The sequence below is a fragment of the Mycolicibacterium rhodesiae genome (assembly GCF_002086695.1).
In the GTDB taxonomy this organism is placed as follows: Bacteria; Actinomycetota; Actinomycetes; order Mycobacteriales; family Mycobacteriaceae; genus Mycobacterium; species Mycobacterium rhodesiae.
This window is the reverse complement of sequence record NZ_MVIH01000005.1, coordinates 1-115,343: the sequence shown is the minus strand read 5'-3', so window position 1 is coordinate 115,343 and position 115,343 is coordinate 1. Positions and strand designations below refer to the sequence as shown.

General features: G+C 66.8%; 110 protein-coding genes, 2 pseudogenes and 2 riboswitches (1 of these 114 running past the window's edge). Of the genes and pseudogenes, 42 read left to right on the top strand and 70 right to left on the bottom strand.

The window, feature by feature from the left end:
- The 11 genes from gcvP to secA2 form a co-directional block, all read right to left on the bottom strand.
- On the bottom strand, positions 1–609 hold the start of the coding sequence (gene gcvP, locus BST42_RS12780; protein ID WP_083119053.1) for an aminomethyl-transferring glycine dehydrogenase. Its footprint begins 2,235 nt before the window's first position; 609 of the gene's 2,844 nt are visible here — the first part of the coding sequence; it begins with the start codon at positions 607–609; its stop codon lies off the left edge, out of view.
- A 36-nt stretch (positions 610–645) separates the two neighbouring features.
- Positions 646–780: riboswitch (glycine riboswitch) on the bottom strand.
- Positions 781–878, bottom strand: a riboswitch (glycine riboswitch).
- A 21-nt stretch (positions 879–899) separates the two neighbouring features.
- Positions 900–1,544 (bottom strand): MerR family transcriptional regulator, encoded by a 645-nt coding sequence (locus BST42_RS12775; protein ID WP_083119051.1) that lies wholly within the window; start codon positions 1,542–1,544, stop codon positions 900–902.
- A gap of 247 nt (positions 1,545–1,791) precedes the next feature.
- On the bottom strand, positions 1,792–2,286 hold the full coding sequence (locus BST42_RS12770; protein WP_036344970.1) for a bifunctional nuclease family protein: 495 nt from the start codon (positions 2,284–2,286) through the stop codon (positions 1,792–1,794).
- A gap of 46 nt (positions 2,287–2,332) precedes the next feature.
- Positions 2,333–3,079 (bottom strand): transcriptional regulator FtsR, encoded by a 747-nt coding sequence (gene ftsR / locus BST42_RS12765; protein WP_083119049.1) that lies wholly within the window; start codon positions 3,077–3,079, stop codon positions 2,333–2,335.
- Positions 3,079–3,546, bottom strand: coding sequence for a glycogen accumulation regulator GarA (garA, locus tag BST42_RS12760; RefSeq protein WP_233209206.1), 468 nt, complete (start codon positions 3,544–3,546; stop codon positions 3,079–3,081). Before garA ends, ftsR begins: the two co-directional genes overlap by 1 nt.
- A 156-nt stretch (positions 3,547–3,702) precedes the next feature.
- Positions 3,703–4,098 carry a glycine cleavage system protein GcvH gene (gene gcvH, locus BST42_RS12755; RefSeq protein WP_083119047.1) on the bottom strand — a complete coding sequence of 132 codons (396 nt, stop codon included), beginning with the start codon at positions 4,096–4,098 and terminating at the stop codon, positions 3,703–3,705.
- Positions 4,099–4,133: 35 nt separating this feature from the next.
- A complete protein-coding gene (locus BST42_RS12750) occupies positions 4,134–4,895 on the bottom strand; it encodes a DUF881 domain-containing protein (protein ID WP_083119045.1) in 762 nt (253 codons plus the stop codon).
- A 1-nt stretch (position 4,896) separates the two neighbouring features.
- Entirely contained in the window at positions 4,897–5,229 is a 333-nt protein-coding gene (locus BST42_RS12745) for a small basic family protein (protein ID WP_083119044.1), read from the bottom strand.
- A gap of 9 nt (positions 5,230–5,238) precedes the next feature.
- Positions 5,239–6,153 (bottom strand): DUF881 domain-containing protein, encoded by a 915-nt coding sequence (locus tag BST42_RS12740; RefSeq protein WP_083119042.1) that lies wholly within the window; start codon positions 6,151–6,153, stop codon positions 5,239–5,241.
- Positions 6,140–6,736 carry a CDP-alcohol phosphatidyltransferase family protein gene (locus BST42_RS12735; protein WP_083119040.1) on the bottom strand — a complete coding sequence of 199 codons (597 nt, stop codon included), beginning with the start codon at positions 6,734–6,736 and terminating at the stop codon, positions 6,140–6,142. The genes BST42_RS12740 and BST42_RS12735 overlap by 14 nt, the downstream gene beginning before the upstream one ends.
- Before the next feature lie 16 nt (positions 6,737–6,752).
- A complete protein-coding gene (gene secA2 / locus BST42_RS12730) occupies positions 6,753–9,023 on the bottom strand; it encodes an accessory Sec system translocase SecA2 (protein ID WP_237159427.1) in 2,271 nt (756 codons plus the stop codon).
- 323 nt (positions 9,024–9,346) lie between these two features.
- Between secA2 and BST42_RS12725 the strand changes: the two genes are divergently transcribed.
- Positions 9,347–11,260, top strand: coding sequence for an ABC transporter ATP-binding protein/permease (locus BST42_RS12725; protein ID WP_083119037.1), 1,914 nt, complete (start codon positions 9,347–9,349; stop codon positions 11,258–11,260).
- Here the strand turns inward: BST42_RS12725 and BST42_RS12720 are convergent.
- Genes BST42_RS12720 through BST42_RS12710 form a run of 3 tightly spaced genes read right to left on the bottom strand, consistent with a single transcriptional unit; the run spans position 11,257 to position 13,955 of the window.
- Positions 11,257–12,735, bottom strand: a complete 1,479-nt coding sequence (locus BST42_RS12720; RefSeq protein ID WP_083119036.1) for an FAD-binding protein — start codon at positions 12,733–12,735, stop codon at positions 11,257–11,259. The two genes, BST42_RS12725 and BST42_RS12720, sit on opposite strands and share 4 nt — an antisense overlap.
- A complete protein-coding gene (locus BST42_RS12715; RefSeq protein ID WP_083119035.1) occupies positions 12,732–13,223 on the bottom strand; it encodes a VOC family protein in 492 nt (163 codons plus the stop codon). The genes BST42_RS12720 and BST42_RS12715 overlap by 4 nt, the downstream gene beginning before the upstream one ends.
- 45 nt (positions 13,224–13,268) lie before the next feature.
- Positions 13,269–13,955, bottom strand: a complete 687-nt coding sequence (locus BST42_RS12710) for a TetR/AcrR family transcriptional regulator (RefSeq protein WP_207569489.1) — start codon at positions 13,953–13,955, stop codon at positions 13,269–13,271.
- Between the two features lie 108 nt (positions 13,956–14,063).
- Between BST42_RS12710 and BST42_RS12705 the strand changes: the two genes are divergently transcribed.
- Positions 14,064–14,504 (top strand): nitroreductase/quinone reductase family protein, encoded by a 441-nt coding sequence (locus BST42_RS12705; protein ID WP_083119639.1) that lies wholly within the window; start codon positions 14,064–14,066, stop codon positions 14,502–14,504.
- On the opposite strand, the gene BST42_RS12700 is transcribed toward BST42_RS12705, so the two are convergent.
- The 6 genes from BST42_RS12700 to BST42_RS12675 form a co-directional block, all read right to left on the bottom strand.
- Complete coding sequence (locus BST42_RS12700) at positions 14,501–15,193, bottom strand: Rv1815 family serine proteinase (protein WP_083119031.1); 693 nt, start codon at positions 15,191–15,193, stop codon at positions 14,501–14,503. The genes BST42_RS12705 and BST42_RS12700 overlap by 4 nt on opposite strands.
- 152 nt (positions 15,194–15,345) lie before the next feature.
- Positions 15,346–16,761, bottom strand: a complete 1,416-nt coding sequence (locus tag BST42_RS12695; protein WP_083119029.1) for an NAD(P)/FAD-dependent oxidoreductase — start codon at positions 16,759–16,761, stop codon at positions 15,346–15,348.
- 28 nt (positions 16,762–16,789) lie between these two features.
- Entirely contained in the window at positions 16,790–17,914 is a 1,125-nt protein-coding gene (locus tag BST42_RS12690; protein WP_083119027.1) for a cation:proton antiporter, read from the bottom strand.
- Positions 17,915–17,918: 4 nt separating this feature from the next.
- Positions 17,919–18,401: a cation:proton antiporter regulatory subunit gene (locus BST42_RS12685; protein ID WP_083119025.1), complete on the bottom strand. Its 483-nt coding sequence runs from the start codon at positions 18,399–18,401 to the stop codon at positions 17,919–17,921.
- Positions 18,402–18,435: 34 nt separating this feature from the next.
- Complete coding sequence (locus BST42_RS12680) at positions 18,436–19,317, bottom strand: sterol desaturase family protein (protein WP_083119636.1); 882 nt, start codon at positions 19,315–19,317, stop codon at positions 18,436–18,438.
- Between the two features lie 107 nt (positions 19,318–19,424).
- Positions 19,425–20,963, bottom strand: a complete 1,539-nt coding sequence (locus BST42_RS12675) for a carboxylesterase/lipase family protein (protein WP_083119023.1) — start codon at positions 20,961–20,963, stop codon at positions 19,425–19,427.
- Between the two features lie 160 nt (positions 20,964–21,123).
- Between BST42_RS12675 and BST42_RS12670 the strand changes: the two genes are divergently transcribed.
- Positions 21,124–21,468 (top strand): DMT family transporter, encoded by a 345-nt coding sequence (locus BST42_RS12670; RefSeq protein ID WP_083119634.1) that lies wholly within the window; start codon positions 21,124–21,126, stop codon positions 21,466–21,468.
- A complete protein-coding gene (locus BST42_RS12665) occupies positions 21,468–21,791 on the top strand; it encodes a DMT family transporter (protein WP_083119021.1) in 324 nt (107 codons plus the stop codon). The genes BST42_RS12670 and BST42_RS12665 overlap by 1 nt, the downstream gene beginning before the upstream one ends.
- Here the strand turns inward: BST42_RS12665 and BST42_RS12660 are convergent.
- Complete coding sequence (locus BST42_RS12660) at positions 21,760–22,953, bottom strand: MFS transporter (RefSeq protein ID WP_083119020.1); 1,194 nt, start codon at positions 22,951–22,953, stop codon at positions 21,760–21,762. The two genes, BST42_RS12665 and BST42_RS12660, sit on opposite strands and share 32 nt — an antisense overlap.
- A 30-nt stretch (positions 22,954–22,983) precedes the next feature.
- Between BST42_RS12660 and malQ the strand changes: the two genes are divergently transcribed.
- The 4 genes from malQ to BST42_RS12640 are packed head-to-tail and all read left to right on the top strand — an operon-like array spanning position 22,984 to position 26,969.
- Complete coding sequence (gene malQ, locus BST42_RS12655; RefSeq protein WP_435406031.1) at positions 22,984–25,125, top strand: 4-alpha-glucanotransferase; 2,142 nt, start codon at positions 22,984–22,986, stop codon at positions 25,123–25,125.
- 3 nt (positions 25,126–25,128) lie between these two features.
- Positions 25,129–25,626: an NUDIX hydrolase gene (locus tag BST42_RS12650; RefSeq protein ID WP_083119018.1), complete on the top strand. Its 498-nt coding sequence runs from the start codon at positions 25,129–25,131 to the stop codon at positions 25,624–25,626.
- 9 nt (positions 25,627–25,635) lie between these two features.
- Positions 25,636–26,517: an LLM class F420-dependent oxidoreductase gene (locus tag BST42_RS12645; RefSeq protein ID WP_083119016.1), complete on the top strand. Its 882-nt coding sequence runs from the start codon at positions 25,636–25,638 to the stop codon at positions 26,515–26,517.
- Positions 26,514–26,969, top strand: coding sequence for a nuclear transport factor 2 family protein (locus BST42_RS12640; RefSeq protein ID WP_083119014.1), 456 nt, complete (start codon positions 26,514–26,516; stop codon positions 26,967–26,969). Before BST42_RS12645 ends, BST42_RS12640 begins: the two co-directional genes overlap by 4 nt.
- 73 nt (positions 26,970–27,042) lie before the next feature.
- Here the strand turns inward: BST42_RS12640 and BST42_RS12635 are convergent, their stop codons facing one another.
- From BST42_RS12635 to BST42_RS12585, 11 genes are read right to left on the bottom strand one after another with little or no spacing between them, the layout of a single operon-like run.
- The gene (locus BST42_RS12635; RefSeq protein WP_083119013.1) at positions 27,043–28,080 is read right to left on the bottom strand and encodes an isopenicillin N synthase family dioxygenase; all 1,038 of its coding nucleotides are present in this window, start codon (positions 28,078–28,080) and stop codon (positions 27,043–27,045) included.
- Positions 28,077–28,652, bottom strand: a complete 576-nt coding sequence (locus BST42_RS12630; RefSeq protein WP_237159394.1) for a hypothetical protein — start codon at positions 28,650–28,652, stop codon at positions 28,077–28,079. The genes BST42_RS12635 and BST42_RS12630 overlap by 4 nt, the downstream gene beginning before the upstream one ends.
- Complete coding sequence (locus BST42_RS12625; RefSeq protein ID WP_083119011.1) at positions 28,649–29,659, bottom strand: allantoicase; 1,011 nt, start codon at positions 29,657–29,659, stop codon at positions 28,649–28,651. Before BST42_RS12625 ends, BST42_RS12630 begins: the two co-directional genes overlap by 4 nt.
- Positions 29,656–30,402, bottom strand: coding sequence for an aspartate/glutamate racemase family protein (locus BST42_RS12620; RefSeq protein ID WP_083119010.1), 747 nt, complete (start codon positions 30,400–30,402; stop codon positions 29,656–29,658). The genes BST42_RS12625 and BST42_RS12620 overlap by 4 nt, the downstream gene beginning before the upstream one ends.
- A complete protein-coding gene (gene allB, locus BST42_RS12615) occupies positions 30,399–31,745 on the bottom strand; it encodes an allantoinase AllB (protein ID WP_110918584.1) in 1,347 nt (448 codons plus the stop codon). Before allB ends, BST42_RS12620 begins: the two co-directional genes overlap by 4 nt.
- Complete coding sequence (locus BST42_RS12610) at positions 31,742–32,575, bottom strand: N-acyl homoserine lactonase family protein (protein WP_083119008.1); 834 nt, start codon at positions 32,573–32,575, stop codon at positions 31,742–31,744. The genes allB and BST42_RS12610 overlap by 4 nt, the downstream gene beginning before the upstream one ends.
- Before the next feature lie 5 nt (positions 32,576–32,580).
- The gene (locus BST42_RS12605) at positions 32,581–34,161 is read right to left on the bottom strand and encodes an ABC transporter substrate-binding protein (RefSeq protein WP_083119007.1); all 1,581 of its coding nucleotides are present in this window, start codon (positions 34,159–34,161) and stop codon (positions 32,581–32,583) included.
- Positions 34,158–34,799 carry a cysteine hydrolase family protein gene (locus BST42_RS12600; RefSeq protein ID WP_083119005.1) on the bottom strand — a complete coding sequence of 214 codons (642 nt, stop codon included), beginning with the start codon at positions 34,797–34,799 and terminating at the stop codon, positions 34,158–34,160. Before BST42_RS12600 ends, BST42_RS12605 begins: the two co-directional genes overlap by 4 nt.
- Positions 34,800–35,804, bottom strand: coding sequence for an ABC transporter permease (locus BST42_RS12595; RefSeq protein ID WP_083119003.1), 1,005 nt, complete (start codon positions 35,802–35,804; stop codon positions 34,800–34,802).
- Positions 35,805–35,815: 11 nt separating this feature from the next.
- Positions 35,816–36,685, bottom strand: coding sequence for an ABC transporter permease (locus BST42_RS12590; RefSeq protein ID WP_083119002.1), 870 nt, complete (start codon positions 36,683–36,685; stop codon positions 35,816–35,818).
- Entirely contained in the window at positions 36,685–38,682 is a 1,998-nt protein-coding gene (locus tag BST42_RS12585; protein ID WP_083119000.1) for a dipeptide ABC transporter ATP-binding protein, read from the bottom strand. Before BST42_RS12585 ends, BST42_RS12590 begins: the two co-directional genes overlap by 1 nt.
- Before the next feature lie 219 nt (positions 38,683–38,901).
- Here BST42_RS12585 and BST42_RS12580 point away from each other — a divergent pair, with 219 nt between their 5' ends.
- The 6 genes from BST42_RS12580 (at position 38,902) to BST42_RS12555 (ending at position 45,120) form a co-directional block, all read left to right on the top strand.
- Positions 38,902–39,567, top strand: coding sequence for a TetR/AcrR family transcriptional regulator (locus BST42_RS12580; protein WP_083118999.1), 666 nt, complete (start codon positions 38,902–38,904; stop codon positions 39,565–39,567).
- A gap of 9 nt (positions 39,568–39,576) precedes the next feature.
- The gene (locus BST42_RS12575; protein ID WP_083118998.1) at positions 39,577–41,031 is read left to right on the top strand and encodes a serine/threonine-protein kinase; all 1,455 of its coding nucleotides are present in this window, start codon (positions 39,577–39,579) and stop codon (positions 41,029–41,031) included.
- Positions 41,032–41,040: 9 nt separating this feature from the next.
- Positions 41,041–42,525 (top strand): cryptochrome/photolyase family protein, encoded by a 1,485-nt coding sequence (locus BST42_RS12570; RefSeq protein ID WP_083118997.1) that lies wholly within the window; start codon positions 41,041–41,043, stop codon positions 42,523–42,525.
- A gap of 130 nt (positions 42,526–42,655) precedes the next feature.
- Positions 42,656–43,069 (top strand): hypothetical protein, encoded by a 414-nt coding sequence (locus tag BST42_RS12565; protein WP_083118996.1) that lies wholly within the window; start codon positions 42,656–42,658, stop codon positions 43,067–43,069.
- Positions 43,070–43,123: 54 nt separating this feature from the next.
- Positions 43,124–44,023: a metal-dependent hydrolase gene (locus BST42_RS12560; protein WP_083118994.1), complete on the top strand. Its 900-nt coding sequence runs from the start codon at positions 43,124–43,126 to the stop codon at positions 44,021–44,023.
- Positions 44,020–45,120, top strand: coding sequence for a PDR/VanB family oxidoreductase (locus BST42_RS12555; RefSeq protein WP_083118992.1), 1,101 nt, complete (start codon positions 44,020–44,022; stop codon positions 45,118–45,120). Before BST42_RS12560 ends, BST42_RS12555 begins: the two co-directional genes overlap by 4 nt.
- Here BST42_RS12555 and BST42_RS12550 read toward each other — a convergent pair whose 3' ends face one another.
- Complete coding sequence (locus BST42_RS12550) at positions 45,121–46,431, bottom strand: NAD(P)/FAD-dependent oxidoreductase (protein ID WP_083118990.1); 1,311 nt, start codon at positions 46,429–46,431, stop codon at positions 45,121–45,123. It lies immediately after the preceding gene.
- Positions 46,432–46,509: 78 nt separating this feature from the next.
- Here BST42_RS12550 and BST42_RS30470 point away from each other — a divergent pair.
- Positions 46,510–47,130: pseudogene (locus tag BST42_RS30470) on the top strand (hypothetical protein); the annotation flags it as partial.
- Between the two features lie 42 nt (positions 47,131–47,172).
- Here the strand turns inward: BST42_RS30470 and BST42_RS12540 are convergent.
- The 7 genes from BST42_RS12540 to BST42_RS12510 form a co-directional block, all read right to left on the bottom strand.
- Complete coding sequence (locus BST42_RS12540; protein WP_083118988.1) at positions 47,173–48,324, bottom strand: phosphatase PAP2 family protein; 1,152 nt, start codon at positions 48,322–48,324, stop codon at positions 47,173–47,175.
- Positions 48,325–48,429: 105 nt separating this feature from the next.
- A complete protein-coding gene (locus BST42_RS12535; RefSeq protein WP_083118986.1) occupies positions 48,430–48,987 on the bottom strand; it encodes a hypothetical protein in 558 nt (185 codons plus the stop codon).
- 64 nt (positions 48,988–49,051) lie between these two features.
- Entirely contained in the window at positions 49,052–49,537 is a 486-nt protein-coding gene (locus tag BST42_RS12530) for a MarR family transcriptional regulator (protein WP_237159392.1), read from the bottom strand.
- Between the two features lie 36 nt (positions 49,538–49,573).
- Positions 49,574–50,068 carry a DUF421 domain-containing protein gene (locus BST42_RS12525; RefSeq protein WP_083118983.1) on the bottom strand — a complete coding sequence of 165 codons (495 nt, stop codon included), beginning with the start codon at positions 50,066–50,068 and terminating at the stop codon, positions 49,574–49,576.
- Entirely contained in the window at positions 50,065–50,703 is a 639-nt protein-coding gene (locus BST42_RS12520; protein WP_237159390.1) for a DUF4396 domain-containing protein, read from the bottom strand. The genes BST42_RS12525 and BST42_RS12520 overlap by 4 nt, the downstream gene beginning before the upstream one ends.
- A 56-nt stretch (positions 50,704–50,759) precedes the next feature.
- Positions 50,760–51,194, bottom strand: coding sequence for a hypothetical protein (locus BST42_RS12515; protein WP_133057451.1), 435 nt, complete (start codon positions 51,192–51,194; stop codon positions 50,760–50,762).
- Positions 51,195–51,199: 5 nt separating this feature from the next.
- Entirely contained in the window at positions 51,200–52,993 is a 1,794-nt protein-coding gene (locus BST42_RS12510) for a thiamine pyrophosphate-requiring protein (RefSeq protein WP_083118980.1), read from the bottom strand.
- 110 nt (positions 52,994–53,103) lie between these two features.
- Between BST42_RS12510 and BST42_RS12505 the strand changes: the two genes are divergently transcribed.
- Positions 53,104–56,097 (top strand): FAD-binding and (Fe-S)-binding domain-containing protein, encoded by a 2,994-nt coding sequence (locus BST42_RS12505; RefSeq protein WP_207569488.1) that lies wholly within the window; start codon positions 53,104–53,106, stop codon positions 56,095–56,097.
- Positions 56,094–57,185: an enolase C-terminal domain-like protein gene (locus BST42_RS12500; protein ID WP_083118977.1), complete on the top strand. Its 1,092-nt coding sequence runs from the start codon at positions 56,094–56,096 to the stop codon at positions 57,183–57,185. The genes BST42_RS12505 and BST42_RS12500 overlap by 4 nt, the downstream gene beginning before the upstream one ends.
- Positions 57,186–57,215: 30 nt before the next feature.
- On the opposite strand, the gene BST42_RS12495 is transcribed toward BST42_RS12500, so the two are convergent.
- From BST42_RS12495 to BST42_RS12485, 3 genes are all read right to left on the bottom strand, one after another.
- On the bottom strand, positions 57,216–58,436 hold the full coding sequence (locus BST42_RS12495; RefSeq protein WP_083118975.1) for a glycosyltransferase: 1,221 nt from the start codon (positions 58,434–58,436) through the stop codon (positions 57,216–57,218).
- Positions 58,437–58,501: 65 nt separating this feature from the next.
- Positions 58,502–58,984 (bottom strand): nitroreductase family deazaflavin-dependent oxidoreductase, encoded by a 483-nt coding sequence (locus BST42_RS12490; protein WP_083118974.1) that lies wholly within the window; start codon positions 58,982–58,984, stop codon positions 58,502–58,504.
- Between the two features lie 48 nt (positions 58,985–59,032).
- Positions 59,033–60,211: an FAD-binding domain gene (locus BST42_RS12485; protein ID WP_083119625.1), complete on the bottom strand. Its 1,179-nt coding sequence runs from the start codon at positions 60,209–60,211 to the stop codon at positions 59,033–59,035.
- Between the two features lie 225 nt (positions 60,212–60,436).
- Here BST42_RS12485 and BST42_RS12480 point away from each other — a divergent pair, with 225 nt between their 5' ends.
- On the top strand, positions 60,437–60,928 hold the full coding sequence (locus tag BST42_RS12480) for a MarR family winged helix-turn-helix transcriptional regulator (RefSeq protein WP_110918602.1): 492 nt from the start codon (positions 60,437–60,439) through the stop codon (positions 60,926–60,928).
- Between the two features lie 115 nt (positions 60,929–61,043).
- Here the strand turns inward: BST42_RS12480 and BST42_RS12475 are convergent, their stop codons facing one another.
- The 17 genes from BST42_RS12475 to BST42_RS12395 all read right to left on the bottom strand — a co-directional run bounded on the left by BST42_RS12475 (position 61,044) and on the right by BST42_RS12395 (position 80,949).
- Positions 61,044–62,051 (bottom strand): SDR family oxidoreductase, encoded by a 1,008-nt coding sequence (locus BST42_RS12475; protein ID WP_435406030.1) that lies wholly within the window; start codon positions 62,049–62,051, stop codon positions 61,044–61,046.
- Complete coding sequence (locus tag BST42_RS12470; RefSeq protein ID WP_083118971.1) at positions 62,051–63,826, bottom strand: glycoside hydrolase family 15 protein; 1,776 nt, start codon at positions 63,824–63,826, stop codon at positions 62,051–62,053. The genes BST42_RS12475 and BST42_RS12470 overlap by 1 nt, the downstream gene beginning before the upstream one ends.
- Before the next feature lie 201 nt (positions 63,827–64,027).
- Positions 64,028–64,378, bottom strand: a complete 351-nt coding sequence (locus tag BST42_RS12465) for a hypothetical protein (protein ID WP_165760845.1) — start codon at positions 64,376–64,378, stop codon at positions 64,028–64,030.
- A gap of 151 nt (positions 64,379–64,529) precedes the next feature.
- Complete coding sequence (locus tag BST42_RS12460; protein WP_207569499.1) at positions 64,530–66,032, bottom strand: phytoene desaturase family protein; 1,503 nt, start codon at positions 66,030–66,032, stop codon at positions 64,530–64,532.
- A 102-nt stretch (positions 66,033–66,134) separates the two neighbouring features.
- Positions 66,135–66,764: a TetR-like C-terminal domain-containing protein gene (locus tag BST42_RS12455; RefSeq protein WP_237159388.1), complete on the bottom strand. Its 630-nt coding sequence runs from the start codon at positions 66,762–66,764 to the stop codon at positions 66,135–66,137.
- Between the two features lie 141 nt (positions 66,765–66,905).
- Positions 66,906–67,337, bottom strand: a complete 432-nt coding sequence (gene dtd, locus BST42_RS12450) for a D-aminoacyl-tRNA deacylase (protein ID WP_083118966.1) — start codon at positions 67,335–67,337, stop codon at positions 66,906–66,908.
- A 36-nt stretch (positions 67,338–67,373) separates the two neighbouring features.
- Positions 67,374–68,810, bottom strand: a complete 1,437-nt coding sequence (locus BST42_RS12445; RefSeq protein ID WP_083119618.1) for an aldehyde dehydrogenase family protein — start codon at positions 68,808–68,810, stop codon at positions 67,374–67,376.
- A gap of 27 nt (positions 68,811–68,837) precedes the next feature.
- Complete coding sequence (locus BST42_RS12440; RefSeq protein WP_083118965.1) at positions 68,838–70,550, bottom strand: thiamine pyrophosphate-binding protein; 1,713 nt, start codon at positions 70,548–70,550, stop codon at positions 68,838–68,840.
- Positions 70,551–70,569: 19 nt separating this feature from the next.
- Positions 70,570–71,523, bottom strand: coding sequence for an acyl-CoA dehydrogenase family protein (locus tag BST42_RS12435; protein ID WP_083118963.1), 954 nt, complete (start codon positions 71,521–71,523; stop codon positions 70,570–70,572).
- The gene (locus BST42_RS12430; RefSeq protein ID WP_083118962.1) at positions 71,523–72,692 is read right to left on the bottom strand and encodes an acyl-CoA dehydrogenase family protein; all 1,170 of its coding nucleotides are present in this window, start codon (positions 72,690–72,692) and stop codon (positions 71,523–71,525) included. Before BST42_RS12430 ends, BST42_RS12435 begins: the two co-directional genes overlap by 1 nt.
- Positions 72,689–73,588, bottom strand: coding sequence for an acyl-CoA dehydrogenase family protein (locus BST42_RS12425; protein ID WP_083118960.1), 900 nt, complete (start codon positions 73,586–73,588; stop codon positions 72,689–72,691). The genes BST42_RS12430 and BST42_RS12425 overlap by 4 nt, the downstream gene beginning before the upstream one ends.
- Positions 73,585–74,757 carry an acyl-CoA dehydrogenase family protein gene (locus tag BST42_RS12420; RefSeq protein WP_083118959.1) on the bottom strand — a complete coding sequence of 391 codons (1,173 nt, stop codon included), beginning with the start codon at positions 74,755–74,757 and terminating at the stop codon, positions 73,585–73,587. Before BST42_RS12420 ends, BST42_RS12425 begins: the two co-directional genes overlap by 4 nt.
- A gap of 53 nt (positions 74,758–74,810) precedes the next feature.
- Positions 74,811–75,968, bottom strand: a complete 1,158-nt coding sequence (locus BST42_RS12415) for a CaiB/BaiF CoA transferase family protein (RefSeq protein ID WP_083118957.1) — start codon at positions 75,966–75,968, stop codon at positions 74,811–74,813.
- Positions 75,965–76,879, bottom strand: a complete 915-nt coding sequence (locus BST42_RS12410) for an SDR family NAD(P)-dependent oxidoreductase (protein WP_083118956.1) — start codon at positions 76,877–76,879, stop codon at positions 75,965–75,967. The genes BST42_RS12415 and BST42_RS12410 overlap by 4 nt, the downstream gene beginning before the upstream one ends.
- Positions 76,880–78,721, bottom strand: coding sequence for a flavin-containing monooxygenase (locus BST42_RS12405; RefSeq protein WP_083118954.1), 1,842 nt, complete (start codon positions 78,719–78,721; stop codon positions 76,880–76,882).
- Positions 78,718–80,091: an aromatic ring-hydroxylating oxygenase subunit alpha gene (locus tag BST42_RS12400; RefSeq protein ID WP_110918581.1), complete on the bottom strand. Its 1,374-nt coding sequence runs from the start codon at positions 80,089–80,091 to the stop codon at positions 78,718–78,720. The genes BST42_RS12405 and BST42_RS12400 overlap by 4 nt, the downstream gene beginning before the upstream one ends.
- A gap of 12 nt (positions 80,092–80,103) precedes the next feature.
- Positions 80,104–80,949: an SDR family NAD(P)-dependent oxidoreductase gene (locus tag BST42_RS12395; protein WP_083118952.1), complete on the bottom strand. Its 846-nt coding sequence runs from the start codon at positions 80,947–80,949 to the stop codon at positions 80,104–80,106.
- Between the two features lie 153 nt (positions 80,950–81,102).
- Here BST42_RS12395 and BST42_RS12390 point away from each other — a divergent pair, with 153 nt between their 5' ends.
- From BST42_RS12390 to BST42_RS12360, 7 genes are all read left to right on the top strand, one after another.
- Complete coding sequence (locus tag BST42_RS12390; protein ID WP_083118951.1) at positions 81,103–82,695, top strand: SMP-30/gluconolactonase/LRE family protein; 1,593 nt, start codon at positions 81,103–81,105, stop codon at positions 82,693–82,695.
- Position 82,696: 1 nt separating this feature from the next.
- Positions 82,697–83,437: a GntR family transcriptional regulator gene (locus BST42_RS12385; RefSeq protein WP_083118950.1), complete on the top strand. Its 741-nt coding sequence runs from the start codon at positions 82,697–82,699 to the stop codon at positions 83,435–83,437.
- Positions 83,438–83,443: 6 nt separating this feature from the next.
- Complete coding sequence (locus BST42_RS12380; RefSeq protein ID WP_083118948.1) at positions 83,444–85,006, top strand: AMP-binding protein; 1,563 nt, start codon at positions 83,444–83,446, stop codon at positions 85,004–85,006.
- Positions 84,999–85,781, top strand: coding sequence for an SDR family NAD(P)-dependent oxidoreductase (locus BST42_RS12375; RefSeq protein WP_083118947.1), 783 nt, complete (start codon positions 84,999–85,001; stop codon positions 85,779–85,781). The genes BST42_RS12380 and BST42_RS12375 overlap by 8 nt, the downstream gene beginning before the upstream one ends.
- A complete protein-coding gene (locus BST42_RS12370; RefSeq protein WP_083118945.1) occupies positions 85,778–87,247 on the top strand; it encodes an AMP-binding protein in 1,470 nt (489 codons plus the stop codon). Before BST42_RS12375 ends, BST42_RS12370 begins: the two co-directional genes overlap by 4 nt.
- Before the next feature lie 29 nt (positions 87,248–87,276).
- Complete coding sequence (locus BST42_RS12365; RefSeq protein WP_083118944.1) at positions 87,277–88,188, top strand: enoyl-CoA hydratase; 912 nt, start codon at positions 87,277–87,279, stop codon at positions 88,186–88,188.
- A 311-nt stretch (positions 88,189–88,499) separates the two neighbouring features.
- A complete protein-coding gene (locus BST42_RS12360) occupies positions 88,500–89,054 on the top strand; it encodes a glycoside hydrolase (RefSeq protein ID WP_083118942.1) in 555 nt (184 codons plus the stop codon).
- A 52-nt stretch (positions 89,055–89,106) separates the two neighbouring features.
- Here the strand turns inward: BST42_RS12360 and BST42_RS12355 are convergent, their stop codons facing one another.
- From BST42_RS12355 to BST42_RS12345, 3 genes are read right to left on the bottom strand one after another with little or no spacing between them, the layout of a single operon-like run.
- Positions 89,107–90,555 (bottom strand): APC family permease, encoded by a 1,449-nt coding sequence (locus BST42_RS12355; RefSeq protein WP_207569487.1) that lies wholly within the window; start codon positions 90,553–90,555, stop codon positions 89,107–89,109.
- The gene (locus BST42_RS12350) at positions 90,556–90,753 is read right to left on the bottom strand and encodes a ferredoxin (protein ID WP_083118939.1); all 198 of its coding nucleotides are present in this window, start codon (positions 90,751–90,753) and stop codon (positions 90,556–90,558) included.
- A 53-nt stretch (positions 90,754–90,806) separates the two neighbouring features.
- Entirely contained in the window at positions 90,807–92,006 is a 1,200-nt protein-coding gene (locus tag BST42_RS12345; RefSeq protein ID WP_110918579.1) for an MCE family protein, read from the bottom strand.
- Between the two features lie 452 nt (positions 92,007–92,458).
- On the opposite strand from BST42_RS12345, the gene aceA reads away from it, so the two are divergent.
- Positions 92,459–94,762, top strand: coding sequence for an isocitrate lyase ICL2 (gene aceA, locus BST42_RS12340; RefSeq protein WP_083118936.1), 2,304 nt, complete (start codon positions 92,459–92,461; stop codon positions 94,760–94,762).
- Positions 94,763–94,927: 165 nt separating this feature from the next.
- On the opposite strand, the gene BST42_RS12335 is transcribed toward aceA, so the two are convergent.
- Positions 94,928–95,548, bottom strand: a complete 621-nt coding sequence (locus BST42_RS12335) for a TetR/AcrR family transcriptional regulator (RefSeq protein ID WP_083118935.1) — start codon at positions 95,546–95,548, stop codon at positions 94,928–94,930.
- 59 nt (positions 95,549–95,607) lie between these two features.
- On the opposite strand from BST42_RS12335, the gene BST42_RS12330 reads away from it, so the two are divergent.
- From BST42_RS12330 to BST42_RS12310, 5 genes are all read left to right on the top strand, one after another.
- The gene (locus tag BST42_RS12330; RefSeq protein WP_083118933.1) at positions 95,608–96,618 is read left to right on the top strand and encodes an aromatic ring-hydroxylating dioxygenase subunit alpha; all 1,011 of its coding nucleotides are present in this window, start codon (positions 95,608–95,610) and stop codon (positions 96,616–96,618) included.
- Positions 96,605–97,690 (top strand): NAD(P)H-dependent amine dehydrogenase family protein, encoded by a 1,086-nt coding sequence (locus tag BST42_RS12325; protein WP_083118932.1) that lies wholly within the window; start codon positions 96,605–96,607, stop codon positions 97,688–97,690. The genes BST42_RS12330 and BST42_RS12325 overlap by 14 nt, the downstream gene beginning before the upstream one ends.
- 293 nt (positions 97,691–97,983) lie before the next feature.
- The gene (locus tag BST42_RS12320) at positions 97,984–98,604 is read left to right on the top strand and encodes a VldE C-terminal domain-containing protein (RefSeq protein WP_308207475.1); all 621 of its coding nucleotides are present in this window, start codon (positions 97,984–97,986) and stop codon (positions 98,602–98,604) included.
- Between the two features lie 16 nt (positions 98,605–98,620).
- Positions 98,621–99,082, top strand: a complete 462-nt coding sequence (locus BST42_RS12315; protein WP_133057450.1) for an Rv2253 family sensor-like surface protein — start codon at positions 98,621–98,623, stop codon at positions 99,080–99,082.
- A gap of 27 nt (positions 99,083–99,109) precedes the next feature.
- Positions 99,110–100,522, top strand: coding sequence for an NCS2 family permease (locus BST42_RS12310; protein ID WP_083118927.1), 1,413 nt, complete (start codon positions 99,110–99,112; stop codon positions 100,520–100,522).
- 16 nt (positions 100,523–100,538) lie between these two features.
- On the opposite strand, the gene BST42_RS12305 is transcribed toward BST42_RS12310, so the two are convergent.
- Together BST42_RS12305 and BST42_RS12300 are read right to left on the bottom strand one after the other, a co-directional pair.
- On the bottom strand, positions 100,539–101,234 hold the full coding sequence (locus BST42_RS12305; RefSeq protein WP_083118926.1) for a GntR family transcriptional regulator: 696 nt from the start codon (positions 101,232–101,234) through the stop codon (positions 100,539–100,541).
- Positions 101,231–101,767, bottom strand: a complete 537-nt coding sequence (locus BST42_RS12300) for an HD domain-containing protein (RefSeq protein WP_083118924.1) — start codon at positions 101,765–101,767, stop codon at positions 101,231–101,233. Before BST42_RS12300 ends, BST42_RS12305 begins: the two co-directional genes overlap by 4 nt.
- 108 nt (positions 101,768–101,875) lie before the next feature.
- Here BST42_RS12300 and BST42_RS12295 point away from each other — a divergent pair, with 108 nt between their 5' ends.
- From BST42_RS12295 to BST42_RS12265, 7 genes are all read left to right on the top strand, one after another.
- Positions 101,876–102,991, top strand: coding sequence for a TIGR03364 family FAD-dependent oxidoreductase (locus tag BST42_RS12295; protein WP_083118923.1), 1,116 nt, complete (start codon positions 101,876–101,878; stop codon positions 102,989–102,991).
- Positions 102,992–103,010: 19 nt separating this feature from the next.
- Positions 103,011–103,712: a phosphonatase-like hydrolase gene (locus BST42_RS12290; RefSeq protein WP_083118921.1), complete on the top strand. Its 702-nt coding sequence runs from the start codon at positions 103,011–103,013 to the stop codon at positions 103,710–103,712.
- The gene (locus BST42_RS12285) at positions 103,712–104,758 is read left to right on the top strand and encodes a 2-aminoethylphosphonate ABC transporter substrate-binding protein (RefSeq protein WP_083118920.1); all 1,047 of its coding nucleotides are present in this window, start codon (positions 103,712–103,714) and stop codon (positions 104,756–104,758) included. Before BST42_RS12290 ends, BST42_RS12285 begins: the two co-directional genes overlap by 1 nt.
- 1 nt (position 104,759) lies before the next feature.
- Positions 104,760–105,932, top strand: a complete 1,173-nt coding sequence (locus BST42_RS12280; protein ID WP_083118918.1) for an ABC transporter ATP-binding protein — start codon at positions 104,760–104,762, stop codon at positions 105,930–105,932.
- The gene (locus BST42_RS12275) at positions 105,929–106,828 is read left to right on the top strand and encodes a 2-aminoethylphosphonate ABC transporter permease subunit (RefSeq protein WP_083118917.1); all 900 of its coding nucleotides are present in this window, start codon (positions 105,929–105,931) and stop codon (positions 106,826–106,828) included. Before BST42_RS12280 ends, BST42_RS12275 begins: the two co-directional genes overlap by 4 nt.
- Positions 106,829–106,832: 4 nt before the next feature.
- Positions 106,833–107,630, top strand: coding sequence for an ABC transporter permease subunit (locus BST42_RS12270; RefSeq protein ID WP_083118915.1), 798 nt, complete (start codon positions 106,833–106,835; stop codon positions 107,628–107,630).
- 65 nt (positions 107,631–107,695) lie between these two features.
- Positions 107,696–108,385, top strand: a complete 690-nt coding sequence (locus tag BST42_RS12265; RefSeq protein WP_083118913.1) for an esterase — start codon at positions 107,696–107,698, stop codon at positions 108,383–108,385.
- An 80-nt stretch (positions 108,386–108,465) separates the two neighbouring features.
- Here the strand turns inward: BST42_RS12265 and BST42_RS12260 are convergent, their stop codons facing one another.
- Positions 108,466–108,654, bottom strand: coding sequence for a hypothetical protein (locus tag BST42_RS12260; RefSeq protein WP_083118912.1), 189 nt, complete (start codon positions 108,652–108,654; stop codon positions 108,466–108,468).
- 143 nt (positions 108,655–108,797) lie between these two features.
- Here BST42_RS12260 and BST42_RS12255 point away from each other — a divergent pair, with 143 nt between their 5' ends.
- Positions 108,798–109,928: a phosphatase domain-containing protein gene (locus BST42_RS12255; protein ID WP_165760844.1), complete on the top strand. Its 1,131-nt coding sequence runs from the start codon at positions 108,798–108,800 to the stop codon at positions 109,926–109,928.
- Positions 109,929–109,969: 41 nt separating this feature from the next.
- The gene (locus BST42_RS12250; protein ID WP_133057449.1) at positions 109,970–111,187 is read left to right on the top strand and encodes a hypothetical protein; all 1,218 of its coding nucleotides are present in this window, start codon (positions 109,970–109,972) and stop codon (positions 111,185–111,187) included.
- A 5-nt stretch (positions 111,188–111,192) separates the two neighbouring features.
- Here BST42_RS12250 and BST42_RS12245 read toward each other — a convergent pair whose 3' ends face one another.
- From BST42_RS12245 to BST42_RS12235, 3 genes are all read right to left on the bottom strand, one after another.
- Positions 111,193–111,924, bottom strand: coding sequence for a zf-HC2 domain-containing protein (locus BST42_RS12245; RefSeq protein WP_083119615.1), 732 nt, complete (start codon positions 111,922–111,924; stop codon positions 111,193–111,195).
- Positions 111,925–111,928: 4 nt separating this feature from the next.
- Entirely contained in the window at positions 111,929–112,570 is a 642-nt protein-coding gene (locus tag BST42_RS12240; protein WP_083119612.1) for a TetR/AcrR family transcriptional regulator, read from the bottom strand.
- A 114-nt stretch (positions 112,571–112,684) separates the two neighbouring features.
- Positions 112,685–113,593: a cytochrome c biogenesis CcdA family protein gene (locus BST42_RS12235; RefSeq protein ID WP_110918578.1), complete on the bottom strand. Its 909-nt coding sequence runs from the start codon at positions 113,591–113,593 to the stop codon at positions 112,685–112,687.
- 199 nt (positions 113,594–113,792) lie between these two features.
- Here BST42_RS12235 and BST42_RS12230 point away from each other — a divergent pair, with 199 nt between their 5' ends.
- Positions 113,793–114,464: a class I SAM-dependent methyltransferase gene (locus BST42_RS12230; protein ID WP_083118908.1), complete on the top strand. Its 672-nt coding sequence runs from the start codon at positions 113,793–113,795 to the stop codon at positions 114,462–114,464.
- A pseudogene (locus BST42_RS30085) lies at positions 114,461–115,343 on the top strand (hypothetical protein); the annotation flags it as partial. The gene BST42_RS12230 and the pseudogene BST42_RS30085, both read left to right, overlap by 4 nt.

Here is a 115,343-nt window from a genome sequence, read left to right as displayed (position 1 = left end):
CGCGGTGACGATCTCGATGCCGAGCGGCTCCGCGCGGGTCGCCAGGATCGCCGCGGTCTGGGCGAACATGTCCTCGTCGACGGCAAGCCGGTTGGCCGATCCGCGCGACGCGCGGTGCATCAGCGTCATCGCCTCGGCGGCCGCGGTGGATTCGTCGAGCATCGAGGCGTTGGCCAGATCCAGGCCGGTCAGGTCGGCGATCATGGTCTGGAAGTTCAGCAGCACCTCGAGCCTGCCCTGGCTGATCTCCGGCTGATACGGCGTGTACGCGGTGTACCATGCCGGGTTCTCCAGGATGTTGCGCAGCAGCACCGGCGGGGTGAGCGTGTCGTAGTAGCCCTGCCCGATCATCGACACCGCGATGGTGTTGGTGTCGGCCAGTCCCCGCAATTCGGCCAGCGCCTCATGCTCGCCCACCGCGGCGGGCAGCTGATCGAGGCCGGGCGCGATGCCGTCGGCGGAAAGTGCGTCGAGAATGCCGGCAGGCAGCGCCTTGGCGGCCAGTTCCTCGAGCGAGGCGACGCCGATCACGTCGAGCATGGTGGCCAATGCATCGGAGTCGGGTCCGATGTGACGATCGGCGAAGGCGGGCTGACTGTGATTGGGCACGAGGACTCCTGACTTACGGCGCAGCCGTCAGCGGCGTCCTCTCCCTCTGTCGTCCACCCGGACCGGGCGCCTGAGAGATTCGGTCAGCCCGCGTGTCAGCGGCGCTGCCTTTCCCCATGGGCGGGTGATCTCAGCGAGAAAAATCCGAGTCACCGCTTTCCAGAGGCATCGTGGCCATGCGCGGTCCGGGTGCCTGAGAGGTTGACGGAGAGGTGTTGCTCCTTCGGCGTCCGTGACTGGCTGCCACGAAACTCTCCCGCGCGAGGGCGATACAGAAAAGATTCTAGCTGCTAACCGATCTTGCGGTCGCGGCTCTTCCGCCGGGACGCCAGCTCGTCCTCCGGCGAGGCGATCGACTCGCCGCCGTCGGCCCGCTCGCCGGGGAAGTCGGCGATCGCGCCGGACAGTTCCCGCATGGCGCCGCTGACGGCGATGCCGAACACACCCTGGCCGCCCTGCAGCAGGTCGACGACCTCTTCGGCCGACGTGCACTCGTACACCGTTGTGCCGTCAGAGAACAAGGTGATGTTGGCCAGATCCTGCACGCCGCGCTGCCGCAGATGGTCGACGGCAACGCGGATGTTGTGCAGCGAGATGCCGGTATCGAGCAGACGCTTGACGATCTTGAGGACCAGGATGTCCTTGAACGAGTACAGCCGCTGGCTGCCCGAGCCGGCCGCACCGCGGATGGACGGCACCACCAGTGAGGTGCGAGCCCAGTAGTCCAACTGGCGGTAGGTGATTCCGGCGATCTGGCAGGCGCTCGGCCCGCGGTAGCCGACCAATTCGTCGGGAACCGAGTCGTCGGGGAACAGGCCCTGCTGCACCGCCTCACTCACCGGCGCGCCGGCGGGCGTGTCCGCCTCAAAGCGGCCATCGGAATCAGAGCCCGTGCCAGCAAGGTCCAATTGTCCCTGACGTGGCTGCTCGCCCACGATGCTTCCTCTCGCCGTTCGAACCTATGGCCCGCTGACCGCTCCACCAACCACGTTTGCCCAGTCCGAGTCCACCGAGCATACGCTTTTCGACGGGCAGTCGCGCTCGTCGTTCGCAATCAAAGTATGGCCGCCCTTGCCCCTGCGCCGCGTCATCCGCCGCGCGTGTCGAACCGCTGCAGGCCAAGTGAGACGCATCCGTGATCTTGCTGTCGGCGACGCTGGCCGGCACCGCGGGGATACCCGGTCAGGTCGCCTTGAAATCGTCCGGGGACACGCTGTCCAGGAATTCCTTGAACTTCTCGACCTCGTCCTCGCGGACCGCGCCGGTGGATTCCTCGTCGTTCTCGTCGGGGATGAGCAGCCCGGCCTCGGCCAGCACCGCCTCCTCCACGTAGATCGGCACACCCATCCGCAGGGCGATCGCCACCGAGTCCGACGGACGCGCTGACACCTTGATGTCGCGGTCGAAGATCAGGTCGGCGTAGAAGGTGCCCTCCTGCAGATCCACGATGCGCACCTCTTTGAGTGAATGCCCCAGTGCGCCAATGACATCTCGGAACAGGTCGTGGGTCAGCGGCCGGGTCGGCTCGACGCCCTGCTGTTCGTACGCGATCGCGGTGGCCTCGGACTGGCCGATCCAGATCGGCAGATACCGGTCGCCGTTCGACTCCCGCAGCAGCAGGACCGGCTGGTTCTGGGGCTGTTCGACGCGAATGCCCACCACACGAACCTCGCCCATCTGTGTCTGACCTCCGCGCTCGTTGCAGTCCTTTGGAGTCTAGTCCTCAGCGGTCGAGAACGTCTCGTACAGCGGACTTGATCAACGATGTGTGCAACGTGATTGCCAGCGCGGCGACCTCACGCGCCAAGTCGTCCGCGCGATCGCGCGCCCCGGTCTTGCCCGCCTTGCCCACCGGGCCTGCGATCTGCGCGATGAGGTCGGACTGCCGATCGGCCGCGGACCGGAACGCCCGCAGGTGCCGCGGTTCCACGCCGTAGTCCCCCAGCGCCCGCGCACACTGCGCGATCACCACCGAATACTCGTCGAACAATCCACCCGGACCGGTGGTGATCACGCCCGCTTTGCACAGCGCGGTCAGCAACTCCTCGCCCACCCCGGAGCGTTCCAGCAGATCCTCGCGGCTCAGCCGGACCTGGGTGCGCGCCACATCGGTCTCGACGTCGGCGTCGTCACCGAATTGGCTGTCGTCGGCCACCCTCACCAAACGCGGTACGGCATAAGGCGATCCAACGTGAGGCAGCTCGCCGTCCGGCAGGGCGTCGAGCTGAGCCTTGATGACCTTGAGCGGCAGGTAGTGGTCGCGCTGCGCGGTCAGGATGAACCGCAACCGTGCGCAGTCGTACGCGGTGAACCGCCGATACCCCGATGCGCTGCGCTCCGGCGTGACGAGACCCTCAGCTTCCAAGAATCGGATCTTGGAGATCGTCACGTCCGGGAAGTCCGGTCGCAGCAGGTCCAGGACCGCTCCGATAGACATCCCGGCAAGCGCGGGACTATCGGGGGCGGTCACTAGCTTCCGGGACCACCTTCGTCCTCGGACGACTTCGGTCCGGTGAGGAACACCAGGCGGAACTTGCCGATCTGGACCTCGTCGCCATTGGCCAGGGTGGCCGAGTCGACCGGTTCACGGTTCACATAGGTGCCGTTGAGGCTGCCGACGTCGACGACCTGGAATTCGTTGCCGTCCAAGCGGAACTCGGCATGCCGACGGCTCACGGTCACGTCATCGAGGAAGATGTCGGAATCCGGATGGCGGCCGGCCGAGGTCGTCGCCTGGTCCAGCAGGAAACGCGAACCCGCATTCGGGCCGCGCTTCACGACCAGCAGCGCCGAGCCGACCGGGAGACCTTCGACCCCGGACACCCCGCTCTCGCCGCTGGTGGCCGCCGGGGCGTCCAGCTCGTTGAGGAAGTCGGCCCGGAAGACAGACGTCGTCTCCACGGTGACTTCGTCAGAGTTCTGGTCCTTGTCGGTCACCCGCTGCTCCTTCACTGGCTGCCGTGGCTGCACTTGGCGGGAATCCGCACAAGGCGCCCGTCCGCCTCACCAATCACTTACGACGACCGTACCGCGCAGTGGCCGTCGTTGTGCCCACCACCGCCGGATCGGTGGCTGGCAGGCACCCTAACAATGTCATTCAGTCACTGTGTCCCGATAGGCGTCCGCATCGAGCAACGCCGCCAACCCCTGTTCGAGGGTATCGCCGTCGACCTGCAACTCCAACAACCACCCCTGACCGTACGGATCGGAGTTGACCAGTCCGGGGCTGCCTTCCAATTCGCCGTTGACGGCAATCACTTTGGCCGACACCGGGGCATAGAGATCGGAAACCGATTTGGTGGACTCCACCTCGCCGAAGGACTCACCGGATGTGACGTCGCTGCCCACCTCGGGGAGCTGCACATACACCACGTCACCCAGCGAGGACTGGGCGAAGTCGGTGATGCCGACGCGCACGGTGTCGTCACCGGTACGCAGCACCCACTCGTGCTCGGCGGTGTAGCGCAGGTCGGCTGGGATTTCGCTCACAGTGCTCCTCGGTGTCGGTCATTTTGACGGGCTGCTCATTTGACGGGCTGAGCGTATTGTCGCGCTTTCGGTTGCCGCAAGGTGGTGATGTCCACCCGGTCGGACTGCGCGACGGTCATGCGCCCGCCCACCCGTTCGACGCTGTCGACGGCGCCGCCCGGGATGTTCATCGCGGCAGCCAGGGTGGGCGGATCGCCAATGGCGAGAACAGAATACGGCGGGCCCAGAGTTTGCGTGTCGATCACCAGCGCGCCGGGGCTGCCGACCACCCAGGTGTCGACCCCGACGCGGACGGCCTGCTGCCCGGAGCGGATCTCCATCGCCTCGGCGCCGGCGGCCCGCAGTTCGTTGATGACGTCGAGCATGGTTTCGGGCGCGACGCCGGGTCCGGGATCGTCGATCGTGATCGTCACGCCGGGGCCGGTAGCGGCGACCGTGCCGATCAGGATCGACAGCGCAGCCAGTCTGGCCTGCGCGTTCTGGATCGCGGCCTGGTCGCTGCTGCCCGCGGTCTGCATGGCCGCGAGGTTGCGTTGCAGATCGGCCACCTCGGTGTTGAGCGTCGCTTCGCGCTGCTGCAGGGAGCCGAGCAGGACCAGCAGGTCGGCCGGGCGGGCGGTGTCCAGCGCGTCGCCGGTCTCGGTCTGCCGGGCCTGGGTGGCGATCGCCACACCGAGCATCAGGCACAGCAGCACTCCGAGTGCGCCGAACATGATCTGGGTGCGGCTGCGGGGTCCGCGCAGCGGCGCCGGGGCGGGGCCGGGCAGTTCGTGGCGCCCGTGTTCGTCGTCGCTCATTTCAGGCCCCGAACAACCGGCGTCGCAGTGCGGCGGCGTTGCCGAAGATGCGGATGCCCAACACCACGATGATCGCCGTCGACAGCTGGGTGCCCACGCCGAGTTGATCGCCGACATAGACGATCAGCGCTGCCACCAGAACGTTGAAGACGAACGAGACGACGAACACCTTCGGGTCGAAGATCTTCTCCAGGTAGGCCCGCAGACCGCCGAACACCGCATCGAGAGCGGCGACGACCGCGATCGGCAGGTACGGCTGGATGACCTCGGGGACGCTGGGGTGCAACACCAACCCCAGCACGATGCCGACGACGAGTGCGGCGATTCCGATCATGTTCGCCCCCTATCGGCCGATCTGCTTGGCAAATTTAATCTCCCGTACCGCGCTTGCCGGCAGCGACAGGCCGTCGCCGCTGCTCACGCTGACCCCCACCCCATACGACACTTCGAGCAGCCGCAGCCGCTGCAGCCCGCTGCTCCGATCGAAGGTATCGCGCATCTCCCCCGGCGGCCCCACCGCCAGGATCGTGTAGGGGCTGCTGATCGGATGATTGTCGACCAGAATGGCGCCACCCGCCTGACGGATCGTCACGTTGGGGCCCATCCGCACTCCCCCGACCGAGATCGCTTCGGCCCCACTGGCCCACAACGAGTTCACCGTCAGCTGGAGATCGCGATCCAGGATGATCTGACGGCTGCCGGCCACCCGCTGCTTGGACACGTCGGACAGATCGCGGCCGACGCCGGGGTCGGTGACCGTCACGGACAAGCCGGGTCCGATGACGGCGGTGGTGGCCGCGGCGAGGCTGAGCGCGTCGAGCCTGCTGAGCAGATCCCGGCCCGCCGCGTCGTCACGCAGTTGGCGGCGCTGGATGCTGTCGGCTTGAGTGGCCAGCTCGTCGCGGCGCTGGGTGAGCCGGTCGGTGGTGCCTTCGGCGGATCGCACGCTGGCGGCGAGGACCTGCTGGGCGGCGTTGACGCCGGGCGCGGTGGTCCGGGCTTGCGCGACCGCGGCGGCGAACACCACCGCGATCAGCACCGCCGCCACCGCCTGCCAGGCCCGGTCGGCGATCTTTCGGCGGGACTGTCCACTCTCTTCCCGCGCAGCGGCAGCGGCAGCGTAGCCCGGGTCCAGATGTTCGGTGAGCAGTGAGCGCAACAGACCCGGCAGCGGAATGAGGGCAGGCCGCCGCTCGTGGCGTTCGCTGCGGCCGGCCTGCGGGTCGTAGCCGCCGAGCGCGCTGTCAGGTGCGGGCATCGCTGACGCCGGCTTTGGGCAGCGTGGTCACCACCAGACGGACTTGCAGCAGGTAGAGAACCGCCGACCAGAGGTACATGCCGACACCCCACAGCAGGAAACCCCAGCCGCAGGCGCCGATCACCCGGCTCCACGTCGCGTCCCACTGGCCGAGCAGCACCAGCGGGAAACCGGACATCAGCGCGAACGTCGCCGCTTTGCCGATGTAGGTGACCGGCAGCGCGGTGAGCCCACGGCTGCGCACCACCGGCAAGGTGGCGGCGAGCACCAGATCGCGGATGACCAGCGTCGCGACCAGCCACCACGGGACCACGCCCGCGAAGCCCATCCCCACCGGCACGGCCACCATGTAGACGCGGTCGACCAGCGGATCCAGCAGTGCGCCCAGCTGCGACGATTGATTGGGCACCAGACGCGCGATCTTGCCGTCCGCCCAGTCGGAGAAGCCGCTGAACATCAAGATCGCCACTGCCCACCCGTAGGCATCGGTGGCCAACAGCAGGTACAGGAACACCGGCACCAGCACCAGCCGGATCACCGACAGGACGTTCGGGATCGTCAGCACCCGGTCGCGGCGGTCCATGATGATGAACTTAGCGCTAGCGGAAGACCCCGGGCAGGCTGAGCGCCGACAACGTGTCGTCGTTGAGCGGGTTGTCGTGGACCATGTACGTCCAGGTCGAGGTCGGGCGGGCCAGCTTCGAGAGGTCCAAGCCCTGCTCTTCCTCGAGGATGTTGGCGGTCTCGAAGGTCTGCTGGGCGGCCTCGATGGCGTCGGCGGCCAGATGCGCGAACGCGTCGACGGCCATCCGGTGGAACTCGTCGAGCGGGTTCTGCCTGCCCAGCGCGCGCAGGTGAATGCTCTCCCGAATGTCGGCCAGGTAGGCGAGGTGGTCGGCCCAGCCGCGGTCGAGGTGGAACAGCATGATCTGGCGGCAGATCGTCTCGAGCTGCTCGTCGCCGGACTTCTCGGCCAGCTCCTCGTACCGGTCGGGCGAGAGTTCCTTGAGCTCGTTGCGCGCGGCGGGCGTGCTCAGCAGAGTGTTGCGACGCTCGACGATGATCGCGCGCTGCTGGGCGATGAGCTGGTTGTAGCGCCAGGTGTTGGCGTGCACGTCGAGCAGCCGGCCTTCGGCCACCCGCTGGGCGTGGTCGAGCAGGGCGCCGGCCTTGGGGCTGGTGATCCGGCCGGTCTCGTCGGCTTCGGTGGGCAGCTTGCCCTCGTCGAGGTGCGCGACGACGACGTCGTCCTCCCAGCTGGCGAAGAACACCGACGAGCCGGGGTCGCCCTGCCTGCCGGCACGGCCGCGCAACTGGTTGTCGAGGCGTTCGGTGCGGTGCCTGCCGGTGCCGATGACGTGCAGGCCGCCGAGCTCGGCGACCTTATCGTGGTCGGTTTCCTCCGAGCCGCCGAGCCGGATGTCGGTACCGCGGCCGGCCATCTGGGTCGACACCGTGACGGTGCCGAGCTTGCCTGCTTCGGCGATGACGGCTGCCTCTTCCTCGTCGTTCTTCGCATTGAGCACGACGGCCGGGACGCCGCGGCGGACCAGCCGCTCGTGCAGCTCTTCGGACTCGGCGACGTCGTGGGTGCCGACCAGGATGGGCTGACCTGTGGCGTGCACCTCGACGATGTGCTCCATGATCGCCTCGATCTTGGCCGCCGCGGTGATGTAGACGCGGTCGTCGGCGTCCTCGCGGATGTTCGGCGTATTCGGTGGGATCGGCGAGACGCCGAGCTTGTAGAACTGGCGCAGCTGCTCACCGGCGGCCAGCGCGGTACCGGTCATCCCGCACACCGTCGGGTACCGGTTGATCAGGGCCTGCACGGTGATGGTGTCCAGCACCTCGCCGGTCTCGGTGGTCTCGATGCCTTCCTTGGCCTCAACCGCGGCCTGCAGTCCGTCCGGCCAGCGCTGCAGCGACGCGATCCGCCCGCGCGAGGAGTTGATCAGCTGCACGGCGCCGTCGCGGACGATGTAGTGCACGTCGCGCTGTAGCAGCACATGCGCGTGCAGGGCGACGTTCACCTCGGTCAGCGTTGTGGTGACGTGCTCTTCGGAGTAGAGGTCGATACCGCCGAGCGCGGCCTCGAGCTTCTTGGCTCCCTCGTCGGTGAGGTGCACATTGCGACTGTCGGCGTCGGTGTCGTAGTCGGTCCCGGCCGTCAGCTCGCCGACCAGCCGGACGATCTCGACCTTCGGCGTCTCGCGGTGCGTGGTGCCGGCCAGCACCAGCGGTACCAGGGCCTCGTCGACCAGCACGGAGTCGGCCTCGTCGATCAGCGCGACGTCGGGATTCGGCGACACCAGATCGGCGACGTCGGTGACCAGCTGGTCGCGCAGCACATCGAAGCCGATCTCGTTGACCGAGGCGTAGGTGACATCGCATTCGTAGGCGGCGCGGCGTTCCTGCGCGGTCGACTCGGCGGTGATCCAGCCGACCGTGAGGCCCATCGACTCGATCAGCGGCGCCATCCATTCGGCGTCGCGGCGGGCCAGGTAGTCGTTGATGGTGACGACGTGGACGTTGCGCCCGGCCAGGGCGTAGCCGGCGGCGGCAATGGCACCCGAGAGGGTTTTGCCCTCGCCGGTGGCCATCTCGATGACGTCACCGGCGAGCATGCGCAGCGCGCCGGCCAGCTGGACATCGAACGGGCGCAGGCCGGTGGTCCGCTCCGCGGCTTCGCGGGCGATGGCCAGGAACTGCGGGATGTCCGACGATGAGGCGAGGTCGCCGAGTTCCAGCAGCTTCGCGGCCTTGGCCAGTTGATCGCCGTCGAGGCCCTTGGCCTTGTCGTCGAACTCCGCCGAGGCGTTTACCTCGGCCATCGAATGGGCCTTGGTCTTCTCGGTGGTGGCACCGAGCATGCGCCAGAAGCCCCGGCTGATGCGGCCGGGTCCGGGAGCGCTGTCCTTGCGAGTTTTCGCCACGGGTCAACGGTACCGTCGGCCCGTTTCCGCGCCCGATACCAACCCGGACGTTGAGCGACCGTCGGCATCATCCCGGCGGTTATCTTTGCTTCACCGCCCGCGACTCGACGCGGGGGCGGGTCCGACGACGACGCGCAAGCTCACATTTCGCCAGTCATCTGACACACACGCGCGCCTTCGCCGGGATGCCGGGGTAGGTTCGCCGGGAAAGCCACCGGATCGGGCGCCGTGCGCGACGACGCCGCAGGAGGAGAAACGCGTTGGAGAAGTTCACCCCGTCGATGGACTGGGGACACGAGCTCGTCCCGTCCCTGATCTGGATTTCAAAAGCGTGGGCGATCAGCGCCGTTTTGAGTCTCATCGTGCTGTTCCTGCTGGCCCGCTACACGGTGTGGGGCCGGCAGTACTGGCGGATCACCGGGGATTACTTCACCGGCCGGCAGAGCATCAGAGTGTGGATCTGGATCGCCGTGCTGTTGCTCTCCACGATCATCTCGGTGCGCCTCGACGTCCTTCTCAGCTACTACAGCAACGACCTGTTCACGTCGCTGCAGGTCGCGTTCCAGGGCGCTGGCGGCGGCAACGAGGAAGTCCGCCAGTCCGGTATCCACGGATTCTGGGCGGCGCTGATCCTGTTCGCCATCCTGGCGACGATCTACATCAGCCGGGTGATGCTGGACATCTACCTGATGCAGCGGTTCATCATTCGCTGGCGGGTGTGGCTCACCGACCGGCTCACCTGCGACTGGCTCGACGACCACGCCTATTACCGCACCCGGTTCACCGACAGCGACATCGACAACCCCGACCAGCGCATCCAGTACGACATCGACATCTTCACCGCCGGAGTGGGATCTTCGCCGAATACGCCGATGATCGGCAGCTCCAGCACGCTGCTGTTCGGCGCGATCAACTCGCTGGTGACGGTGGTCTCGTTCACCGTGATCTTGTGGAACCTGTCGGGTCCGCTGACGTTCCTCGGTGTCACCCTCGGGCACGCGCTGTTCTGGGTGGTGCTGGTCTACGTGTTGGTTGCGACGGTCATCGCGTTCTGGATCGGCCACCCGTTGATCCGGCTCAGTTTCCGCAACGAGCTGACCAACGCCGTCTTCCGCTACGCGCTGGTCCGGCTTCGTGATTCGGCCGAGGCTGTCGGCTTCTACCGCGGCGAGAACGCCGAGCGGGGCCTGCTGCGCACCAAGTTCGCCCAGATCATCGCCAACTACAAGCGCTACGTGAATCGCACGATCGCGCTGACCGGCTGGAACCTGTCGATGAGCCAGATCATCAACCCGCTGCCGCTGGTGATCCAGGCGCCGCGGTTGTTCGCCGGGCAGATCGACCTCGGTGACGTCACGCAGTCGTCGAGCGCGTTCGGGTCGATCCACGACTCGCTGTCGTTCTTCCGCAACGCCTACGACTCGTTCGCCTCGTACCGGGCGGCCATCATCCGTCTGCACGGCCTGGTGGAAACCAACGCTGAGGCACGCGAGCTGCCCAAGCTGACGACAGTCACCAGCACTGACGGCTCGGTGGAACTGCGCCGTGTCGAAGTCCGCACGCCCAGCGGCAGCCAGCTCGTCGATCCGATCGACCTGCGACTGGAGCCTGGCGAGACCCTGGTCATCACCGGGCCGTCGGGTGCGGGCAAGACCACGCTGCTGCGCAGCCTGGCCCAGATGTGGCCGTTCACCTCCGGCACCCTGTGCCGCCCCGAGGACGACCACACCATGTTCCTGTCGCAGATGCCATACGTCCCGCTGGGCGACCTGCGGACCGTGGTGTCCTACCCGGCCACCTCCGGGGAGATCAGCGACGACGACCTGCAACATGCGTTGTCCAAGGTCGCCCTGTCGCACTTGACGATTCGCCTCAACGAGTCCCAGGACTGGGCCAAGGTGCTCTCGCCGGGTGAGCAACAGCGCATCGCGTTCGCCCGCGTCCTGCTGACCAAACCGAAGGCGGTCTTCCTCGACGAAGCCACCTCGGCGCTCGACGAGGGTCTGGAGTTCGCGCTCTACGAGATGGTGCGCACCGAGCTACCGAACACCATCCTGGTCAGCGTCAGCCACCGCAGCACCGTCGAGCAGCACCACGTCAGGCACCTGGAACTGCTCGGCGAGGGCCAGTGGCGCCTCGGCCATGTCGAGGGCAACGAGCCGGCCACCGTTTAGCCTGCGGCGCGGGCACTTTCGGCTGCCACCGTGGCGGCGTGCGTTCCCGCCCGCCGGCCGAAGAAGGAGCCCTCTCCCAGCTGGGTGCCACTCGCGTAGCCCTTGCCGTCCTGAGCGATGTTGGACGCGCACGCGCCCGCCGCGTAGAGGCCCGGAATCACGCTGCCGTCGGCGCGCAATACCTCGCCGTCGACATCGGTGGCCAGCCCGCCGACGGTGAAGCCGGAGTACATCGCCTTGCCCAGCGTCAGATCGAAGGCACCCCACGGCCCCTTGTCTTGCGGCGCAAGGAATTCCGGCTGTTTGTGGAACTCCGGATCCTCACCCTTGGCAGCGTGCTCGTTGTAGCTGTTCAGCGTCTCGACCAGGTTGCCCGTCGGGATGCCCAGCGCGGCCTCCATCTCCTCGACCGTCTCCCAGCCGTCGATGAAGGTGATCAGCGGGATCTCCGGACGCTGCATGTGCGCCTCGTCGACGATCAGGTAGGCCGCACTGTCGGGCTGGTCCATCACGAAACCAGAAGTGCGCGAATGGTAGGAGTCTTCGGTGACGAACCGCTTGCCCTCCTTGTTCACGATGATGCCGGTCAACAGGATCGACGGCGGGTAGACGGGCGCGGTGATGAAGATCTGGTCCATGTGCTTGGTGGCCCCGCCCACCGACTCGCCGAGGCGGATGCCCAGGCCGTCGTCGTAGGTGTTGCCGAGCACGAACGGCTTCTCGGCGAGCTTCGGCGTGAGCTTGGCGACCATCTCGGGGTTCATCACGAAACCGCCTGCGGCGATCACCACCGCCTTGGCCCGGATCGATCCGGTCTCGGTGAACTTCTTCCATGACACGCCGACGACGGCTCCGTCCTCGACGACGAGATTCGTTGCGCCCGTTTCGTACCGGATCTGCACGCCCAGTTCCGCGGCTCGCTTGAGCAGCAGGTCGATCACCATCGCCGCGCCCTGGGTGTCACCGGGAACCGGGACCTTGTGGCCGCGCGGGGCGGGCACCGCCATGTTCTTGTAGGGCCACACCTTCTCGTTGCCGGTGAACATCAGCCCCTCGGTGTTGGGCTGGATGACCGCCTTCTCCGGGTAGTAGCTGCGCTCGAACGCGATCCCCAGCTCCTCGAGCCAGTTGAAGTGCTCGACGCTGCCTTCGCAGTAGGCGCGGATCTTGTCGAGTTCGGGTTCGCGCGACACGGCGACGAGGTAGTTGTACATCTCTTCGACGCTGTCGGTATGCCCGGTGGCCTGCTGGACGGCGGTTCCGCCGCCGAGGTAGAAGTGACCGCCGGCCATCGAGGTCGTGCCGCCGGCGACCGCGGCGCGCTCGAGCACCAGCACCCGCGCGCCGGCGGCGGCGGCGCTGACCGCAGCACATCCACCGCCGATGCCGAACCCGATCACCACGACGTCGACCTCGTCGGACCAGGCGGTCACATCCGAGGCGGCGACGGTCGCGGGAATCTCCAGGCCACTCATTGCTGCTCCTGTTTCACATAGTCGAAGAACGTGCGGATCTCGTCGGGGACGTAAGCGATCTCGAGGTAGGGCACACCGGCCGCGGCGGCGGACAGGTATGCGAACCGCATGCCGCCCGGCATCACGCCGCGGGCGACGACCTCCGCCGACGGGCCACCGTTGGCCAGCGCGGCGTCGAACGCGTCGGTGTCGGGGACCTCCACGCAGATGTGGTGCAGCCCGGGGCCGCTCTGCTCGAGGAACTCGGTGTAGATGCTCTCGCCGCGCGTCGGTGCGATGAGTTCGAGCTGGGTGTCACCGGCGTAGCTCAGCGAGATGTCGGCGTAAAAGTCGGCGGGGTTGCCGCGGTGTTCACAGGTGTCCGGCCCGAAGTGCACATCGGGCATGCGAACCCATTTCCTGGCCCCGAGCAGCGTCGTCAACGCCGCCTCGGTGGCGTCCAGGTCGCGGGTCACCCACGCGATCTGGACAGGTGTCTGGTCGGTCATCGGTTCGAGGATATCCCCGCTCCGCCGGTGTGGCTAGAACGTGTTCTAGTTTTGCGCGGTCAGCAGGTCGATGGCCAGATGCAGCTGCTCGTCGAACAACGCCCGAGGATCGGTGAAGGTGTCGGTGCCGTACTGACCGAATACCTCGAGGCTGACGGCCCCGATCAGCATGGCCCAGATCGCGGTGCACCGGATCACCAGCGCATCGTCGCCGGGGAAGCCGAACTCGTCCCGCACATGGATCAGGTCGGTCGACATCGGTTGGGCGACATGGTGTTCGGTGAGGGCAATATCTCCGGTGGCCACGCCGGTGGCGACCGCGTCGAACAGCATGCCGATCACCCGGGTGCCCGGCCCGGTGGTCAGCTCGGCCGGCGCGTGATAGCCCGGCACCGGGCTGCCGTAGAGCAGGGCCCACTCGGCGGGCTGGTCCAGCGCCCAGCCACGGATGGCGTGGGCGATGGTCGCGACGTCGGCTCGCCAGCCGCCGTCGGCGGCCACCCGCGCCTGCCCGACCGCGTCGGCGAGGTCGGAGTAGGCGTCGACCAGCAGGAGGGTCAGCAGGGCATCGCGGCTGGCAACGTAGCGATACACCGCCGAGGACACCATGCCCAGCTCGCGGGCGATGGCCCGCACCGACAGCCCGGCCGCCCCCACGGTCGCCAGCTGCCGACGCCCGATCTCGACGATCTGGGCTTCGATGCGTTGCCGCGCGTCCTCGCGTTTCCCCACCCGCCGAGTCTGACACAGCCGAGATCACTGCTCTTGCTTTTCATTTACACCACTGGCACCCTCGTTCTGAGAGCACTGCTCTCTATCTTCGAGTCGATGGGAACCGTCATGAATCAGCACTACGACCGCCCGAACGCCGCCGCCCGCGCGGCCAACGCCGTCATCCGCAGGCTCGCCGAGGCGGGCATCAGCATCGCGGGCACGCAGGCGCTGCGCGTGCGCGGCCGCAAATCCGGCGCGGTGCGCAGTGTGGTCGTCAACGTGCTGCGGGTCGGTGACACCGAGTACCTGGTCTCCCCGCGCGGCAACACCCAGTGGGCACGCAATGCGCGGGCAGCAGGCGAGGTGGAACTCGGCCCCCGCTGGCGTCGCAGCCCGGTCGGCCTCACCGAGGTCCCCGACGACGCCAAGCCGGCCCTGCTCAAGAGCTATATCGACCGGTGGTACTGGGAGGTCAAGGGCCACATCGCCGGCCTCACACCCGAGTCGACGGATGCCGAATTGCGTTCGGCCGCACCGGTAATCCCGGTGTTCGCGCTCGCGCGCTAGTTGGCGTTGGCCTGCTCGGCGGCAGCCACGTTGACCACGTCGGCGCCGGCACGCACCTGCTGGCTGGTGGCCACCCACGACACCGCCGCGGGCAGATTGCCCCAGGTGCTGTTGAACAGCCCGACGATCACGGCCTTGTTGTTGTCGACCGGCATGTACACCGGGCCGCCGGAGTCGCCCTTCTGGCTGACCACGCCGTTCTCCATGGTGAACCAGCCGTTGTTGACCCGCTCGATCGAGCCGCAGCTCTCACCGGTGATCACCCCGAAGTGGCAGACCGGCTGGCCGTTGGCCATCGGCGGGGCGGACTCGGCGACCAACTGGCGGCCACCGGGCAGGATGTTGTTGACCGTGACGTCGGCGCCCAGGGTGATCATCTCGTAGTCGGAGATCACCTGGTCGGTCCGCACGACCGCGCCATCAGGGGTGTTGTCCTGGAACGTCGACACCATGCCGATGAAGCGGCCGTCGCGATCCGTCACCGGGCCGTCAGCCTGGCAGTGTCCCGCCGAATAGGCGACTCGCGCCACCGGGTCGACGTATCCGAGCGTGCAGACGTTACTGGCCTGGCGGATTTCCATCCCGGGCGAAACGACGACACCGGGTGTTGCATGGGCCAGCGGGGCGATGATCGCCGACGCGGCCAGAGCCACTGCGGTGGAGACGAATCCCAGTGAAAAGCGAGTCACCTTACACCCCGATCGGTCGGCGGTACGTCAAGGACGCGCCGCAGAAGTATCTCGACTGTGTATCGGCGCCGATTTCAAATCGTTACCAACGAACTATGACGTACCCGGCGTGTCGCCGCAGGAATCGCCGCAGATCGGGTTAAAAGCCTGGGTTACGAGTCGAACCCGAGCCCGAATCGGTCGAGGGTGCGCAGGATGAGGTTGCGTTTGCCATGGTTGTGATCGGCCCGGTCCAACGACCACCGGGTCGCCTGAATGCCCACACTGGCCACCGGTTCGGGCGGGAAGGGCAACGGCTTGCGGTTGACCATCTCCAACTCGGTCCGCTCGGTGGGGTGACCGTCGAGCAGGTCGAGGCAGACGTCGGCGGCGAAGCGTGCGGCGCCGACACCCAGACCGGTGAATCCGTTGACATAGGCGATCCGGCCCCGGCCGGCCAGGCCCCAGTGCGCACAGAACCGGGTGTTGGTGTCGATCGCGCCTGCCCAGCGGTGGCTGAACCGGACGTCCTCGAGTTGCGGGAACGTGATGAAGAAGTGGGCGGCCAGCTTGCGGTAGCTCTCGGGCCGGTCTTCGTACATCGAGTCGACGCGACGACCGTAGTGATAGACGGCGTCGTAGCCGCCCCAGACGATCCGGTTGTCGGCCGAGAGGCGGTAGTAGTGGAACTGGTTGGCGCTGTCGCCGATGCCTTGCCGGTTGCGCCATCCGATCCGGTCCAGCTGGTCGCTGGTGAGCGGCTCGGTGGACAGCACGTAGTCGTACACCGGAATGGTGTGGAACCGGTTTCGCTTCAGCAGGCTCGGAAAGACGTTGGTGGCCAACACCACCTGGTCGGCCTGGAGTACCCCGGCCGAGGTTTCCACTCGTATCACCCGCGGTTCGCGGTGCACCGATGCTGCCGCGGTGTGTTCGAAGATCTCGACCCCGGCCTCCGAGCAGGCCCGGGCGAGCTCGAAGACCAGTCGCGCCGGGTGGACGATCGCGCAGGTGTCGGTTGCCCACAGACCGGCCCGATAGGTCGGTGAGGCGACTTCGGCGCGCACGGCCGCTTGATCCAGGAACCGGCCTTCGCCGTCGTCGGCGCCCTCGGCCAGCCACTCGACCTGATGCGCTTCGGTGGCGACCGCGAGCATGCCGGTGCGCTCCCAGTCCACGTTCATGCCGTAGGCAGCGATGTCGGCCTGCATGCCGTCGAGGTTGGCCAGGCCGAGCTTCTCCAGACGGTCGAACTCTCCTGGCCAGCGCGACTTTCCGTTCTCGGCGCCGTGGGTGATGCTGGCCTCGACGAAGCCGCCGTTGCGTCCTGATGCCGCCCAGCCGACCCGTTCGGCTTCGATCAGCACCACCCGCGCTGCGGGGTTGCGTGACTTTGCGTGCAGCGCCGACCACAGGCCGGCGTAGCCGCCGCCGACCACCAACAGGTCACACGTCAGGTCGCCGGACAGCCGGGGGTAGTCGGGACGGGCGACCAGCGACGAGTCCAGCCACATCGATCCGAACGCGGCGGAGCCCAGCGCCCGGGCGATCAGGGCGGGGTCGACGTCGCGGTCAAATACGGTCTGCACCCCAGCATGGTGCCATGACGGCGGCGTCCTACCGGGCGAACCGCGCGAGTAGGGGCCCGACGATGGCCAGGACGAAAACATAGGGGGTGGCCAGCGTTCCCACCGCCGCGACGGTGGTCCCCGCCAACCCGATGATCACCAGCGAGAACTCCCCGCGGGCGACCAACGCGGTGCCCGCCCGGAGCTGACCCGGCCTGCCGACACCGTCGCGACGGGCGGCGTACACACCGGTGGCCACCTTCGTGATCGCGGTGACCGCGGCCAGCAGCACGGCCGCCGGCAACATCGGTACCAGGTCCGCAGGTGCCACCGACAACCCGATCGCCAGGAAGAACACCGCCGCGAACAAATCACGCAGCGGGGTGAGCACCGCGCGGGCCCGCTCGGCGGTCTCCCCGGTCAGCGTCAACCCGACCAGGAACGCGCCCACCGCGGCCGACGCGTGCAGATGTTCCGCCGCCGCAGCCACCAGCAGAGTCAGCCCGAGGATGCGCAACAGGAGTTGCTCGTCGTCGGGATGGCTGATCAGCCGGCCCAGATGATGGCCCCAGCGGTACGACGCCGCGAACACGAGCACCAACGCGACCATCGCGGCGGCCATCCACAGCAGCGCCTCCCACCACGTGCCGCCGGCTGCCAGCACCGCCAGCAGCGGCAGGTAGGCGGCCATCGCGAAGTCCTCGAGCACCAGGATCGACAGCACGGCAGGGGTTTCCCGGTTACCCAGCCGCCGCAGGTCGTTGAGCAGGCGTGCGATCACTCCCGACGAGGAGATGAACGTGATGCCCGCCATCGCCAGGATGCCGACGAAGTTCAGGCCGAGCAGCCAGCCGGCGATCGCACCCGGGGTCGCGTTGAGGACGAGGTCGACGCCGGCCGAGGGCAGGTGCCGCCGCATACTGGCGGCGAATTCGCCGATGGAGAACTCCAGGCCCAGGGTCAGCAGGAGCAGCACCACACCGATCGTCGCGCCGGTGGACACGAACTCCCCCGCCGCCGGAACCGGCGCGATTCCGCCGTTGCCCAGGGCCAGCCCGGCGAGCAGGTAGAGCGGGATCGGAGACAGCGCGAACCGGCGCGCCAGGGTTCCGAGGATCGTCAGGACCGTGAAGATGACGCCGAGTTCAACCAGTAGCGCCGCCGACACAGCCACTAGATCATCCTTGGTCGACGATTCGACGGACGCCGGAAATGCCGTGCTCGGTGCCGATCACGACGAGGACGTCGCGGGCGTGCAGCACCTGGTCGGGTTTGGGCGAGGCGAGCACCTCTTCATCGCGCACGATGGCCACGATCGACGCGCCGGTGCGGGTGCGGGCCTTGGTATCCCCCAGCGGCCGGTCGACGAACGGTGACCCCGCCGCGATCTCGACCTGGCCGGCGTCCAGGCCGGGCACTTCCTTGGTCAAGTCGGCGAAGCTCTCCACCATCCGCGGGGCACCGAGGATCTGGGCCAGCGCGTCGGCTTCCTCGTCGGTGAGACGGAACACCGGGCGCGCCTGGTCGGGGTCGGGAGCGCCGTAGACGACGACTTCGAAATCACCGCCGCGCCGGGCGATCACACCGATGCGGTTGCCGTCGGCGTTGTCGAACTCGTACCGCAGCCCGACTCCGGGCAGCAGGACTTCTTTGACCTCCATGGGCTCCATCCTCGGGTGGCGGCACCGATGTTGACTAGCTGGCCGCCACCGTAGTCGCCGGCCGCGGTGCGGTGCGCGGCGCCCAACCGGGCGGACCGAAGACGTAGCCCAGCCGGTCACGCCAGCGCCGCGCCGAGCGGACATCGCGAGCGATCGCCGCGTATTCGTGGGTCTGCAACGTCCAGATGTTGAATGTGGTTACCGGCTTGGTCAGGCCGTAGTGCGGCCGGAACAGTTCGGGCTGAAACGTCCCGAACAGGCGATCCCACACGATCAGGATGCCGCCGTAGTTCTTGTCGAGATACTCCGGATCCATCCCGTGATGCACGCGGTGATGCGACGGAGTGTTGAACACGAACTCGAAGGCCCGCGGCAGCTTGTCGATGCGTTCGGTGTGGATCCAGAACTGGTAGATCAGGCTGATGGAGAAGCTGGTGAACACCATCCACGGCGGAACGCCCAACAGCGGCAACGGAATCCACATGATGATCTCGCCGCTGTTGTTCCACTTCTGTCGCAGCGCGGTCGCGAAGTTGAAGTAGCGGCTGGAGTGGTGCGCCTGGTGGGTGGCCCAGATCAGCCGTACCCGGTGGGCGGTGCGGTGGTAGGCGTAGAACAGCACGTCCACCCCGACGATCGCGATCACCCACGTGTACCACTTCGTCGGCGACAGGTGCCACGGCGCGACGTAGGCGTACAGCGCGGCGTAGCCGAGCAGTGCACCGAATTTCCAGACGCCCATCGTCGCGACCGACATGAGCCCCATCGAGATCGAGGCCCACGCGTCGCGGGCGTGGTAGGCGCCGGACGCGGGTTGGTCGGCTTCGGTGAGCTGCTCGAGCTTGCGAGCCGCGGTCCATTCGAGGATCAGCAGCAGGAGGAAGAACGGGATTGCGAACAGCACCGGCTCACGCATCTGCGGCGGGAGAACGGACAACAGTTCACCGATTCGATCCACGCGACACCTCCGGCGGGGAGTCTAACGCGATCCGGCCGCGTTGTTAGACACGGCGTCAAGAAGCCTCAGCGGAAGCTGAGTACCTCGTTGCCCCAGGTTTCGCGGATCGGCCGGTCGAGGTCGTCGACGACGCGGTCTCGGCGATCGATGACCAGCGTCGCGCGGTCGTCGGTGCGGTACGGCGCCCAGTGCGGCAGCCCCACCGGAACGTTGGGCTCGCCGGTGGCCGCGAACGCGGTCCAGCGCGCCCGCACCCGCTCCGACAGCTCTTCGCCGGTCTTGAGCCCGCCGAGCTTGAACGTGACGTCACGAGGGCCGGAGATCAGGTTTCCCCAGACGTAGATGAGCTCGGTGGCGTGCGCCGCGCCCAGCCGGATCGCTTTGAAAAGCGGTGTGGCCCAATCAAATCGATAGAGGTAGACCGGAGCCACCGCGGTGTGCCCCTCGGCGAACCACACCGTCGGCATCCGGAAGCCGACGTCGCTGGCCACCCCCAAACTGCGGGTGCGCGCCATTTTGGCGGGGTACGCCGAACTGACCTGATCGGCGGTCGGCAGCTGCAGGTCCGGCTGGTCGTTGGCCATCTCGCTGAACATCGTCCGGACCGACTTGGGCGCGATGGGCATCAGCGGTGAGCGCATCAGCCGGAACAGGGCGGCCTCGTCCTTGTTGGTACCGATCAGCAGCGGCACCGGATGGGTTTTGCCTGCCCTGGCCAGCGTCACCGGGTAGTCCGGCACCAGATCACCGTCGACGGTGGGCGCGAACGCCAGCAACCCGGGTGTGGTGGCCGGAACATGGTCGAACAGATGCTGTGATGCGTCGACCAGAGTCTCGACGGGCGCGCGGTGCGCCTCTTCTGCTGTCATGCCGAGCCGATCGAGGAACAGATCGGCCACGGTGCCCGCGCGCTCGCCGCCGTAAATCGACGTGGCCGGCGCGCTCTGGGCGATCGCGCGGGAGAACACACCGGCCGCTTCCGGCACGGCCAGCAGCGTGGTCGTGATCGCGGCTCCGGCGGATTCACCGAACAACGTCACCCGGTCCGGGTCGCCGCCGAATCCGGCGATGTTGTCCTGCACCCAGCGCAGCGCGGCCAGCACGTCGCGCAGGGCGACATTGCTGTCGAACCCGGCCGACGAGAGATCGAGGAAGCCCAGCGCGCCGAGCCGGTAGTTGATCGTGACGACGACGACGTCGGAACCGGTGGCCAGCACGGTGCCGTCGTACATCGGCTGGCTGCCCGACCCGAAGATGTAGGCGCCGCCGTGCACCCACACCATCACCGGCTTGGGCTCGCCGGTGCCCGACGGCGACCAGATGTTCAGGAACAGGCAGTCCTCGTCGGCGCGGGTGCCCAAGCCCATCGGGATGGGGCTGCGCGGCTGCGGACTGACCGGACCGAACGTCGTCGCATCGGCGACCTCGGTCCACGGCTGCGGAGCGACGGGTGCCCGCCAGCGCAGGTCTCCGACCGGCGGGGCGGCATAGCGAAGGCCCTTCCAGGTCTTGACTCGGCCGTCGTCGGCGCCGCGGACCGGCCCGTAACGGGTCTCGACGATCGGGCTGTCCACGATCGGCCGCACGCTCGCATCCGTTGTCATCGTTGTCCTCCTGCACATCGCGCGATGTCGATGAACGACACCACCCATCCACGCTACCGACGGGTAACGCGTCCGGGCTTGCGGCTGCCGGTCTATCCGGTCACCGCGGCCGCCGGCTATGACGGCGGCCACACTCGTCGGCCCAGCTATCCTGGCCCGCGTGCGGAAATGGGCGCTCCTGTTGGCCGCTATCACCGTGGAGGTCACCGGCACCCTGTCGCTTCGCGCGTCGCAAGACCATTCGGCGTGGCTGGTCCTGGTGGTGTCCGGCTATCTCGCCTCCTTCTACTTCCTGGCGTTGGTGCTGCGGGCCGGCATGCCGGTCGGGGTGGCCTATGGCGTCTGGGGTGCGGTAGGAACCGCGGCGACGGCCATTCTGGCGGCGGTGATCTTCGGCGACCCGTTCACCGTCCCGATCGTGGCCGGGATCGGGTTGATCATCGCCGGCGTTCTGCTCGTGGAGCTCGGGTCGCGGAATCACGCCGGCGAGGAGGGCACGCGGTGATGTGGCTGACGCTGGCCGGGGCCATCCTCATCGAGGTGTGCGCGACCCTGTGCCTGCGCGCCTCGGACGGTTTCCGCAAGAAGGCGTGGGTCGCACCGATGCTGCTCGGCTATCTGGTGTCGTTCACGCTGCTGTCGGTGACCCTGTCGCTGGGTATGCCGGTCGGGGTCGCCTACGGCGTGTGGTCGGCGGCCGGGGTCGCCCTGATCGCGGTGATCGCCCGGGTGTTGTTCGCCGAGCCGCTGACCCCGCTGATGATGGGTGGCATCGCGTTGATCATCGCGGGTGTGCTCACGATCGAACTGACCGGCGCCGTGGGCTGAGAGCGCGGGCCAGCAGTACCGCCGCCAGTCCGGCCACCGGGACGGTCAGCAGACCGACTCGCAGCGACACCGCGTCGGCGACCGCACCCACCAGGATCGGCGATCCGAGGAATCCCACTCGCATCAGCCACGTCAACACCGTCAGCCCGGTGCCCGGCCGCAGTCCGGGCAGCTCGTCGGCGGCGTGCATGGCGGCGGGCACCAGGGTGGCCGAGCCGAATCCGGCGGCGGCGAACCCGGCGATGGTGCCTGGGATGCTGGGGAACGCCAGGGCGCCCGCCATCCCTACGGCGACGATCAGACCGCCGGCCCTGGCGACCGTGCATGGCCCCCACCGGTCGGTCAATCGGTCGCCGACGAGGCGGCCGATGAACTGGAACCCGACCAGGGCGACGTAGCCGAACGCCGCGAGCGCAGCGGGCGCCGACAGCGAATCTCGCAGATACAACGTGGCCCACGAACTGCCCGCGTCCTCCACGGCGGCACCGGCGATCGCAATGGCCACCAGCGCGGCCAACGCGACATAGACACTGCGACCCGCCCGGCCCGTGGCCCGCTCACCCAGCGGGGTTTCGGTGTCGTCGTGGTCAGGCCCGGGCAGCAGGTAGCGGTAGGCGACCAGGCACACCGCGCTGAACAGCAGAGCGGAGACCGAGAGCTGCACGGCACGGGGAATCCCGAGATAGATTGCGCCCGCGCCGATCAGGCCGCCCAGCACGGCGCCCGACGACCACACCGCATGCAGCGAGTTGATGATGAAGCGGCCGTACGCGCGTTGCACGCGCAGCCCGTGCACGTTCTGGGCGACATCGGTCACCGAGTCGGCCGCGCCGGCGCAGAACAGCACCGCCGCCAGGGTCGGCCCGGTGGGTGCCACGCCGGCGAGAACGGTGAACACGGCGAGCAGCAGAGAACTCGCGACCGCGACAACCGACGAACGGTAGCGGCGGACGAGGGCGGCGGCGGTCAGCCCGGTCAGGAGCGCGCCCGCCGAGAACGCGGCCACCGCCAGACCGAACGCCGAGTTGGACAGGCCCAGGTCAGCCTTGATCTCTGGGAAACGCGGCAGCAGGTTGGCGAACAACACGCCGTTCGTCAGGAACAGGGCGGCGCTGGCGATCCGTGCTCGCCGATTTCGTACAGCGAGTCCGGGGCCGCCCATGTGAGGCGAGGTTACGGGCAACCAAGCAAGATGGCACACATGACTGCTTCGTCGCTGGCCGAACTCGCCCATCGGTTCGGTGTGGCCACCGAGTACTACGACTGGACCGGGCGGTCCGTCCCGGTCGAGGAGGACACCCTGGTGTCGGTGCTGGCCGCGCTCGGTGTCCAGGCCGGCACCGAAGAGGGCCGCGCCGCAGCGCTTTCGGCCGAAGACACCCGGTATTGGTCCCGGTCACTGCCGCCGACGATCATCGGTCGCGCCGACAGTGAGACCTCGTTCTGGGCGCATGTCACCCATGGCGACCCGGCGTACGTCTGGGTCCGGTTGGAGGACGGCACAGTACGCACCGGGGTGCGCCAAGCCGACAACTTCACCCCACCGCACGACCTGGACGGAAGGCTGGTGGGTGAGGCGACGTTCGTGCTGCCCGCCGATCTGCCGCTGGGCTATCACCGCGTCCACTTGAGCTCAGGTGGTCAGGAGTTCAGTACGCCGCTGATCGTCACCCCGGCCTGGCTGGGGCTGCCTGCCCGGCTCGGCGCACGGCGGATGTGGGGACTGGCCACCCAGGTCTACAGTGTGCGCTCCAAGAACTCTTGGGGCGTAGGCGATCTCGGTGACCTCACCGATCTCGCCGTGTGGGCCGGGGCGCGTCACGGTGCCGGCTACATCCTGGTCAACCCGCTGCAGGCGGCCGCGCCGACCCGGCCCATGGAGCCCTCCCCCTACCTGCCGACGTCCCGGCGGTTCACCAATCCGATCTATCTGCGGGTCGAGTCCGTTCCCGAGTTCGCTCAGCTGCCCAAGCGCGGCCGGGTGTGGAAGTTGCGGGCCGCGGTGCAGGCCCGGTCACGCAAGATTGATGCCATCGACCGCGACTCGGCGTGGTCCGCGAAACGTACTGCGCTGAAAGCGATTTACCGGGTCCCCCGGTCCGCGGGCCGCGAGCTCGCCTTCGAGGCCTTCAAAAAGCGGGAAGGCCGGGCCCTCGACGACTTCGCCACCTGGTCGGCGCTGGCCGAGAAGTACGGCGGCAACTGGCGGAAGTGGCCGAAAGGCCTGCGGCATCCGGCCGGCCCCGACGTGACCGAGTTCGTCCACCGGCACGCCTCGGCGGTGGAGTTCCACCGCTGGCTGCAGTGGCAGCTCGACGATCAGCTCGCGGCCGCACAATCCCAGGCCGTCCGCACCGGGATGGCGCTGGGCATCATGCACGACCTCGCCGTCGGCGTGCATCCCGACGGCGCGGACGCCTGGGCCCTGCAGAACGTGTTGGCCACCGGGGTCGCCGCCGGCGCCCCTCCCGACGAGTTCAACCAGCTCGGCCAGAACTGGTCGCAACCGCCATGGCGGCCGGATCAGCTCGAAGAGCTTGGCTACCAACCTTTTCGGGATCTGATCGCGGCGATCCTGCGGCATGCAGGCGGTGTCCGCATCGATCACATCATCGGACTGTTCCGGCTGTGGTGGATCCCGTCCGGCGCCGCGCCGACGAAGGGCACCTACGTCCGCTACAACCACGACGCGATGATCGGGATCGTCGCACTCGAAGCGCACCGGGCCGGCGCCGTCGTCGTCGGCGAGGATCTGGGCACGGTGGAACCGTGGGTACGTGACTATCTGCGGGCCCGCGGCGTGCTGGGCACGTCGATCCTGTGGTTCGAACTGGACCGCGACGGCGGCGGCGGGCCGCTGCAAGCCCAGCGCTGGCGGGAGTTGTGCTTGTCCTCGGTGACCACGCACGACCTGCCGCCGACCGCCGGGTACCTGGCCGGTGAGCACGTGCGGTTGCGTGACGAGCTCGGCCTGCTCACTCGCCCGGCCGAGGAGGAACTGGCCGACGATCGCGCCGAGCAGGCAGCGTGGCTGGCCGAGCTTCGCCGGGTCGGCCTGCTCGGCGACGACGCCGATGAGGAGCAGGTGATCCTGGCCCTGCACCGGTATCTCGCCCGCACCCCGTCGCGGTTGTTGGCGCTGGCGTTGACCGATGCGGTCGGCGATCGGCGCACCCAGAACCAGCCCGGCACCACCGACGAGTACCCGAACTGGCGGGTCCCGCTGACCGGGCCCGACGGCTCGCCACTGTTGCTCGAGGATGTGCTGACCGACCCACGGGCGCAGACGCTGGCGGCGGTGATGCAGTCCGCGACCGCGCCACACCCGGAGTAGCGAGTGCCGAAATACAGCGCGGGCGTACTGCTGCACCGACATGTCGACGGCGTGGTGGAGGTGCTCATCGGGCATCCCGGCGGGCCGTTCTGGGCACGCAAGGACGACGGCGCGTGGTCTATTCCCAAGGGCGAGTACGACCCCGATACCGACGATGCGTGGGCGGCCGCACGGCGTGAGTTCGCCGAGGAGTTGGGATCCGATGTGCCGCAGGGCGACCGGATCGAATTCGATGCGGTCAAACAGCCGAGCGGCAAGGTGTTGACGGTGTTCGCCATCCAGGCGGACCTGGATGTGGCCCAGGCACAGAGCAATACCTTCAGCATGGAGTGGCCGAAAGGCTCGGGGCGGATGCAGGAGTTCCCCGAACTGGACCGGGTCGGATGGTTTCCGGTGGCACGAGCGCGCCACAAGTTACTCAAGGGCCATGTGGTGTTCCTGGACCGGCTGATGGCTCATCTGGCGGGACTGAGCGAAGGCGATCCGGAGACTGCGGGTTAGCCTCGCGACGTGAAGTACGCCGTCGTCGCTCCCATTGCCGCGGGGGTCACCGCGGACCCCGTGTGGATGACGGAGTTCGCCCGCCATCTCGAGACGTGTGGTTTCGAGTCGATCATCATGGCCGAGCACACGGTGCTGGTGACGCAGTACACCAGCGTGTATCCCTACGACCCGTCCGGTCGGGTCGAGGTGGCTCCCGAGTGCCCGGTGCCCGACCCGCTGGAGATGCTGGCGTTCCTGGCCGGCCGGACCACCACGCTGGGTCTGGCCACCGGGGTGCTGGTGTTGCCCAACCACCACCCGGTGATGCTGGCCAAGCGGGCCGCCACCGTCGACGTGCTGTCCGGCGGACGGCTGCGGCTGTGTGTCGGGGTGGGCTGGTTGCGGGAGGAGATCGAATCCTGCGGAGCCGATTTCACCAGCCGGGGCCGCCGCGCGGACGAGCAGATCGAGGTGCTGCGAGCACTGTGGGCCGACAATCCCGGTGGCGTGAGCCACCACGGCGAGTTCTACGACATCGACCACGCGATGTCGTATCCGAAACCGGTTGCAGCCGAGGGAGTTCCGATCCACGTCGGCGGGCACAGCCGATTGGCGGCGCGCCGGGCCGGACGCCTCGGCGACGGTTTCCAGCCACTCGGGGTCGGTGGCGCCGAGCTTGCCACCCTGGTCGAGGTGATGCGGCTGGCCGCCGAGGACGCCGGGCGCGACCCCGCCTCTTTGGAGTTGTCGCTGGGGCATCTGGTGACGAAGGTGGACGCCGACCGTGCCGGCCGGCTTGCCGACGTCGGAGCCGGGCGGCTGGTGCTGGGGATGCCTGCGGTAACCGACATCAACGAAGCCAAGGACCTTCTGTCGGCCTGCGCGCAGCGCCTGGGTTTGCGGCCGTGACACTTTCGGTTTCCGATCGGTCGGACCTGTCGAGCGTCGTGCACCGCTACGCCGCGGCGGTCGACGATCGCGATGTCGAGAGCGTGATCGGACTGTTCACCGTCGACGGCGAATTGGTCCTGCCCGACCCGCCGGAGGTGCTGACCCCGGCGCGGTCGCACCGCGGCCCGGACGCCATTCGCGAGGCACTCGCCGCAGTGACCAGCGTCGGCCGGACCCACCACGCCATCGATTCCGAGGTCTATACCGCCGGTCCGAATCCCGCTGTCGCGCGGGGTCGTATCGCGGCGACCGCACACCATTGGAGCCGCGGCCCCGAGGGCATCGGCGATCTGGTGTGGTATCTGCGCTACGACGACGACTATCAGCGATCGGAGTCGGGCTGGCTGCTGACCCGCCGCGCCCTGACCATCGATGCGATCGAGACGCGCCCCACCCGTCGCGTGCGCTGAGGACAACCCACCGAGCGTGGGCGTTGTCGGTGGTGTGCCGCAACTTCTCCGACGACAAGCCGCACGCTCGGCGTCAGTTGCGGGACTGCAGCGCCTGCTGGCCGAACGTACCGGTCTCCAGTGAGCCGTCCGGCAGGACCAGATCGCCGCTCTCGAGCCGGGACCGCAGGTAGGCGAATGTCTGCGCGGTCTGGGCGAACAGGTGCTCTCCGGCCACCAACGCCGGTCGCGACTCCTCGTCGGCGGTGACGAACTGCGGCAGCGGCTGCACCACGGTGTGGTAATCGACGTTGAAGAACAGCGGGAACGAGTACCGCTCCTGCTTGACCTTTCGCACTCGGTGCGACGTGGCCACGAAGGCGCCGTTGGTCCACAGCTCGAGCATGTCGCCGACATTGACCACGAACGTGCCGGGAATCGGTGGGACGTCGATCCATTCCCCGGCTCCGTTGAGGACTTCGAGCCCGGGTGCGGTGGGCTTGAGCAGGGTGAAGCACTCGTAGTCGGTGTGTGCGCCGATGCCCTGGGCGTCTTCGGCGTCCGGGTTGTGCGGATAGTAGATCAGCCGCAGCTGGCTCGGTGTCTTGGTGGCGTGCCTGGTGAAGGTGTCCGGATCCTCTCCGAGCGCGACGGCGAAGGCGCCCAACAGATCCTGCCCGACGCCCAACACCGCCTGGTAGTACTCGGTGACCGTGTCGGCGAAGCCGGGAACGTCCGGCCACACGTTGGGCCCGAGCATCGGGTTGCCTGCCAGGTGGTCGGGATCGTCGGCGGGCAGGTCCAACGCGGTGTCGAACGCTTCCTTGAAGTCTGGCTTGTCGCTGTAGAACCCTTCCTCACCCACCGGCACGTAACCGCGATGACAGTTCGACAGCCCGATGTAGGACTTCATCTTCTCCGCCAGCGGTAGCCCGAAAAACTGCTTGGTGGCGTCGAGGAGCCGATCGAAAAGTTCGTCGCTGACCGGGGTCCCCGAGATGTAGAAGAACCCGACCTCGCGTGCCGCCGCGCCGAGTTCGCCTGCGACGCGGTCACGGTCGGCAGGGTTGGCGGACCGCAACCCACTGATGTCGATGACGGGTACCGATTGAAATGATGTCGCCCCACTCACAGTGTCACGCTTCCTTCGCTTTCGTTGATGTCCCAGGCGATGTCGTCGTCGACTCGTAGCTGTTCTGACTGGATTCGAGGACGCAACAACGCCCCGACTCGGTCCGGATGGCTTGATTCAGCGATCCACCAATCGGTTCCGCTGACAACCCCGAGGGAGATCTCCTGCGGGTGGGCCCAGCCGAACCGGTCCCCCACTCGCACCAGAACACCCGCCGCGTCCGGCGCCGACAGCACCAGTCCCCAACAGGGTTGTCTGGTGCCGGCTTCACGCTGCCAGTGCTCGGTGTAGTCGGCGTGCACACCGATCTCCACGAGAGTGTCACCGGCCCAGCTCATTCGGCCCGCATCGGGAAGCTCGGGCGGCTGCAGGTCGACCAGACGGTCCCATTCGAAGACGTCGTCGTGCTGGCCGAGCCGGCCTGCGAAACCCTCCCCCGGCCCGCGAAGATCGACGAACATGGAGATGCCTTGCAGCCAGAGCACATTCGTTCCGGTGTCGCGAGAGCCGTCGGCCTCGATCAACAACGTCCGTCGCCACAGTCCGGTGCAGTCGACAACCAGCGGAATCATTGCGACGCATCCCATCTCGTCTGCAACTCGGCGAACCCGGATGCGGTGGGCCGGCCCAGCGCCCGGACCCGGGCGATGCCGCCGTCGGGATACGCCTGCACCCGAATGGCGGTGATCGCGGGGGCATCGACCACGAAGACCTGCCGCGCGTCGGCGATCAGGCGCGTGCGGGGCAGCACCACCTCGTCGAAGGTGAGTGCCCACCACGGGCGTCGGGCATCCGGCCGGTCACGGGTACCGAGAACGGACACCTCGCGGGATGCATTGAACACGAAGTACGAGGTGTCGATTTCGATGCGGGCCAGATCGGTGGATGTCAGAAACGAGATCGTCACCGCGTCGTGGGTGTCGGGTCCGATGTCACGGCGGCGACGGGCTTCCCAGCCCGATCCCATGTTCTGCGGGCGGTCCGCGGCGATCAGTGCCCGTGCGTCGGCGTAGAACGTGTCGCTGCAGTGCTCGACACGCCCGCCGTGCTCGGCGCCGGAGACCTCGACGGTCACCCCCGACCACAGCGCCGGGTCGGGAACGGGCTCGCCGTAGGCCCGCAGCCTGGCCACCCCGCCGTCGGATGCGATCACCAACTTGAGGTGGGTGTAGCGACGCGGGTCGTCAACGGCGATGGCGTTGTGCGCGTCGGCTTTCAACGCTGTCATCGGCGACAGCAGCCGCCAGTCCACCCGCGCATCGCATGGGTCGGTGCCGGCCGCCAGCGTTGCCGCGTACAGCGTGGCGCCGGTGGGATGGTTTCCGGTGAAGTACCGGGTGTCGACGTCGATGGTGCGCAGCCGTCCCGGCACTCCGAGGCGGATGATGACCCAGTCCGGTGCGGGTGCGTGCCTTCGGGTCTCCCAGCCGTCGACGACTTCACCCCGCAGGTCGAAAGTGCCTGGCACGAAGTCGGGTTCGGCCGCGTCGATCAGCCGCTCTTTGACGCCGAACGACTCGTCGCTGGCCGCCACGACGCTACCGCCGACCGCGCGGCAGGCCAGGTCCAGTCCGGTCATGTGTGTAACCCCTGCGATAGTGGCCAGTGCGTGCGTGCGTTGTCGGGTCCAGCGGCGTAGACACCGGCCTTGCTGGTGGACAGGTTCAAGCCGACCAACATCTGCGCCAGACCCACCGCAGCGGCCACCCCGTCGACGGCGGGCACCCCCAGTTTCTCGGTGATCGCGGCGGTCACCCCGGCCATCCCCGCGCAGCCCAGGCAGATCACGTCGGCGCCGTCCAGAGTCACCGCACGTTCGGCTTCGGCGACGATCGCGGCGACCGCGGCGGCGGGGTCGGCGTCGACCTCGGCGGTGCCGAGGCCGCACGCCCGTACCGAAGCGCAGTGCGCCGCCAGTCCGGCCAACAACAGCCGGTCCTCGATCGGCGCGATAGACCGGGCCAGGGTGGTGACCACCGAGAACCGTCTGCCGATCAGCTGCGCGACGTGGGCGGCCGATTCGGCGATGTCGAGCACCGGCACGTCGAGCATCTCCTGCAGCGCATCCTTGCCGTGTTCACCGAAGCCGGCCAGCACCACGGCATCGGCGTCGAATGTCCCGGCGGCGAGCTGGGTGGCGACGACGTCCATCACCCCGACGGCCGAAAGGTAACTTTCCGCGGCGGAGTCGATCGCGACGGATCCGAAAGAGGGTTGCACGGTGACGATTTCGGTCTCGGGTGCGGCGGCCGCCCTGGCCGCGGCGTCGATCTCCGCCGTCATCGTCGCCGAGGTATTCGGGTTGAGCACCAGTATTCTCATGCCGGCTCCCGCAGTCCGGCGACCAGCAGATCGCCGCGACTGTCCTGACCGGCCATGCGTCCGGCCCGCCAGGTCTGACGGGTAGCACCGGTCAGCGAGGTGCCCTCGTACGGGGTCATCGCATGACGGTGCCGCAGGTCGGCACCCCGCACCACCCACGCGGCGTCGGGGTCGAACACGCAGAAGTCGGCGCGTTTGCCTGCGGCGATCACTCCACGGTCGGTCAGGCCGGCGAGTTCGGCGGGCGCCTGCGCCATCCACCGGCACACCTCGGGCATATCGAATCCCCGCCGGCGTGCCTGAGTCCACAACGCGGGCAGGGCGATCTGCAACGAGCTGATGCCACCGAAGGCACGACCGAAGTCACCGCCGGTCAGGTCTTTGTGGCGCGGGGCGCACGGCGAGTGATCGGAGACCACCATGTCCAGCGTTCCGTCGGCCAGCGCGGCCCAGAGCAGGTCGCGGTTGTCCTTGCCGCGGATGGGCGGACAGGCCGCGAACACCGTCGCACCCTCGGGGATGGTCTCGGCGGCGAAAGTCAAGTAGTGCGGACATGTTTCGGCGGTGACCGGAAGACCCGCCGCCTTGGCCTCGGCGATCATCGGCAGCACCTCGGCACTCGAGACGTGCACGATGTGGGCTCGGGCGCCGGTCTCGGCGACCGCGTCGAGCACGATGCGCACCGCATCCTGTTCGGCAGCGTCGGGCCGTGACCGCAGGAATTCGCCGTACGACCGTCCACCCGGTACCGGGCACCCGGTCAGCACTCGTTCGCTCTCGGCATGCACCAGCAGCACCGAATCCAGTTCGGCCACAACGGCCATCGCCGCCCGCAGCTGGTCGGGGTCCAACGGCGGAAAGTCGGCGTTCCCCGATTCGGAGAGGAAGCATTTGAAGCCGAGCACTCCCGCGCCGGCGAGTTCACCGAACGACTCGAGATTGCCGGGCACGATGCCGCCCCAGAATCCGGTGTCGACGCGGCATGCGCCGTCCGCCGCGGAACGTTTGGCCTCCAACGCCGCCACCGTGGTCGTCACCGGGTCACAGTCCAGCGGCATGTCCACCACCGTGGTGATGCCTCCGGCCAGCGCCGCCGCCGTAGCGGAGTCGAAGCCCTCCCAGTCGGTACCCGGCTCGTTGATGTGGACATGGGTGTCCACCAGTCCGGGTAACAACACCATGTCGGGACCGAGCACCGTCTCGTCGGCGCCGCCAAAATTCCCGTCGATTTCGGTGACGACGCGAATCACGCCGTCTCCCAACCCAATCGCGGCCGACTGGACCATACCGTCGATCACCGCGCGCGGCGCGCGAATGACGTGCTCGACGGCGGCCGTGGTCACGGTGGTGGCACCGGGCCGAACCGCTCCGCGAAGGTCCTCGTCAGCTCCGGCCAGACATGCGGGTCGTGGCCGGGCACCAGCTCGTAACCCTTGTCGGTGGCCAGCCTCTTCAGCCTTCGGATCGGCTCGACCGTCTCGGCCGGGTCGACGTCGATGAACCCGCCGATCGGCAACTCGTGCTCGATGTTCTCGGTGAGGTCGGCGGCGTCGAACGCGAACACGAATCCGCCGCCGCCCACCGACTCGTCGAGGTCGACGACGAAGCTCTGATGCCCGGGCGTGTGGCCGTAAGTGGGCACCGCGGTGATACCGGGTGCGATCTGCGCTTCACCGTCGGCCAGCACCCAGTCGATGCGGGGATCGTCGAAGTCGATGCGGTTGATCGCGTTGTGTTCGGGCTCGGGATGGTTGGAAAGCCCGTACTCCAGCTCGCGGCGCTGCGCATGCACCGGGACCTTGCCGGCGAACAACTTCACGCCGCCCGCGTGGTCGTGGTGCAGGTGCGACAGCGCCACGAGGTGGATGTCGTCGACGTCGATCCCGATGTCGTGCAACGACTCCTCGATCGGCTCGCCGGGTCCTGGGAGGACCGGGATGTACTCGACGGTCGGGAAGAACCGCCGGTACAACGCCGGATCGCGGATCAGTGCGGTGTTGAACCCGGTGTCGAGCAACACCCAGCCACCGTCGGTCTGCAGCAGCACACCGGGAACCGGCTCACGCATCCGCAGCTCGGGTGGCGCCCCGTAGACCGACACCGACTTGGGCAGCTCCTCCCAACCCAGGGTCAGTAGGACGATCCGGCGAACTTTCCCGTCTCCCAGGACCATTCGGCTCAGCCTACCGACAGCGCGGCCAACCGCAGCGTGTTCGGATCGGTCACCACATGCGCCTGCTCCACGCCCTTGAGCCACGGCTGGGCCACCATGAAGTCGTTGACATTGGCGATGTTCAGCCAGCAACCGGTCTTCACCGCTTCCTCACCGGCGGTGGAGAAGGCCGCGAGGTCACCGGTGGGCAGACCCTTGGCCAACGCGTCGGTGATCGGCGGGGCCGAGCAGCCGAAGAAGTTCAGGCCGCCGTCGGCGTCCCAGGAGATGTGCCCCCAGGTGTAGGGCGACGGCGCATCAGGCCAGCCGAGGTAGGTCATGATCTCCGGCGCCGCCTGACCGTCACCGCCGACCCATCCGTAGATCTCCGACGTCGGGTAGGCCTGGACCTTGGCATTGAGTCCCGCCGCGGCCAGCTGGGTCTGAACCAGGTTGGAAATCAACTGGTTATCGGGGTTCGACGAGTCGTAACCGATGGTGACCGACTTCTGGTCGGCGGGCAGACTCGCCGCCAGCGAGGTCAGCACGGACGGATCATGGGTCACCGATTGCTTGCCGTACTCGGCGGCCATCATGTTCGCCGGGTAGATCTGGTCAGCCTTCTTGCCGCGGCCGAAGTAGGTCTGCTTGACCAATTCGTCGACGTCGATCGCCTGCATGACGGCGTTGCGATTCTTCGCGTCGGTCATCATCCCCTTATTGGGGTTGATGTAGACGAAGTTCGACATCATCGTCGGCAGTGAGTAATTCGTGAACGACTTGTTGTCCAGGTAGGACTGCACCGCCGAGGACGGCAGGTCATGCAGGATCGCGGCGAGCTGACCGTTGTTGAACTGCAGCTGCTGCGCCGAGACATCGGTGATCACCGGCAGTTCGACCTTCTCGAAATACGGCTTCGCGCCCCAGTAGTCGCCGAAGGCGGTCAACTGGTACTTCGAACCCACCTCGGCGGCGGTCAACGTGTACGGACCGGTGCCCAGGTCGTGAGTGGTCAGATAACCCTGCGCGTGGTCGGTGCCGGCATTCTTCTGCAACCCGTCCGGACTCATCATCCGCGGACCATAGGGGCATGCCAGGTAGTCCAGGAACGCCGAGTTCGGCGCCTTGAGCGTGACGGTGACGTCGTAATCGCCCTGGGTGGTCACCGATTCGACATCGGACACCATGTATGCGGGTCCCTGATTGACCGCTGCGCGCCGGTCGAAGGACGCCTTGACCGCAGCCGAGGTGAAGGGCGTGCCGTCGTGGAACTTCACGCCCTGACGCAGCTTGAAGTTGAAGACCTTGTTGTCCGGCGACGCCGTCCACTCGGTCGCCAGCAGCGGCTGGAGCTCCGCCTTGTCGGTGCCGCCCTTGTACTGCAGCAGACCCTCATAGGTGTTGGTGGTCAGCAGCAGGCCCTGGCCGGCGTAGTAGATGTCGGGGTCCGGCGGCTGGCCCGGATCCTGCAGGAACGACAGCTTCAGCACCTTGTCGGTCGGAGCCGCGTTCGGGGTGCTGCCGCCGCCGGAATTCGAACCGCCACAGGCGGTCAGGGCCAGGGCTGCGGTCGCGCCGATCGCGAGCAGCGTGGTGAGTTTCTTCATCGGGCGGCTCCTTCGAGTACCGGAGTGGTGAGGGATGCGAAAGCGTCGAGGATCTCTTCGGTGGTCCGCGTGGCGCCGGTCTGCAGGTACTCCATGGCATCCAATGCGGCTTCGTGCCGGTACACCGATGAGCCACCGACGCAGTCGGACACCACTCGCACGTGGAAGTCGCGCTGATGGGCGTCGGCGAAGGTGTAGTGCACGCACACGTCGGTCAGCCCGCCGATCAGGATCAGCGTGTCGGCCTTCAACCCGGACAGCACGATCTCGAATTCGGTTCCGATGAAACCGGAATACCGCCGCTTGACGATGTGGAACTCGTGATTGGGGCCGGTGAAGTCGGGTAACAGCTCGGGATGCAGCGGGGTGCCGGGCCTGCCGTCGATGCAGTGCGGTCCTTCGACACCGTCGAGTTCCCGGCCGAAGTCGATGCCGTTGGCGCGGTGCACCTCCTGGAAGAACACGATCGGGATGGTCGCGGCACGCGCGGCGTCGATCAGTTGCCGCGCCCGGCCGATTCGGTCGGCATAGCCGGCCATGTGCGGGATGCCCACCTCCTCGACGGGCATGTCGCCGCTTTCTTGCATGTCGACGACGACCAAGACCGGATTGCCCACTATGAGTGGCTGTTTCGGCACCTATCCTCCTGTAACTGCGATGCGGGGGTCTGCGGCGGCCTGGAGAAGATCCACGACCGTGTTGATGAAGACGTAGAGGGCGCCGAGCATCAGCGTGACGCCGGCGATCGCCGGGAAATCGGCCACCGGGATGCTCTGGGCGATGTACTGGCCGATGCCCGGCCAGCCGAAGACCTGCTCGACGACCAGCACGCCGGCGAACATCAGGCCGACCTGCAGTCCGGTCATCGACAACGCCGAACCGACGCAGTTTCGCAGGACGTGACCGGCCACTATTCGGCTCTCCGACAGTCCTTTTGCCCGCGCGGTGCGCACATAGTCGCTGTCCATATCGGTGAGCAGGCTGGATCGCAGCACCCGGCCGATGGCGACCGCCGGGCCCAGCGCCAGCACCAGGGCGGGCAGGATCAGGTGGTGCAGGGCATCGGTGACAACGTCGAAGCGCCCGCTGAGCAGTCCGTCGACGGTCAGCAGTCCGGTGGGGCCGGTCGGCGGGTTGCTGATCCCGATGCGGCCGTTGGCCGGCACCCAACCGAGCTTCTGGTAGAAGACGATCAGCCCCAGGATTCCGAGCAGGAACATCGGCGCCGAGGATCCGGTGAACAGAATCGCCCGCAGCACAGCCGATCCCCGCCACTTCAGGGTGGTGCTGAATGCCAGCAGCACGGCCAGCACCAGCGCGATGCCGATTCCGTAGAGCGCCAGTTCCAGGGTGGCCGGGAAGAAGCTGCCGAGGTCGGATGCGACGGCGTGCCGAGTCCGGTACGACGTTCCGAGGTCGCCCTGAACCGCGCCGGTGAGGTAGTGCCAGAACTGAGTGACGATCGGGTCGTTGAGGCCCAACGCTTCTCGGCGTGCGGCCACCGCCGAGGCGGACGCCTGGGCACCCATCTGGGCCTTGACCGGGTCAAGCGGTGAAATGTGTTGCAGCACAAACATCACGGCGGTCAGTGCGACCAGGATCACCAGCGTCGCCGCCAGTCGGGAGGCGATGAACGTTTTCACCGGTAAGCCTCCTAGCTCGTCTTCATCAGGTTGCGCAGGCTGTCACCGGCGACGTTGCCGATCACTGCGAGGACCAGGACGCCAAGGCCGGGCATCACCGGCACCCACCACTGCTGCAGGAAGTAGCTCAGGTTGCGGGCCGCGTCGGCGCCCAGTTCCGGGGCGGGGGCCGATTGGCCGAGACCGAGGAACGACAGCGCCGCCAGCGTGAGGATCAATGTGCCGAGGTCGAGGCTGGCGGCCACCAGCGCATTGGGCACCGCGCCGGGCAGCAGGTGGCGGGTGGCGACCCGGACGGGTCCGACCCCGGCCAGCCGGGCGGCCTCGACGTGCGGCCGGGCCGCCAATCGCGCGACCTCGCCGCGAACCAACCTGGCGTAGAACGGCCACCACACGATCGACACCGCGATGAGAGTGTGGACGAAGCCGGGCCCCAGTGCTGCGACGACCGCGATGGCCAGCACCGGCGCGGGCAGCGACAGGAAGCCGTCGGTGATGCGCATCAAGGTCGCGTCCAGCCAGCCACCGGCTGCGCCGGCGATGAGCCCGACCAGACCTCCGATGAGCAGTCCGACGCCGACCACCACCAGGGCCGCGAACCAGCTCGACCGGATGCCGAACAGCACGCGGCTCAAGATGTCCCGGCCGACGCTGTCGGTGCCGAGCAGGAAGCCGTTCTTGCCAGGCGCCTGCAGTGGCATGCCGACCGGCACCAGCGGGTCGTGCGGGGCCAGCAGCGGGACGGCGACGGCGATCACCGTCACCAGCAGGAGCAGGGACACGCCGAGCCAATTGACGATCACCGCACGGTCTTTCGGTAGCGCCGCCATCCGCTTCTCACGACTGCGCAACAGTGCCGGGGCGGGGACTGCGATGGCCATCAGCGCGCCTTCCGTTCGATACAGGCGACCTGGTGCGGGCTGCCGGGCGTGCCTTCCAGGCGGACGTCGAGTTCGATGTCGCTGCAGGTGTCGATCGCGATCGGGCACCGGGGGTGGAAGGCACAGCCGGTCGGCGGTGACAGCGGGCTGGCGGGTTCGCCTGCCAGCACCCGGCAGTCACGACCCAGGTCGGGGATCGCGTCGACCAGCGCCTGGGTGTAGGGATGTGTCGGGCGGCCGATCACGTCTTCGGCGGGGCCGATCTCGACGATGCGGCCCAGGTACATCACTGCGATCCGGTCGGCCACCACCCGTGCCACCGACAGGTCGTGGGTCACGAACACCACCGACATGTCCAGGGTGCGCCGCAGTTCACCGATCAGGTTGAGCACCGAAGCGGCCAGCGACACATCGAGCGCACTGGTCGGCTCGTCGCAGAGCAACACCTGTGGCGGGATCACGGTGGCCCGCGCCAGCGAGACGCGTTGGCGCTGACCGCCGGACAGCTGCGCGGCCCGCGACTTGACCACATCCTGCGGAAGTCCGACCCGCTCCAGCACGGCGGCGACAGCGTCCTTGCGTTGGGCACGCGACATCGACGTGCCGCGAAGCCGTTCACCGATCAGCTCACCGACGGACAACCACGGTGTCAGCGAGGCGCCGGCGTCTTGGAAGACCATCTGCGGGCGGGTGTCGCCGGCCAGTTCGACCTCGCCGGTGGTCGGCTTCTCCAGCCCGGCGATGATGCGCAGCAGCGTCGACTTTCCGGAGCCGCTCTCCCCGACCAGCGCCACCGATTCGCCGTGCGCGACGGTCAGCGACACTCCGCGCAGCGCCTGCAGTTTGCCCCCTGATGCTCCGGAGCGATCCAGCCTGCGGCGGCGCACGGTGAACGTCTTGGTCACGGTGCGAGCGTCGACGGCAGGCGGTTGATCAGCCGATATCTCGGCACGATCGGCGAAAGCCTCGGCCTCGGCGGCGATGATCCCGGCCAGTTCGGTACGCATCTCCGCCGGCTCGATGATGCAGGCGCTCACCCGGTTCTCGGCGCACGGTACCGGATCCGGTGGGGTGGCCGAGCATTCGGTGCGGGCCAGCGCACACCGGGGCACGAACGCACACCCGGGCAGCGGCGCGGTCGGGCTTGGCACCTGGCCGGCCATCGCCGCCAGCGGACGGTCCCGCGCCGTGTCCAGCGTCAGTCGCGATTGCAGCAGGCCATGGGTGTAGGGGTGCGCGGGGGTGGCGAGAACGTCGGCGGTCGGGCCTATTTCGGCGATCCGCCCGGCGTAGAGCACGGCGATACGATCGGCGATCTGCGCGGCGACGCCGAGGTCGTGGGTGATCAGCACGATGCTGCAGCCGATCTCGGCACGCAACCGCTGCAGCAGCGCCAGCACCTGCGCCTGGACGGTGACGTCGAGTGCGGTGGTCGGCTCGTCGGCGATGATCAACTCCGGGTCGCCGGCCACTGCGATCGCGATCATCACCCGCTGGCGCAACCCGCCGGACAGTTCGTGCGGGTAGGCCCGCATCCGTCGTTCGGGATCCGGAATGCCAACGGCAGTAAGCAGTTTCAGTGCTTCTGCGCTGCTGCCCGCTACTTCTTCGACTTGTTTGCCGATCCGCATCGTCGGGTTCAGCGATGTCATCGGGTCCTGGAACACCGCGCCGAGGTCGAGTCGGCGGACCTTGCGCAGCTGCTTGGCGGCGCCGGTGAGCATGTCGGTGTCACATACCTTGACCCCGCCGCGGGTCTTGGCCGCGCCGAGCAGGCCGAGCATGCTGAAGCCCAGAACGCTTTTACCGGAGCCGGATTCGCCAACCAGGCCCACGATTTCGCCGGGCGCGATCTGCAGCGACACCCCGCGCAGCGCGTGCACGTCCTTGCCGTTGCGGCGGAACGTGACACACAGATCATCCACCGCGGCGACCACGTCACCCGGCGTCGTCGCCGGTGCGTCAGGTCGCAGCGCGACACTTGCGGCGCTCGCCATGCAGAGTCTCCCGGAAGGTCAGAGGGTCGGAGAGGATGCGCTCCGCGGTGAGCCATCAGCCTGTCGACTGACAGTTTTACGGGCCTCTCGTCGCGGTGGGTGTCGCTGGCGTAACCAAACCAAGACGGCGCGTAACCGATAGGTATCCCGCGTTTCTGTCATGTGACAGAAAATCCCGGGGTCTGTCTTTTCGCAGGTGATGTAGGTCAACATCGGACCATGGAGACAACGCGGGCGGGACGTCCGCGCTTGACCGAACGGCGCAGACCCGGCACCACCGCGCGGGACGAGATCCTCGACGCCGCGGCGGAGCTGTTCACCAGCCGCGGCTACGCCAGCACCTCGACCCGGGCCATCGCCGAGGCGGTCGGCATCCGGCAGGCCTCGCTGTACCACTACTTCAAAACCAAGGACGAGCTGCTCTCAGCGCTCCTGCACCAGACCGTGACGCCGACCCTGACGTTCCTGTCCGGGCTCGAACAGAGCGGCGACCCCCGCTCGGCCGCAGCCACCCTGCACGCCCTGGCCGCCTTCGACGGCGCCCAGCTGCTCACTTCACAGTGGAACCTGGGTGCTCTCTACCTGTTGCCCGAGCTCAGGGAGGCCAGGCTGGCCACCTTCTGGACCGAGCGTGAGCGACTGCGACAGGCCTATCTCGACCTCAGCCGCGCGGTTCTGGCGGCGACCGGGATCACCGACGACGCGGCCGACCTTCCGTTTCGCCTGGTCGAGTCCTTGGTGAACATGTGGATACCGCCACCACACCCGGACCCCGCCGCGCTCGCCCGCCACGTTGCCGACGCGTGCCTTCGCGTCCTCGGCGTCACCGAGGATCAGCTTGCTGCGCTCAGCGCGTCCGAACCCGCCCGGGCAGGACATTTGTAGTATCAGGCCATGCCGCTGGCCAAAGGCGAGACATTCGCGGGCTACACGATCCTGCGATTGCTGGGCGCGGGCGGGATGGGCGAGGTCTACCTGGCCCAGCATCCCCGACTCCCCCGCCGCGACGCCCTCAAAGTGTTACCGGCCTCGGTGAGCGGCGACGCCGAATACCGGGCGCGGTTCGAACGTGAAGCGGACATCGCCGCCACGCTCTGGCACCCCCATATCGTCGGCGTCCACGACCGCGGGGAAACCGACGGCCAGCTGTGGATCGCCATGGACTTCGTCGACGGCAATGACGCCGGCGACCTGTTGAAGAACTTCCCCACCGGCCTGCCGCAGGCCGAGGTGCTCAAGATCGTCACCGCGGTCGCGGAGGCGCTGGACTACGCACACCAACGCCATCTGCTCCATCGCGACGTCAAGCCCGCCAACATCCTGGTCTCCAAGCAGGAGTCCGGTGAGGAGCGGATCCTGTTGGCGGACTTCGGAATTGCCCGATGGGACAACGATGCCAGCGGGCTGACCCAGACCAATATGACGGTCGGCACGGTGTCCTATGCCGCCCCAGAACAGCTGATGGGCCGTGACCTCGACGGTCGGGCCGACCAGTATGCACTGGCAGCCACTGCCTACCACCTGCTCACCGGCACCCCGCCGTTTCCGCATTCCAATCCCGCGGTGGTGATCAGCCAGCATCTGTCGGCGTTGCCGCCGAGCCTCGCCGAGCGCCGCCCCGAGTTGGCGAACCTCGACGCGGCGCTGCGCAAGGCGCTGTCCAAGGACCCTGCGGAGCGGTTCGACCGCTGCATGGACTTCGCGCGGGCGTTGGCGCACCACATCACCACCCCGGTGTCGGGTGACGGCCTTACCGATGCCGACGCCACCCGGCTGACCCCGATCACCGATGCGGCGCCCATCGGCGAGCCCGCCCCGCAATCCCGCAATCGATGGCTGAAAATCCTGCTTCCCGTCCTGGCGGTGCTGCTGGTCGCCGGTGTCGCGATCGCCTTCGTCGCGGGCCGCGACCGCGGCGAGGACGTCGCCGCCAAGGACATCCGGACCGCCACGACGACGGCGACCACCCCGGTCGTCCCGCCGCCGGCTCCCACCGCGACGACCACTCCATCGACCCCCACGACGACGACCGCGGCGACCGACACCGACACCGTCACCGTCGAGCCGACCCCCACCGCGGTGATCGGTTCGGACTGCACCGAGCCGGGCGCCACCGGAACCACCGCCGACGGGGCGACCGCCTACTGCACGAAGTTGCAGTACACCAACCGCTACCTGTGGTCGGTGCATTCCGACGAGATCCCGAACCCGGTGGTCACGTCATCGCCGACTGCGCCGATCGTCGCACCACCGACGGAGACCGAATCCCCGGTCCGTGTCTGCATGCAGGAAACCGGGCATACCAGACTGCGATGCGCCGAGGAGATTTTGCGCGGCAACGGCGGCTAGGACCGAACGATGAGCGCTGACGACACCCCGCTGTGGCTGTTCGCCGATCAGCTCGGGCCGCAGTTCTACGGCGGCGACCATGCGCACCGTCCGGTGTTCCTGGTCGAGTCGACCTCCGCGCTGCGACGGCGCCGCTTTCACCGGCAGAAGCTGCACCTGGTGCTGTCCGCCGTGCGGCACGCCGCGGCCGACCTGGGTGAGCGCGCAACCCTGGTGCGCGCCGAAACCTACACCGAAGCGCTCCGCGATTACGGCACGCCCGTGCTGGTGCACGAGCCGACATCGTTGGCCGCCGATCGCTTCGTGCGGCGCCTCCAGCGCGACGGAATGGTCGCCGAGGTGTTGCCCACCCCGGGATTTGCGTTGTCGCGCACCGACTTTCGGCGGTGGGCCGGGGATCGGCGCCGGTTTCGGATGGAGGATTTCTACCGCGAGCAGCGCCGGCGGTTCAGCGTATTGATGGACGGTTCCGAGCCGGTGGGCGGGCGGTGGAACTTCGACGCCGAGAACCGCGAGTCCCCACCCAAGAACGGTCGATCGATCGGCGTCGACGCGCCGTACCGCCCGCGCGAAGACGACATCGACGACCAGGTGCGCCGCGACCTGGATGCGATGGATCTGCCCACGGTCGGCGTCGACGGGCCGCGGCTGTTCGCGGTCACGCCTGCCGAGGCGCGCCGGGCACTGACGAGATTCATCGAACGTCGACTGCCGCTGTTCGGCCGCTACGAGGACGCCATGATGGGCGAGGACTGGGCGATGTCGCATTCCCTGCTGTCGGTGCCGCTGAACCTCGGCGTGCTGCACCCGCTGGACGCCGTGCATGCCGCCGAACAGGCCTACCGGGACGGCAACGCCCCACTGGCCGCCGCCGAGGGGTTCATCCGCCAGATTCTGGGGTGGCGGGAGTACATGTGGCACCTGTATTGGCACTTCGGCCCGGACTACCTGGACAACAACGCCCTGGCCGCCGAGACTCCGCTGCCGGCCTGGTGGAACGACCTCGACGCCGATTCGGTCACCGCCGAATGCCTGCGGCAGGCGCTCGGCGGGGTGCGGGACCGCGGGTGGGCGCACCACATCCAGCGGCTGATGGTGCTGGGCAGCCACGCGTTGCAGCGCGGTTACCAGCCGCGGGCCCTGACCGAATGGTTCGCCACCGCGTTCGTCGACGGCTTCGCGTGGGTGATGCCGACGAATGTGGTCGGGATGAGCCAGCACGCCGACGGCGGCCTGCTCGCCACCAAGCCGTACACCTCCGGTGGCGCCTACCTGAACAAGATGAGCGATCACTGCCGCACGTGCAGCTTCGACCCGAAGGTCCGCCTCGGACCGAATGCGTGCCCGTTCACCGCGGGATATTGGGCGTTCGTGCATCATCACCAGGATCTGCTCGCGGGCAACAACCGCACCGCACGCGCGGTGTCGTCGATGGCGCGGCTGGCCGACCTGGACGCCGTCGTCGAGCAGGAACGACACCGGGAGACGTTCTAGTCACACATCGGTGAAACGAATCCATGCCCTTGTGGCGATAGAGGTCGCAAGAGGCTGGTGTGATCTGCTCGCAGAGCGACCTCCAAGCTCCCTGGGCTATGTTCGACCGCAGACACAGACGGAGGTTGGAGTGAAAAGGCTCATCCTGGTGGCCGCCGGCGCGCTTGCCGCAAGTTCGGCAGCAGCCGCCCTCAGCATGGGGTCCAGCAGCGCCGACCCGAATGCCGGCGGCACGATGAACATCCTCGGCGAACCGTATTACAAGGCGGTCGCGATCCTGCACGCCCAAGGCATCTCCACGGTCTTCGGCGGCTCGGTGGGCAGCGACGTGCCCCAGGCCAAGTGCATCGTGCAGAGCCAGAAATACCTGGCCAGCGGCAAGATGTCGTTGATGCTGAACTGCACCAAGGCTGCCCAGCCCGACGCACCGGCGCCCAGCGCACCGGGCTCGGCGCCTGCCCAGCAGATCCCGTCCGACGGTGGTTCCCGGCCGACTCCGGGTGCTCCCGGAACCGTCATCGTCACGCCGACTCAGGTCGGCTGACCCCGCCCCGTGACGAGCTAGACTCCTCGGCAGTCACCGCCGGGAGGTTTGCCCATGCTGCGCCCACGCCGTTTCGAACGCGAGATCGATCCGGGACCGGTGCAGATCCAGGCCCGCAAGGTCGCCTTCGACGTATCCGATGCGCCGCTGCACTGGATTCCCGGCCACCCGGTCGCCTCACACGTGATCGGTCTGCTCAACGTCGTGCTCCCGGTCGCGGAGCGCTGGTTCGTCGACACCTACAACGAAGCGCTGCCGCTGGTGAAGGATCCGCGGCTGGCCGAGGACATGCGCGGGTTCATCGGCCAGGAGGCCACCCACGCCGACACGCACGATTTGGTTCTTCAGGAACTGATGGTCGCGCGCGGCGTGGACGCCGAGCCGATCCTGCGCCAGCTCGACTTCGTGTTCGGCCAGGTGCTCTCGCCCAGTACGTCGCCCGACCCGCGGAAGCGGCTGAACAATCTGTGCGACCGGCTGTGGCTGATCGCGGCGATCGAGCACTACACCGCGGTGCTGGGCGACTTCGCGCTGAACTGCGCCTGGGACGACTACGACGCCGATCCCACCCTGGTCGACGTGTTCCGCTGGCACGGCAGTGAAGAGGTCGAGCACCGCAACGTCGCACACGACGTCGCGGTCTATTTCCACGACAGCTACCTCGACCGGATCCGGTCGATGGCGATGGCGGTGACGCTGATGGCCGGCTTCTTCAACCGGGGCAGCTGGTATCTGTGCCGCACCGACCCGACTCTGAACATGACCTGGTGGCAGATGCAGCGGCTGCGGGCCCGCGACTCCAAGCTGGGTCTGCTGCCCAAGTACCGCCGGCTGTTCGGCTCCACCACGTTGACCTATTTCCGGCCGAACTACTCACCCGAGGACGTCGGGTCCACCGCGCAGGCCGTCGCCTACCTGGCCAGCTCGCCGGCCGCCCGCGCCGCACACCTGTGAGGATCCGGCCACGGCCCGCGCCGCCGAGCGCGTCGGGCCGCACTCGCCACGATCCGTTTCTGCGCCTCACCGACGCCTCGATCACCGCCCTGTGGGCGATCAGCGGCGCAGTGCGACGCCCGGCAGTTCCGCAGTACCGCGAGCGCACGTCCACGCTGCAGGTCGTCGACCGCCGGGTGGTCGCGCGTGATCAGAACGTCGTGGCGCTGACCCTGGCAGCGCCGGATCGACGGCCTCTGCCTGCCTGGCATCCCGGCGCGCATGTGGACATCCGGCTGCCCAGTGGGCGTATTCGGCAGTACTCGCTATGCGGCGACCCGGCCGTGCCCACCACTTACCGGATCGCGGTGCGGCGCATCCCCGATGGCGGTGGCGGATCGATCGAGGTGCACGACGACCTTGAGGTGGGGGCCACGGTGACCACCGGTGGCCCGCGAAACGCGTTCCCGCTCACCGTTCCCGGCTACGGCTCCCCCGCCCGGCGGCTGCGGTTCATCGCAGGCGGTATCGGCATCACCCCGATCCTGCCGATGCTGAGCCTCGCGCAGCGGTTGGGTGTCGACTGGTCGATGATCTACACCGGGCGTAGCCGCGAGTCCATCCCGTTCCTCGACGAGCTGCGCGGGTTCGGCGAACGGGTGCAGATCCGGACCGACGATGTACACGGAATACCCACGGCCGCCGACCTTTTGGGTGATTGCCCGGATGGCGCGGGCGTCTACACCTGCGGGCCCGCGCCCATGCTCGCCGCGATTCGTGCCGCACTGGCAGGCCGAGGCAACGTCGAATTGCACTTCGAGCGGTTCGCCGCCCCACCCGTGGTCGACGGCACCAGGTTCACCGCGACGGCGGCGTCCACGGGCACGACGGTGGCCGTGCGGCCCGACGAGACGCTGCTGTCGGCATTGCAGCGCGAGGGTGTGCCTGCGCCGTACTCCTGCCAGCAGGGCTTCTGCGGCACCTGCCGCACTCGTGTCATCAACGGCGTTGTGCAGCATCGGGATACGCTTCTCACCGAACCCGAACGGGTCGAGGGGATGATGCTGACGTGCGTGTCACGCGCGCCCGACGGCGGCCACCTGACCCTGGATCTGTAGTCAGTCGGCCTTGAGCATCGGTATGCCCTCGCTGGTCGAGAACTGGGCATCTTCCTGGCTGGCAAGTCCCATCGACACCAGGGTCCTCGGGAAGATCAGGTCGGTGAGGTAGGCCAGCCCGACCGCCCACCGATTGACTCCCCGCGGGATCGCATACAGGTGATAGGCGCGGGTGACCGCCTTTGCGGGCAGGCCGGATACCTGGACATTGAGCGGGTTGGCCACGGCCTTGCGCGGGCCGAGGTCGACGACCAAACCCATGTTCCGATGCCGGTAGTCCTTGGACGTGCCGAATCCCAGGCTGGCGGCCACGTTGCGCGCCAACGCTTTTCCTTGTCGCACCGCATGCTGCGCGGTGGGTGGAGTGATCGTGCCGGGCTTGGTCAGGTCGGGTACCGCCGCGGCGTCGCCTGCGGCGAACACGTCGGGGTGCCCGGGCACCCGCAAGTCCGCGCCGACCTTCAGCCGCCCCTTCTCGGTCGGCAGGCCGAGCGTCTCGATCAGCGGAGCGGCGGTCACGCCCGTCACCCAGGCCACCGTTCGGGTGTCGACCCGCGAGTCATCGCTGAGCACAACGTGATCGGCGTGCACTTCCTTCAGTGTCAGGCCCAGCCGCACGTCGATACCACGATCGCGCAGAACTTCCCGCGCGGCGTTGCCGAGTTTCTCACCCACTTCGGGCATCACCTGTTCGGCGAGGTCCAGCAGCAGGAAGCGCACCGATTCCGGATCGAATCCCATCTGACGGGCCGCGGCGTCGGCCAGTGCCCGCAGCTGGACGACCAATTCGGTGCCCGAATACGACGCGCCCACCACCACCACGGTTCGTCGGGCCGCGGCCACCGCGGGGTCGGAGTCGATACCGGCCAGTTCCAGCTGCTCAAGGAAGTGGTCACGCAGGTAGAGCGCCTCGGCAATCGATTTGAGGCCGCGGGCGTAGGTGGCCAGGCCCGGAATGTCGAACAGGCGGGTCACCGAGCCGGGCGTGAGCACCAGCCGATCCCAGCCCAGCTCGCGGGTTCGGCCCTCCGGGTCGGTGTAGGCGAGCGTGTGCGCCGTCAGGTCCGCGTTGTCGACGCGACCGCGGATCACCTGAACCCCGGGAAGCATGCCGGCCAGCGGGATGGAGACGAACCGCGCGTCCACCAGGCCGCCGGCCACGTCGGGCAGCAGCGGTGTGTAGAGCATGTAGTCGATCGGCGAGATGAGGGTGATCTGCACATCCGCGTGGTGCCGGTGCAGGCGGCGTTGCAGCCGTCGTGCGCATTCGAACCCGGTGAACCCGCTTCCCACCACCACCACGGACGTCATCGGGCCAGTTATACCCTCACCCGGCGAATACAAACTCGCGGCTGGGACTGTTGCGCCCGGCCGGGCCCGCCGAGCAGGATGGGTAGCCCTATGGCACGTTCGCTGGGTCTGCTGTCCTCGGTGTGGTCGTCGGCGGCGACCTTCCCGGTGAGCACCGGGGCGGCGATGGCGTATCGCACCGTGTTCATGACCGTCAAACGGTTGGTGGTCGGCCGGACGATGACCGTGCGACTCGATGGCGGGGACATCACGTTGACTGTCACCGAATTCAACTCTCGTCTCGATGTTCGTGGCCTTGCCGTCGGTCAGCTCAACGACGTTCGGATAACGGCGACCGACATCCGTTGGGGCAATCACCATTTCGAGGGCGCCACGATGGTCTTGCACAATGTGCACTTGAAGCCGGGCGTTCCGCCGATTTTGGTGGCCGCACCGGTCGAGGTGACCATGGTTATCTCCACTGCGGCGCTCAACGCGGTGTTCTCCGAATCGCTGCCCCGGCTGACGGGCCACGTCGACGACGACGGCATCGCGCGGTTGCGATGGACCCGCCACCCCCGGCTGGGCAGTGTGGAGGTGGACGTGGAGTTGGACGGCTCGACGTTGTGGTTGCATCCGCGGGCGCTGCGCACCACTCGGCGTCGGTGGGCGTTGCCGACTCGGTTGCCGTCCTATCCGGTGCGGCTTCCAGAACTGGCCGGCGGCCTGACCCTGACCAGTCTGTCGTTGGGGCCCAGCTCCTTACAGCTGACCGGTAGCCTCCCGCAATGGCGGGCCGAGGTGCCCAGGGCGCGCGTCGAGGACGTTCTCAGCCAACTCAGTGCCGTCGGGCGGCCACTCAATTTCACCGGGCGGTCCCGCCGCGGCTAGCCGGCGGCGCTCGTAGCTGCGGACGGCCAATGTGGTCGCCGCGGCCAGTGCCCACCCGAGCAGCAGATCCACGACGTAATGTTCGGCCGCGTACACCAGGGTGAACGCCATGATCGCCACATACGCGGCCAGCAGCGGGCGCCAGCGCCGGCCGACCCGCCCCCACAGGAATGCCGCGATCATCGCCGACAGCCCGGCGTGCAGCGAGGGAATGGCGGCGACCAGGTTGACGCTGGCCTGGCCTTCGTCCAGCAGCGCGCGGGCCACGTCCAGATGCAGCATCCCGAATCCCCGGCTGGAGATCCGCTCCACCACGTCGTTGGCACCCGGGTGCTGCGCGGTCGCCGGCCCCAGCAGCCCGCCGTCGGCATGCGGCACCGGGTTGAACATGCACGGCGGTGCGGACGGACCACCGGCGACGTCGGCCGGCTCGCAGCGGGCCGCCGCCCACGGCGGGGCCGCGGGCAGCACCGCATAGATGGCGAGCGCCGCGAACGACAGCACCAGGAAACGACGGACGAAAGCCTTCCACTCGGCCCGATCGCGCAACCACAGCACGCCCGCCACCACGTACGGAAGGATGAAGAACGACATGTACACCGTGCTGATGACCACCTCCCACCAGGGCGGGGACGGCATCTTGAGGTGTTCTTGCAGCCACACGGTGGGCACCGCGCCGAACATCCGACGGTCAACCTCCGGCTGCCACACCCACTGGGTGGGGGTGCCGATCAACCCGGCCGCTCCCCTGCTCAGGTCGTAGACGATCAGCACCACGGCGAAGGGCAGCCAGTCCCGCACGATCAGCAGCACCCGACGCCTTCCGATGCTGGCGGCCAGCAGCCCGGAACACACGTAGAGCAGTACGAGTTCACGGTTGAGCGCCAAACCATTTGTGGCAGTCCACAATACGATCCCGGCGAGCCAGACTCCGACGGCGATGCGACGGATCAGCGTGAGCCGGGCGGACCTGGGATCCGGATCACACTGCGGCGCTGCAGGCTCGACGTCGACGGCGGTCATCGCCGTCTACTCAACCCGTTCATCGCATGGGGTTACCCGCTTTGCGCAAGATTTCGTTAAGACACCGTTAATCCGCCCGCAGCCTGCTGCCGTGGAATCGCTCGCTCAGTCCCAGGCTGCGGCGACGGCCTCTTCGACATCGATGACCTTCGCCTGCTGCGAGGCGGGGCTGTCGATCTCGTCGGCGACGTAGGCCGCGACGAAGCGGCGGATCTCGGTGTCGACACCGGCCACGATCCGCAGGATCTCGCCGCGCACGGATTTCGACGTCACATGCACGGCGATGTCGGAGGGCCGCGGCTTGGCGACGTCGATGACCAGGGTGAGCGGTTCGGCCGCGCGGGCGGTCGCCCGCAGCGCGATGTCGCCGTCGACCTTGAACCGCTGCTTGTCGACCCGCAGGTCCACGATCAGCTCGATCACCAGCGGGATGCGCACGTTGAAGGTGATGGTGTCGCCCACGCTGCGGCGGGCGGTCGGCTGTTGGATCCGCACTTTGGCGGTGACCTTGGCCAGGCCGCCTGGCCCCTGGGCCATCGGGCCCATTTCGAATTCGCCGCCGGCGATCTCGGCGAACGCGGCAGCCACCCGCTCCTCGGTCACCGCGATCTCGAAGAACCGGCGCCCGAATTCCTCATAGGTGACGAAGCTGTGCGATTGCATAGAGGTCTACGTTCTCACGTCTGATGTCGACACCAGAGCGCGGACCGGTAACAAATCGGTCGTGTCAGGCCGGCGGCCACACCAAACGGAGCCCGGCATCGTCGGCCGGTTCACCGGCGGCGGCCGCGAAAGCGTCCAGCGCCGTGATGACCGAATCGCGCTCCGTGGCGCTCATGGCGCGCAGCACCCGGGTGATCGAACGGCGCCGGTGACGATTCATCTTGCGAACCAGCTGCCTGCCCTCAGTGGTCAGGGACAGCGAGATGTTGCGCCGGTCTGCCGCAGAATCCTGCCGGTGCAGGAAGCCGGCCTTGATCAGCCGGTCGCAGATCCGGCTGGCGTTGGACGCACTGATGTCCAGACCGTCGGCCACCGAGGCCAGGTTCAGCGGACCGTGCGTGTCGATCATCACCAGCACCCGCAGCTGAGGAACCGTGACGACTTCAGAGATCTCGGCTATCGACGCGGCGGCAATCCCCACCAGCGCGCGGGAAGCGCGCAGAACCGCATCAACGTCGTCGGCCGATGGTCCGTCAATCGACTGTCGCACGCCGTGCCTCCCCAACGTCGCTTGTCCCCGGCGGTTTCAATCCTTCTTGACCGTCGTCGTCAGCACCGACACCGCGCCTTTCTCTTCGAACAATGCCAGATGAACGTCGGCTGGGCTCCGGTGGCCATGTTGCCGCAGGGCCGCGTCGAGGTCGGCGCGAGTCAGCCCACTGCGTCGCAGATTTCGCTCGTCGATCCGGCCGTCGCGGATCAGCACCCGTAGCGGCGGATCCACAATCCGCCGCAACGCCGGAACGAACCGCATCCGGGTGACCGCTGCATGCGCCGCGATCAACGTCGTCAGCGCCGCGGCTCCGGTCAACCATGCGGTGTCGGGCGCAGTCGCGGTCCTGCCAACGACTGCGCCGACGGCGACCGCAGTCACCCAATCGAACGGGGTGAACTCTGCGATCGCACGACGTTGGGTGAAGCGAAACGCCGCCGCAGCAGTGACGAAGAGTGTCAACGCCTTGACGGCTGCCCACGGCGCCTGGTGCCAGTCGCCCATCAGCGCGTGCTCCCAGCCGTTCACATTGCTTCCTTGATGCCTCGCCTGATCAGCCAGACGTTGGCCGGCCACGCGGTGGCAAAGCCGATGACCATCCCGATCTGCATCAGGAACCAATAGACGGGGCTGTCTGGGTGCAGCGGGTGCGATCCGAAGAATACGAAGGCCATCAGTGCCATCCAACCGAACAGTCCGACTTCGAAGGCCGTCAGCGACAGTACGTCGGCCTTGGCCGCAGCGGCCAGTCCCTTACGCACTCCCAATCCCCGCATCGGCGCTATCGCGAAGTACTGGAACAGAATTCCCAACGCCAGTGCGGCGATGTAGTCGCCGATGTACTCCGGTAGCAGCGCCCGCCCGAACAATTGAAGTGCCAGTGCGAATACCGCGAATTCAGCGATGATGTCGCCGAGCGTGCATCCGGCACCGCAATGGCTCACTCCGATTGCGGTGGTGGCCCATTTCGGTTTGTCGGGTGGAGCGTCGAGGCCGTGCTCTTCCAGCCACTTGTTGCTTTGCGGCCTGCCGTAGCGCCAATACATCCACACCGCGACTGGTCCGAGGTAGAGCCCGGTGACCGGCCACACCGCCTCCATCACCCGCATGCGCTGGCTATAACCGCGTGCGTAGATATCGGCCACGATCACCAGCGTGCTCACGCCTGCTAATGCCAGCGCGCACCATGAGAGCACCACAAGCCAGGAGGGTGCCACCGTCACCGTCCTGGAATGCGCATCAGCCGGCATAGCCGGTCCGCCGTGGCGTCGCGCCATCCCAACAGGACATTGGGCTCAGCCATTGCGTTGCGCTGATGTCGCTTGATCGCGGCGACGTCGGCGACTGCGAACGCCGCCGCGGTCAGCACGTTGGCAGCCGCCGCTCGGCGGCGGCTGTCGCTATCGCTGACCACCGCTACCGCGGCCATCGTCGCCCCATGTATGACGTCGACAACCACCTCCAGCGCTATCACGCAGCGAGTGGGCCGCACCGCGCACACGGCCGACTCAACCAGAAGCCGCGCACCGAGAATGCGCATAGCTGTGCGGGTTCCGTCGCTCAACTCCACGTCTCCGATGTGTCCGGCGACCTCGTCCGGGCGGAGGAGCACGACGGCACCGAATCCGGCACGGCCGAGCGCAAGCCAGTTCACGGCCATCATCCCTCGCGGTGCGGCACGAACTCTTGAGCCTTGGTCTTGACCCCTTGCATCATGATGTGCCAGCGAGCTGAGTCGCCCTTGGCGAGCGCGGTCAGCAGTTCCTTGCCTTGTTCGTAGGTCGCGTGCGGCGGAATCGGCGGCATCTCGGGGTCACAGCGCACATCGAGTACGGTCGGCTTGTCTGCGGCCAACGCTGTGTCCCACGCCGTCCCGATGTCATCGGGATCGTCGACGGCAATCGCCTCCAAACCCATACACCTGGCGATGTCGGCGTAGGAGACATCGGGAAGCGCTTGAGATTCCTCGAACTTCGGAAAGCCGCCCATCGCTCGCAGTTCCCATGTCACCTGGTTGAGATCGTTGTTGTGGAACACGCAGATGATCAAGCGCGGGTCCGACCATTGCCGGTAATACCGGGCAATGGTCATCAGCTCGGCCAAACCGTTCATCTGCATCGCGCCGTCGCCGACCAGGGCGATAGCGGGCCGATCGGGGTGAGCGAACTTGGCTCCGATCGCATAAGGGACACCGGGGCCCATGGTGGCCAGCGTTCCCGATAGCGATCCCCGGACCCGATCCCGAATCTTCACGCAGCGGGCGTACCAGTTCGTCGACGAGCCGGAATCTGCCGATAGGATCGCATCACCCGGCAATCGGGACGACAGTTCCCACACGATTCGCATCGGGTTGACCGGCTTGGCCGATAGCATGGCCTGCTTTTCCATCGTTTCCCACCACCGGGCCACGTTTCCGGTGATGGTGTCACGCCATTTCGTCGAATCCTTCTGTGCGAGCAGTGGAATCACCGCACGCAAGGTCGCCGCAGCGTCGGCGACGATGTTGATCTCGGTCGGATACCGCATGCCTATGGCGGTCCCATCGACATCGATCTGAATGGCACGCGCTTGGCCGAACTTCGGCAGAAACTGCGTGTAGGGAAAGTTCGACCCCACGATGATCAGCGTGTCGCAATCCCGCATCATCTCGTAGCTGGGCCTGGTGCCGAGCAGGCCGATCGAGCCGGTCACATACGGCAGATCGTCGGGCAGCACGTCCTTGCCCAACAGAGCTTTGGCGACGCCGGCACCGGTCAGCTCGGCGACTTTCTTCACCTCTTCGGCCGCGCCGCGGGCGCCTTGCCCGATCAGGATCGCGACTTTTTCACCCGCATTCAGAATCTCGGCGGCATGCCGCACGGACTCCTCCGGCGGCTGCAGCACCGGCCACTGAAAGCTCGGATCGCTCGACGGCACTTGCTTGAACGCGTGTTGCGGTGCAGTGAACTCCTCCTCCTGCAGATCGGACGGGATGATCAATGCGGTGGGCGCGCGTCGGGTCAGCGCAGTCCGAATGGCTCGATCCAGCGCATTGGGGAGTTGCTCGGCGACGTTGACTTCGACCAAGTAGTCGCTCGCGACGTCCTTGTAGAGCGACTGCAGATCCACCTCCTGCTGATAGGAGCCGCCCATCGCACTGCGGGCGGTTTGACCGACGATCGCCACCACCGGCACGTGGTCGAGCTTGGCGTCGTAGAGCCCGTTGAGCAGATGCACGGCGCCCGGGCCAGAGGTCGCCATACACACGCCCAGGCCACCTGTGAACTTGGCGTATCCGGTGGCCTCGAACGCAGCCATCTCTTCGTGCCTTGCCTGGACGAACTGCGGCTTGTTATCGGCCGCGCCGAATGCCCCGACAATGCCGTTTATCCCGTCACCGGGATAGGCGAATACGTGGCGGACCCCCCAATCACGCAAGCGCGAGAGCAAAAAGTCCGCGACCGTCTCTGCCATGTTTCTCCTCCATATCTGCGGGCACCCGATGAAGCGCGTACCCGACGCCATTGAGCACAAACCGGTTTGACAGGAGTTTCCCCATGGCAATCCTTGACTCGAATCAACTAATGGGTGACAAGCGAGCCGCGTTCCGCGAGGACCTCACCCGCCGTGTCGACGGAGAAGTCCGCTTCGATACCGGTAGTCGCAGCGCGTACTCCACAGATGCCTCGAACTTCCGCCAGATTCCGATCGGGGTGGTCATCCCCCGTACGCCGGAGGCCGCGACCGAAGCCATCTCGACGTGCCGGGATCACGGCTGCTCGGTGTTCTCCCGGGGCGGCGGAACCAGCCTGGCGGGCCAGTGCACCAACACCGGCGTGGTCATCGACTGGAGTAAATACTGCACGCGGGTGCTCTCGGTCGACGAGGAGGTAGGCACCGCGGTGGTCGAACCCGGCATCAAACTCGACGAGCTCAACGAAGCGCTCTCCGACACCGGGTGGATGGTCGGACCTCGTCCGTCCACCCACGTCAGCTGCACCATCGGCGGCATGATCGGGAACAATTCATGTGGGGCCACGGCGCAGGCCTACGGCAAAATGGTGGACTCGGTGCGCCGACTGGAAGTGTTGACCTACAACGGAATACAGACGTGGGTAGGACGCACCTCCGACGAGCAGCTGGCCGAGATCCTCGGCGGCGACGACGAACGGGCCGACCTCTACCGTCAACTCTGCGCTTTGCGCGAGCACTACGCTGACGACATCCGCCGACGTTATCCAGACATCCCGCGCCGGGTATCTGGCTACAACCTGGACAGCCTGCTGCCTGAAAAAGGGTTCGATGTCGCGCAACTGCTGGTGGGCAGCGAGAGCACGCTCGTCACGGTGCTGCGCGCCGAGATCGCGCTGGTACGCCGGCCGAAAGCGCACGTGCTCGCAGTCCTCGGGTTCGCCGACATCCAGGCCGCCGGAGCCGCGGTCAAGAAGATCCTGCCGCACCAGCCGGCGGCCCTGGAAGGTTTCGACAGTCGCCTGGTATCGCTCGAGCACGTCAAGCACCTGGCTGAAGGCGCTTTGGACGAACTGCCCGACGGTGACGCCTGGTTGATCGTGCAGTTCAACGGCGACGACCCCGACCACGCCGACGAGCGTGCTCGGACAATGATCCACGACTTGACCGATGCCGGCGATCTCGATGCGGTCATCATCGACGACCCTGAGCAGCAGGAGCGGATGTGGAGCGCCCGGGAGGCGGGTCTGGGCGCCACAGCGCACCAGCCCGATGGCCGGGATACCCACACCGGCTGGGAGGATGCCGCCGTACCGCCCGAGCGATTGGGCGAGTATCTCAGCGACTTCCAGCAGCTGTTGACGCGATACGACTACGGCGACGCCTCGGTGTACGGCCATTTCGGCCAGGGGTGTGTGCACACCCGGATCCCGTTCGACCTGACCAGCGCTGGGGGCGTCGCGAAGTACCGGTCCTTTGTCGAAGCGGCCGCGCATCTGGTCACCAGTTATGGCGGATCGCTGTCCGGCGAACACGGCGACGGTCAGCAGCGGGGTGAGCTGTTGCCGATCATGTTCGGCGAGAGAATCATTCAGGCCTTCGCGGAACTGAAGGAGATCTTCGACCCACGCGACAAGATGAACCCCGGCAAAGTAGTGCATCCGCGTCCGCTGGACGCCGACTTACGGTGGGGCTCGGATTTCCACCCGATCGAACCCGAGACACTGTTCGCCTATCCCGACGACGACCATCGCTTCTCCCGAGCGGCCAACCGCTGCGTAGGGGTCGGCAAGTGTCGCGGTCATGAATCGGAAGTCATGTGCCCCAGCTACCGAGCCACCGGCGAAGAAGAGCACTCGACACGAGGCCGAGCCAGATTGCTCTTCGAGATGCTGCAGGGCCCTGAGCGCGGTGGAGTCATCACTGACGGCTGGCGCTCGACGGAGGTGCGCGATGCGCTCGACCTCTGCCTGGCATGTAAAGGATGCCGCAGCGACTGCCCCGTGAACGTCGACATGGCCACCTACAAAGCCGAATTCATGCACCACCACTACAAGCGTCGGCTACGTCCGCTGGCGCACTACTCGATGGGATGGCTACCCCTGTTGGCCAGAATCGCAGCCGTCGCCCCCCGAGCGGTCAACGCGCTGGCACACACACCCGGCCTCACTACGGCATTGCGGGCAGCAGGGGGTATCGATCAGCACCGGGACATTCCGCGATTCGCCGCCGAGCGGTTCACCCAGTGGTTCCGTCGTCGCCCCGCATCCGCGTCACATCGACGCGGCACCGTCGTCCTCTGGCCGGATACCTTCACCAACAACTTCGATCCGCACATCGCCAAAGCCGCGGTGGCAGTTCTGGAAGACGCCGGCTTCGAGGTCGAAGTTCCCGGGGAAGCCGTGTGCTGTGGGTTGACGTGGATCTCTACCGGTCAGCTCGACGTCGCGAAGCACGTACTGCGCCGCACGCTCAAAGCTCTGGAACCCGCTCTGCGCCAGGGCACCCCGGTCGTGGTGCTGGAGCCCAGTTGCGCGGCAGTCTTCCGCTCGGATCTGCCCGAGCTCCTCTACGGGGACGAGGACGCTCACCGTCTGGCCCACCAGACGCGCACCATCGCAGAGCTGTTGGCCGAACGCGCCCCCGAGTGGCGCCCCCGCGAACGCGATGGCAAAGCGATCATGCAACCCCACTGTCACCAGCACGCGATCCTCGGGGTCGGTGATGAGCACGAACTTCTGGATCGAACGGGCCTTTCCACCGAGATCCTCGACGCCGGATGTTGCGGCTTGGCAGGCAATTTCGGCTTCGAACGTGGCCACTACGACGTCTCGGTGACCTGCGCCGAGGACAAGCTGATGCCGGCGGTGCGCGCGGCGGACGCGACAACATCGGTGATCGCCGACGGCTTCAGTTGCCGCACTCAGATCGCCCACCTGGCACCGGATCGCGTGCCGCGCCACAGCGTGGAAGTCCTCGCCGACGGTATCGGCAACCACGATGGTGACCGCCGCGGCCCGAGGGCTGGTCATCTCGCGGCTGCCGGCACTGCGGTCGCACTCACCGCAAGCCTGGCGCTACTTCGACACCGGAACAAGGCCTCATGACGCAACGAGCCCGCATCGAGAACATTGCGGTGTCGGCCTACCGCTTTCCGACTCCGCATCCCGAGGCTGACGGCACACTGCAGTGGGATGCGACGACGGCCGTGGTCGCCGTGGTCCACAGTGGCGGCCGGTGTGGATTGGGCTGGACCTATAGCGGCACCGCCGCCGCCGCGGTGATCGGCGACAATCTTCACTCGGTGCTTCGTGGACGCGATCCGTTCGACATCACCGGGGCATGGTCGGCGATGCATCAAGCATGCCGCAACATCGGGTCCAAAGGGCTTGCCATGCAAGCACTCAGCGCTGTTGACATCGCCCTGTGGGACCTCAAGGCCCGGCTGCTGGACGTGCCCGTCACGACGTTGTTGGGTCAGGTTCGAGAGCGTGTTCCGGTCTACGGCTCCGGTGGTTTCGTCTCGTCCTGTGACGCCGAGATCGCACAGGATGTGGCGGCATGGAAGGCGGCCGGCTGCAAGGGAATGAAGATCAAGATCGGAAAAGACTTCGGCGGCGACACCGCGTGGGACGTGCGCCGGGCGGCCCTACTGCGGGAACTCGCAGGTCCCGACGTGGAGTTGATGGTCGACGCCAACGGGGCTTACTCGACGGGGCAGGCCAAACGGGTCGGCAACGACCTCCGGGAGCTCGGGCTTCGATGGTTCGAAGAACCGGTCAGCAGCGACGACAAACCGGGGCTGGCTGAGGTCCGGGCGAGCATCACCGCCGATGTTGCCGCCGGCGAGTACATCAGCGACGCATACGACGCGCAAGCCATGGCACCGGTGGTCAGTTGCCTGCAACTCGATACCACCCGGTGCGGTGGCTACACCGGGTTTCTCCGCGCGGCTGCCGTCGCCGCCGCACACAATCTGGATATTTCCGGGCACTGCGCCCCGGCGCTGCACGCGCCCGTAGCCGCTGCGGTTCCGCATTTACGCCATGTCGAATGGTTCAACGACCATGTCCGCCTCGAGCCACTGCTGGTCGACGGCAGCCCGACCGTCAGCGGCGGAACACTGGACGTCCCGAGTCATCGTCCGGGCCACGGGATGGCGTTGGCGGCCGGTGCCGCCGACTACCGCCTGTGATCAGAAGCCGCGTGATCATTCGATCGCCGGTCAGCCCGTGACCGGCGGCGCGTAGTCAGCGTCTCCACGATCGGCGAGCAATTCCTGGTAGATGCGCAACATTTCGTCGGCGATCCCGTCCCAGGTATATCGCGCGCAGACTCGATCCCGCCCGGCGAGCCCGCGACTGCGCCGGAGGAATGCATCGTTCAACATCGCCGAGGTGGCCGCGGCGATGGCGCGCGGGTCGCGCGGCGGCACCAGGTAGCCGGTCACGTCGTGGACGACCGTATCCCGCATGCCGCCCACCGCCGACGCAACCACCGGAACCCCACAAGCCATGGCTTCCAAGGGAACAATGCCGAACCCTTCGCTCCACGGTGTACACAGCACCACGTCGGCGGAGCGCAGCATGTCGGGCATGGCGTCGTGGGGTATCGCGCCGGTGAACACCACGCGTTCAGCCACGCCCAGCTCAGAGGCCAGCACCGAGAGTCGGCGTACCTCCGAATTCTCGGCAAGGGACTCGGCGTCGGGTCCGCCCACGATCACCAGCTCTGCATGGGCGATGAGCCGCAGTGCGATGATCATCGTGTCAAAACCCTTGTGCGCCAGCGACGTACCGACCGCGACAATGCGCGGCCGGTTGCCACGTTCGGCGCTGGGGCCGACAGTCGAGAATTTCTCCACATCGACGCCACACGGGACCACCGAAGTCCGAGACCGCACGCACCCGAGACGCAGCAGCTCCTGCAACTCCTCGGTGCAGGTCGCGACGATCCGGGACGCATGCCGCGCCACCAGGCGCTCCAGTTTTGTCTGTGTGCTCGCCCCGGCAGGGCGCCGGCCCAGCTGCTTGTCCTTGGCCACGCCCAGTTCGTGGAAGGTCTGCACCGTCGGAATGTCCGCTCCACGGCTGGCCAATTCCGTTGCGACGCCGGATGTCCAGGAATGGGCGTGCGCCACATCAGGCGGCTCCTCAGTCCAGTGCCGGGCCAGCACCTGGCTGAATTCGCCCAGATGATCCGATAAGTCGGTCTCCGGCAGCGGCCTGGCCGGCCCGGCGTCCACGTGCACGACCGTGTAGCCCTGCGCGGTGACCATGCGTGGCGGACTGTCCGGGTCGCTACGCCGGGTGTACACCGTGACATCGTGCCCGCGGCTTGCCATCGCCGCGGACATCTCCGCGACATAGATGCTTTGACCGCCTGCATCGCGCCCGCTTTCGGCCGCCAGTGGGCTGGCGGCAGCGGACACCATCGCTGCTTTCATCGCTGTCTCCTTTCCTCACCGAAGTTGCCTAATCACCTGACGCGTCTGCAGCTACGGGGATGCGTTCAACCGAGCGGAACGAATCTGACAAATGGCAAGTGACGCCCGACGGCTCGGAAGTCGGCCTCCGAACCATCGACCGAAATGCCCATGACGCGAGGAAGCAGGTGACGCGCCACGGTGCGGTGGCGTGCTGCGTATCGGGCGAAGACCTCAGCGCCTTCATTCGGGGAGAGCGGTACCGCGGTAGCCGGTATGGTCGTGGAGCCGACCTGGATGCTGACCTTCGGGGTGTGCAGCACGTTGCGGTACCAGGCCGCGGTGGGACCCCAGCCGGAAGCGACCACGTAGCTGTTGTCCGTTGGATCGTGACTGACCACCTCCAGGACCGTGTGACGCGGTATACCGGAGACACGTCCGAGGTGGTTGAGAAGCATCAGCCGATGCCCGAACAGCCAACCGCAGCCCAGTCGGTAGGCGTAGATCGGTAGCCGGAAGAGCAAGCGGGTCAACCCTTTGGGGGGATCGACGTGTCTGGCTATCTCCACAACCACCGTCCTCTCACTCGCGCCGTTCCAAGCGACCGGCTCTCGACATCACAGCGGGTAGTCGGGCAATTCGAAGTCGTCGCGCAGACTGCCGGAGGCGACGAGGTCGAAGACCCGACCGAAGTTCATCGCCCGCATCACCGCATGGCGGATCCGGAGACCGAATTCCGTCTTGGTCGCGAACACCGGCAGGAGTTTCTCCGCGCCGGCTTGTTTGCCTTCAATGAAGGGGCGCATCAGCTTTTCGTATGCCCGGAATGCGCGTCGGTGGTCACCCTGCGCGCACTGAAGTTCACCGGCCAGCACGTAGGCGGCGGTCATGGCCAAGCCGGTGCCCTCTCCGGCGAGCAGGGAGACGCATGCGGCGGCATCTCCGATCAAAGCCACCCGACCTCGCGACCAGCGGTCCATCCGGATCTGGCTTACCACATCGAAGTACAGGTCGTCGACATCCTCGAGTGCGGCGAGGATTTGTTTGCATTCCCAGCCGGCATCTCCGAATTCACTCCACAGCAGCGCTTTTCGCGCTTCGATCGCACCGGGATCACTGCATTGACCCGCTCGGAACACGAACAGGAACAGGGTGCGGTCGCCGCGCAGCGAAAACCGGGAGACCGACCTACCGGGTCGGCCGTAGGTCACGTAGACCAGCTCGTCACGAGGCCGGTAGGCCTCCACAACGGCGGCCGCGACCATGCAGCCGAGGTAGCGCTCGACGCCCTCGTCTGGGGCAAAAGCCAGTCGACGCACATTCGAGTGCAATCCATCGGCACCGACGAGTAGGTCGAAATCGCGTGTCTGCGTGCGAGCGAAAGTCAACGTGACACCGCCAGGGTGTTGGTCTATTCCAGTGATGCTGTCGTCGAAAATCGCTTCTACCCGATCCGCAACAGTGGCGTAGATGGCCGCCGCCAGGTCACCACGGGCCACACTGACCAGCTCGCCGCGTGCAGCCCGCCGAAATCCGCTCACCTTCAGACTGGCCAGTGTCCTACCGTCGGGTCCTACAGAGCGAAGCGACTCGAGCTGATAGCCGGCATCGCGGATCGCCGGTTCCACACCCATACGTTGCGCGACGCGATACCCCACACCCCAGAAGTCGATCAGGTAACCGCCGGTGCGAAAGTGCGGTGCTCGTTCGATCAAAGTCGGTTCATGGCCGCCCCGCTGAAGCCAGTGCGCGAGTGCCGGACCGGCCACACCGGCTCCGCTGATCGCGATCTTCATTCCACCTGCTTTGCCGGCCTGACGGAGCTCGGCGCGCTCGCGACGGATGGACCGCGCGTCACCCACCTCCGGCTATACAACACCCGGCAACTATAGCACTATGCAATAGTTGCATCCAGCTTCATTTGTCGTGGACTTTGGCGCGTCGATGCCCTGCAGTGGTTTGAGCCGCTACATTTGGAGCGAGGCACACCGCCGAATCCGTTTCTGGCTATGGAGGACCCGTTGACGCCTCACAATGGCTCGGTTGACGATGATCCGTCGGATGCGATCATCGACGCCCTGCTGACCGCATCGAGGTTGCTGGTGGCGATTTCGGCTCGCTCGATCGCTCAGGTGGACGAGACGATCACCATCCCGCAGTTTCGCACTCTCGTCATCCTCTCGGCGCGCGGCGCGGTCAATGTCGCCAACCTGGCGGGGTTGCTTGACGTGCAACCCTCCACCACCGGACGGATGGTCGACAGACTGGTGACAGCGGGACTCATCAACCGACGCCCGCACCCTGATTCGCGGCGCGAGCTGGTCATCGAGCTGACGGCGCGGGGCAAAGAGATCGTGCGGTCAGTGACCGCGTACCGACGAGATGAGATAGCGCGCGTTGTGGCCAAAATGCCGCAGCGGGAACGCCGTGGCCTCGTCCGCACACTCACTGCGTTCACCACCGCCGGAGGTGAACCCGCGACACACCTTGAAGTTGACGGCTATCTGGTGTGATTCCGGAACTCGGTCAGTCCGTCGCAGTCGGCAGAACGATGTGATGAATGCCCGCACCGCCATAGAGCTATCAGCACGGTCGACGCGGTCACGGCCATGAGTGTTGTTACTGGAACTAGCGGCGTTGCGCCGCCACCGCCGCTACCGCCGCTCCCCCGGCTACCGCCACGATCGGGGCCATGTGTTCGCGCAGCCACCATTGCGGACTGCGAGCGTGCGAACGGTCGTCGAACGAGCCGTGTGCCCCGTGATCGGCATCGAGCTCGTCATCCCGGGGCTCCCACAGGTTTGGTGCGTTACGAGGAGCGGGCTCATTGGTCTGCTGTGACTTGTACCCCGTTGCGGCGAGATAGCGGTCCAGCAACCGAGGAGCCACGCGCTGACCAAGCAAGGTCGCCACAGTGCTGGCACCTACCCAAAACTGTTTGCGGGCAGGATGTTTGGCAGCAAACAGCACCGCTCGCGCCGCGACTTCGGGCTGGTAGATCGGTGGCACGGGTTGCGGATGTCTCGGCAGGCGCGACAGCACCCAGGTGAACTGGGGAGTATTGACGGCCGGCATCTGCACCACAGTTACATGAACGCCACTGTGGTCATGGATCAACTCGGTGCGCAGCGACTCGGAGAAGCCGTTGACGGCGTGCTTGGCGCCGCAATAGGCCGACTGTAGTGGGATGGCCCGTCCCCCCAGGGCCGATCCGACCTGCACGATGGTTCCGGCGTCTCGCGGACGCATTCTGCGCAACGCCACCATCGTGCCGTAGACGAAGCCCAGATAGCTCACCTCTGTTACGTGCTTGAACTCGTCGGGTTCGATCTGGTGAAACGGGGCGAACACCGACGCGAAGGCGACATTGATCCAAATGTCGACCGGACCCAACTGAGTCTCGATGGCGTCTGCCGCCAGGTCGACCTGGTGGTAATCCGACACATCGGTGGCGACGGCAACCGCGCGGCCGCCCAAGTTCTCGACCTCGGCCGCAGTGGCCGCCAGACCATCGTGCCCACGGGCCAACAGACCCAGGTTGGCGCCCTCACGCGCGAAGATCCGGCACACTGCGCGGCCGATTCCGGCGCTGGCTCCTGTAACGACAACGTTCTTTCCGGTCATCGGCCCAGCCATCATTGGCTCCCTTCGGTGTCTTCTGCAGTGGTTCGCGCCAACGTGCTCGATGCCTCGAACAACAGCGCATGGACAAAGGCCTGCGGGATGTTCCCCCGCAACTGGCGTTGGCGGATGTCGTACTCCTCCGAAAACAGCCCCGGCGTCCCGCAACCGGCCCGGTTGCGTTCGAAATAGCGGTATGCCTCAACGGTGTGGCCCTGCTGCTGGGCCGCGAGCGCCATCACGAACCCGCACAGGAGGAAGGCGCTCTCGTTTGTTCCGAGTCCCTGCCGAGGCGGATAGCGGTAGACGTAGTGATCGCGGCTCAGGTCGCGTTCGACGGCGCGGTAGGTTGCCACTGAACGTGGGTCTCGGCCCGGCAGAGCGCCTCGCAGGGCGGGCAGGAGCAATGCGGCGTCGATCCGATCATCGTCAGCTGCCCGCTGCCACCTGCCTGTCCGATGCAAGCTCTGCGAGGAGGTGTCGGCGACGATGTGGTCGGCCAGTGTGCTCAGCGCGCCCGGATCCCGGACCACTCGGGCTGCGGCAATCGCACGCAAACCTGCCGCGCAGGCCAGCCGGGAATGTGTCCAGCGTCGCTCGCCGAGTTCCCAGATACCCGCGTCGGGCCGATCGATGTTCGCGCCGATCGCGTCGACGGCGGCGTCGATCGCCCCGCGACTGTCGGTGGTGAGCATGTCGTGGCGGTCCGCAGCAGCGAACAGCAGCAGCGCCTCACCGAAGATGTCGAGTTGAAATTGGTCGCGGACGTGGTTTCCGGCGAGATCGTAACCGCCCGGATAGCCGTGCAACTCGAGCCGTCGCTGGTCCGGCACGGCCTCGCCGGAACCGGTGTAGGCGGGTCTAAGTTTCGGCCCGTCGGCCAATAGCCGCTCTGACACGAAATCGACTGCCTTGCCCAGAAGTTCGTGTGGACCGTCGGCAGCCACGGCGATACCCGCATAGCACTGATCACGAATCCACGCATATCGGTAGTCGTAGTTGGCACCCTCATCGGCACGCTCGGGCAAGCTCATCGTGGCAGCAGCGACCATGGCGCCCGAGGATGCGGTCATGCCACGCATGACCGCATAACTGTGCGCGGCATCGCGTGGGGCGATCGTTGGCCCAAGGGCAGGAATCGCTGCAGCCCAGGTCTTCTCGGTATCAGCCCAGGCTTGCGGAGCGGCCACCGGGGGTCCGTGGAGCTCGCGGTCGGATAGCTCGAGAACCAAGTCGACGCTTTCGCCTTCGGTGAGCACCACCGTCGATTCCAAGCAGCGCTCAGCCGCCGTGTCGCCGACGACGTGAGCGTCCGCCGCACCCGACCATCGCATCCTCAACGATCCGACATTCGCCAGCCAGCAGCCTGTGGCATCGTCGCGCCGAACATCGCGCATGGGTAGCCGACCGAATTCGGCAGTGGGCTGCAGCCTCACCTGTAGGCGGGCATCCCCCCGAATCGCCTCGATCCGGCGGAGGACTACGGCGGTGTCATCTCGACCCGGAAACGCGAGCGCCTCGCGGCATTCGATGATGCCCGACACTGTCACCCACCGCGACCGCCAGATGAGCGAGGCAGGCTCGTAATAACCGCCCCACACGAAGGTTTCGGTCGGCGTGATCGTGTAACTACCGCCGCCACCGATGAGCGACCCGAACACGGCGTCACTGTCCCAGCGAGGCGCACACATCCATGCAATGTCGCCCCGCGGGCCGATCAATGCGCCTCGTTCTCCATCGGCGATGAACGCATACTCGCGCAACGTCCACGGTGGAGTGACTGACGGCATGGAGTGCGCTTACCCGGTCTGCGGCGATCTATACCATTGCCGGGCAGCCTTAATCGTGGTCTCATCGAATCTTCAAATAGTTGCCCATATGCAATTGTTTCCGCACAGTATGCAATTGCGATCATGATCCGTAACAACCATTCCACGCCTGTCCGGCCAGCTCGCGGCTACGGCACGTTCCCCGTGCCGTCGAACGCCGGGTCACGGCGAGGATCGAACCTGCGTATCGGGCTGAGCCGGGGTCGCGTTCGACTGCGCTGGTGTCCCGCCCGGCAACTGGCTCAGGCCGATGCAGGTACCGGTGTTCGAACCGTCGCAGGGTATTCCCCGGATCTCGGGCAACTGGTCCGGACCGCGACGATCCACTTGTGCCTGCGGCGGATCGATCGACGGCAAGCAGCCGTCGAAGTAGATCTGGGACACCTCGCTGACCGGGCAGGGCTCCGCGATCGGGTTGGCCGTCGGCGCCGGGACGGCGGCGATCGCCAGCGGAACAGCTGGTGCAGCAAAAATACCGATTACCAACGCGATTCGATGTCGAACGTCTATCACTAAACAACACTTCCTTGTCACCGTAGAGCTTTGTCACCTTCCGGCGGAATGCCCGATGATTAGCCGGCTAAACTCTTAGCGCACAAGACTTCTGCAAAGCAACGCAGCGTCCTATCGCGCTCGCACCCACGCCCAGGTCGGCTGCATGCACTCACCGCACGGACGAACGCATGCCCGCCGGCGCCAAGTCGGGCAATTGCTGAATGCCAAAGTGCTCGCGCAACACTCGAGTCGCGGCGTGCATACCGCACATCCCGTGGACACCGGGGCCCGGCGGCGTCGAGGCCGAGCACAGATACACGTTATCCAGGGGCGTGCGGTACGGATTCCACCTCAGGACCGGCCGGGCCAGCATGCGATACATCGACACGGTTCCGACCGCGATGTCACCGCCGACATAGTTCGGGTTGTGGCCGGCCATCGAAGCAGCCGGGATGCACCGTGACCCGATCACCACATCGCGGAAGCCCGGGGCGAACCGTTCGATGTGTGCGGTCACCACCTCGGTCATATCGCGAGTGGAACCATTCGGCACGTGGGCGTACGTCCAGAGCGGCCGGGCACCACCCGGGCCCAATCGGGTGGTGTCCACCACGGTGGGCTGGCTGGCGAGGGTCATCGGAGTGCGACTGTGCCGACCCGCTGCGGTGTCGCGTTCGGCTTGCTTCATCTCCTCTCGACTGCCTCCGATGTGCAGGGTCCCCGCCTCGGCCAGCCGAGGATCTGCCCAGGGCACCGGGCCCGACAACGCGAAGTCGACCTTGGCCACCCCGTTGCCGGGAGTGAACCGGCCCAACGCCGATCGGTAGCGGGCTGGCAGGTCCGTGCCGTAGACCTGGCTCAGCGTCCACGGCGAGGTGTCGAACAGGTACGCGCGGGCCCGGGGCAACTGTGCCGAATCGGTGATCTGGCAATCGGTGACCACGTCGACCCCTCGGTAGGCCAGATCGGTCAGCAACGCATTCGTGATCGACTGGCTACCGCCGACCGGTATCGGCCATCCGTGACTGTGCGCCAGCGTGCCGAGGAGCAGGGCCGTAGCACCACCGGCCAACGCCGGAATGACCACGTTCGCGTGCGCCGACACGCCGGTGAGCAGCGCACCGGCACGGGGAGCCCGAGTGAGCTGGTCCCACAAGGCCGTGCCGAGTTCCAAGGCTCGACTCCCCAATGCCGCCGCCCCGGCCATCCCCGAGGGGTGCAGCACGCTGCTCGGCACGCTCCGAAGGTCGCCGAGCCCGATGTCGCGCACCGCGGTCCAGTTCTCGACCAGCGGAGCCATCACCCGACGATAGGTCCGGCCTTCGCGGGCCCCGTCCTCAGCCAATTCGCCCACCGTGCGGTTCAGGTCTTGGTACGCGACCGCGGCCCGGCCGTCCACCAACGGCTGGGCGAAGGCGATGGCCGGCTTCGGCAACTCGACGCCGCGCGCGGCGAGGTCGAATCGCTCGAAGAACGGCGAGGCGACCGCCATCGGGTGCACCGCCGAACACAGGTCATGCAGCAACGGCACCCCGAGGTCGAGGGCTTCGGTGCGGCAACCCCCTCCGGGTGACGGGTCGGATTCCAACACCCGCACTGACAACCCGGCCGCGGCGGCGATCACGGCGGCCGCGAGCCCATTCGGCCCAGCTCCGACCACCACTACATCCAAGGGCGCGCTCATCGTCGTCAGATACCACCGTTCGGCCGTGCTAACCGTCGCGGGCCGGGTCTACCTCGCGCCCCCGTTGTCTGGGAGCTGTTGTCGAACGGGCTAGCGCTTCGCAACCGCGTGCCACGCCAGGTCGGCGATTGCGGCGCAGTAGTGCTCGGCGATCGGCTCTCGGGTGTACAGGGCACGTACGTTGATCGGGGCCAGGACGAGTTGCATCGCGGCGATCGTGTCGACGCCGTCTCGCAACTCTCCGCGTGCGGCCGCCCGGTCGAACACCGACCGGATACTCGCGAACCGCCGCATCCAGAACGCCATCCGGGTGTCGTCGGCGAAGGCGGCGCGATCGTCGACCACCAACGCCCGCAGAAGACTGCGACCGACGGTGTCGTTGACTTGTTGGGCCACCACCGTGGCCAGGGCCTGCAGATCGGTGCGCAGCGATCCGGTGTCGGGCGCGGTCAGGACATCGTTGCTCCAGAACAACAGCGCCTCGAGGGCAAGCCGACTGCCGTCTCCCCAGTATTTGGTGACCAGTGATTCGTCGATCTTGTGTCGAGAGCACATCGTCGGGATGTCGAACCGCTCCAAGCCCCACCGGGTCAGCTCGTCGTAGGCGGCCTGCATCACCATGCGCCGGACGTCGTCGGGGACGCCGGCGTCAGTATGCTGCGAGTCGCCGTCGATTCGTCGACCTCCATCCCTGCCGTTCGTCAGCTGCCAGTCAACCACTTCGGCCGGGGACCTCGGATCAGTTCCGCCGCAAGTTCCGCAAGCACCGGGCCGGCGCCGCGAGATTCACCCGTGGCCGCAGTGCCTATGAAGCTCTGCGAGAACAGGTTTCCTGACCGCCGTCACGGCCGCCCATCCGGGTCACAGCTCCAGCAGCACCGTGACCGGACCGTCGTTGACCAACGCCACCGCCATATCGGCACCGAACACACCGGTCTCGACGTGGGCGCCCAGCTCCCGCAGCGCCTCGGCGAATGCCGTGACGAGCGGTTCGGCGACGGCGGCCGGTGCCGCGGCGTTCCAACTCGGCCTGCGCCCCTTCACAGTGTTGGCGTACAGGGTGAACTGGCTGATCACCAGGATCGGCGCGCCGGTGTCGGCCGCGGACCGTTCGTCGTCGAGAATTCGCAGCTGCCATAGCTTTTCGGCGAGCCGGCGGGCGATGGCCTCGGTGTCGGTGTGGGTCACGCCGACCAGGGCCAACACGCCCTGACCGGACGGCCTGATCTCCCCGACCACCTCGCCACCCACCGACACCGACGCCGACGTGACCCGCTGCACCAGCACCCGCATGGGTGCCGATGCTAGTGCGAGACAGTCAGGTCGGAGTTACTCCCCGGTGCCGACCGGCGCGTACCCGAGAATCGCTTTGGTCTCCAGGAAATCGGCGAATCCCTCTTCGCCCCATTCCCGGCCGTTGCCACTGGTTTTGTATCCACCGAACGGGGCCTTGATGTCGAACGCGTGGTTGATGGTGACCGCGCCGGCGCGGATACGCCGGGCCAGCGCACGCGCCTGGTCCAGGTCGGCACCGGAGACGTAGCCGTAGAGGCCGTAATCGGTGTCGTTGCCGATCTCGACGGCCTGGTCCAGGTTGTCGTAGCCCAGGATGCACAGCACGGGTCCGAAGATCTCCTCGCGGGCGATCGTCATGTCATTGTTCACGTCGGCGAACACCGTGGGACGCACGTAGTAGCCGGTGTCGAGGCCCTCGGGACGGCCCGGGCCGCCGGCAACCACCGTCGCTCCTTCGGCGATGCCCTTCTCGATGAGACCCTGGACCTTCTCGAACTGCATACGTGAGGCCACCGGCCCGATGGCCGAGCTGTCGGACAGATCGCCGACCTTGACTCCCTCGGCGGTGGCCTTCGCTACCGCCACGGCTTCATCCATCCGTGACTTCGGGACCAGCATGCGCGACGGTGCGTTACAGCTCTGCCCGGAGTTCATCATCATCACCGCGACGCCGGCGGCCACGCTCTGACCGAACGCCTCGTCGTCGAGCACGATGTTGGGGCTCTTTCCGCCGAGTTCCTGGCTGACCCGCTTCACGGTGGGGGCGGCGTTGCGGGCCACCTCGATACCGGCCCGCGTTGAGCCGGTGAACGACACCATGTCGATGCCGGGATGGCTGGACAGCGCCGCACCGACGCCGGGCCCGTCACCGAAGACCATGTTGTAGACACCCGCGGGAAGCCCTGCGGCGTCGAGGATCTCGGTGAAGATCTGGCCGGAGAACGGCGCGACCTCCGACGGTTTGAGCACCATGGTGCACCCGGCAGCGAGGGCGGGGAACACCTTGCAGGCGATCTGGTTGATCGGCCAGTTCCACGGCGTGATGAGTCCACACACCCCGACCGGCTCCTTGACCACCATCGTCTGGCCGCGCTCGGTTTCGAAGCTGTAGTTCTTCAGTACGTCGATGGCGGTCGACAGGTGACCGAGACCCATCATCACCTGGGGCCCCGCGGCCAACGTGGGAGGTGCGCCCATCTCCTCGTGCACCGCGTCGGCGAGATCCTTCAGACGTTTCTGGTATTCGTCGAGGATCGTTTGCAGGACGTCGAGGCGGTCTTCCTTCGAACTGACCGACCACGTCCCGAATGCCTTGCGAGCCGCCTTGACCGCCTTGTCCACGTCGGCGTCGCTGCCAATGGCGATCGTGCCGCCGACCTGCTCGAGTGTCGGGTTGTCGACGTCGAGCGTCCGCAGCTCGACCGGATCCACCCACTGTCCATCGATGTAGAACTTCAGATATTCGCGCATGATCACATCCTCCTCAATCCTGGTGGGTTATTGGGTGCCTTCGGCATACCAAGTCCTGAATCGGTCGTACTTCGGCATTTCCTCGGAGTTGGCCTTCGGGTCGATGCACACGTGCACCACGCCGACTTTTCCGCTGGCGTAGGCGCGGGCGATCGCCGGGCCGATCTCCTCTTCTTTCTCCACATACTCACCGTGGCAACCGAAACCCTCGGCGATCCTGTCCATCCGGACGTCCTTGCTCCAGTGCACGCCGGGTTGCGGCGACGGCTGGACGAAAGTCCGCTTGTACACGCCCACCTCGAGACCCCACTGATGGTCGACGCCGACCACACACACCAGCGGCAGGTTGAGCCGGGCGGCGGTCTCCAGCTCTGCGATGTGGAACAGGAACGCCGAGTCACTGGTGAGCAGCATGACCGGGCGCGTACCGCCGTCGGCCACCGAGGCGCCCACGGCATACGGCAAGCCGGTGCCCAGATGACCGAAGTTCTGGTTCCAGATCACATCGCGCGGCTTGGTCTGCGAATAGGTCCACTGGAAAATGACCGTCGCGCCGCCGTCGCGCACCAGGATGCCGTCGTCGAGTTCGTCGAACGCCCTGGTGGCTTCCACGACGTACCGCGCCGGGTGCACCGGGGTGTGCCCGCTCGGCGCCTCCTCGGCCACCCGGGCCAGCTCGACGGCGTCGGCGTTGATCAGCGTCTCGAGGGTGGCCGACGCGGAGCGAGGTGTGCCCCGCAGCGCCTCGACCAACTGGGGCACCACACCGCGCAGGTCACCGACCAGCGCCACGTCGACGGGCCGGTTGACCCCGATGGCGGTCGGGTCCTGCTCGACGATCACCCATTTGCGGGTCGCGTTGTTGGCGGCCCAGTGCTGGGTCTTGCCGTAGTGCATGGGTTCACCGAGTTCGGTGCCCAGCGCGACGCACAGGTCGGATTCTTCGACGGCCTGATTGGCGGCCGGAGAGAACAGATACGGAAACGTCCGGTCCTGCAGACCCGGGATGAACGACGTGCCGCCGGAGGTCTGGATCACCGGGCAGGCCATCAGTTCGGCCAGATCCTTGACCTCCTGCTGCGTGCGGGAGGTGTGCACGCCGTGACCGACCAGCAGTACCGGACGCTGGGCATCGCGGATCAACGTGACGGCTTCGGCCACCTCGCGGCTGCCTGCGCCCTGGTTGACCAGGCGGTACGCCGACGGCGGCGGAGCCGCGTCGACGTCGAGCTCGTCGAGGATGACGTGCGACGGGAACTCGACGTAGGTCGGGCCTGGGGTTCCGGACATGGCCCGCCGGATGGCTTCGTGGATGATCTCGTCGGTCTGGTCGGCGTATTCGATCGAGCTGCTGTATTTCACCGACGCAGCGAAAAGTGGCTCCTGCTGGACGAATTGGATGCGCCCGCGCCGTACCCGGCGCTCGGTGACCCGGGCCCGCTGTCCACCGAGGAAGATGACGGGTGAGTTCTCCACGAGAGCGCACTGGATGGCACCGGCGATGTTGGCCATGCCCGGACCGAGCGTTCCGATGCACAGGCCGGGCTTGCCCGTCATCCGGGATGCGGCCTCGGCCATGAAGCCGGCGCTCAGTTCGTGATGCGGCGCCACCACCGACCAGCCGCGCGCATCCGCCTCGGTGAACATGTGCACGAAGTTGGGGTCCGGGATGCCGAACAACGTGTTCACGCCCTCGGCCTCGAACAGGTCGAGAATGCGTTTGTAGACCGGTACACCCATGCGAAACTCCTTGATTTCGTTACAGATAGCGTTGTGCGAGTTCGTGACGATGCGCTGCCGGAGAGCCGAACAGCGAACGATTCAGCGCGGCGCGCTTGAGGTAGACGTGGATACCGCTTTCCCACGTGTAGCCGATGCCGCCGTGTAGTTGCAGCGCTTTGCCTGCCACGTCGACGGCGGTGCTGCACGCGTACGCCTTCGCCATCGAGGCGGCCACCGCGGCATCGGGCTGGTTGCGGGCTACGGCATGCACAGCTGCGCTCACCAGCTGTCGGGAGATCGCGACTGCCACATACATGTCGGCGCAGGCGTGCTTGACGGCCTGGAACGAGCCGATGGGCCGGTCGAACTGGTGGCGCATCGTCACGTAGGAGACGGTCGCGGCGAGCATGGCTTCGGCCACGCCGAGACTGTCGCACGCGACGGCGACGGCAGCCCGGTCGTATATCCGGCGGACGGCAGCCCCGGGATCACCGTCGAAAGCCATGACCTCCGAGCAGTGTTCAACCGCGACCCGCGCCAGCCGGCGGGTCTCGTCGAGCACCGGTTGCGCGGTGATCGTCACGGCCGCCTCGGCGACCCCGCCATTGGTGAGCACCAGGACCGTGTCAGCGCCCTCGGCGTCCGGCACGAAGTCGAACGGTTCGAGTGCGACAGCCGACCTGGTGGTTCCTGAGGCGATGCCGGCGAGCAGCCGGTCGCGAGTGGCGCTGGGGGCCAGGCTGTTCAGCACTCCGGCTGCCAGCACGGCACTGCCGAGGAAGCTGGTGGCGCTGGCTGCCCGGCCCATCTCCTCACAGATGACGGCCACTTCGGCGAACGTCGCTCCGGCGCCACCGAGGTGGTCGGGAACTTCCAGTCCGGTCCAGCCGGCGTCGGCGATCGCCGCCCATTCGACGGTGCGCTCCTTGGCCAGCAGACCGGCAGCCACCGACCGTAGGTCGGCGTGGAACTGTTCGAAATGGTCTGCCATCAGGCCCCACTCCGACTCGGTTCGCGCGGCAACCCGAGCCCGCGCTCGGCGATGATGGTGCGCTGAATCTCACTGGCGCCGCCTGGAATGGTCCATTCCCAGGACCCGATGAAATCCAGCATCCACGCGCCGGACTCCCACCCGCTCGACGCGGGTTTGGTGAGTGTGGTGTGGGCAGCCAGCCCACCGCTCTCGGCACCGAAGTCGGTCATCCGCTGCAACAGTTCGCTGTAAAACAGCTTCACCACCGAGGCGTCCGCCGCCCCGACACCACCGGTGTCGTGGCGGGAGACCAGGTCACGACACAGTCCGCGCAACCCGGCGATCTCGATCTCGAACTGCGCCAGACGATCCGCGACCCGCGCATCCGTGATCGGCGAGCAGGCTTGCACCAGCAGGCGGAAGCCCGCATTCCCCAGCCGCTCGGTCAATTCCAGCATCGTCATGCCACGCTCGGCTCCCAGGGTCGCCTGGGCGACCTGCCAGCCCTCGTTCTCGGCGCCGACCAGGTTGGTCGCCGGAATGACCACGTCGTCGAGGAAGATCTCGCAGAAGTGCGAGTCGCCGACCGCGTTGCGGATCGGCCGCACCTCGATACCCGGTGTGGTCATGTCCAGTAGGAAGTAGGAGATCCCCCGGCGTTTGGGCGCCGCCGGATCGGTGCGGGCCAGCAGCAGGCACCAGTCGGCATGCAATCCCCCACTGGCCCAGATCTTTTGACCGTTGACCACATAGGCGTCGCCGACCCGTCGCGCGGTGGTACGCAGGCTGGCCAGATCGGATCCGGCCTCGGGTTCGGAGAATCCCTGCACCCAGGTCTCGCCGTCCAGGATCGCGGGCAGGTGGCGGCGGCGCTGTTCCTCGGTACCGGCGACCAGCAGGGTGGACGCGGCGTGGTGGATGCCGACGAACGCCAAGACCAACCGCGGGGCGTCGTGGGCGGCGAGTTCGGAGTACAGCACGATCTGCTGATCGACCGGCATGCCGCCGCCCCACTGCACCGGCCAATGCGGGACGGCGAAGCCTGCGGCACGCAGTTCGGCGAACCAGGCTTTCTGAAAGGCGACGAATTCGGCGTCGGAGACGCCTGTTTGGGCGGACCGCCAGTCGGCGGGCACATGGTTCGCGCACCAGGCGCGGACCTCGGAACGGAAATCCGCCAGGCTCACGCGAACAGCCCTGTCAGGCCACGACGCCCCACCCGGCGGACCAGTTGGTCGCGGGTCGCCGACAGCCCGAACGGGAGCCGGCGCAGCGGCTGGCTGTACCGGGACAGCCACGACAGGGTGGTCTCGTCACAGAAGCCGACGGCGCCGTGCAGCTGATGACACACCCGGAAGACCACTTCGGCGGCCTCGATCGACGCCAGCCGCAGCGCGAGCGCATCGTCGGTGTCCTGGCTCCACAGCGCATGCTTGGCAAGCACCTCGAGCCCGCTGCGCTCCACTTCGGCGTCGGTCAGCTGGAATTGCACACCCTGGAACGCCGAGAGCGGCTGGCCGAACTGCTTACGGACGGTGGTGTGCGCCACGGTGAGTTCGATGGCGCGGTCCAGCATCCCCAGCAACGTCCAGCACGGCAGCACCAGCCCGAGCGCGATGTCGCCGGCCCCGCCGGCGTCGATCTGTGTCAGCTGCAGCGCGGCGGTGAAACCCGGACCCGCCGCTGAGGTCGGCATCGCCGAACTGCGCGCGCCGTCGAGGCCGACCGCAATCCACCGGTGGTCCAGGCCGTGGACCGCGGCGGTGGGCGCGGTGTCGGACACGACGATCAGTCCGTCCGCGTCCAGGTCGGTCGGACGAGCGAGGCGTTCGGCCAGTGGATACGGCAGCGCCCAGTAGCCCGCGCTGCGGCACAGCGCTGCCGCGGCCTCGGCGCACTCCTGGTCGATACGCACGTCGAGGTCGAATGCACCCAGCTCGGTCAGCGCAGGAACAACCAGCGCCTTACGGTCGCCGGGCTTCGCTTCGGCCTGCTGGACCAGCACATCCCCACCGGCGGCCGCGAAAGCCCGCAGTGCCTGACGGCCGTATTCGACTGCGTCGTCGGACAATTCGAGGTTCATCGGGATCCTGCCAGTAGCGCCCTCGACATCAGGATGCGCTGCATTTCGATGCTGCCCGAGGCGACCGTCGCGGACTGCGAGTAGCGCCAATGGTCTTCGACCTCGGCACGGTAATACGCTGTCGGGGCATCGTCGCGGGGCACCTCGGCGATGATGTCCATCAGCACCTCGGCGCTGTCCTGATCCAATGTCGTCACCGCGATCCGGTAGCCCGCGGCGTCGCCGGGCGCGATGCGCCCGCTGCTCTGCAGCGACACCACCCGGTAGGCCATCAGCCGGGCCCGCCTGCAGTGCAGCAACATTCGCACCCAGCGTGCACGCAGCTCCTCGGGCAGCTGCTCCCACCGGTCCCCCAACGCCTGCGGCGCCATCGTGAGCAGTCGTTCGCAGCGGGCGTAGCGGGCGATCCCGACCCGTTCGAACGACAGCACGTCCTGCACGATCGACCAACCGCCGTCCAACGGCCCGAGCAGATCGGTCTCGGTGACCCGCAGTTCGTCGAAGAACACCTCGTTGAGGTGGTGCGGTCCCATCATGGTGCGAATGGGCCGGACCTGGATGGCCGGATCGTCCATGGGCACCAGGAAGATCGACAAGCCCTGTTGTTTCTTCTGGACTGCGCCGTCTCCCACTTTGGTGGTCCGCACCAGCAGGAAGCACCACTGCGCCATGGTCGCGTAGGAGGTCCAGATCTTCTGCCCGCTGATCCGCCAGCCGTCACCGTGACGGCGGGCGGTCGTGCGCAGCGAGGCGAGGTCCGAGCCGGCCTCCGGCTCCGAGAAGCCCTGACACCAAATGACCTCTCCCCGGGATATCGGCGGAAGATGTTGTCGCTGTTGAGCTTCGGTGCCGTAGCGTATCAGCGTCGGGCCTACCCAGTTGACTCCCATGTATTGCGCGCCGCGCGGCTCGTGATGGGCCCACATCTCCTCGCGGACCACGGTCTGCTCCCAGACCGAGGCGCCCCGCCCGCCGAACTCCTGCGGCCACGCCGGGCAGAGCAGATCTTGTGTGGCCAGTGTCCGGCAGAACCGTTGCGCAGCTTCCAGATCCGTGGGGTCGTCGGTGAACGCCCCGAGAAAGCCTTCGGGGACATGCTCCTTCACCAGCTCGCGCAGCTGCGACCGCAGCGCCGCCGCCGGAGCGCCCATATCGAAATCGAGGCCCATGCGCCGCTCCTCCTCATCTCTCGTGCCTCGCTCTGCATCGGTCGCCGGCGGTGTCACGCGCTCTCCACCTCCGCCAATCCCAACTCGGCCAGCACGCCCGCGGTGTCGGCCCCCAGCTCAGGAGTGGGCCCACCGATGCGGCCCGGAGTGCGGGAGAACCAGGTGGGCACACCCGGCATCCGGACCGGCCCCTGCGGGGTGTCCACCGTCTCGAAGAAGCCCACCGCGTTGAGCTGCTCGTTGTCGAACAGCGCCTGCGGAGTGTTCAGCGGCGCCGCCGGGATCTCCAGCGCGACGAACAATGTCAGCCACTCCTCGGTGGTGCGTTCGGTCATGGTCTGCGCCACCAGCGAGTACACCGTGTCGATCTCGGCGGCGCGGGCCGTCAGCGTGGTGTAGCGCTCGGTGTTCCACGCCGGCTGCACGGCATTGATGAAGCTCGCCCAATGCCGGTCGTTGTAGATCAGCGCCGAGATGTAGCCGTCCTTGGTGCGGTACGGCTTCCGGTTCGGTGCGACGGTCCGGTGGTACATCGCGGGTCCGAGTGGCGGGTCGAACATCGCGCCGTTGGCGTGCTCGACGAGCATGAACGACGCCATCGTTTCGAACATCGCGACTTCAACCTCTTGTCCTTCACCGGTGCGTTCACGGTGGAACAGCGCCATCGTCGTCGCATACACCGCTGTCAGCCCGGCGACCTTGTCCGCGACGATCGTGGCGACGTAGTTGGCCTCCCCGGTCAGTTCGGCCTGCACGGCGGGCAGACCGCACTCGGCCTGGATGGTGTCGTCGTAGGCGGGACGGTCGCGATCGGGTCCGCGGCGGCCGTACCCGTAGCAGTTGGTGTAGACGATCTTCGGGTTGATGGCGGCGACGTCGTCGTAGCCGAACCCGAGTTTCGCGATCGCCTTCGCGCGCATCGAATGGATGAACACGTCGGCACCGGCGATCAGCGCGCGCAGTGCGGCACGGCCCCCTTCGGAGCGAAGATCAAGCACCACACTGCGTTTGCCCCGGTTGACGTTGACGAATACCCCGGACAGACCCGGCGCGGGGCCGACCGACACGTAGCGGGTGTCGTCACCGGCCGGCGGCTCGACCTTGATGACGTCGGCGCCCATGTCGGCCAGGATCTGGGTGCAATAAGGCCCCATCACCATCGCGGTGAGATCGACCACCCGGATCCCCGCCAACGGCCCGGTGCTCGTCATAGCGTGCCCCTTGCCATGGCGAAGCTGTGACCGATGTGCGCGTTGTGCCCGTCGGGAACCACCGGGAACTCCAGCGGCTCGGTCAGGTCGCGGATCGCATCGATGTGAGCGGCCACGTCGTCTACGGTCCACGCCGGCTGATAGACCCCGACGCTCTCGACGACAGCGACCCGGGCCACCCGGCCCGCGATGGCGGTCAAGATTTCGCCTGTGACCGAACAGGATTCGTGCGCCAGCCAACCGACGACCGGGGCGACCAGCTCGGGGCCCATCGGCGGATAGGCCGACGTGTCGATTCCCTCGGCCATCCTGGTCACCGCTGCCGGGACGATGACGTTGCAGCGCACCCCGTGCGCGGCGCCCTCGAGTGCGGCGACGTTGGACAACCCGATCACCCCGGCTTTGGCGGCGGCATAATTGGCCACCGCGTGGTTTCCGTAGACACCGCCGATCGATGACGTCAGGACCACCCGGCCGTAGCCGGCGCGGCACATCAGCGGGAACGCCGCCCGCACCACGTGGAATGCCCCGCGCAGGTGTACGTCGAGCACCGCGTCGAAGTCGTCGACCGTCATCTCCGCCAGCGGCGCATGCCGGACGTTCCCGGCGTTGTGGATCAGCACGTCGATGCCCCCGAACGCCTCGGTGGCCGCCGTGACGATCGCCTCACCACCGGCGGCGGTCGCCACGGACTCGGTCGACGCGATCGCCTCACCACCGGAGGCGGTGATCTCGTCGACGACCCGCTGGGCGGGCCCGGCGTCTTCGCCGTCACCGGTCAACTCCCCGCCGACGTCGTTCACCACCACTTTCGCGCCCAGCTCGGCGAGCAGCAGCGCGTACTCGCGGCCCAACCCCCGGCCTGCGCCGGTGATGACGGCGACCCTGTCGTCGAATCGTGCCTGTGTCATCTATGTTCCGAGCACCAGGCCGTCGAGATCACCCTTGGCCCGCCACTCGGCGAGAAGATCGTCGAAGGCATAGAAGCCGGGCGAGTAGAAGTCGCCGAGGAAGGATCCGTTGTTCTCCGAACCGCCGCGGCCCTCGTTGTTGTAATAGCCCGGCGTGCAGGACAGTTCAAAGGCAGAGTTGTCGATCGACAACTCACGGACCGTGGCGACCCAGGCGTCTTGTCCCTCCTGGCTTGGCTCGACGGTGGTCGCGCCGCGGCGCTGCGCCTCGGCGATGATGTAGGCGATGTGCTTGGCCTGCTGCTCGAACATCGCGGTGGTGTTGGCCGAGACTCCGCCCTGGATGAAACCCATGAAGAACTGATTGGGGAAGCCGCGACTGGTCATGCCGTGCAATGTCGAGTACGCGTCGTGCCAGTGGTCGAACAACGAGACCCCGTCCCGCCCCACGATGGCGTCGATCGCGAACCGGCGGCTGATTTCGGTGGAGATCTCGAAGCCGCTCGCAAATATCACGCAGTCGACCTCGTATTCGACCCCGTCGGCGACGATTCCCTTCCCGGTCAGCCGTTCCACCCCTTTGGACGCCGACACGTCGACGAGGGTGACATTGGGACGGTTGAACGTGGCCAGGTAGTGCTCACTGGAGGTCGGACGCTTGCACATGAACCGGTAATAAGGCTTCAGCGTTTCGGCAGTGGCCGGATCGGTGACGATCTCTGCCACGAGGCGGCGCAGCCGCTCCATGATCTTGAAGTCCTCTTCCTCGCGGAAGGCCATGATCTGCTCGATCGACACCGAGGCGGGATCCGCACTCGCGGCGATCCGGGCCGTCAGGTTCCGCCCGAGCTCGGTCCAGAAGTCGCACACCAGGTCCGGTTCGCCGAACACCACGCCGACGAATGGCGACCAGTTGTGGAAGTTGCGTTTGCGTTCTTCCTGCCAGCCCGGCTGCAGCGCGGCAGCCCAGACCGGGTCGGTCGGTGGATTGGTTCGCGCGTCCACCGACGACGGCGTGCGCTGGAAGACGAAGAGCTGCTTGGCATCGCGGCCCAGATGCGGGACCAGCTGGATGCCGGTGGCGCCGGTGCCGACCAGGGCGACGCGCTTGTCGGCCAGCTTGTCCAGACCGCCCTGGGCGGTGCCGCCGGTGTAGTCGTAGTCCCAGCGGGCGGAATGGAAGACGTGGCCTGCGAAGTCTTTGATGCCCGGGATGCCGGGCAGCTTGGGCCGGTTGTAGGAACCCTGGGCCATCACGACGAACCGGGCCCGGAGGTCGTCGCCGCGGTCGGTACTGATCCGCCAGCGTTGCGTCGCGTCCTCCCAGTGCAATTCACGCACATGGGTGGAGAACAACGCTCCGTCGTACAAGCCGAAGTGCTTGCCGATGTTGCGACAATGCTGCAATATCTCTGCACCGTCGGCGAACTTCTTCGACGGCATGAAGCCCAGCTCTTCGAGCATCGGGATGTAGCAGTAGGCATCGTTGTCGCACTGGATCCCCGGGAACCGGTTCCAGTACCAAACCCCGCCGAAGTCGCCGGCCATCTCGATGACCCGGATGCCCTCCACACCGGCCTTCTTCAGGTAGGCGCCCGCCAGCAGCCCGGCGAAACCGCCGCCGAGCACCACCACGTCGATGTTTTCGGTGATCGGATCTCGCTGCACCACCTGCGTATACGGGTCGACTTCGTAGAACTCGGCGAAGTCGCCGTCGAGCTCCAGATATTGCGCCGAGCCTTCCGGGCGTAGCCGCTTTTCCCGCTCGACGCGGTACTTCTCCCGCAGCGCATCGATGTCGATGTCGTCGGGCGTCTGGGTGGGTCCGCACTCTGAGGTCATCGGCCGTTCTCCTCTGCGAGCGGTTGCGGCTCGCCGGCGCCCATGTATTTCGACAACTGGTAGTGCAGGTTGACGGTGCTGCGCTCACGGTACGGGTTGGGTTGCGTCCCGGGGAAACCAAGCGACTTCATCCCCTGCTGGACGGCGGCCATGTTGGAGAAGTCCTGAGGTAGGACGCTGCGCCACCGCGGATCCCCGACCGGGGTGTACTCCCATTCCGTCTGGGGCTCAGCGTCTTTCGGATACAGCTCGAACACCGACACCTCGAAGATGCACTTGTCGGGGTTGTAGCTCGGGTCGGGGCGCGCTCCGTAACACAGTGCACTGGTCAGGCCCTGCCCGATCTGGAAGTTCGGGAACAGCTGCCACGCGGTGCCGCTCTGCCCGAGGATGTCGGCGGGAATCGTCGGCCAGAAGACCCCGCGCGCCTCGTCGTCGCGGCGCGCGGATGCCAGCCAATGCTCCAGGACCTTGTCCGCCGGAGTGCCCTCGGGCAATTCGTCGACGAGCCGCAGCGCGGCGGCCACCAGGGTCTGCGTGGTGGTGGCGTTGGTTTCCTCCATGGTGTACACCTGCATCTCCGCGGTGGAGATCCGGGGGTCGCCGGTGCCGAGCCTGATCTTCGATTTCGTCTCGGCCATATCCTCGGGCGCGTCGTAGCCGATGTTGCTGTGCCGGCCCTGCGCCTTGGCCCAGCCCTTGAATTCACCGAACCTGTTGAATTCCGGGTGGGTGGTGAAGACGTGATAGGTCTCGTTGAACGCTTCCAGCGCGACTTTCCAATTGCAGTCGAAATGCACCCATTTGCGCCACTTGCATCGCATGTTCTCCAACCCGAACGGATCGAGGATCTTCGCGGCAGGGAACAGGTAGTCGGCCAACGGTTCGCAGTCGGGGTCCATGTTGATCCACAGCCAGCCACCCCAGGTGTCGACGTTCACCGGACGAAGCCGGGTGTTGTCCGGATTCAGCGCACCCTTCCAGTCGGCTTCTTCACGGATATGGGTGCAGGCACCGTCCAGACCGTATGTCCAGCCGTGGAATCCGCAGACGAACGACTTTCGGGTACGTCCGACAGCATGTTTCGCACCCGTCGGGGTGTCCACCAGCCTCCGGCCGCGATGCATGCACACGTTGTGGTGTGCGGCAAAGGCATCCGCGCCGGTTCGGACGACGATGATCGAGTCGTCGAGGATGTCGTACGTCAGGTAGCTGCCCACCTCGGGTAGTTCCTCCACCCGGCCTACCTGCTGCCAGACCTTGCGCCACAGCTTGTCGCGTTCGGCGCGGGCGTACTCGTGTGAGATGTAGGCATCGACACCGATGGTCATCGGCTCCGCGAGCTCTTCGCTACTTTCCAGGTCACCCATCATCAAATCCTTTCAGGGCCTGCTGATTTCGCGGCGGAAGTCGTCGTCGGAGAGAAACAACGAGGTGTTGTCGGCACGCAGATGGCTCCACCGCAAGTCCAAGCCGCCGTCGACGAGCAGGGTTTGGCCGGTGATGTAGCCGGCGAGGTCCGAGAGCAGGAACAGGATGGCGCCGGCCTGTTCCTCGGGACGTCCACGCCGCCCCATTGCGATTGCCGCTCGATCCCGTTCCGGATCGGGGTCGACGTAGGTGCGTGACGCCGCGGTCTCGGTGACCCCGGGCGCGACGGCGTTGACCCGGATGTCGTGCGATGCGAGTTCGACCGCGAGGGTGCGGGTGGCCGCGACGATCGCGGCCTTGGCCGTGCCGTAGGCGATATGGAAGGGCGCGGTGTTCATCCCGCTGATCGACGAGACCGACACGATCGAGCCGGGCCCGCCGGCCGCCCGGATCTCGGCGGCCACCGCCTGGCTCATGAAGAACATCGTCTCGAGGTTGGCGGTGAACAGGTCCCGCCAGTCGTCACGGCTGACCCGGGTCGCGGGCATCCACGTCGAGGGCGCGGCGCCGCCGGCGATGTTGACCAGGCCGTGCAGTCGCCCCTCGGTGCGGCGCACCGCGGCGAGCACGGTGGCGATCCCGTCGTCGGTCGCGGCATCGGCTGTCACCGGCACGATCGGCAGTCCGTCGGCGATCAGCGGGCCGATGTGCATGTCGAGGTTCTCCTGCGAGCGGCTGACGGCCACGACGGTCGCGCCCACCCGTGCGGCCATGTCGGTGACGGCGGTTCCGATGCCGCCGCCGCCGGCGCCCGACACCACCACGATGCGGCCGTCGAGCCTCAGAAGATCCGCCATGCCCTGCTTTCACTCGGTATTTTGTCCGGACAAATAGCTACACTCTGCCGAATGGAGAACATGATTCCGCAGCGGTTATGGCCCCGTCAAGGGCCTTCCCGAAGAAGTGTCACGCCTATTGTCTGGACTAAATCAGCTTGATACGGTCACGCCGTGACGCTGCAGCAGAACGGCCGCTTCACCCTCGTCGATCCCCCGGTGGTGGCCGAGGGCTGGACCATCGAACGCCGCACCGCGCCCAGCCGGCTGTTCGGTGCCAACGGTCTGCGGACCGGTCCGGACGGTCGGGTGTACATCGCTCAGGTGACCGGGAGCCAGATCAGTGCACTGGACATCGAGACCGGATCGGTCGACACGATCAGTGCAAAGGGCGGCGACATCATCGCGCCCGATGACGTCGCGTTCGACGATGCCGGGAACCTCTACGCCACCGAGGTGATGGACGGCCGGGTCAGCGTGCGGGCCGCCGACGGCACCACCCGGGTGCTGCGCGACGATCTGCCCTGCGCCAACGGCATCACCGTGCACCGCGGCCGGGTTTTTGTCGGTGAATGTCGCGAGGGTGGCCGCATCATCGAGCTGGATCCCGCCGGCGGCCCGCCGCGCGTCCTGCTGGAGAACGTGCCCTCACCCAACGCGATGGAGGTCGGACCCGACGGGCTGCTGTACTTCCCGGTGATGGGCGCCAACGAGATTTGGCGGATCGATCCGGACGGCGCGGGCCCAGAAGTGGTGGCCGTCGGCTTGGGCGTGCCCGATGCGGTCAAGTTCGACGCGAACGGCACGTTGGTCTCCACCCAGGTACACAGCGGCCAGGTGCTGCAGATCAACCCGCGCAACGGCGAGCACACGGTGCTGGCCAACCTCAGTCCCGGGCTGGACAACCTCACGTTCGTGGGGAACAGACTGTTCGTCTCCAACTTCACCGGTGAGATCACCGAGGTCCTCGACGGCCACCAGACCCGCACCGTGCTGCCCGGCGGGCTGAACTGGCCGTTGGATCTCACGGTCGGTCCAGACGGGGTCGTCTACATCGCGGACGGCACCTACTTCTATGCGCTGGCTGCCGATGGCAGCGTGCAGACGTTGGGCATGCTGTTCAGCCCGGGCTACCCCGGTTTCATTCGAGGTGTGACCGCGACGGGGCCGGGCGAATTCGTGGTGACGACCTCAGGCGGCCAGGTCGCCCGGTTCCGCCCCGCCGAGGGCGAAAGCGATTTTCTGGCAGACGGATTGGACCAACTCTACGGTGTCGCCGCCGGAGCGCGCGGCATCGTCGTCGTCGAGCAGGGCACCGGCCGGCTGGTGTCCGTGGGCACCGGTCGCACCGAAGTTCTGGCGACCGGACTCGACACCCCGGTCGGGGTGGCCTTCGGACCGGGCGGCAGCCTGCTGGTCAGCGAACGTGGCCGGGTCGTCAGGGTCGACGACGGCAGGGTCGAGCCGGTGGTGGACGGATTGGGTTGTCCGCAGGGCATTCTGGTGGACGGCAACCGGCTCTACATCGTCGATGCGGACACCAAGTCGCTGCTCGAAGTCGATTTGGACAGCGGATCCCGCACCAGGATCGCCTCGGGCCTTCCGGTGGGCGCCCCGCCCGGCGTGACCCCTAAACCGCTGCGCGGCATGCCGCCGTTCTCCGGCCCTCAGGGGCCGTTCGCCGGAATAGCCGCCGCGGCGGACGGCACGGTGTATATCTCGGCCGATGCCGAGGGCAGCGTCCTGGCCCTGCGGCGGAGGAGCTGACATGCCACACCCCGAGTCCGGCGACCACCGCTACATTCAGGTGGCCCGCACGCTGCGCAAGGAGATCGTGGACGGGGTGTACCCCGTCGGTTCTCAACTTCCCACCGAGCACGAACTGTGTCAACGGTTTTCAGTCAGTCGCTACACGGTGCGCGAAGCCTTGCGACGGCTGCGCGAGGACAACTTGGTGTCGTCCCGGCCGCGGGCAGGCACGATGGTGGTGCCTCGGCCGTCGGCGCACGCCTATGTCCAGGACGTGGTGTCCATCAACGATCTGCTGGCCTTCGCGACAGGTGCCCGCTTCGCCATCGAATCGATCGCCATGGTGACGATCGACGACGAACTCGAGCCCAGGACAGGACTGGCGGCCGGCGAAGAATGGCTGGCGGTGCGGGGATTCCGCGGCGCCGATAGCGCCGATGCCCCGGTCTGTCGGACCGAGTACTACATCAACCGGGCGTTCGCGGCGGTGGGCCGGATGTTGCAGAACCACAGCGGGCCGATCTTCCCGCTCATCGAGGACCTGTTCGGGCTCAGCATCGTCGAAGTGCGGCAGGAGATCTCCGCGGTCCAGGTCAGTTCCGAACTGGCCGTTCGACTCAAGGTCGAACCGGGCACACCCGCCCTCGAGATGCAACGCACCTACATCACATCCGATGGCGAGATCGCCCAGGTCACCGTCAACACCCACCCGGCGTCGCGATTCCGCCACTCGATGACGATGCGACGGGTGAAGGGCTGACGGGCCGTGCGCATCGCGCAGCATGACGCCGAATTGGCCACCCGGGCCTACGCTTCCGGATCGTGGGTGCACGACACCCTGGCGGACGCGTTGGCCGCCGCCGCCCGTGACACGCCGGAGCGGGAGGTTATCGTCGACGGCCCGGTGCGCCTCGACTGCGCAACGCTTCACGATCGGGCGACCAGGCTGGCCGGCGTGATGCTGACCCGGATGCCAATCGGAAGCGTGGTGTCGTTCATGTTGCCAAACTGGCATGAAGCGGCGACCATCTACCACGCCGCGACGGCGGCCGGCATGGTGGTCAATCCGATACTGCCCTCGCTGCGTGACCACGAGTTGGCTTTCATCCTGGCCGACGCCGACGTGCGAATGATCTTCGTACCCGGCGACGTCGGCGGTCACGACTATGCGGCGATGCTCCAACGCGTCACCGCGAGAATGCCCGACCCACCGATTGTCATCGTGGTCCGCGGCGACCCCGCGGCCGGGCAGCTCGGGTTCGACGCGCTGCCGAGCCGGCCGGCTTCGGTTCCTGCCCTGGACCCTGACGCCGCCCAGATGATCCTCTACACCTCCGGAACCACCGGACGCCCCAAAGGTGTTCTTCACAGCCATAATTCGATTCACGCCTTGATCCAGCAGATCGGCAGCCACTGGCTGATCGATCCCGGGTCGACATTCCTGGTTCCCTCCCCCATCGCCCACATCGGCGGTTCGATCTATGCGTTCGAATGCCCCGTCCTGCTGGGAACCACCGCCGTGCTGATGGATCGGTGGGACTCCGACGACGCGGTCGCACGGCTGACCGTCGAGCACTGCACGCACATGGCCGGCGCGACGCCGTTCCTGCAGGCGATTCTCGCCGCCGCCCGACGCGCCGACACCAGGTTGCCCGACCTGCGGGTGTTCATCTGTGGCGGCGCCTCGGTGTCACCGCAGCTGATCCGCACGGCAGCCGACTATTTCGAACGGGCGGTGGTCACCCGGGTATACGGCTCCACCGAGGTGCCGGTCACGACGATCGGCGCTCCCGGCGATCGCGACCGCGCCGCCGACACCGACGGCCGGCCCGGCATCGCCGACGTCACGATCGTGGACGGCGAAATCCGGGCGCGCGGCCCGCAGATGCTTCTGGGCTATCTGCATCCGGAAGACAACACCGACGCCTTCGATGCCGATGGCTACTTCCGCACCGGCGATCTCGGCCACTGGGTCGACGGTCACCATCTCGTCGTCACCGGCCGGGCCAAGGACATCGTGATCCGCAACGGCGAGAACATCTCCCCCAAGGAGGTCGAGGACGTGCTGCTCGGCCACCCCGACATCAGCGAGATCGCGGTCGTCGGCGTTCCCGATCCGCGCACCGGGGAACGTGCCTGCGCGGTGATCGTCACCGACCGGACGCCCGAGCCGGACATCGGCGATCTGCGCGAGTTTCTGCAGGCCTCCGGTGTAGCGAAGTTCAAGTGGCCCGAACAGGTCGCCATCTGGGACTCGTTGCCCAAGAACGACGCAGGAAAAGTGCTGAAACATCGGATACGAGCGAGATTGGTCGACGCGGATGAGTGATCCACGGGTCGCGGTGGTGACCGGAGCAAGCAGCGGGATCGGATTCGCCTGCGCCACAACGCTCGCCGCAGCGGGCATGGCAGTTATCGGCACCGGGCGCGACGCAGGCAGGCTGTCCGCGCTGGCGGACGCGATCGGCGATCCCGACCGGATGGCCACGCTGGCGGTCGACCTCACCGACGACGACGCTCCGCAACGGATCATCGACGAAGCGGTGTCCCGATGGGGACACGTCGACTTCCTGATCAACAACGCCGGCGTCGGCAGCCCGAAGCCACTGCACGAGACCGACGACGAGACGCTCGACTACTTCCTCGACGTCATGCTGCGGGCACCGTTCCGGCTCGCCCGCGACGTGATCCCGCACATGCGACCGGGTTCGGCGATCATCAATGTCACCTCGACCTTCGCAGTGGTCGGCGGTCTGCGCGGCGGCGCCTATTCCGCCGCCAAGGGCGGCCTGACCGCACTGACCCTGCACATCGCGTGCCAGTATGGCGCACAAGGGATTCGCAGCAACGCCGTCGCGCCGGGCGTCACGGTCACCCCGATGGTGGAGCATCGCCTGGCCGACCCCGGCTTCCGGAAGATGCAGACGGAGATGACACCACACACCCGGCTGGGACGAGTCGAAGACATCGCCGGGACAGTGGCGTTCTTGTGCTCTCCGGCGGGCAGTTTCATCAACGGCCAGACCATCGTGGTCGATGGTGGCTGGAGCTCCACCAAGTATCTGTCGGACTTCGCACTGACCTCGGAGTGGGTTGCCCGGTGAACCTGTTCGCCACCCTCGATCACGCCGCTGCCCGGTTCGCCGACCGCGGCGCGGTCTACCGCGGCGAGCAGCAGTTGCACACCTGGAGTGAGCTCAGGCAGCGCGCGTTGCGACTGGCCGCAGCGTTTCGGCGCGTCCACGAACCGGGCCAGCGGATCGCGGTCGCCAGCGAGAACCGCGCGGAGATCATCGAACTGTTCTACGCGGTGTGGGCCGCCGAGTGTGTCGTCGTCCCGATCAACTTCAAGCTCCACCCTCGAGAGATGGCACAGATACTGGAAGACTGCGGTGCGGCAACAGTTTTCGCATCCCCCAAGATCGCGGCCGAGTTGGCACCGCACTCCCCCGTCGGCGTCGAACGCATCGGCGGCCCGGACTACGACCAGCTGTTCACCGCCCCGCCCGCTGACGTCCCGGTAACCGACCCGTCGACGCTGGCGTGGCTTTTCTACACCAGCGGCACCACCGGCCGCTCCAAGGGGGCGATGCTGTCCCACCGCAGCCTCACCGCGATGACGGTGTCACATCTGGCCGACATCGATTCCCCGGACGAGAATTGCAGCCTGCTACACGCCGCCCCGATGTCGCACGGCTCCGGTCTCTACATCGCGCCCTACGTGCTGCGCGGCGCACGTCAGGTGGTTGCCGCATCCGGCGTCTTCGACCCGGACGAGTTCCTCGATCTCTGCGCAGCACACCCCGGATCGTCAGCGTTTCTGGCGCCCACCATGATTCAGCGGCTGGTCGGCACCGGGCGCCAGGCACCGGCCACCCTGCGAATGATCGTGTACGGCGGCGGCCCGATGTACGTCGACGGCCTCAAGAAGGCGATGGCCGCATTCGGGCCGGTCTTCGCGCAGATCTACGGCCAGGGTGAATCGCCGATGACGATCACCGGATTGCGGCGCGCCGACCATGAACTCACCGATGACGCGATCCTCGGGTCGGTGGGATATCCCCGTTCCGGGGTCGAGGTGGCGGTGTTGCGCGCGGACGGCCGTCGTGCCGAGCCGGGCCAGATCGGTGAGATCGTGTGCCGCGGCGACGTGGTGATGTCCGGGTATTGGAACAACCCGGATGCGACCCGAGACGCCCTCAGGCAGGGCTGGCTGTACACCGGCGACATGGGCTCGTTCGACGATCGTGGCTACCTGACGTTGCACGACCGCTCCAAGGACGTGGTGATCAGCGGTGGCAGCAACATCTATCCGCGCGAAGTGGAGGAAGCGCTGCTGGAGCATCCGGATGTCGCCGAGGCCTGCGTGGTCGGTGCGCCGGACCCGGAATGGGGTGAGGTTGTCGTGGCGTTCGTCGTGGGCGGTGCGGCCGGCCCGACGCTCGATGCCCACCTACTGGACCGCATCGCCCGGTTCAAGCGGCCCAAACGCTACGTCTTCGTCGACGACCTGCCGAAGAACAGCTACGGCAAGGTGCTCAAGCGCGAATTGCGCGCCCGGCTCGGGTAACGACGTTCTCGTCTGCATAGAATGCCGCTATGTCCACCGATTACCGCTTCCTGACCTACGAAGAGCTCGATGACGGCCGCATCGTCCGCATCATGCTCAACCGGCCCGAAGCACGCAACGCCCAGAACCGCGGCCTGCTGGTCGAGCTCAACGAGGCGTTCCTGCGGGCTGAGGCCGACGACACGGTTCGGGTGGTCATCCTGGGCGGTCATGGCCCGATGTTCTCCTCCGGTCATGACCTCGGGTCGGCGGTGTCGCGGGCGGAGTACACCCCTGGCCCGGACCAGCACCCGAGCTTCCAGGGTTTGGGCGCCACCCGGGAGGGCGCGGAGAAGCTGATGCTGCAGGAGTGGCACCACTTCTTCGCCAATACCCGCCGCTGGCGCGACCTGCGCAAGATCACCGTCGCCCAGGTTCACGGTGACGTCTACGCGGCGGCGCTGATGCTGATGTGGGCCTGCGATTTGATCGTGGCCGCCGAAGGCACCCGGTTCGCGGATGTGGTGGGCACCAGGCTGGGTATGTGCGGTGTCGAGTACTTCGCCCATCCGTGGGAGTTCGGTCCGCGAAAGACCAAGGAGCTGATGCTCACCGGGGACGCGATGACGGTCGACGAGGCGTATCAATTGGGCATGATCTCGAAGGTCTTCCCGCAAGACGAACTCGCGGACAAAACGCTGGACTTCGCGCGCCGAATCGCCGAGGTGCCCACGATGGCGGCGCTGCTCGCCAAAGAAGCGGTCAACCAGACGCAAGACAACATGGGCTTCTACAACGCGCTGAACGCCTGTTTTACGCTGCACCAGCTCAACCACTCGCATTGGGCGCAGGTGCATGAAGAAGGCTGGCCGGTGGCGCTGGAGTCCGACGGGGTGCCCAACTGGAAGACCGCCCCGCCGATCGTGCCTGCGGTGAAGGATCAGGTCCGCGCCGAAGGCTGATCTTCCGCAGCCCGCCGCGATCACGGCAAAGTCGCGATTCCAGCTCACCTGAATCGTTCAAGAAGTCTCGGTGCCGTCACAGCCGGCGACCGACGAACCGACGAGTTGGGCAACTTCTGCCGAAGTGCCGTCAATGCAACGCTTCCGAAATCCCTTGTAATAGCGTTTAATTCGCGGAATGCGCAAAGCCAAATGCTCGGATTAGCCTTATAATTCTCAGAATTATTGTTGTGCAGACCACACATTTTCGCGAAACGTGGTGAAAAGCACAGACTTTGGTATATGTGCAAATTGTTGTTAGTTTCGGCCGCATGTTTGCAATCGCGACGTTGATGACTCTGATCAGTCAGGTGTCAGGCACGCCGTACGTCCCCGGCGGGGACACACCGGCTGGCACCGACTGCTCGGGACTGGCCTCCTGGGTGTCCAATGTGGCCACCGGAAGGCCCGCCTTTGGCAGCCGGTTCCACACCGGCAACGAGGAAGCCGCCCTCCTCGCCCGCGGATTCCACTACGGAACCGCCCCCAACTCCCTGGTGATCGGCTGGAACGGGCGTCACACTGCGGTGACACTGCCCGACGGCACCCCGGTGTCCAGCGGTGAGGGCGGCGGCGTGCGAGTCGGCGGGGGCGGCGCCTACCAGCCGCAGTTCACCCACCACATGTACCTGCCGATGCCTGCCGAGGACATGCAGGATCCGCTCGCGCCGCCGCCGGATGCTCCCCCGCCTGCGCCGGATGCGCCGGTGCCCGTCGATGCACCGCCACCGCCGGCCGCCGACGTTCCTCCGCCGGCCGACGACATCGTGCCCGTCAACGCCGACATCGCCCCTCCGCCAGGAGATCCCGCGCCCCAGCCGGCATAGAACATCGACGACCTACGCCGCGCTGCCCATCCCGGCAGCGCGGCGTAGGTCGTCAAAAGCCTTGTTGCTCGATGAGTTTCGCTCCTGCTGCACGGGCCGCGGCGGGCCGCGCGAGCACGCCGGCCACGACCAGCACCAGAACAGCGACAGCCAGGCACGGCCCCCACACCGCGCTGCCGTGTGGCCACGGGATCACGTTGCGATACAGGGTGTATCCCAGCAGTGCCAATCCGAGCAACGGCAGGATCACTTCCGACGTTCGAATCTGGTTGTCGCGCCCGAGGAACAGCAGCCGGACAGCTCCCAACGTGGCCAGCGCGTAGGCCACCAGCAAGATAAGCGTGCCGGCGGTGGCCGCGATGGTGAACACATCGAATGGTCGCGCTCGCAACGCAACCCAGCCGATTGCTTGGATCCCGAACACCGCCGCCACCGCCGTTGCCGCCGCGACGTGCGGGACGTTGCGCCGGGGATGCACCGCCGCCAGCGCTGCCGGGCCGATGCCATCCCTGCTGAGCGCGAACAGCAGCCGGCTCGCGCCCACCACGCTGGCCAGGCAGCAGGCCGCCGCGCTGAACGTCGCACCGACGACGATGACGTAGGACAGCCAGGGGGCGACGTACTGCTGGGCGATATCACCCATCAGCGCGTCGGACTTGCCGAAGGCCGAGACCCCGGCCGGGTCCGTGCCGAACGCCATCATCTCGATCGCGGTGACAACCACGAAGAACACCCCACCGAACAGCGCGGTACCGAGGATGGCGCGGGGAATGTTGCGCCGCGGCTGCTCGGTCTCCTCACCGAGCGTCGCCGCGGCCTCGAAGCCGGCGAAAGACAGGAAGCCGAACACGATTCCCAGGAACACCGTCGAGACCGAGGTACCGGGGGCGACGGTGAACACCGACATGTCCACATGCTGACCGCCCGGCGTGTGGCCGGTGATCAACTTGCCCAGCGTGATCGCCGCCACCACCAGGATCAGCATGACGGTCAGGCCTTCGGTGACCAGGAGGACGGTGGCACCACCCTTGATCTCGCGGGCTGCGAGCCACCACACCGCGGCGAGCACGAGCCAGGCGAAAACGAACGCGATCCAATCCGGTAACTGGTTGGGGGCAGCAACTTTTCGTGCCAGATCGGTGAGGAAGATTCCCGCCGCCGTCGCAGTCACCGCGCCGAAGAAGACATAGGTTCCCGCATTCAGCCAGCCGGCCACACTGCCGGCCCGCGGCCCGAGCGTGACACCGACGAAGGCGTACACACTGCCGGCGTGGCTGAATCGTTGCGCGAGCCGGACGAATGTGTGGGCGATCAGCAGAACACCGATGGTCGCCAACAGGAATGCCAGTGGGACGGCACGCCCGACTGCGGAGGCCGTTCCCTGCGGATTGATGTTGATGGCCATCGACGGCGCCATGAGAGCAATCGACACACCCACCGCCGACCAGACAGTGAGGGTCCGGCGCAGCGTGGGATCGGCGGACACCTCCCGCCCGGCCAATCAGTCGCCCTCGTCGAGCATCAGCGCCTGTTCCGGGCAGGCCTCGACACCGTCCCGGGTGCGCTGCTCGTCCCCGGGTGCGACGTCATGGTCCTCCAGTGTCGAGTAGCCCATGTCATCGACCGGGAACAGTTCGGGATCAACGGCATAGCACAGGGCATGGCCCACGCACCGTGAGCTCTCCAGACGGACCCGCATCGGCTCAGGTTAACCGCGGGGCGCGAGCGCACGTGCCGATTCCGGTGAGCACCTCAGGGATTGATGGTGTTCTCTCCGACCTGACGCCCCCACACGTACTCGGTGAGCAAGGGCTGGCCGAGTTCGAAGTGGTTGTACGGCGCGATCGAGGCTCCGTCATCCATCACCAGATAGGGAGCCGGCCAGAAATTGCGGTCGATCGTCTGCCAACACCCCGGCGCTCCGCCCGGCCCACCCCTGCCGTTGGTCCTGGGCAAGTTGTCCGGGTACACGTAGGGATTCGGCGCGCCGAGGATCTCGGTCATCGTGCTGAGTGAATATCCGTTGCCACCGAACGCATCCAGTGCACTGGGCGCCGCCAGTGCGATATTGCGAATACCGCAGAACAGTTCCGGGCTATAGGTGTCGAGAAGCTGGGAGCTGGGCAGCAGATCCGCCATCCCGCGAATGAAGTACGGCTTGCTGCGCTCGAAGATGTCGGCGCCGGTGTTGCCGAACCCGATGGAGGCGAGCAGCGCCGCATCGATGTCGTGCTGCTGGCCGTTGAGCGAGTTCGCGGTCACGACCGCGTGGTCGAGCGCATCCCACAGGTCGGGGCTGGCCTTGGTGTAGACGTCGGCCAGATCGCCCAGTCGCTGGATGTCGTGGCGGATCTGCGGCATCTGCGGGTTGATGTCGTCGAGCACCGAGTTCCCGTTGACGATCGACTTGCCGAACTTGGCGCCCAGCCCGTTCAGCGCTTCGGCCGTCGCCGACAGGGTCAGGTTCAGCTTGACCGGATCGACCTTCTCGGAGATCGACGTGACCGTCTCGAAAAGCGTGTTGAACTCTGTGGTGACGCTGGATGCGTTGATCACGTCAGACGTCGTCAGGCGCGCCGACACCGGGTTCGTCGGCGTCGACAGCGCGACGTATTTGTTGCCGAAGACCGTGGTGGCCTTGATGTCGGCATGCACGTTCGCGGGAATGTAGGCCAGATAGCGGGGCTCGACGTCGAGCCGCAGCCGCGCGATGTTCTTTCCGTCGCGCTCACCGGAGCTGACGTTGATGACCCGGCCGATCACCACTCCGTTGAAGGTGACCTTCGAACCCGTGTCCATCACCAAGCCCCCGCGATCGGAGACCATCGTCAGCGTTGCCCGTGGCGACAGGTCGCCGCGAAATTGCAGATAGACCAACGACAGGACCGCGACGATCACGGCGAGGAACACCAAGCCGGCGGCCTTGAGCGGCGGACGGTCGCGCCAGTTCACTTCCAGCCCCTCCTCAACCCCGACCCAAGCGAACGAGCGCCCCTCCCCGGCCGTGGCCAGTGATGTGGACCACAGGAATGTACCTGATTCGAGAGTCGAATGGTCGCCATCTGCGCAATTCGCCCTACCATCAATTCGACAATTTCCATTGCGCCGTCGTCAATATATTCGGGACCAAACTGCAGCGGTGAAATGCGCAGGTGCGCAGCCTATTCCGATTTCGGGAATTCGCGCCGCCACCGGTCTCGCGCGGTGATCGCAATTTGCCTTTGCAATATTTGCTGTGGACGTGCGGCGCCGGCGATGCCCGAGTGGTCACCGTCCACCGGATGCTGACGGTATCCCGAACTGGCCCCAAACCCGCTCCGGTAAGCGGTGGAGTCGGGATAATCGACTGTGCCGCCCGGGGGTGTCGCCGGCGCGGGAACAGCTCAGCGAGGAGCGTGAGACTTATGTCCATCATCGAAGCGGACTCAGCGACCCAGTCGCCGCATGAGCGCGCGGTCAGCGAGACCCAGCAATACATCGACAGTCCGCGATTCGAGGGGATCACCCGCCTCTACACCGCAGCCCAGGTCGTCGAGCAGCGTGGCACGATCCCCGTCGACCACACCGTCGCCCGCGAGGCGTCGGCCGCCTTCTACAAGCGCCTGCGGGAACTCTTCGCGGCCAAGAAGAGCATCACCACCTTCGGGCCGTATTCGCCGGGCCAGGCGGTGACCATGAAGCGGATGGGCATCGAGGGCATCTACCTCGGGGGCTGGGCGACCTCGGCCAAGGGGTCGACCACCGAGGACCCGGGCCCGGACCTGGCGAGCTATCCGCTGAGCCAGGTGCCCGAAGAGGCCGCCGGCCTGGTGCGCGCCCTGCTGACCGCTGACCGCAACCAGCAGTACCTGCGCCTGCAGATGACTCCCGAGCAGCGCGCGGCCACGCCGGCCGTCGACTACCGACCGTTCATCATCGCCGACGCCGACACCGGCCACGGCGGAGATCCGCACGTGCGCAACCTGATTCGTCGGTTTGTCGAGGCCGGCGTCGCGGGCTATCACATCGAGGATCAGCGCCCCGGCACCAAGAAGTGTGGCCATCAGGGCGGCAAGGTGCTGGTGCCGTCGGACGAACAGCTCAAGCGGCTCAACACCGCGCGCTTCCAGCTCGACATCATGGGTGTGCCGGGCATCATCGTCGCCCGCACCGACGCCGAGGCGGCCAACCTGATCGACAGCCGTGGCGATGAGCGGGACCAGCCGTTCCTGCTCGGCGCGACCAATCTCAAGGTGCCGCCGTATAAGTCGTGTTTCCTGGCGATGGTGCGCCGGTTCTACGAGTCGGGTGTCACCGAGCTCAACGGTCATCTGCTCTACGCACTGCCCGAAGGCGAATACGCGGTGGCCGACGCCTGGCTACAGCGGCAGGGTATTGCCGACCTCATCGCCGAGCAGGCGAGCGCATGGCGCGACGGTAAAGAACATTCGCTGGACGCTCTGTTCGACAAGGTCGAGTCGAGGTTCGTCGACGCCTGGCAGGACGACGCCTCACTGGACACCTACGGCGACGCCGTCGCCGAGCTTCTGGCGTTCCGGGAGAGCGAAGGCGAGCCGCACGAGATGAGCGCCGCGGAATGGCGCGAGTTCGCCAAGACCGCATCGCTGTACGCGGCCCGCGAGAAGGCGCGCGAGCTCGGCGTCGACGCGGCGTGGGATCCCGAGCGGGCCAAGACCCCCGAGGGCTACTACCAGGTGCGCGGCGGCATTCCCTATGCGATCGCGAAATCCCTTGCCGCAGCACCATTTGCGGATCTGCTGTGGATGGAGACCAAGACCGCCGATCTGGCCGATGCCCGTGAGTTCGCCGAAGCCATCCATGCGGTGTATCCGGACAAGATGCTTGCCTACAACCTCTCTCCCTCGTTCAACTGGGACACCACCGGAATGACCGATGAGGAGATGCGAGCGTTCCCCGAAGAACTCGGCAAGATGGGCTTCGTCTTCAACTTCATGACCTACGGCGGCCACCAGATCGACGGCGTTGCCGCCGAGGAGTTCGCCACTGCCCTGCGCCAGGACGGCATGCTGGCGCTGGCCCGCCTGCAGCGCAAGATGCGGCTTGTCGAATCGCCTTATCGCACACCGCAAACGCTGGTCGGCGGTCCGCGCAGCGATGCCGCACTGGCGGCGTCCTCGGGCCGCACCGCCACCACCAAGTCGATGGGCAAGGGCTCCACCCAGCACCAGCACCTGGTGCAGACCGAAGTGCCGAAGAAGCTGCTCGAAGACTGGTTGGCTCTGTGGAATGAGCACTATCAGCTCGGTGAGAAGCTGCGTGTGACCTTGCGGCCCCGCCGGGCCGGCGGCGAGGTGCTCGAACTGGGCATCTGGGGAACCCCGGACGAGGGCGGCGAGGAGGAACTGCTGGCCAACGTGCTCGTCGACCCGATCAAGGACCGGCACGGGCGCAGCATCCTCACGGTGCGCGACCAGAACACCTTCGCCGAGAAGCTGCGCCAGAAGCGTCTGATGACGCTGATCCATCTGTGGATGGTGCACCGGTTCAAGGCCGACGCGGTCTACTACGTGACGCCGACCGAGGACAACATCTACCAGGCCGACAAGATGAAGGCGCACGGCATCTTCAGCGATGTCCACAAGGACGTCGGCGAGATCATCGTCGCCGACGTCAATCAGGAGCGCATCGCCGAGCTGCTGGAGCCCGACCGCGTCGCGCTGAAACGGCTTATCGCCAAGGAGGATTGACGCCCCCCTTCCTCGGCGAAACCGACGTTTCGCCGAGGAAGAGCGAGCAGATCGCTGCATTTTGCCGATCTCGGCGCGAGGGTCTCGCGGAGATTTGCATCGAGATCGACGCTGGCGCCGGAAAGTACGAGTAGCGGCCGCGCTGGCGTCGATCTCGGCGCGAGACTAGGCCGATCCGAGGTAGGCGACGATCGCGTTGGTGAGCCCGCGACGGGCCGCGTCGAGATCGCCGTAGCTGCCGAGCTGCTTCTCGGAGGCGATCCCGCGCATCGCGCCGGGAATCAGCCAGGCCATCTCCCGGATGCGCTGCGGGTCGACGTGCAGGTCCGCGAATGCCTTCTGGCAGGTCTCCTGCCAGCCCTGACCCCAGGAGAACAGTTCGGCGGCGGTCTGCGGATACAGCCGCTCGAGGTCGGCATGCTCCCGCGGCAGCCCGGCCCGCAGGTTCTCGATCGCGCGCGAGTCGCGGTTCGTCAACCCGTCATAGAGCGTGTCGATGATGCCGGCCACTCGGTCACGCAAGCTCGCGGAGGTATCCGGCACGCTGAAGATGTTGGCTCGCCGCTCAGCCGTGTAGCGCAGTACCGCTGCCCAAAAGCCGTCGGTATCACCGAATTGATATTGCACGGTGCCCCAGGTCGCGCCGGCGTCCTTCGCGATCCGGTTGGCCGACACCGCGCCGGGCTGACCGGACGCGAGCGCGGTCAACGCGGCTTCGAGCAGGCTCTCGCGAGTGGCCGAACCCCGGCGGTTCGGCCGTCGTCGCGCACTGTCCGCTTCGGCCACAGCGAAAGCCTAGCCCAGATTCATTGACACTTCTATGATCCCTTTCTAGACTCGCCTGCGTGGCGAAACCGTCCCTGTCGATGAAGCCCACCGGCTGGTTCCAGGTGGCGTGGTCCGATGAGATCGCGGTCGGCGACGTCCACCGCATGAAGTACTTCGACACCGACATGGTCGCCTGGCGCGCGCAGTCGGGAGCACTGACCGTGATGGATGCCTACTGCGAACATCTCGGCGCTCACCTCGGGTACGGCGGCCAGGTGGTCGGCGAGGTCATCCAGTGCCCGTTTCACGGCTGGCAATGGAACCACGAGGGGCGCAACGTCTGTATTCCCTACCAGGACAGGCCAAATCGAGGCCGCCGGATCCCCACCTATCCGGTGGCGGAACGAAACTCCTCGGTGTACATCTGGCACGACGTCGCGGGCCGAGAACCCTACTTCGACGCGCCGGACATCTTCGCCGACTTCGGTGACGACTGCACTGCCGCCGACTACTACCCGCAGGCCCGGCTGTACCGGCCACAGCTTGAACTTCATCCGCAGTACGTGCTCGAAAACGGGGTTGATTTCGCGCATTTCAAGTTCGTGCACCAGACGCCCATCGTGCCGCTGTTCACCCGGCACGACTTCGACGAGCCGGTGTCCTACGTCGATTTCACCATCACCTTCGAGGGCGACGAGGGCCAGATCATCGACGACATCAACAGCGGCGTCGAGGCGATCAACGGCGGACTCGGCGTCGCGGTCACCAAGAGCTGGGGCATGATCGACAACCGGACCATCTCCGCGGTCACCCCGGTCGACGAGTTCACCTCCGATGTGCGGTTCATGGTCTACATCGGCCGCAAGCCCGGCGACGACAGCGCCAAAGCCGAAGCCAAGGCGCAGGCGTTCGCCCAGGACGTGATCGACCAGTTCGCCGCCGACATCGAGATCTGGCAGCACCAGCGCTACACCCACCGGCCGGCGCTCGCGGCAGGCGAATTCGACGGCTTCACCGCAATTCGCAAGTGGGCCAACCAGTTCTATGCATCCGACCCCCAAGGAGAACCCGCGAATGTCAGCCCATAGCCCGATCCGGGTGTTCCAGGTGGCGACCGGAAACGTCGGCACCGAGATGATCAAGCGCATCGGCGAGCATCGCGGCCTGCAGCTGGTCGGCCTGCACTGCTACTCCCCGGAGAAGATCGACCGCGACGCCGGCGAGATCGCCGGCATCGCACCGATCGGCGTCACCGCAACGGGATCCATCGACGAGATCATCGCCGCCAAGCCCGATGTGCTGACCTTCCACGGGGTCTTCCCCGATGAGGACCTCTACGTGAAGGTGCTCGAGGCGGGCATCAACATCGTCACGACGGCGGACTGGATCACCGGCTGGCATCGCGACACCAACCACCCGCACCACTCCGGCAAGAAGGTGTCGCAGCTTCTGCAAGAGGCGTGCGAGAAGGGCGGCTCCACCTTCTACGGCACCGGCATGAACCCCGGCGTCAACCAGATCCTCGGTGTCGTCTGCTCGTCCGACGTCGCCGAGATCGAGAACGTCACCACAATCGAATCCGTGGACGTGTCCTGCCATCACTCGGCCGACACCTGGAAGGAAGTCGGCTACGGCCTGCCTGTCGACGACCCGGCGCTGCCCGGCATGCTCGAGAAGTACACCCGGGTCTTCGCCGACAGCGTGCTGATGATGGCCGACTGCTTCGACCTCGAACTCGACGAGGTGAAGTTCACCTACGAACTGGGCGCCTGCACCAAAGACGTCGACCTCGGCTGGTACCAGTTGCCCAAGGGCTCACTCGGCGGCAACTACCTCAAGTACCAGGGCATGGTCGACGGGGTGCCGCGGGTCGAGACGCATCTCGAATGGCAGATGACGCCGCACACCGATCCGAGTTGGGACATCAAGGGTTGCTACATCACCCAGATCGCCGGCGACCCGTACGTCTACAACAAGCACATGATCTTCCCGAAGCCGGGCGTGGACCTGTCCGACGTGGCGTCGTTCGCGTCCATCGGGATGACCGTCACGGGGTTGCCTGCGCTCAACGCCATTCCCGCAGTGGTGGCCGCCGCACCGGGGTTGATCACCAGCGCGGACCTGCCACTGCGCGGATTCGCGGGTCGATTCAAAAAGTAAAAGCCGCAATCTGAGACCGATCGAGCGAACTGTAATCGGAGAAGTATCGGTCCGGATTCGGTTTGGTAAACAGCAGATGAACACCCACGTCAGATCCTACTTTGGCGCTCATCCGGACGGTTCCAGAGCCGCCGCCACGGCCAGGCGATAGCAACATTTCGGGGTCGCACGGCAGTCCTGGACACCAGTCCAGAAGATAGCGAACGGTGTATGGGCGGCGGAACTGTCCAGGTAAAGTGCCGTCCGTGGGAAAGCACCGGTTAGCCAGACCCCGGCGCCGATGGTCGGTCGCCGTGGCCGCACTGGCCGCTCTCCCGTTGGCCGCGGTGCTGTCCGGCAGCACCGGTTCCGGCCCCGTCAGGATGACGTCGGGCACCGTCGAATGCTGTGCCGAATTGGTCGCCGCCGCCCCGATGGAGCTGGCCGCCGCACCGATCGGTGCGCACTACGTCGTCATGACGCAGGCCGAGTTGGTGGCCAGCAGGAGTGCGGTCAACCGCACCCCCTTGCACGCGCTTCCCGCAGGCGTCGGTATCGAACAGGGGCTGCAGCTCAAGACGGTCCTGGCCGAACGACTTATCAGCGCGTACTTCCCGGAAATTCACAACATCGGCGGCGTGCGGGCCGACTCGTTGAAGTGGCATCCGATGGGATTGGCCATCGACGTGATGATCCCGAACTGGCAGACGCCGCAAGGCAAGGAACTGGGCGACCGAATCGCGGCGTTCGCCCTCGCCAACGCCGACCGACTGTCGCTCAATCACGTGATCTGGCGCCGCATCATGTACGACCATGGCGGCAAGCCGTCCCTCATGCCGAATCTCGGCGGGAACGACGCGAACCACTACACTCACGTTCATATCGCCACGAACGGTGGCGGTTATCCCACCGGTGGCGAGAGTTATTTTGGCTAGCTTCAAGCTTTTTGGTGTGGCGTCGAGCGCCGCTCTCATGCTCATCGCCGCACCTGTGGCCCACGCCGACGAGGCGTTCTGGGGTGGTTGGTACAAGATCACCTTCCACACCGATCAGAAGTCGGGCACCTCCGTCGCCGCGACACAGCAGGAAACGCCGTACACCGCCTCGTTCAAGATCACCACGGACTGTTCGGCCGACGTCTGCACCGCCTCGGTCCTCGACGGCCCGACACCCAAGGACAACGCCGTGCAATCGACCAGCTTCGTGTGGACGGGCTCGCAATGGTCGCGGTCGAACAGCTGGCGATGGGACTGCACGCTGCCGGACGGCACGATCACCTACGACCCGGCGCATTCGGTGACGACCTACACACCACAACCCGACGGATCACTGGCCGGCACATTCCAGACCACCATTGACAGTGGCGCTTGCCAGGGCACCGTCACCATTCCGGTCACCGCTACACCCGCCTGACATACGTCGTCGCTTAGGGTTCCAAGCGTGAATCGTCTCGACCGCTTCTTCGAGATCACCGCCCGCGGGTCGACTATCGGCGCCGAGGTTCGCGGTGGTCTGGTCACGTTCATCGCGATGGCCTACATCGTCGTGTTGAACCCGATCATCCTGTCCGGGGCCGCCGATGTGACCGGACACAAACTGGGGTTCGCCCAGGTGTCGGCCACCACGTCGCTGGCCGCAGGCGTGATGACCATCCTGTTCGGCGTGTTCGCCCGGCTTCCGTTCGCGTTCGCCGCCGGGCTGGGCATCAACTCGTTCCTGGCGACCACCGTGGTGGGCACGGTCAGCTGGCCTGAAGCGATGGGCCTGGTGGTCATCAACGGCATCATCATCGTCGCACTGGCCGTCACCGGGCTACGCCGGCTCGTGTTCGACGCGGTGCCCATGCAACTCAAGCTGGCGATCACCGCAGGCATCGGGCTGTTCATCATGTTCATCGGACTGGTCGACGCCGGCTTCATCTCGTCGACCGGATTACCCTCTCCCCCAGTTGGTTTGGGCGGCGGTGGTCAAGGATCGATCAGCACCGTGCCCACGGTAGTGTTCGTGTTCACCCTCCTGCTCACCGGCATCCTCGTCGTACGCAAGGTCCGGGGCGGGATCCTGCTGGGGCTGGTCGCCGGCACCGTCGTCGCGGTCATCATCGAAGCGATCTGGCACCTGGGCCCTGCGACCAAGAACCACGGTGGCTGGACACTGTCGGTCCCCAGCCTGTCGGGATCGCCGTTCGCGCTTCCCGATCTATCTCTGGTGGGCGCCTTCAGTTTCGACAGTTTCGGGCGGATCGGCATCCTGGCCGCCACAATGCTTGTCTTCACGCTGGTGTTCGCCAACTTCTTCGACGCAATGGGCACCTTCACCGGACTGTCCCGGGAAGCCGGGCTCGCCGACGAGCGCGGCAACTTCCCGCGATTGCGTTCGGCGCTCGTCGTCGAAGGCGCCGGCGCAGTCGTCGGCGGCGCGACATCGGCCTCGTCGAACACCGTCTTCATCGAGTCCGGGGCCGGCATCGAGGAGGGCGCCAAGACCGGACTGGCCAACCTTGTCACCGGCGCGCTGTTCCTGGCCGCGATGTTCGTCGGACCGCTGGCGCAGATCGTTCCGACCGAAGTCGCGGCGGCCGCGCTGGTGATCGTCGGGACGATGATGTTCTCCCAACTGCGCCATGTCGACGTCTCGGAATTCTCGGTGGCGCTGCCTGTCGTTCTGACTGTCGCGGTGATGCCGTTCAGCTACTCCATCGCCAACGGCATCGGCGTCGGGTTCGTCACGTGGGTGGTGGTGCGCTCCGCTGCCGGCAAGGCCCGGGAGATCAGCCCGCTGCTGTGGATCGTCGCGGCCGGCTTCGTGCTGTACTTCGCCCGCAGCGGGATCGAGTCATTGCTGGGAGTGTGAACTTTGGGGGGCTGACTCAGGCACCGTCGACGAGCACCGTCTGGAAGGCGACGCGATCTCCGCGGTACAGCGCCCGGACCACCTCGATGGGCCTTCCCTCACTGTCCAGTGAGCGACGGTGCAGATGCAACATCGGCATCGCAGTCGTGGTGAGCAGCAGACCGGCCTCTCGCGGTGTTGGCAGGATGGTCTCGATACGCTCCAACGCCGACGCGAACTGAACGCCGGTCGCGCGGATCGCGGCATACAACGAGGTTTCCGGATCGAAGGTGTCATAGAGGCGTGCGAACCGGGGCAGCGGCAGGTAGGTGCTCTCCAGGCCGATGCGTTCGTTGTCGGCAAGCAACACTCGCTCCAGATGCATGACCGGCAATCCGAGTCCGACATCGAGGCCGGCGGAGAGATCAGCGGTGGCCGCCACCTCCTCCCACGCCACCAGGATACGACCCGGTTTGCGGCCCATCTGCTCCGCGCCCTCGGTGTAGGACTTCAACGAAAGCGGTTGCACCAATTTTGGTTTCGCCACGACAGTACCGCGCCCGCGCCGCTGGACACGACCCTCCAGAAGCAGTTCGTGTAAGGCTTGCCGCACGGTGTCGCGAGCAACCGCGAACCGTACCGCCAAGTCCCGCTCGGCGGGCACGGGATCGCCTTCTTGCAGGCCGGCCAGGAGTTCGTCGAGCCCGCTGCGAACAAGGTGGACTTTACTCACGTCGTGTTGCTCCGCCTGAGTACACGTTCGGCGACGGCCAGGACTTGCGCGACGCTCATCGACGGAGCCCCCGGGACCTTGGCGGCATCGTCGTAGCGCCGCAACCGAAGTCCGTCGGACCACCAAGGGTGGCAGATCATGTCGTCATCGATCGCTGCGCCACCCTGCGCGCGCAGTGACGAGATGGACGTCGGGGACAACACATCGGCGTAGCCGGGTTCGGTGGCAGCGAGATAGCGCTTGGCCGCGACGTGCGCCCCGGCAAGCCAACCCACCCGAGCACCGTATCGCGGGCTCAGCCAGTTGCGCGCCGCGACATCATGCCGGTGCCGATCCGGGCCGACGTATAGCGGACTGTGCGCCAGATCGTGAAGTGCTGCGGCCAGCACGAGTTCGTCATCGGCGCCGTCGTCGACGGCACGAGCGGCGGACTGCAAGGCGTGGTCGAGCTCGTCGACCACGGCCTCATCCCATACGCCGCGCAACGAGTCGAGCAGGGCCCCGGTCTCGGCCAGCACCTCAGCGTGAGTCATCCACCAAGATTACCCCAATTGGTCTATACCAATAGTTAATCTTCTGTTCAGGTGGACTGAACCGCCCCGTCGGACCGCCGATGCTCTGGGTCTACAACCTCGGTACTCATGCGGGTGACGATTGTCGGTGGCGGCGTGCTGGGCACCGCCCACGCATGGGAAGCCATCGAGCGCGGACATACCGTTGTCCATCTCGAACGCGAGGTCGAGGCCCGCGGGGCCACCGTGCGCAACTTCGGACTCGTATGGGTTTCCGGACGCGCGGAGCACGAGCTCGACGCCGCCCTGCGAGCACGCGAACTGTGGGAGAAAATCGGTGAGCGAGTTCCCCGCGTGGGCTTTCGCCCGTCCGGATCACTGACCCTGCTGCGTTCTGCGCGTGAATTGGCCGTGGCCGAAGACGTCTCGCGGCGCCCGGGCGCGCCGCGGCGCGGCTTCCGCGTGCTCGAACCCGGGGAGGTCCGGGCACTGAACCCCGCGCTGCGCGGTAGTTTTCTTGCGGCACTTCACTGTTCACGCGACGCAGTGGTGGAGTCTCGCCAAGCGTTGCCCGCCATCCGCGCACATCTGGAAAGCAGCGAACGGTACACGTTCCACGCGGGCACTGAAGCACGCTCGATCGAGCGTCGCGTCGTGCGCGACGATCATGGCCGCCGCCACGAAGGCGATGTCGTACTGCTGTGCCCGGGCGCCGCCCACGGCGGGCTCACCCGAGAGGTCGCTGCAGACCTCCCGGTGCGACGAGTTCGACTCCAGATGATGCAGACCGAGCCTCTCGGCGAACCCCTGACCACTGCGATCGCCGACGGCGACAGCTTCCGTTACTACCCTGGTTTCGACGGTGCCGCACTGAATGATCTGCGGGACAACGAATCCCAGCACCCGATTGCCAAAGCCGACCGGATGCAGCTGCTATGCGTGCAGCGACTGCACGGCGGGCTGACCATCGGCGACACCCACGAGTACACCGAGCCGTTCGGCTTCGACGTGCAGGAGGCGCCCTACTCCTATCTCGTCGAGGTGGTCGAAGAGTTTCTGGGACGACGCCTGCCGCCCGTTCGTCAGCGGTGGGCGGGGGTGTACAGCCAGTGCGTCGACCCCAGCGAACTGGTCTGCCGGCGACCGATCGGCGACGACTCCTGGGTGATCACCGGGCCCGGTGGCCGCGGGATGACGCTGGCACCGGCGATCGCCGAGCACAGCGCGGAACTCATCGGTCTCTGAGCGGAATCGAGGAACAGTGATGGCGGACAACGGCATTCAACTGGCGGTCGTCGATATGGCCGGCACCACGGTGGCCGACGACGGCCTGGTGGTCGAGGCCTTCGAGGCTGCAGCCACCGCGGCGGGCCTGCCGCCGAGTGGCGAAGAACGCGAACGCGCGCGCCGTTATGTGCTCGACACCATGGGCCAGTCGAAGATCGCCGTCTTCCGCGCTCTGTTCGGAACCGAAGAGCTGGCGCAGCAGGCCAATCAGGCCTTCGAGCAGGCCTATGACGAACTGATCGATACCGGCAACGCCCGGCCGATTCCGGGGGCGGCCGACGCCATCACCGCCTTGAGGCAGGCCGGCGTGAAAGTCGCATTGACCACCGGATTCAGCGCCGCCACCCAGGACAAGCTGCTGGCCGCGCTCGGTTGGCAGTCGCTGGCCGATCTGACACTGGCCCCCGGCGACGGCGTTCGCGGCCGGCCTTACCCCGACCTGATCCTGACAGCGCTGATGCGTCTGCAAGCCGACGCGGTCGGCAACGTCGCGGCGCTGGGAGACACCAGCAGCGACATCCACAGCGCGCTGCGCGCCGGCTGCCGAGTCGCGGCCGGCACCCTCACCGGTGCGCACAACGCCGCGCAACTGCGGGACGCCGGGGCCACCCACATCGTGTCGACCGTGACCGAATTCGCCGACCTGATCACCCAAACCCGCGCAACCGGAAGGTACTGATGAAGATTCGAAATTGGACGGCGGTGGCCACCGTCGCCCTCGTCGCGACACTGCTCAGCGCGTGTGGCGGTACCGGCACGTCGAGCTCCGGCGGCGGCACAACGCTGACTGTCTACAGCGCCGACGGCCTGGGAAACTGGTACAAGGGTCAGTTCGCGAAGTTCACCAAGGACACCGGGATCAACGTCAACGTCGTCGAGGCGGGTTCCGGCGAGGTCGTGTCACGGGTGGAGAAAGAGCAATCCAATCCGCAGGCCGACTTGTTGGTCACTCTGCCGCCGTTCATTCAGAAAGCGGACAAGTCCGGGCTGCTGCAAGCCGGTGACGCCGACACGACCGGCATCTCGCCGGACCTCGTCGGCCCCGGCGGCAAGTACGTGGCGATCGTCAACAATGCACTGAGTTTCATTGCCAATCCCGGCGCCAACCCGATGCCGGTCAGCTGGGACGACCTACTGAAGCCGGAATTCAAGGGCAAGGTGCAGTATTCGACCCCCGGGCAGGCCGGCGACGGAACCGCGGTGCTGGTTCTGCTGCAGCATCTGATGGGCACGCCGGGGGCGCTGGACTACCTGGGCAAGCTACAGGCCAACAACGTCGGACCGTCGTCGTCCACCGGAAAGTTGCAGCCCAAGGTGAGCAACGGCGAACTGTTGGTGGCCAACGGTGACGTCCAGATGAATCTCGGCTCGATCAAGGACGACGGCTCGAAGTTCGTCATTTTCTTCCCCGAGATGGCCGACCACACCCGAACCACGGTCGCACTGCCCTATGTCGCAGGTGTCACCAAGGGCGCACCTCATGTCGAGGCGGCCAAGAAGTTGTTGAGCTTCCTGCTGTCCGATGCGGTGCAAAAGACCGTCGCCACAGATGCTTTGGGCATTCCGGTCAAGGACGCAGTCGTCTCGGCGTCGGCCGGCTCGTCGGATACCACCACGCCCACCGGCCTGCTCAAGGGTGTGCAGGTCTGGTCGCCGGACTGGAACGCGGTACTCAACGACCTCGACGCCGACGTCGCCGCCTATCAGAAGGCCACCGGGAACTGAGGTGAGCGAGATCGCCGTCAGCTCATCTCAGGCCACGTCGGCCAGCCGGTCGGCACCTGCGGTATCCGACGCGGCCCCTGCCATCACTTTTGATCGGGTACGGGTGAGCTACGGGCGCGGCAAGAATCTGACCGATGCGCTGATCGACTTCGACCTGCGGGTCTCCGTTGGCGAGACCGTCGCGCTGTTGGGACCCAGCGGATCGGGTAAGTCGACCGCGCTGAACGCCCTGGCGGGATTCGTCCGGCCGACGGCAGGCAGGGTCCGGCTCAGCGGACGCGATGTCACCGATCTGCCGCCGTCGAAGCGGGGCATCGGGGTCGTGCTGCAGTCCTACGCATTGTTCCCACACATGCGGGTCGCCGAAAACGTCGCCTTCGGATTGAAGTCACACCGGGTCGCCCGCCGGGAAATCGGTCCGCGCGTTGCCGAAGCACTCGACATGGTCGGTATGGGGTCATTCGGAAAGCGCTTGCCGCGTGAGCTTTCCGGCGGACAGCAGCAGCGAGTGGCGATTGCGCGTGCCTTGGCGATCCGCCCCAAGGTGCTTCTCCTCGATGAGCCGCTGGCCGCCCTGGATGCCCGGCTTCGTCAGTCGATGCTGGCGGAACTACAGCAACTCAAAGAAGCACTGCCGGACACCGCGATGCTGTACGTCACCCACGACCAGGCCGAGGCGCTCGCGCTGGCCGACCGCGTCGTGGTGATGAACGATGCGCGGCTGATGGATGTCGATACCGCCCAAAACCTGTGGACGCGGCCGCCGACGAGTTTCACGGCATCTTTTCTCGGCGGCGCCAACCTGATCCCCTGCACCATCGGCCGCGTCATCGGCACCTCCGCGTTGGTGAGTATCGCGCACAAGACCGTCAGTGCCGAGGCACCGCAACCCGCCGTCGGGAAGGTCGACTGGGCGCCCGGTGCGCGGGCCCTCTTGTGCATTCGGCCGCATGTATTGCAGATCGTGGGATTGGGCCATCCGGAAGCATTGCGTGCCACTGTCAATGCATCGGTGTGGCGGGGTGCGACAACCCGTGTGGTGTTGTCGGTGGACGGTGTGGCAGACCGCACCATCGAAGTGGATGCGCCGGGACACACCGGCTACGCGGTGGGCACCGAGGTCGGGCTGCGCTTTCCGCAACCTGCGGGCGTGCTCGTCCAGGTGGGTCGATGACAGCGCTCCTCGACCCGCCGGTACCGACCGGCGCCGCACCCGCGCGGCGGACGGTCCGCGGCGGGAAGCCGCTGTGGTGGACGCTGCCGCCGCTGCTGATCGTGCTGCTCGTCGCGGTCTATCCGTTGTTGCGAGTGTGCATGGAGTCGACCAGAGTTCGCGGCGGTGGGCACGGTACCGACACGTGGGGGTCAGTTCTGGGTTCGCCCGCATTTCGGGCAGCCCTATGGCGCACCGCGGCGATCGCCGTGACGTCGACCGCCGGTTGTCTCGTGCTGGGCACCTTCCTGGCAATCGTGTTGGCGTTCGTACCATTTCGCGGTTCCTCAGTGGTCGGCCGACTCATCGATACGGTCCTTGCATTGCCGTCGTTTCTGATCACGTTGGCGTTCACGTTTCTCTACGGCAGCGCGGGTGCGGTGAATGCGCTGATCTCCACCGTCAGCGGGAGCTCGTCACCGGCGCTCAACGTGTTGTACACGCCGGCAGGGGTGATAGCCGCCGAGATCACCTTCTTCACTCCCTTCGTGATCCGCCCGCTGTTGGCGGCCTTCGCGCTTCTACCTCGCCAGCAGCTCGATGTCGCGGCGAGTCTGGGTGCCTCTCCCCTGCGGGTGCTGCGTTCGGTGATCATGCCCGAAGCCTGGCCGGCCCTGATGGCCGGCGGAAGCCTGGTATTGCTGTTGACCCTCAACGAGTTCGGCATCGTCTTATTCACCGGCGCCAAAGGTGTGATCACGCTGCCGGTGCTGATCTATACGCGAGGAATTGTGACGTTCGACCTGCCCGGCGCGGCGGTGATCGCGACAGTCCAGATCGCCCTGTCCCTGGCTCTGTATTCCGGTTACCGTGCCGTCTTCACCCGGTTCTCCACCGGCCGGAACCGGGAGAGATGACCCGATGTTGCTGTGGGGCAGACGTAGTCGCGTCGTAATGCTGGCACTCTTCGCTGTCGTCGTGTTGGTGGTGTTCGTCGCGCCGCTTGGCACCGTGGTGATGGCCGGGCTGTCCGGGTCGTGGAACGGGCCGCTGCCGTCGAACGTCGGGTTCACCCGATTCGGACCGGCGCTCTCCGGTGAGAATCTGGCCAGCCTCTCCGTCAGCATGCAGACGGCATTTTTGGCCGGCGGACTCGCGCTTCTGTTCGGAACGTGGGCCGCGATCGCGTCCAGGGATGCGCCCCGCTGGCTCGGTCGGCTGACCGACGCGGTATTCCACCTCCCGATTGCAGTGCCATCTGTCGCGATCGGACTGGGCCTCTTGATCGCCTTCAACAGCCGGCCAATCCTTCTGGGAGGCACCCGGTGGATCGTCATCGTCGCCCACTTCGTGCTGGTGCTGGCGTTCGCCTTCAGTGCGGTGTCGGCGGCGCTGAACCGGTTGGACCCGGCGTACCGGCAAGCCGCGGAGTCTCTAGGTGCCGGCCCGGCCCGAGTGCTGTTCCGGGTGACGCTTCCGCTGCTGTTGCCCGCACTGGGCGCGGCCGCCGGGCTGGCGGTGGCGCTGTCGATGGGCGAGCTGGGCGCTACGGTGATGGTCTATCCGGCGACATGGAAAACGTTGCCGGTGACCATCTTTGGCCTCACTGACCGTGGTCAGGCATTTCAGGCGGCGGCCAGCACGACGGTGTTGCTGCTCGTGACACTGCTGGTGCTCGTGCTCCTCGGTCGCATCCGGGGCCGAGCTGCCGTCCGCTAGCCAGCTTGCCCGTTGGCCGCGGCGCCATGCCCTAGTCTGGGCCGACACGACGGAAGGACCTGGACATGCGCAAGGCGACCTTGGCGACGCTGATCACCGCCGCCGCGATCGCGGCCGCCCCCGGCATCGCCGGAGCCGCACCCAAGAACTACTGCGCCGACCTCAAGGGCGTCGACAACGGGCAGACGTGCGACATCCAGCAATCCGACCCGACCTACCAGGTCAAGATCAGCTTCCCCAGCCGCTACCCGGACCTCAAGTCGGTCGCCGATTACATCAGCCAGACTCGTGACGGCTTCCTCAACGTGGCCAAGGCGTCCAACCCGGGCGACGTGCCCTTCGAACTGGACATCACCGGGACCTCGTACACCTCGACGGTCCCGCCGCGCTCCACCGAGTCCCTGGTCCTGCAGAACTACGAAAACATCGGCGGTGCACACCCCGACACATCGTTCAAAGCGTTCAACTGGGATCAGACCTCTCGCACCCCGATCACCTACGACACGCTGTGGCGGCCGGGCGCCGACCCACTGAAGGTGGTGTATCCGATCGTCGTCGCCGAGTTGCAGAAGCAGGCCGGCCAGCCGATCTCGGTCGATCCGGTCACCGGTATGGACCCCGCGAGTTACCAGGACTTCGCGATCACCGATGACGGCGTGATCTTCTTCTTCAGCCAAGGCCAGCTGCTGCCCGAGGCGGCGGGCGCCACCCAGGTGCTGGTGCCGCGCTCGGCGGTCGATCCGTTACTGGCCTGAACGCGCCGGCGGGGTGACACACACTGCCGAGCTCGACATCTTGTCGCCCGGGCTGCGCGACAGAGTCCCAGACCGTCGGCTCAAAACACCGGCAGATGTGCGGCCGCCACCAGCGGCAGCCGGCCGGCGCTCATGCTGCGCCCTTCCACCGTGGCGGGCACGCGACCGGTCCACGTCGCGCCGTAGAAGGGATCGATCGGGTTCAGCGCATCCGCGCCGCCGAGGCTGCTGCCCGCCTTCTCCAGCCATTGCGTGATTCGAGCCAACATGGCTGACCTCCCTGTTCGGTGTCGTTGTCGTCGGCTATGACTCTCCTTGTTCGCAAGCGTCGACGGCATCGGGCGGTCGGCTGATGCCGAGGATGAACCCGGTGTCCGCCAATCGGAGGACCTCGGACTGCCATGCTGTTCTCATGCCTCGTCTGCCCCGCCGGATCACCTCGGATCTGACCGCCGTCGTGGCCGGGCTGGAAGGCAAGCTCACCGAGCGACGTCGCGACCTCAAACTGCAGTTGGGCGCCTTCCGCGGTGTTCACGTGGTGGTCTACCGCGGGTACGTCGCCGACGATGTCGCCAAGGTCCGGGTCCGGGTGATGGAGACACCGGAGTTGCCCGGGGACAGCCGGATCCCGTATTGGGACGTCGCCCAGAGCAATGTGCGACGGCACGCGACATTGTCCATCGTCGGTACCGAGGTCGAGCTGCGCATCGGAACACATCGGGCCACCGAGGTGACCGACAGCCACGGCTTCGCCAACTTCTCACTGCCGGTACCGAAGCTGCGCATCGGCTGGCACGCCGCGACGGCGGTCGCCGCGGGGATCGCCGACGATGAATCGGCGGCCGGTACCGGCTGGGTGATCAAACCGGCACTGGCCGCGCCGTATCTGGTCATCTCCGACATCGACGACACCATTCTTCTCACCGGCCTCACCGAGGGTGTGACGATGGTTGCCCGGACCCTGCTGCACGCTGTGGAGCAACGCAGCGCGATCCCGGGCATGGCGGCGTTCTACCGCGGTCTGGCCCGCGGCGCCGAGACCCGTACCGGGAGCCGTCGTGCGGAGCCCACCTTCTTCTATGTCTCCACGGGCAGCTGGTCGTTCTATTCGATGCTGGAGCAGTTCGTCGAATTGCGCGCCTTTCCGCCAGGCCCGATGTTCCTCACCGACTGGGGCCCGACCGAGCGCTACCTCCGACGCAGCGGCGCCGAGCACAAACGAGCCGCCGTCCGCCGGTTGTTCGAGGCCTACCCGCGGATGCGTTTCGTCGTCATCGGCGACAGCGGTCAGCGTGACCCGCTGATCTACGAGGAGGTTGCGCGCGAATACCCCGGACGGGTGCTCGCGGCCATCATCCGACAGGTCGGCGGCGACGATGACGAGCGCAACGCCTCATTGCGCGAGCATGCGCAGGCGCTGCGCGACGAGGGCATTCCGATGCACCTGGTGGCCGACGCCGGGCAGGCCGCCGAACTCGCCCACAGTCTGCGTCTGTGCGACAAGGACACGGTCGCCGAGGCGCGCGCTGAACTGAACACGTAAACACCGGCATCGATATTTGCTGAACTGATAGTCTGTGCAGCGTGCAGGCATCAGGATATTTCGCAGGCGGTCTGCTCGCAGTCGGGATCGGCGCCGGGCTCTTCCTCGGACACGGGGTGGCCTCGGCCGCTCCCGATGCCGGGTCCCCCGCCGAGAAGTCGGTGACGAAGCCCGCCGCCAAGTCTGCGCGGCTGACCGAGCGCCCGACGGCGGTCCGCAGTGAGAGTCGCCGCCCGGCCGCACGACGGGCAGCGCACCTCGCCCCCCGATCGACTCAAAGAACAAGCGCGACAACGACTGTGGTGCCCGACGTATCGGTGACCCTGCCGCCGATGCCCGTCGTCAGCGGCGCATCGTTCACCGTGTCGGGCGACTTCATGAAGCCGTTCGCCACGAATTTCGTTGCCGCCGGCGGTGATCCGGCCGACAGCGCACGGTTCTTCTTCGGCGATCTGGCGGTCAAGAGTTTGGACGCGCTGGCCGAGGACAACATTCCGGCACCACAGGTGCGGCTGCTGCTCGGCAACCTGGCGGCGTCGGGCTATTTCGGCGGAATCTGGTTGCGCGACAACCTGCACGCCACTCCCACCAGCACCCCGGCGATCACGGTGCCGGTCCCGGCAATCGATCTGTCACCGTCGGCGATCGGCATCCGGCTGTTCGACGCCGTGTCTGCCGGGTTGACGGGCGTGGCTGCCGACGCGCCGGATTGGGTCGTCTCGACGGTTGCACACGTCTCGGTGCCAGTGCTGCTGGCGCTCTACGGATATAACCGCGGCTATCTGCAAGTGGTGCTGGAACACCCACCGGCGGGAGTTTCCTCGATGCAGGACACACTGTCCTGCACCGGCTTCCTTGCATGCAGCTCGACGGCATTCCCGCTCGAACTCGCCACCCGGTACGACAGTGCACTCGAGAAGTTGGCAGACCCGGCCACGCCCGGCTGGTCGGAGATGGCGATGTGGACAACCGTGCTCCAGGGTGCCACCGGGGCGGGCCGGTTCGTCTGGGAAGGGTTGGCCCAGGCCGGCTTCTCCCTCGCCTCGTATACGGCGCTGGTGCAGCTGAGTTCGGCCTACCTGATGGTCAGCAAAGCGGCGGTACTGTCCAGCATGACCGCCTACGCCGACGGCGACGCAGCCATCGGCCGCAGCTCATTGCGGCTGCAAGCAGGACTGTGGATGTGGTCCGGCGCCTACTTCGCCGGCCTGGCATCCGGCGCCGCTCCGGGAACCATCCCGAAACTTGTTGCCCACTGACCTCGTCAGAGGTCACGCTCGAGCAGAACAGCACCCGCATCTACGGAAACAATTTGAACTGAGGCGATTTCGTCGACGGGCATCGACGTGCTGCCACCGGGCGACGCCGGCATCCCGATCCGTGCGGTCCACGTGGCCAGCTGGGTGTGGCTCCCGTCGCGACCTACCGCCACCATCGCGAGCTTGTCGCTTGCCTCACCGCCGCCGTAATCGGCGTCCATCGGTCCCGCTTCATAGATGCACTGCATTTCGATGCGAGTACCCCACGTCCGGCGACTGAGAGTGACTGTGGCAGTGAGGGGAACCGGCCTCATCGGTGTCATCGTGAGCGCTGCCGGCTGAACCGGCGCCGGCGTCACCACCATCGGGTTCGACTGCAGGGCAACGATGGTGAGGCCGGCCACCATCGCAGCAGCCGCAGACCATGTCCACGTCGTGGTCCGTGACCGACGTCGCCGCGCGGTGACGGTGGCCAGGAGTTCGTCCCGAAGCGGCGACACCCCGGCCTGCCCGCCTCGATCGTCGAGGGTGTCGACGTAACCGCGGTCGATCTGCGCCAAGAGCGCTGGCATGCCGCTCAGGTCGCTGATGGCGTCGACACAGGACGGGCATTCCCTCAAGTGCGCCTCGAAATCGCGCCGATCTGCCGACGACAGGGATCCGAGGACATACGCGGCATCCCACAGCGCGTACGGATGGGTGTCGCCGGGTGACGACGGACCGTCGACTGTGGTCATCACGTCAGCCTGAAGCCAAGCCCTCGAAGAGCCGGGTGATCAGCATGAGGACGAAGCTGTCGAAATCACCGCGTAACCGCTCCTGATCGGACGCGAACGGGCGCTGCATCGACATCCCCAGCAGCACAACCTCCATGAGTCGCACCGACTCGTCGATCACATGCTCCGGCGCCTCGTCACCGGCGATGGACCGCAGCAGCGTGGCGAACTGCCGTCGCTGGGTGTCCCGGAATTCAAGGTAGGCGGTGCGCAGGAATTCGTTGTGGTTGGCGGCCGCCCCGAACTCGACGACGAAGGTGACCGTGTCGAGGTTGTCGATGAACAGGGTGTACAGCAGACCGGCAGCGTCGGCCAGGCTGTCGCCCACGGAATCGGCCGGCATCAGCTGGGTCGCGGCCGTGGCGAACAGTTTCGTCGCCACATCGTTGATGGCGGCCTCGAAGAGCTTCTCTTTGGTCTCGAAGTGGTAATGCAGCAGCGTCTGCGACACCTTGGCCGTATTCGCGATCAGGCGCATCGACGACTTCTCGTACCCATGGGCGCGGAAGCATTCGACCGTCGCCTCCAAGATCCGCTGGCGGGCGTCGCCGTTTGTGACCTCGGGCAGCCCGACGCCGTCGTTCGCCTCAACCGTTGGTGTCGACATCGACACTCCTTGTTCTGTGATGAACTTTCCCTGATCGCGCACTCAGTGTCCTCTTTTTTGAGTCACGAGTGGCGTTTCCGGTTGGTTCAGCACGAAACCAAGGAATTCAGTCGGTCACGGCGAGAACGGACTCAACCCTGCGCAATGCAGCCGCAGTACGCGGCGAACCTTGGCGGTTCGGCGCAGTCGCCTGGTCCAGGACACCGCGAACGCGCTCAGCATCAGCACCGACAACGACGTGAGCCAGGGATAACCGCCGTGGCCGTGCACCCACACCGCCAGACCGTTTTGAATGCGTCCGGCACCGGCGATCACCGGGTCCCCCGACACCGCGGTGCCGTTGAAGACACGTATCTCGTAAACACCGTAGTAGCCGACGTACACACCCACGAGCAGCACCAGCACGCCGCCGAACCTGTTGACATACGGCAGGATTCGACGCATTCGGTACACACCGATCGGGTTGGCGAAGGCCGCGACGATGGCCAGTACGCCGACGATCAGCGACATACCCGCCGCGTACACCAGATAGGTCAGCAACCCGTCGACGATCAGGCCGCTGCGGAACCCGGCCGCCGTGACGGCCAGGAACGGTCCGATGGTGCACGACAGCGACGCCATCGCATATCCGACGCCGTAGCCGAACATCGAGCCGCCACGCACTGTCGGCGCCCATCGGCTGGTACTGGTCATCGGGTTGAGGCCGGGAAGGTGCCGGCCGGCCAGCGACCAGATCCCCAGCGCGACCAGGACGACGCCGATCGCCACCGTGGCGTACGGCAGGTACTGCTGCACAGCCGCGGCCGCGGAGACGGTGAGCAGGCCGAAAGCACCGAATACCGTCATGAAGCCCAGCACCATCTCGATGGTGGCCACTCCGGCCCGGCGCAGCGCGGTGAGCTGACCGGCGGCGTCGCCCTGCACAACCAGCGTCATATAGACGGGGAGCATCGCAAAGCCGCACGGGTTGAGCACAGCCACCAACCCGGCGCCGAAGGCAAGTCCCATCAGACTGTGTTCCACGATGCGCGCATGCCCCTGTCCTCGTTGGGCGACCGGTGAACTGTCGTCTGTTTACGACACGAACACGGGCGCTTTCAGGTTCATCCGAGGTCCGCATTCGAGTGCGAGAGCCGGCCCTGGATGACCCGAACCGGCCATCCACGCAAGATGGCCGGGTTGAGCGATGCGGGGCGGCGCGGCGCGGCCGTAGTTTCTCGACATGACCGAGACCGCCCGCGAGGACTCCCGCACCGATCAGCAGCCCACCCCGGCCTACGCGGTGTGGCTGCGCGTCATGGCGCTGGTGTATGACCCGTTCGTCTGGCTGGGCGAGCTGGTCGGCATGCGCCGCCGGCGTCGCGAGCTGGTAGCCGGTGCGCGCGGACGCGTGGTCGAAATCGGCGCCGGAACGGGGCTGAACCTGGCGTACTACCCCGACACCGTCGACGAGCTCGTGCTCACCGAGCCCGAACCCGCGATGCGCCGCAAACTCGCCCGGCGCGTCGAACGGATCGGTGGTGCCGCGCGGATCTCTGATGCGTCCGCCCTGCATCTACCGTTCACCGACGCCTCGGTCGACACGGTCGTCTCCACGCTGGTGTTGTGCACCGTCCCCGACCCGGAGGCTGCGTTGCGCGAGATCGCCCGCATCCTGCGACCGGGCGGACAGTTGCTGTTCATCGAACACGTTCGCTCCGACTCGCGTTTCCTTGCGGCGTACCAGGGCGTGATGGTGCGGCCATGGCGCGGTTTCGCCGGCGGATGTGTGTGCAACCGCCCGACGCTGCAGTTGATGCAGGCCTGCGGGTTCACGGTGACGGCCGATGCCGCGGTGTGGCATGGGATGCCGGCGGTCGTCCATCCCCTCGCCGTCGGACGGGCCACTGTATGAGAAGCGTGCATCACCTGCGCGCCGGTGCAGCGTGGGTGGTCATCGCCGGTGCCGGCTACGCTGTCATGGCGCTCGCGCCAGCAGCCACGGCAGGCGCTGCACCGCAATGCAATTCGAACTTTCCCGGCTGTGGTGGCAGCCGCCTGGGTCACGCCGTGCTTGAGTACGTGGCGCCCGTCCCGGTCATGCTCGTCGGCGATGGCACTGCCGAGCATCCAGACGGCGGGCTGCTGATCGGCAACGGATACAGCCCCGACCCCGCGACCTGTGGCACCGCGTGCACCGGCGGTGACGGCGGCTGGTTATTCGGCAATGGCGGCGACGGCGCCAACGGTGGCCACGGCGGCAACGCAGGCCTCTTCGGCTCTGGTGGCCGGGGCGGCAGCGGGACCTCCGAGCACATCGACGGGGGCAACGGCGGCCGCGGTGGCGTGTTCGGTGGTCATGGCGGCGATGGGGGTTCCGCCGGTGCGGGATCCCCGGGAAGCAACGGCGGCACTGGTGGTCGCGGTGGCAACTCCGGACTGTTCGGTGGTGTCGGAGGTCGCGGCGGCAACGGTGGTGACGGGGGCCTCGGCGTCGGCGTCGTCATCAGCAATGGTGGGGCCGGCGGCGCCGGCGGGAACGGCGGACTGTTCCACGGTGGCGGCGACGGCGGACAAGGAGGTGACGCCGGCACCAGCGGAGCAGGCGGGCAAGGCGGTCGCGGCGGCAACGGTGGTGCCATAGACGGCCACGGCGGATTCGGCGGCGCCGGCGGAAACGGTAGTAACAGAGGATCTTTCAAGGGCGGCCAAGGCGGCGTCGGTGGCACTGGCGGCATCTTCGGGGTCGGCGGCGGTGGCGGCGACGGCGGCACCGGCGGGGGCACCACGGGCG

Excerpts from the sequence above, each read along its gene's own strand:
- BST42_RS12770 (WP_036344970.1), bottom strand. The coding sequence starts at position 2,286 with ATGGGCGAGGTTCGTGTGGTGGGCATTCGCGTCGAACAGCCCCAGAAC.
- BST42_RS12750 (WP_083119045.1), bottom strand. The coding sequence starts at position 4,895 with ATGAGCGACGACGAACACGGGCGCCACGAACTGCCCGGCCCCGCCCCG.
- BST42_RS12745 (WP_083119044.1), bottom strand. The coding sequence starts at position 5,229 with ATGATCGGAATCGCCGCACTCGTCGTCGGCATCGTGCTGGGGTTGGTG.
- BST42_RS12740 (WP_083119042.1), bottom strand. The coding sequence starts at position 6,153 with ATGCCCGCACCTGACAGCGCGCTCGGCGGCTACGACCCGCAGGCCGGC.
- BST42_RS12735 (WP_083119040.1), bottom strand. The coding sequence starts at position 6,736 with ATGGACCGCCGCGACCGGGTGCTGACGATCCCGAACGTCCTGTCGGTG.
- secA2 (WP_237159427.1), bottom strand. The coding sequence starts at position 9,023 with ATGCTCGGTGCCACCACCGAGAAGACCAAGGCCCATTCGATGGCCGAG.
- BST42_RS12720 (WP_083119036.1), bottom strand. The coding sequence starts at position 12,735 with ATGAGTGGCCTGGAGATTCCCGCGACCGTCGCCGCCTCGGATGTGACC.
- BST42_RS12715 (WP_083119035.1), bottom strand. The coding sequence starts at position 13,223 with ATGACCGACCAGACACCTGTCCAGATCGCGTGGGTGACCCGCGACCTG.
- BST42_RS12705 (WP_083119639.1), top strand. The coding sequence starts at position 14,064 with ATGAATCAGCACTACGACCGCCCGAACGCCGCCGCCCGCGCGGCCAAC.
- BST42_RS12685 (WP_083119025.1), bottom strand. The coding sequence starts at position 18,401 with ATGGAGGTCAAAGAAGTCCTGCTGCCCGGAGTCGGGCTGCGGTACGAG.
- BST42_RS12680 (WP_083119636.1), bottom strand. The coding sequence starts at position 19,317 with ATGCGTGAGCCGGTGCTGTTCGCAATCCCGTTCTTCCTCCTGCTGCTG.
- BST42_RS12675 (WP_083119023.1), bottom strand. The coding sequence starts at position 20,963 with ATGACAACGGATGCGAGCGTGCGGCCGATCGTGGACAGCCCGATCGTC.
- BST42_RS12665 (WP_083119021.1), top strand. The coding sequence starts at position 21,468 with ATGTGGCTGACGCTGGCCGGGGCCATCCTCATCGAGGTGTGCGCGACC.
- BST42_RS12660 (WP_083119020.1), bottom strand. The coding sequence starts at position 22,953 with ATGGGCGGCCCCGGACTCGCTGTACGAAATCGGCGAGCACGGATCGCC.
- malQ (WP_435406031.1), top strand. The coding sequence starts at position 22,984 with ATGGCACACATGACTGCTTCGTCGCTGGCCGAACTCGCCCATCGGTTC.
- BST42_RS12630 (WP_237159394.1), bottom strand. The coding sequence starts at position 28,652 with ATGATTCCGCTGGTTGTCGACTGCACCGGACTGTGGCGACGGACGTTG.
- BST42_RS12625 (WP_083119011.1), bottom strand. The coding sequence starts at position 29,659 with ATGACCGGACTGGACCTGGCCTGCCGCGCGGTCGGCGGTAGCGTCGTG.
- BST42_RS12620 (WP_083119010.1), bottom strand. The coding sequence starts at position 30,402 with ATGAGAATACTGGTGCTCAACCCGAATACCTCGGCGACGATGACGGCG.
- BST42_RS12610 (WP_083119008.1), bottom strand. The coding sequence starts at position 32,575 with ATGGTCCTGGGAGACGGGAAAGTTCGCCGGATCGTCCTACTGACCCTG.
- BST42_RS12605 (WP_083119007.1), bottom strand. The coding sequence starts at position 34,161 with ATGAAGAAACTCACCACGCTGCTCGCGATCGGCGCGACCGCAGCCCTG.
- BST42_RS12590 (WP_083119002.1), bottom strand. The coding sequence starts at position 36,685 with ATGGCCATCGCAGTCCCCGCCCCGGCACTGTTGCGCAGTCGTGAGAAG.
- BST42_RS12585 (WP_083119000.1), bottom strand. The coding sequence starts at position 38,682 with ATGGCGAGCGCCGCAAGTGTCGCGCTGCGACCTGACGCACCGGCGACG.
- BST42_RS12580 (WP_083118999.1), top strand. The coding sequence starts at position 38,902 with ATGGAGACAACGCGGGCGGGACGTCCGCGCTTGACCGAACGGCGCAGA.
- BST42_RS12575 (WP_083118998.1), top strand. The coding sequence starts at position 39,577 with ATGCCGCTGGCCAAAGGCGAGACATTCGCGGGCTACACGATCCTGCGA.
- BST42_RS12570 (WP_083118997.1), top strand. The coding sequence starts at position 41,041 with ATGAGCGCTGACGACACCCCGCTGTGGCTGTTCGCCGATCAGCTCGGG.
- BST42_RS12560 (WP_083118994.1), top strand. The coding sequence starts at position 43,124 with ATGCTGCGCCCACGCCGTTTCGAACGCGAGATCGATCCGGGACCGGTG.
- BST42_RS12550 (WP_083118990.1), bottom strand. The coding sequence starts at position 46,431 with ATGACGTCCGTGGTGGTGGTGGGAAGCGGGTTCACCGGGTTCGAATGC.
- BST42_RS12540 (WP_083118988.1), bottom strand. The coding sequence starts at position 48,324 with ATGACCGCCGTCGACGTCGAGCCTGCAGCGCCGCAGTGTGATCCGGAT.
- BST42_RS12535 (WP_083118986.1), bottom strand. The coding sequence starts at position 48,987 with ATGCAATCGCACAGCTTCGTCACCTATGAGGAATTCGGGCGCCGGTTC.
- BST42_RS12510 (WP_083118980.1), bottom strand. The coding sequence starts at position 52,993 with ATGGCAGAGACGGTCGCGGACTTTTTGCTCTCGCGCTTGCGTGATTGG.
- BST42_RS12505 (WP_207569488.1), top strand. The coding sequence starts at position 53,104 with ATGGGTGACAAGCGAGCCGCGTTCCGCGAGGACCTCACCCGCCGTGTC.
- BST42_RS12500 (WP_083118977.1), top strand. The coding sequence starts at position 56,094 with ATGACGCAACGAGCCCGCATCGAGAACATTGCGGTGTCGGCCTACCGC.
- BST42_RS12495 (WP_083118975.1), bottom strand. The coding sequence starts at position 58,436 with ATGAAAGCAGCGATGGTGTCCGCTGCCGCCAGCCCACTGGCGGCCGAA.
- BST42_RS12485 (WP_083119625.1), bottom strand. The coding sequence starts at position 60,211 with ATGAAGATCGCGATCAGCGGAGCCGGTGTGGCCGGTCCGGCACTCGCG.
- BST42_RS12475 (WP_435406030.1), bottom strand. The coding sequence starts at position 62,051 with ATGGCTGGGCCGATGACCGGAAAGAACGTTGTCGTTACAGGAGCCAGC.
- BST42_RS12470 (WP_083118971.1), bottom strand. The coding sequence starts at position 63,826 with ATGCCGTCAGTCACTCCACCGTGGACGTTGCGCGAGTATGCGTTCATC.
- dtd (WP_083118966.1), bottom strand. The coding sequence starts at position 67,337 with ATGCGGGTGCTGGTGCAGCGGGTCACGTCGGCGTCGGTGTCGGTGGGT.
- BST42_RS12445 (WP_083119618.1), bottom strand. The coding sequence starts at position 68,810 with ATGCGCGAATATCTGAAGTTCTACATCGATGGACAGTGGGTGGATCCG.
- BST42_RS12440 (WP_083118965.1), bottom strand. The coding sequence starts at position 70,550 with ATGGGTGTACCGGTCTACAAACGCATTCTCGACCTGTTCGAGGCCGAG.
- BST42_RS12435 (WP_083118963.1), bottom strand. The coding sequence starts at position 71,523 with ATGGCAGACCATTTCGAACAGTTCCACGCCGACCTACGGTCGGTGGCT.
- BST42_RS12425 (WP_083118960.1), bottom strand. The coding sequence starts at position 73,588 with ATGAACCTCGAATTGTCCGACGACGCAGTCGAATACGGCCGTCAGGCA.
- BST42_RS12420 (WP_083118959.1), bottom strand. The coding sequence starts at position 74,757 with ATGGGCCTCGATTTCGATATGGGCGCTCCGGCGGCGGCGCTGCGGTCG.
- BST42_RS12415 (WP_083118957.1), bottom strand. The coding sequence starts at position 75,968 with ATGACGAGCACCGGGCCGTTGGCGGGGATCCGGGTGGTCGATCTCACC.
- BST42_RS12410 (WP_083118956.1), bottom strand. The coding sequence starts at position 76,879 with ATGACACAGGCACGATTCGACGACAGGGTCGCCGTCATCACCGGCGCA.
- BST42_RS12405 (WP_083118954.1), bottom strand. The coding sequence starts at position 78,721 with ATGACCTCAGAGTGCGGACCCACCCAGACGCCCGACGACATCGACATC.
- BST42_RS12400 (WP_110918581.1), bottom strand. The coding sequence starts at position 80,091 with ATGGGTGACCTGGAAAGTAGCGAAGAGCTCGCGGAGCCGATGACCATC.
- BST42_RS12395 (WP_083118952.1), bottom strand. The coding sequence starts at position 80,949 with ATGGCGGATCTTCTGAGGCTCGACGGCCGCATCGTGGTGGTGTCGGGC.
- BST42_RS12385 (WP_083118950.1), top strand. The coding sequence starts at position 82,697 with ATGCCACACCCCGAGTCCGGCGACCACCGCTACATTCAGGTGGCCCGC.
- BST42_RS12375 (WP_083118947.1), top strand. The coding sequence starts at position 84,999 with ATGAGTGATCCACGGGTCGCGGTGGTGACCGGAGCAAGCAGCGGGATC.
- BST42_RS12365 (WP_083118944.1), top strand. The coding sequence starts at position 87,277 with ATGTCCACCGATTACCGCTTCCTGACCTACGAAGAGCTCGATGACGGC.
- BST42_RS12360 (WP_083118942.1), top strand. The coding sequence starts at position 88,500 with ATGTTTGCAATCGCGACGTTGATGACTCTGATCAGTCAGGTGTCAGGC.
- BST42_RS12350 (WP_083118939.1), bottom strand. The coding sequence starts at position 90,753 with ATGCGGGTCCGTCTGGAGAGCTCACGGTGCGTGGGCCATGCCCTGTGC.
- aceA (WP_083118936.1), top strand. The coding sequence starts at position 92,459 with ATGTCCATCATCGAAGCGGACTCAGCGACCCAGTCGCCGCATGAGCGC.
- BST42_RS12325 (WP_083118932.1), top strand. The coding sequence starts at position 96,605 with ATGTCAGCCCATAGCCCGATCCGGGTGTTCCAGGTGGCGACCGGAAAC.
- BST42_RS12300 (WP_083118924.1), bottom strand. The coding sequence starts at position 101,767 with ATGACTCACGCTGAGGTGCTGGCCGAGACCGGGGCCCTGCTCGACTCG.
- BST42_RS12295 (WP_083118923.1), top strand. The coding sequence starts at position 101,876 with ATGCGGGTGACGATTGTCGGTGGCGGCGTGCTGGGCACCGCCCACGCA.
- BST42_RS12290 (WP_083118921.1), top strand. The coding sequence starts at position 103,011 with ATGGCGGACAACGGCATTCAACTGGCGGTCGTCGATATGGCCGGCACC.
- BST42_RS12285 (WP_083118920.1), top strand. The coding sequence starts at position 103,712 with ATGAAGATTCGAAATTGGACGGCGGTGGCCACCGTCGCCCTCGTCGCG.
- BST42_RS12275 (WP_083118917.1), top strand. The coding sequence starts at position 105,929 with ATGACAGCGCTCCTCGACCCGCCGGTACCGACCGGCGCCGCACCCGCG.
- BST42_RS12270 (WP_083118915.1), top strand. The coding sequence starts at position 106,833 with ATGTTGCTGTGGGGCAGACGTAGTCGCGTCGTAATGCTGGCACTCTTC.
- BST42_RS12265 (WP_083118913.1), top strand. The coding sequence starts at position 107,696 with ATGCGCAAGGCGACCTTGGCGACGCTGATCACCGCCGCCGCGATCGCG.
- BST42_RS12260 (WP_083118912.1), bottom strand. The coding sequence starts at position 108,654 with ATGTTGGCTCGAATCACGCAATGGCTGGAGAAGGCGGGCAGCAGCCTC.
- BST42_RS12255 (WP_165760844.1), top strand. The coding sequence starts at position 108,798 with ATGCCTCGTCTGCCCCGCCGGATCACCTCGGATCTGACCGCCGTCGTG.
- BST42_RS12245 (WP_083119615.1), bottom strand. The coding sequence starts at position 111,924 with ATGACCACAGTCGACGGTCCGTCGTCACCCGGCGACACCCATCCGTAC.
- BST42_RS12240 (WP_083119612.1), bottom strand. The coding sequence starts at position 112,570 with ATGTCGACACCAACGGTTGAGGCGAACGACGGCGTCGGGCTGCCCGAG.
- BST42_RS12230 (WP_083118908.1), top strand. The coding sequence starts at position 113,793 with ATGACCGAGACCGCCCGCGAGGACTCCCGCACCGATCAGCAGCCCACC.